The organism is Kitasatospora sp. NPDC036934 (assembly GCF_055608425.1).
Window position 1 is genome coordinate 227,505 of record NZ_JBVJQR010000004.1, and the last position, 111,825, is coordinate 339,329.

Consider the following 111,825-nt stretch of genomic DNA (forward strand, 5'->3'; position numbering starts at 1 on the left):
TGTTCTGGGTGCAGGCCGGGTTGCCCTTGGGCAGCTCGCCGAGGCTGAACGCGGAGTTGAACATCTGGTCGTTGCGCGGCTTGCTCCAGGTGCCGTTCGCCAGCTTGCAGGACGGGATGGTGACCAGGGTGTCGCGGGGTATGGAGACGCCGACGGCGTGCTTGTGGTCGGCGTAGACGTGCACCAGGATCGCGGTGTCCGAGTTGCCGACGCCCTCGTCGCCGCCGCCCAGCGCGTTGTTGCCGTCGTCCCGGGTGTCCGAGCCGAGCAGCAGCACGTTGACCGGGACCTGGGCGCCGGGGCTGGCCGGGACGGGGGCGGGCGGGCGCTCGGTGGCGACACCGCCCGCGTCGAAGGTGGTGATGTTGCTGTCCAGCCGGTGGTAGAACCAGGCTCCGGCTCCCACGACCGACAGCACCAGAACGGCGGCCAGGCCGATGGCGGTCCGCAGGTACCGGCGCCGGCGCGTGCTGCTGCTCATCCTCCGTGCCCCCCGTCTTCAGGTGTCTCGCGTTCGGCGTTCGAACGTTAGACGTTCCGGAAGGCTGTTCGGTTACCCCTGGAGGGCAGCGGAATCGACCGCCGGAGCCGTGACGCTCGTCACGCTCCGGGGCCGGCGGCGCCGGTCAGCATCCGGCTGAGCAGGTCCCGCAGCACCGTCCGCTCCTCCGGGCCGAGCGCGGCGAGCGGCTCGCGGGCGAAGTTGAGCGACTCGCGCAGTTCCTCGGAGGCGGCCGCGCCGGTCTCGGTGGCGGCGACCAGCTTGACCCGGCGGTCCTGCCGGTCGGCCTCGCGGGTCACGAAGCCGCGGGCCTCCAGCCGGTCGACGATGCCGGTGATGTTGGAGGGCTCGCAGCTGAGCGTCTGGGCGATGTGGCGCATGGGCAGCGGGCCGCGCCGCAGCAGCGCCAGCACCTTGGCCTGGGCGCCGGTGAGCGAGCGGGCGGCGGCGGCCTCCTCGTACTCGCGGTGGAACAGTGCGACCAGGTTGGCCATCAGGTCGACGACCTCGCGGGTGATCTCGTCGGACTGCGGCGTGGCGGCCTCGGTCAGCTGAGTGTCCATGCCTCAGAGTCTACCTGAAAAGTTGACAACATGAACCTTTCATGCCCATCGTTACTTCAGTTGCTCAACCTTTCACCTGCCGACACCCCCCTTCGAGGAGCACCTCCATGGCAGAGCAGGCCACCCCCGCCACCGCCCGTGAATGGCACCTCGCCGCCCGCCCCCAGGGCTGGCCGGTGCCCACCGACTTCGCCCTGGTCGAGGCCCCGGTCCGGACCCCGGGCCCGGGCGAGATCCTGGTCCGCAACACCCACCTCTCGGTGGACCCGTACATGCGCGGCAGGATGAACGACGTGAAGTCGTACGTGCCCCCGTTCCAGCTCGGCCGGGCCATGGACGGCGGCGCGGTCGGCTACGTCGTCGCCTCCGCGGCCGAGGGCTTCGCCCCCGGCGACGCCGTGCTGCACGGGCTCGGCTGGCGCGAGTACGCCACCCTGGACGCGAAGCACGCCGTGAAGGTCGACCCGGCCGCCGCCCCGCTCTCCGCCTACCTCGGCGTGCTCGGCATGCCCGGCCTGACCGCCTACGCCGGGCTGCTCGCCGTCGGCGGCCTCAAGGAGGGCGACAAGGTCTTCGTCTCCGGTGCGGCCGGCGCCGTCGGCTCCTTGGTCGGCCAGATCGCCCGGCTCAAGGGCGCCTCGCTGGTGGTCGGCTCGGCCGGCTCGGCGGAGAAGGTCGCCAAGCTGGTCGACGAGTACGGCTTCGACGCGGCCTTCAACTACAAGGACGCACCGGTCGCCGAGCAGCTCGCCAAGGCCGCCCCGGAGGGCATCGACCTCTACTTCGACAACGTCGGCGGCGACCACCTGGAGGCCGCGATCGGCGCCCTCGGCGTGCACGGCCGGGCGGTGCTCTGCGGCGCGATCGCCCAGTACAACGACACCACCGCGCCCGCCGCCCCGCGCAACCTGGCGATGGCGATCGGCAAGCGGCTGCGCCTGGAGGGCATGCTGGTGGGCGACCACGCCGCCCTCCAGCCGCAGTTCGTCACCGAGGTGGGCGGCTGGCTGAAGTCCGGCGAACTGCGCACCGAGGAGACCGTCGTGGACGGCTTCGAGAACGCCGCAGAGGCCTTCATCGACCTGCTGCGCGGCGCCAACACCGGCAAGATGGTCGTCCGCCTGGACGGCTGACGTCCCATCAGGGAGCCGACCGCCCCGCCGCCCCGGACCGGGCGCGCGGGGCGGTTCGCGTGCACGGCGCAGGGGATCCGGCCGCACTACCGCATTCCGGCCGGATCCGAAAGTGCGTCATCCATCCTGCGCCGCCGCGCGGTACGGTGTTCCCGCCTGGCGATGGGGCCGTTCGGGGGAGAGATCCGGCCGAGGGGTAGACCTCGTTGAGGATTCGACTAGCATTGAGCGAAAGCCTGTCCGTTTTGCTCAATTTAGTAGCTTAATGTCGGTTAACGTGGGTAACTGTGGATCAACTGCAGGCACGAGGCAGCTGGGGAAGGCGACCCTCGTCCACAGCCTGGAGGTCCCGGTGACGACACGTGGAGTTCTCTACATCCACTCCGCGCCCCGCGCGCTGTGCCCGCACGTCGAGTGGGCCGTCGCGGGGGTGCTCGGTGTGCGGGTGAGCCTGGACTGGATCCGCCAGCCGGCCGCACCCGGGCATTGGCGCGCCGAACTCTCCTGGCAGGGGGAGCCCGGCACCGCCTCCAAGGTCGCCTCCGCGCTGCGCGGCTGGCAGCTGATGCGGTACGAGGTGACCAGCGAGCCCTGCGCCACGGCGGAGGGGGAGCGGTACAGCAGCACGCCCACGCTCGGCATCTTCCACGCCGTCACGGGCATCCACGGAGACATCCTGATCCCCGAGGACCGGCTTCGGGCCGTCCTGCTGCGGGCCCGCAGCGAGGGCGCCGACCTGGAGGCCGAGATCTCCCGGTTGCTCGGCAAGCCCTGGGACGACGAACTGGAGCCCTTCCGCTACGCGGGCGAGGGCGCGCCGGTGCGCTGGCTGCACCAGGTGGTCTGAGACCGTACGCACGACGAAGGGGCCGGCGCTCGCGGAGAGCGCCGGCCCCTTCGTGCCGGGTGCCGCGGGGTGCGGACCGGGTCAGCGGGTGCGGAAGGCCAGCACCACGTTGTGGCCGCCGAAGCCGAACGAGTTGTTCAGCGCGGCGATCCGGCCCTCGGGCAGCGGGGTCGCCTCGGTCACGATCCTGGCGTCCACCTCGTCGTCCAGCTCCTCGACGTTGATGGTCGGCGGGGCGATCCGGTGGTACAGCGCCAGCACGGTGGCGACGGTCTCGATGCCGCCGGCGCCGCCCAGCAGGTGACCGGTCATCGACTTGGTGGCCGAGACCAGGATGTGGTCGAGGTCCTCGCCCAGCTCCTTGCGCAGCGCCTTCAGCTCGGCGGTGTCACCCTGCGGGGTCGAGGTGGCGTGCGCGTTGACGTGCACGATCTCGGCCTTGTCCAGCTCGTTGCGGTCGAACAGGTCGGCCAATGCGCGGGCCACGCCGGCGCCGGTCGGCTCGGGCTGGGCGATGTGGTGGGCGTCCGAGGACAGACCCTGGCCGACCGCCTCGCAGTAGATCCGGGCGTTGCGGGCCTCGGCGTGCTCCAGCGACTCCAGCACGACCACACCGGCACCCTCGCCCAGCACGAAGCCGTCGCGGGCCTTGTCGTACGGGCGCGAGGCGCGCTCGGGGTCGTCGTTCTGCTTGGACATCGCCATCATGTTGGCGAACGCGGCGATCGGCAGCGGGTGGATCGCCGCCTCGGTGCCGCCGGCCACCACGACGTCGGCGCGGCCGCTGCGGATCATCTCGATCGCGTAGCCGATCGCCTCGGCGCCGGAGGCGCAGGCGGAGACGGGGGTGTGCACACCCGCGCGGGCGCCGACCTCCAGACCGACGTTGGCCGCCGGGGAGTTGGGCATCAGCATCGGGACGGTGTGCGGGGAGACCTTGCGGGCGCCCTTCTCCTTCAGTACGTCGTACTGGTCGAGCAGGGTGGTCACGCCGCCGATGCCGGAGGCGATCACGGCGCCCAGGCGCTCGGGGGCGAGCTTGGAGGAGTCGTCGGTGGCCGGGGTCTCGAAGCCGGCGTCGGCCCAGGCCTCTCGGGCGGCGATCAGCGCGAACTGGGCCGAGCGGTCCAGCTTCCGGGCCAGCGGCCGGGGCAGGATCTCGCCCGGCTCGACCGCGGTGCGCGCGGCGATCCGGACCGGCAGGTCCTCGGCCCACTCCTCGGTCAGGGCCGCCACCCCGGAGCGCCCGGCGACCAGGTTCTCCCAGGTCGTGGCGGCGTCGCCGCCCAGCGGCGTGAAGGCGCCGATACCCGTGACGACCACGGTTCGGTTCTCAGCGGTCACTGGTCTCTCTTCTTTCACGTTCGTGCGGGGTCGGCGGCGAGCCGAGGAAGGGCCCGGCCGGGCGCCCGGGTGGGGCGTCCCGGCCGGCGGATCGGCCTGGCTCGGGGGGAGCCGGGCCGACGGGTCAGCCGTCCGAGGCGTGCGTCACGCCGGACGGACTGGGCGACTCGTACGAGTCGGCTGATCAGGCGTCGGCGTTGGTGAGGATGTAGTTCACCGCGTCGCCGACGGTCTTCAGGTTCTTGACCTCGTCGTCCGGGATCTTGACGTCGAAGCGCTCCTCGGCGGCCACGACGACCTCGACCATGGACAGCGAGTCGACGTCCAGGTCGTCGGTGAAGGACTTGTCCTCCTGGACGTCCTCCGCCGGGATGCCGGCGATCTCGTTGACGATCTCGGCGAGACCTTCCAGGACCTCGTCCTTGGTAGCCATACTGGCTGCTCCTCTTCGGTGTTGAACGTGTCCGACCGTCAGCCGAACACGGGCTTGTGGATGGATGGGGCGAAACGCGCCTAGGGGAGCGTAACGACCGCCGCAGCGTAGACGAGACCCGCCCCGAACCCGATGATCAGCGCGAGGTCGCCGCTGTGGGCCTCGCCGGACTCCAGCATGCGCTCCATCGCCAGCGGGATGGAGGCGGCGGAGGTGTTGCCGGTCTCGGCGATGTCGCGGGCGACCGGCACCGACGCGGGCAGCTTGAGCGCCTTGATCATCGCGTCGGTGATCCGCATGTTGGCCTGGTGCGGGATGAAGGCGCCGAGCTGGTCGGCGGTTACCCCGGCGGCGTCCAGCGCCTGCTGGGCCACCTTGGCCATCTCCCAGACCGCCCAGCGGAACACCGGCTGGCCGTCCATCCGCAGGGCCGGCCAGGTGCGGCCCTGCTCCGGGTCCTCGGCCTGGCCGTTGATCGCGTCGGGCTTGGCGAAGGCGGTGTCCCAGGCCTGGGTCTGGGTGATGACGTCGGCCTGCGAGCCGTCCGAGCCCCAGATCAGCTTGCCGATGCCCGGGGTGTCGGACGGGCCGACGATCGCGGCGCCGGCGCCGTCGCCGAAGATGAAGGCGGTCGAACGGTCCGACTTGTCGGTCAGGTCGCTGAGCCGCTCGACGCCGATCACCAGCACGTACTCGGCGTTGCCGCCGCGGATCATGCCGTCGGCCAGGCCCAGGCCGTAGCCGAAGCCGGCGCAGGCGGCCGAGATGTCGAAGGCGGGGGCGGTGCCGCAGCCGAGCCGCTCGGCGATCTCGGTGGCGATCGCGGGGGTCTGCTTGAGGTGCGAGACGGTCGCGACGATCACGCCGCCGATCTGCTCGGGGGCGATGCCGGCCTGCGCGATCGCCTTGCCGGCGGCCTGCAGCGACATCTCGGCGACGCTCTCCTCCGGGCCCGCCCAGCGGCGCTCGGCGATCCCGCTGCGGGTGCGGATCCACTCGTCGGAGGAGTCGATCCACTCCAGGACCTCGGAGTTGGGGATGACCCGGACCGGACGGTAGCCGCCGACCCCGTGGATGCGGGCGTACTGCGCGCCGGTGGCGGGTCGGATCTGCGGCTTGGTCATGCCTGGTCCTCCTGGTCCTGCTGTTCCTGACCGCCGTGCTCCGCGATGAGCTCGCGGGCCTTGTCCAGATCGGCGGGGGTCTTCAGGGCGAGCGTGGCCACACCCTTCAGGTTGCGCTTGAACAGCGCGGTCAGCGTGCCCGCGGGGGACAGCTCGATGACGGCGGTCGCGCCCAGCTGTCCGAGGGTCTCCATGCAGAGGTCCCAGCGGACCGGGTTGGAGACCTGCGACACCAGGCGGGCCAGCACCTCGGCGCCGGAGCCGACGACCTCGCCGTCCTTGTTGGACACGTAGCGGACCTGCGGGTCGGCCACGGTCAGGCTCGGGGCCAGCGCGGCCAGCCGCTCGACGCCGGGGGCCATGTGCTCGGTGTGGAAGGCGCCGGCCACCTTGAGGGCGATCAGCTTGGCGCCGGCCGGCGGGTCCGCCTTCAGGTCCGCCAGCTGGGCCAGCGTGCCGGCCGCGACGATCTGGCCGCCGCCGTTGTTGTTGGCCGCCGTCAGGCCGTGCTCGGCCAGCTTGGCCGCGACGACCTCCGGGTCGCCGCCGAGCACGGCGGTCATGCCGGTCTCGGTGACGGTGGCGGCCTCGGCCATGGCCTGGCCGCGCTCGCGGACGAAGGCCAGGGCGTCATGGGCGCTGAGCACCCCGGCGCCGGCCGCGGCGGTGATCTCGCCGACGCTGTGACCGGCGACGGCGCCGACCAGCTTGCGGGCGACGTCCTCGTCCGGGAACAGCTCACGGGCGGTCATCAGACCGGCCGCGACCAGCAGCGGCTGGGCGACGGCGGTGTCCTTGATGTCCTCGGCGGACGCCTCGGTCCCGGCGTGCACCAGGTCGAGCCCGGCGACCTCCGACCAGCCGCGCAGGCGGTCGGCGACACCGTCGAGCTCCAGCCAGGGGCTGAGGAAACCGGGGGACTGGGCACCCTGTCCAGGGGCGACGATTACGAGCACGGTTCAACCCTCTCTCGCCAGGCGCCCAGGGGCGGGTAGGCGACGGTAACGAAGAAAACCATCCGGGATTGTATGGTCCCTACACTCCGGCTCAGCCGGGCTCCCCGGCGGCGGTGAGCCGGCCGAGGGCCAGTGCGATCCGCAGAGTGAACGCCGAACGTACGTCGGAGGGGGCGTACCCCGTGACGTCGGTCACACGTCGTAGCCGGTAGCGCACCGTGTTGGGGTGCACGAAGAGCATCCGGGCCGCCCCCTCCAGGGACGACGCCTGCTCCAGGTAGACACTCAGCGTCTCCAGCAGGGCGGAGCCGGCCTCGTCCAACGGTGTGTAGATCTCCTCCACCAACTGGGCGCGGGCGGCCTGGTCCCCGGCCAGTGCCCGCTCCGGCAGCAGGTCGTCCGCGAGCACCGGGCGGGGGGCGTCCGGCCAGGCGGCGCAGGCCCGCAGGCCGGCCGCGGCGGCGTGCGCCGAGCGGGTCGCCGACAGCAGGTCCGGCACGGTCGGGCCGATCACCACCGGGCCCGGCGCGAACTGGCCGATCAGCGCCCGGGCGGCGTGCACCGGCTCCTTCTCACCGCCGACCACCACCACCAGGCGCTTGCCCAGGACCCCGGTCAGCACGTTCAGCTTGGCGTACCGGGCGGCCCTGCGGATCGCCTCGACCACCAGCTCGCTGTCCCCGTCCGGGGCGCTGCCCATCACCACCCGGACCTGGCTGGGCTGGCCCCAGCCCAGCGCGGCGGCGCGGGAGAGCACCCCCTCGTCGGCGTCGCCGGACAGCAGGGAGTTCACCACCAGCGCCTCCAGCCGGGCGTCCCAGGCGCCGCGTGCCTCGGCCGCCTGGGCGTACACCTGGGCGGTGGCGAAGGCGATCTCCCGGGCGTAGACCAGCACGGACTCGCGCATGTCCGCCTCGTCGCCGGGGGCGGCCACCTCCTCGATGGCCTCCTCCATCACCTCGATCGTGGTGCGGATCAGCTCCACGGTCTGGCGCAGGGTGATCGCCCGGGTCAGCTCGCGCGGGGCGGTGCCGAAGACGTCGGTGGAGATCGCCCGGGCGGCCTCCGGGTGGCGGTACCACTCGGTGAAGGCCGCGATGCCGGCCTGGGCGACCAGGCCGATCCAGGACCGGTGCTCCGGTGGCATCCGCCGGTACCAGCCGAGTTGGTCGTCCATCCGCGCGATCGCGGCGGTGGCCAGCTTGCCCGAGGACTTCTCCAGCCGCTTGAGCGTCGCGGCCCGGCGCTCGGCCCGCTCGGCGGCGTTTCTGCGCTCCTGGGCCGTCAGACGGGGCGCGGGGCGGCCGGGGCGGTCGCGGCCGCCCCGGGGAGCCGGACTGTTCCCGGTGGGATCGGCTGCGGGAGTGGGATCGCTCTTGGAGTTCGCGGAAGCGGCTGGCACAAGGACAAGACTGCCTCACGCGGGTGACTGCTCGTGCACACCCCCCGGCGCGGGGGCCCGGTGGTCCCGGTCACACCCGGGGGCCGCGGGGCGCGCCCGTGCCCGGGGACGGGCCGCCCGGCACAGTACGGTGGGGCCCGTGACCGACGCCGCCGCCCGCCCCCGTGCCGACCTGCGCCGCACCGCCGAGCGCTACCGCTCCACCCCCGCCGAGGGCGTCGAGACCCGGCACGCGTTCTCCTTCGCCGGCCACTACGACCCGAAGAACACCCACTTCGGCGCGCTGCTCGCCTGCAACGAGGAACTCCTCGCCCCCGGCGCCGGGTTCGAGGAGCACAAGCACCGGGACACCGAGATCCTCACCTGGGTGCTGGAGGGCGCACTCGCCCACCGGGACTCGCACGGCCACAGCGGGGTGGTGCGCCCGGGCATGGTCCAGCACCTGAGCGCGGGTTCCGGGGTCACCCACACCGAGCGCAACGTCGGCGGTGCCACCGGCCCGGTGCGCTTCGTCCAGATGTGGCTGCAGCCGGACGAGTTCGACGCCGCCCCCGCGTACGGGCTGCGCAAGGTGGAACCGGCGGACGGCGGGTTGACGCTGCTGGCCTCCGGGCTGGAGCGGGATGCCGGGACGGACGCCCTGCGGCTGCGCCGCGGCGACGCCGCGCTCTGGCTGGCCACCGCAGGCCCGTGGCAGCCGCTGCCGCAACTGCCGGCGGCGCCCTGGCGGTACGCGCACCTGACGGCCGGCACGCTGGGCTACCGGACCGTCCCGGGGCCCAAGGGCGCCGGCCGGTCGATGGTGCCCGGCGACAGCGTGCGGATCACCGGCGAGGCCTTCGCCGACCCGGCGGCCGGCGAGACCGGCGCCCAGCTGCTGCTCTGGGAGATGCACTCGCCGGTCTCGTACGGCTGAGGTGGGCCGGTCCGCGAGTCCTTCAGTTCTTCAGTTCGGTGAGGACGGCGTCGGAGAGCGGCGGCCAGGCCTCGACGGCCCAGGGGCCGAAGTCCCGGTCGGTGAGCGCGATGCAGGCCGCGTCGGCCTGCGGGTCGACCCAGAGGAAGGTGCCGGACTGGCCGAAGTGGCCGAAGGTCTCGGGGGAGTTGGCGGTGCCGGTCCAGTGCGGGCTCTTGCCGTCGCGGATCTCGAAGCCCAGGCCCCAGTCGTTCGGGCGGCGGTGTCCGTAGCCGGGCAGCACGCCGCTGGTGCCGGGGAAGGCGACCTCGCGGGTGGCCCGCCGGACGGTGGACGGGTCCAGCAACTGGGGGGACTGCAGCTCGGCGGCGAACCGGGTGAGGTCGGCCACCGTGGACAGGCCGCCGGCGCCGGCCGGGGACTTGATCGCGGTGTTGATCAGGGTGTCGTGCATGCCCAGCGGCTCGAACACCGCCTCGGCGACGTACTGGTGGAACGCGATCCCGGCGGCCTCGGCCAGGGTGCGGGCGAGCACGTCGAAACCGGCGTTGGAGTAGAGCCGGCGGTTGCCGGGCTCGGCGAACAGCCGGTCCTCGTCGAAGCCGAGGCCGGAGGTGTGGGCCAGCAGGTGGCGGACGGTGGAGCCGGGCGGGCCGGCCGGGTCGTCCAGCTCGAACACGCCCTCCTCCAGGGCGACCAGGGCCGCGTAGGAGGTGAGCAGCTTGGTCACCGAGGCCAGCGGGAAGAGGTGCTGCTGCGGACCGTGGGCGGCCAGCACCGCGCCGTCCGACCCCCGGACCACCGCGGCGGCGGCGTGGGGCACGGGCCAGTTGTCGATCATCCGCAAGCTCTCCATGCGGTCGACTCTAGCCGGGCCCGGATCGGGGTGGTGGGGCCACCCGGCTGGGCGGCTTGCTTGGAGTGCACTCCAACTCGGTAGCGTCGTTCCCGTCTACAGGACAGGGGGAATCGATCATGGCCACACCCGCACGGGCCGGGGCCGGGCTGCGCAGCTGCGCCGAGGTGTACCAGGGCCCGGCCGGCGAGCCGGACCACACCCCGCGGCACACCATCAGCGAGGTCGCCGCGGCCAGCGGGCTGACCGCCCACACCCTGCGCTGGTACGAGCGGATCGGCCTGCTCGACCCGGTCGACCGCGCGGTCGGCGGCCAGCGCCGCTACTGCGACGCGGACCTGCACCGGCTGGCCTTCCTGGGCCGGCTGCGGCTGACCGGGATGTCGGTGGCGGACATGCTCAAGTACGTGGACATGGCCCGCCGCGGCGAGGAGACCTACCCCGAGCGGCGGGAGCTGCTGGAGGCGCAGCGCGAGGAGGTCCGGCAGCGGATCACCGACCTCCAGGCGACGCTGGCCGTCCTCGACCACAAGATCGATCTCTATGCCGGGAAGGTCGCCGACAGTGCCGGCGCCCCCGTCCGATGCCAGTACCAACGACCAGAGGAAGAGCAGAGCGCATGACTCACCCCGTCCTTCCCACCGCCCCCCTCGGCACCGACGGCCCGCTGGTGGGCGTCCAGGGCCTCGGCTGCATGGGCATGAGCGAGTTCTACGGCCCGACCGACTCCGCCGAGGCGCTCGCCACGCTGGACGCCGCGCTGGACGCCGGTGTCACGCTGTTCGACACCGCGGACATGTACGGCTCCGGCCGCAACGAGGAGTTCATCGGCCCCTTCGTCCGGGCCAACCGCGACCGGGTGGTGCTCGCCACCAAGTTCGCCATCGAGCGCGACGAGAACGACCCGACCAAGCGCGCCATCCGCAACGACCCCGCGTACATCCGCGGTGCCGTGGAGGGCTCGCTGCGCCGCCTCGGCGTGGACGTGATCGACCTCTACTACATGCACCGCCGCAACCCGGAGGTGCCGCTGGCCGAATCGGTCGGCGCCATGGCCGAGTTGGTGCAGGCCGGTAAGGTCCGTCAGCTGGGCCTGTCCGAGGTGACCGGGGCGGAGCTGCGCGAGGCGCACGCCGTCCACCCGATCGCCGCGGTGCAGTCCGAGTGGTCGGTGTTCGCCCGTGACGTCGAGCGCTCGGCGGTGCCGGCCGCGGCCGAGCTGGGTGTCGCCTTCGTGCCGTACTCGCCGCTCGGGCGCGGCTTCCTGACCGGCGCCTTCCAGGACGCCGCGAACCTCGCGGCGGACGACTTCCGCCGCACCCACCCGCGCTACACAGGGGAGAACGCCGTCGCCAACGGCGAACTGCTCACCCCGCTGCGGAAGATCGCCGAGGCCCACGACGCGACGCTCGCCCAGGTCGCGCTGGCCTGGGTGCACCAGCGGGCCGAGGTGCACGGTCTGACCGTCGTGCCGATCCCCGGCACCCGCAAGCGCAGCCGGCTGGCCGAGAACACCGCCGCGGCCACCCTGCGGCTGAGCGCGGAGGAGCTGGCGCTGCTGGAGCCGCTGGCCGGGCAGGTCGCCGGGGACCGTTACGCGGACATGCGCAACACCTCGGTCGGGCGGGAGTAGCGCCTGCGGGGTCCGGGGAGTCGGCGACTCCCCGGACCCGCAGCCTTCGGGCCCCGGGGAGCTCAGACCTTGCGGCCCATCCAGGCGGCCAGCCGGGTGTGCACGTCGGCGTCCGCCGAGGCCGGCCGCACCGCGCCGAACGGGACGCCCTCGACCCGGCTCGCGGGCGGCAGGACCAGCTCGGCGACGGCCAGCGCGGTGTGCGCCAGGGCGTCGTCCAGGACGAAGCCGTTGTCGAGGGCGGTGGCGATGTCCCAGGAGTGGGTCACGGTCTCCATCACGTAGCCGCCGACCACCATGCCGCCGGGCACCTCGCCCCAGGGGGCGAAGGTCGGGCGGCCCAGCTTGGCGTCGTCCGCCCAGGCGGCGGTGGCGCGGGCGGTGGCGCGGGCGAGCGCGGCCGGCCAGCCCTCGTCGGACGGGTCCTCGATGGCCGGCACGATGTCCTGGGACCGGCCGCCCTCGCCCAGGTAGGCGAACCGGTGGACGCCGCCGACCACGTGGTTCAGCAGCTGACGCAGCGTGAACTCCTCGCACGGGGTGGGCCGGTCGAGGTCGGCGGGGGTGACGGCGGCGAACAGCTGCGCCAGCTGGCCGAGGGCGGTGAGGTACTGCGGGCGGGCGTCCTGGACGGCGCTCATCTGCGTTCGGCTCCTTCGTACGGTGTGGTGTTGCGCGGTGCGGTGTGTGCTGCGCGGTGCGGTCTTTCGGGCTCGGAACGCAATCTCCCAGTAAAACCTGACAAGCGCCGTCAGGATTGTTGGGATTCTGGTGCCATGAAGGCCGAACGCCTGCTCTCGATCCTGCTGCTGCTCCAGACCCGGGGCCGGGTGCCCGCCACCGAACTGGCCGAACGGCTGGAGGTGTCCGTCCGCACCATCTACCGCGACGTGGAGTCGCTCTCCGCCGCCGGCGTGCCGGTGTTCACCGAGCGCGGCCGGCACGGCGGCATCGAGCTGCTGCCCGGCTACCGCACCGACGTCACCGGGCTGACCGCGGACGAGGCCCGGGCGCTGTTCGTGCTCTCCGCCCAGGGGGCCCACAGCGACCTCGGGCTGGACGGCGCGCTCGGCTCGGCGCTGCGCAAGGTGATGGCGGCGCTGCCCGCCCCGCACCGCCCGGCCGCCGAGCGGATCAGCGAGCGCGTCCTGGTCGACCCGGCGCGCTGGATGCAGAACCCCCAGGCGGGCACCGGGAGCGGGCCCGACCTGGGCGAGTTGCAGTACGCGGTGTTCGCCGACCGGCGGCTGCGGCTGCGCTACCGGCACAGCGGCACGCCCGCGCCGGTCGAGTACACCGTCGACCCGTACGGGCTGGTGAGCAAGGCCGCGGTCTGGTACCTGGTGGCCGATCTGGGCGGCGAGCCGCGGCTGTTCCGGGTCGACCGGGTGCTGGACGCCGAGACCACCGGGGAGGCGGTGCGCCGCCGGGCCGGGGTGGCGCTCGGCGAGGTGTGGGCGGCGCTGCGCGAGCAGGTGGAGCGGCTGCCGAAGGACCTGCCGGTGCGGGTGCGGGTCCGGCGCGGACGGCTGGACATGTTCCTGCGCATCCACGGCGGCCGGGTCACCGCGGCGCCGCCGGAGGCGGGCACCGGGCCGGCCGAGGAGTGGGTCGAGCTGGCGATGGCCTTCCCGGCCGCGGCGGCCGTCCGCTCGCTGCTGGCCTTCGGCGCGGAGGCCGAGGTGCTGGGCCCGCCGGCCGCCCGGCGCGAGCTGGCGCGGGCGGCGGCGGAGGCCCTGCGGCTGTACCAGGAGCAGCCGACCTGACGGGGACCGGGACCGACTGAGCCGGACCGACTAGGAGCCGGACTGGGGCCGGACCACGTCGCGGTAGTCCCCGAGCGAGATCGCCGCGAAGTTGTGCAGGCTGTCGGTGCCGTCGGTGAAGTAGCCGTTGTGGCCGGAGGCCCGGGCGGAGGAGATCTGCTCGGCGCCGAAGCCGCTGCCGGTCGGGTCGGCGCCGTGGCCGAGCTTGCCGACCTCCAGGAACGGGACATTGCCGATCCAGTCGCTGGGGTTGCGGGTGGCCCACACGTGCACGCCGCGGCCCAGGTCGCCGGCGGACTGCACGCCCATGCCGGGGCTGCCGAACACCATCATGTCGGTGATGCCGGAGGTGTCGGAGGGCGAGGCGGCCGCGCGCGGGATCCTCGGGGCGGCGGTGCCGCAGACCACCGAGCCGTACGAGTGGCAGAGCAGCGACGGTGGCGCGTCCGGCCGGGTGGTCTCCTTGAGGCCGGCCAGTAGCCGCTCCAGGCGGGGCGCGGCGACGTCGGCGAGCCGGGAGGTGGCGGCGTCCGGGCCGAGGCCGGAGGGGGTGACGTACCCGGTCCAGGCGATCACGGCGGTCCGGGTGCCCGGGGCCTGGCGCTGCTCCTCGGTGTACAGGGCGCGGGCCATGCCGGCCGGGGAGCGCAGCGGTTCGGCGGTCTGGTCGAAGTGGCCGAGGTCGGCGTCCGAGCCGGGGACGAGGACGGAGATCCGCTCGGCGTCGGCGAGGTCGCCCCAGACCTCGGTGACCAGGCCGCGGCCGCGCGGGTCGAAGGCGAGGACCTGCCGGTCGGGGGAGAGCAGGTGCTTGACGTCGTTGGCGCGGGAGACGGCCAGCGCTCGGGTGTCCGAGTCGAGCTTCTTGTCGGCCGCGCGGACCCGGGCGGCGTCGCGCTCGTCGGCCAGGGCGATCCGGTTGGCGCGGTAGCGCAGGTCCAGCGGGGCGCCGTCGTAGTTGCCGACGACCAGCGGGTACGCCTTGACCAGCCGGTCCAGCTCGGTCGGCGCGAGCGAGGCGAAGAACGCGGCGGCGTCGGCGGGGCTGGTGGTGGCCGGGTCGGGCAGCAGGCGGCCGAAGGAGTGGTCCTTGATCCAGGCGGCGCTGCCGGCCGGGGGCGTGGAGATCGCCAGCTGCTCCGAGGAGACCGCGGCCGCGGCCGCCGAGGCACCGGCGTCGGCGAGCACGGCACAACCCGCGAACGCCCCGATCAGTACCCGCTTCCAGCGTCGACGGTTGCGCACCGCACCAACTCCCTTGGGGCCCGTCACCGTTTCTCGGGCGGTGCCCGGAGGGTGCGATTGGACTGCTGAACTTCCCTGGGCAAGCGTAGAGGTCACGGGAGGGTGACGGACCCGCCTAAACTGTGGGATGGATCACATGAACCGGGGGTGTCTTTCCAGCGTCTCCGAGTAGCTGGTAGTGCGGTGTCAGCCGGAGTGCCGGGCGTCGAATCCGGCGACCACCCGCTTGGGCGCCGTGCGCCGCCAGGCCTCGGTGACCAGGTCGTCCAGCTCCTCCCGGTCGACCAGGTCCAGCCTGACGCTCACCCAGCCGTGCCGGCCGACGTACCGGGCGAAGGAGAACACCTCGGGCTCGGCCGCGATCAGTTCGGCCTGGTCCTCGCGGGAGGCCTTGAGGGTGATGCTGTCCCCGTCGGGCGCGCCCATCGCGAAGACCTTGCCGCGCACCCGCAGCGTCTCGATGCCCCAGGTCGGCTCCTGGGCGGCCTCGGGAAGGCCCAGGGCCATCGCGCGGAACTCGTCGAACGTCACCATGGCCGCAGGGTAGAGCAGGGCTCGGACAGCGCGCCCCCGGGGTGCGGGTCGGCACACCGGGGGCACGCGTCCGGAGAGTGGGTCCGGAGGGTGGGACCGGCTCAGCCGAGCGAGGCCCAGTTGTCGCAGGTGCGGTCGCCGTCGACCAGCCGGTCCGGGTGGCCGCTGCCGTCGGCGATCGAGATCCGGCGGTAGCTCTGGCCGCAGAACACCCAGAACTCGCTGTTCCCGCCGACCCGTTGGCGGTCCGGGACGGGCAGGAAGCAGTCCACCCGGCTCAGGCCGTTCAGCGAGGACCACTGGGAGAGCTCGCGGTCGGTGCGCTCGCGGACGTCGGTGTGGGCGGAGCCGTCGGCGATCGAGATCAGCCGGTACTGCTGGCGGCCGCTGGTGGTGTGGAAGCACCAGTACCAGCTCTTGCCGCCGACCCGCTGCTGGTCCGGCACCGGCAGCCAGCAGTCGACCTGGCCGACGCCGCTGAGCGAGCCCCAGTAGGTGAGGTCGCGGTCCGGGCGCTCCAGGGCGGTGGTGTACCGGCCGCCGGCGCAGGTGATCGAGACCAGCCGGTACTGCTGGCGGCCGATGGTGCTGTGGAACACCCAGTACCAGCTCTTGCCACCGGGGTCCTGCTGGTCCGGTACGGGCAGCACGCAGTTGACACGGCCGACGCCCTGGAGGCAGGTCCAGCAGGTCAGCCAGGCGTCGTCCTCGACCTTGCGGTCGGTGTGGGCGGAGCCGTCGGCGACCGAGATCAGCCGGCAGCGGTCGCCGTGGAAGGCCCAGTACTGGCTCTGGCCGTTCCGGCGGTACTGGTCCGGGACGGTGACGAACTCGTCGCAGGGGTAGGCCTTCACCGGCTGCGGCTTGGGCAGGCCGCCGGTCTGGGTGCCGGTCTGGCCACCCGTCTGGGTGCCGGTCTGGCCGCCGTTCTGCCGGCCGACCGGGGTGAGCCGCCCCTCGCAGAGCCCGCGCAGGATGCTCAGGGACGGCATGAAGGCGTACACCGAGCCGGTGGTCCGGACGAACTGCGCGAAGCTCAGCGGGGTGTGCTCGATCAGGCCGCTCGCGTCCCGGCTCTCGAAGTCGACCGGGGTGATCTCGCGGCTGTCCGGGTCCAGGCAGTTCTGGGTGACCGGGTCACGGCCCGGTACCGGACGGGGTTTGGCGTGCCCGGGCGGGGTGTTCCCCTGGCTGTCCCGGTTCGGCGGGAAGTTCGGCTGGTCCATCCAGTCGACCTGGATGAACTCGAACTGCCGCTGGATGTCCGCCTGGTAGCAGATGAACAGCAGGCCGCGCGGGTCGTCGGGGCCGCCCGGCCCCTCGGAGGCCGGGTCGAACGGGGCGCCGTACGGGGTGCCTCGGCGCATGATCCGCCGGCCGTTGAGGTCCTTTGCGTCGAACGGGGTCTTGTCCGGGGCCTCCTGGAGGCCGGCGCGTGGTTCGGTCTTGCGCAGGTGCGACCAGAGCGGGGTGACCAGGCCCTCCGGGTCGTCCCGGAAGGTGAAGTCGTTGTCCTTGGCGGCGTCCGGGTTGTTCGGCACGTCCCGGTCCGGGTGCTTGCAGACCGGTGCGCCGGAGCGCCAGCGGCCGACCATCCGGGCGGCCAGCCACTCCGTGGTGGCGTGCTCCGGGACGGCCTTGGCGCTCCTCAGCTCCTCCAGCTTGACCGCGACCTGCGACCACCAGCCGGGCACGTCCTGGGCGAGCCGGCGGATCACCTGGAAGGAACCGTCGCGGGCCCACTCGGGGTACTGGCTCGGCGGGCCGCTGAACTGGTCGTTGGGCAGCCCGCAGATGAACTCGCCGGCCGGGATCAGCCGGGTACCCGGGTGGCCGTCCACCTCGTCCGGATTGCTCGGGTTCGGCTGGTCGAAGCCCCGGATGCCGGGCTCGCTGATGCCGTCCTTGAAACCGAAGTGCTCCTTGCCGCGCCGACTGCCCAGCAGGGTCTGGGCGTTCTGCTGGTAGACGATCAGCACCCGGCACTCGGCGGCGGCGATCCGCTGGGCCTCGATCGCCGACTGGAGGTCCCGCTCGGTGTCCGCGGAGATCTTCAGCACGGCGTGGATCGGCTGGTTCGTGCCGTTGCCGAACAGCCAGGTCTCCGGGCGGTTGTCGCCGGTGTCGCCGAGGGCGCCCGCCCGCTTGGCCGAGCCGTCCTTGAAGGCCTCCAGGCCGCCGCCGACCGGTGGGGGCGTGGGGAACGGATCGCTGCCGGCCAGCATCCGCATGCCCTCGTAGGTGAAGCTGACGCCCAGCCAGGTGGCGGTCAGCGACTTGGGGTCGTCGCCGCCGGCGGCCTGTTTGGCCTCGCTGAACCGTTCGTTGAACGCGGCGACCTCGCGGGTGGTGGAGATCTGCGGGGTCAGCCGGCGCAGCCAGTCGCGGGCCCGGGCGGCGTCCTCGAACTTCAGGAACAGGACGCTGACGTTGTCCTTCTTGAAGCCGGCCAGGATGTCGCCCTGGATCTCCTCGCTCTCGCGCAGGCTCAGATCCGTGGTCATCGTTCTCGGGGTTCCTTTCGGGGTGCAGGGGGGATCGGGGGGCAGGGGGGATCAGGCGGAGGGGCCGAGCTGGACCCACTGGGCGACGCTGGGTACGCCCTTGTCGCTGAGCAGGAAGAGCAGGTACCAGCCGGGCGGGGCGGCCTTGGCATCCGGCGGGGCCTGGAACTCCAGCCGGTTGCCGGCCCGGCTGGTGAGCCGCAGGTCGACGTAGCGCTGGCTGGTGTTGACCGAGTGGGTGGAAGTGGTCGGCGCCATCAGGACGGCCCTGCCGGCGAGGGCCGGGGTGGTGCTGGTGACGGTGAACTTCCTGTCGTAACCGATCGGCGCGGTGGGCGCGTTGGCGAGTGCGGGCCGGTCGCCCTGGTGCAGGTAGGGCGGTTCGTAGATCTCGATGGTGCCGTTCATGGTGATCGGGCCGGAGGTGCCCGGGACGCCGTCGACGGTGCCGTTGATGTCCGTGTTGTTGGCCATCTGCTGGAGCTCGTCGCCGGTCACCATGACCCGGCCGTCCGGCAGCACCACCGCGTTGGAGTGGTAGCCGCGCGGCAGCCGCTGGACCGGGCCGAGCTGCCAGTCGCCCTGGTCGTCGCGCAGTTCGATCTGGCGGTACTTGAGGTCGGCGTTGGGGTTGTACGGGCCGTTGCCGTAGTCGCGGATGTCGTAGGCGCCGTTGACCGTCATCAGTCGGCCGTTGGGCAGCAGCAGGGTGTCGTCCTGGGTGCGGCCGAAGGCGCGGGACTTGTCGGCGGTCCAACTGCCGTTGGAGAAGCGCAGGGTGCTCGGGTTGTCGCGGTCGCCGCCGAGGATCAGTGCGGAGTCCGGGCCGTTGGCTCCGCCGGGCAGCATCACGGCGGAGCCGTAGTTGCGCTTGCGGCCGTCGGGGCGGGCGGTGAGGTCGGTGCGGGTCTCGGCGACCGGGTCGAACTTCCACTGCTCGTCGGCCGCGCGGCCGAAGCCGTAGACGTTGCCGTCGTTGAGCGAGAACAGGTGCGGGTAGTCGAAGCTGAACGGCGCGTCTACCTTGAACCGTTCGACCGGGGTGTTGGCGGGGGTGTCGGTCTTCTTCACCGGCACCGGGAAGGCCTTGGCGGGGAAGCGCTCGACCACCGGGGTCGGGGTGCCGTAGCCGAGTTCGGACTGGCCGGACATGATCAGCTGCCGGCCGTCGGCGCCGGTCACCACCGAGGGGTACCAGCGGCCCACCGACATGTCGGGGTTGCGGGTCCAGGTCTCCGTCCACGGGTCGAAGACCAGCGAGAGCTTGGCGCCGGTGCCGCCGTTGCCGCCGAGGTTGCCGCCGAAGACGCCGAGCATGCCGTTGGGGAGGAAGGAGTGGCCGGAGCAGAAGAACGGCACCGGGCGGGGCTCGTTCAGGCCGTCCGGCATGTCCGAGACCGGCGGGTTGACCTGCTTGAACGCGTCCTTGCCGGTGCCCTTGGCGGGATCCCAGAGGAAGGCCCGGCCGGCGTTCTCCTTGCCGGTGGTCTGGGTGGGGGCGGGCTCCTTCTCCGGGTTGGTCTCGATCCGTTCGAAGGAGAACAGCAGCACCTTGCCGGTGGGCAGCAGGGCGACGTGGTCGCCGAAGTCGGGGGACGGGAAGTACTCCTTGAACGCGCCCCAGGTCTCCGGTGCGAAGGCCTTGTTGTGGTCGGCCTGGGAAGCCGTCAGGGCGTTGTACCGGTTGGTCCGGGTGGTCTGCGGGTAGTCGCCGATGCCGCGGACGGCCGCGCGCATCCGGGCGTGCTCCTCGGCGTGCTCCTGGCCGAGGGCGGCGACCTCGTCCTGGCGCAGATCCTCGGCGATCCGGCGGGAGTCGACGTGCGGGGCGAGGTCGTCCCCGCCGTGGGCGAGCGCCGGGGAGGCGGCGCCCAGCAGGGCGCCGGCGCTGACGGCGAGGACCACGGCGGTGGTCGGCAGCCGGCGGCCGGCCCGGGACCGGAGCCGGGGCCGCAGGCGCGGTGGGAACGGGGACATGGGTCTCCTAGGGTGGGAGCGTTCCGGGGAGGGGCGGCGAATGCGGACGGACGGGCCGTGGGCGGGCGCGGGTCCAGCGATGGTCGCCGACCGTCACACGACATCACAGTGCGTGGTGGTTCGCATGCGGATGCACCCCTTGGGGCGGTCGCCGCTCCAGGGGCGCCTCGGAACGGCCGCAGGGGCGCGGACCGGTCGGTCCGCGCCCCTGTCGTGCCCTGATCGCCCGGCGTGCGTCACACCACTCCCAGCGCGTACGCGGCGAACAGCGCCGCGGCCGTGCCGGCCAGCGCCTTGCCGGCCCGGGAGAAGGACGTCCAGGGCCCGTCGAAGCGCCGGGTGAACCACCCGATCGCCACCAGGGCGGCACCGAACAGCGGGAGCAGGGCCAGCCGGGCGACCACCCAGCCGAGCGAGTCCGGTGCGGTGGTCAGGCCGGGAACGGCACCCAGGCCGGCCGCGCCGGGCACCGCCACGGCGAGCATCGCGCTCTGGTGCCAGCAGAAGATCGTCATCGCCGACAGGTTGACCACCACCACCGGCAGCCACAGCAGCGGACGGCGGCTCAGCAGCCGGCCCAGCCGCTCCCGCAGCAGCACCGCGGCGCCGCACTGCGCCGCGGCCAGGGCGAGCACCAGCAGGGACGGCGGGTGCGAGTTGGTCCGCTCGACGCCCGGCACCCCGACCATGCTGGCCGGGTAGTGGAACACCACCAGCAGGACGGCGAACAGCGCGCCGCCGCCGAGTAGCAGCACCCGAGCCGCCGACCGGCCGAGCCGGCCCTGCGCCCACAGCACGCCCAGCTGGTAGCCGAACATCCAGCCCGGCAGCAGGTTCAGCAGGCCGAGCCAGGAGGGCATCGCGTCGGCCCACGGCCCGTACCGCAGCAGGTCGACGGTCGCGACCGAGGCCACCAGCAGGGCCGCCGACCAGCCGCCGAGCCGCCGTCCGAAGGCCGTGCAGAGCGGGGTGAGCGCGGTCAGTGCCAGGTACACCCCGATGTACCAGAGCGGCTGCACCACCAGCGTCGCCCCGGTGCGCAGGGTGTCCGCGGGCACGCCGAGCCGGGGCAGCAGCGGGATCAGCAGCGCCCACACCGCTGTCACCCCGAGCACCGGGCGCAGCAGCCGGACCGTCCGGGTCCGCAGCCAACTCCCGTACGACAGGCCCTTCTCCCGGGCCCGCTCCAGCGAGCGGACCGAGGAGTGACCGCCGACCAGGAAGAACACCCCGAGCATCTGCAGCACCCAGCTGGCCGGGGCGAGGAAGCCGAGCGAGGAGAGCGGGCTGGCGTTGTGCAGGGCGCCGTCGGGGGAGAGGGTGAGGCCGCCGAGCATCCAGTGGCCGATCGGGACGGACAGCAGGGCGAGGGCGCGCAGCCCGTCCAGGGCACGGTCGCGGCTCTCGGGGGTCTTCGCGTCGACCTTCTCGGCGGCGCGGCGCAGGGTGGTGAGCGGGTGGGCCATGGCGGTGCTCCTTCCAGTAGGGGGCTTCAGCGGCCGAGCGCGATGGCGGCGTAGGCGGCGAGCGAGGCGGTGCCGGGGGCGAAGTAGCCGGTGTGGCCGTGAGATCCGGTGGAGGGCAACGGGCGGGCGCCGAACCCGGGGTCGGTCGGGTCGGTGCCGTGGCCGAGGCCGAGGAACCGCACGTTGGGCACGTCGCCGATCCAGTCCGAGTCGTTGCGGGTGGTGGCCCAGAGCGGGACGCCCGGGTCGAGGTCCGCGGCCGAGTCGACGCCCATGCCGGGCGAGCCGAGCACCACCAGGCCGGAGGCCCGGGCGGGGGTGGGGCGGGCCAGGCCGCAGACCACCGAGCCGTAGCTGTGGCAGAACACGGTGGCCGGGGCCTCGGGGCGGGTGCTGACGGCGAGTCCGTCGAGCAGCCGGTCGAGGCGGGTGGCACCGGCCCGGGCGAGGTCCTCGGTGGCGGCGTCGACGCCGAGGCCGAGCGGGGTGGTGTAGCCGGCCCAGGCGATCACGGCGGTGCGTCCGTCGGTGGCCTGGTGGAGGGCGCGGGCCATGCCGGCGGGGGTGCCGTACGGCTCGGTGGCGCGGTCGAAGGTGAGCAGGTCGATGTCGGAGCCGGGGACGACCACGGCGGTGCGCGGGGCGGTGGCCAGGTCACCGAACACCTCGGCGACCTGGCCGCGGCCGCGCGGGTCGAAGGCGAGGATCTGCCGGCCGCCGTCCAGCAGGGTGCGGTAGCGCTCGGCGCGGGTGCGGGCGGCCTGGTGGTCCTGGGGGGTGAGGGCCGGGTCGACGGCCCGGGCGAGTTCCCGGTCGCGTTCGGCGGTGAGGGCCAGGGTGTTGGCGCGGTACCGGAGTTGGACCGGGGCGCCGTCCAGGTTGCCGACCACCAGAGGGTGCCGGGCGGCCAATGCGTTCTGCTGTGCTGGCGTCAAGTCGGCGAAGAAGGAGGAGACTTGGGCGGGCGTGTTGGTGGCCGGGTCGGGCGGTCGGAGGCCGAGCGCGGTGTCGGCGGTCCAGCCGGCGCTGTCCGGCGGCGGGCCGGTGAGGGCGGTCTGGGTGTCGGCGGCCCAGCCGCCCGCGCCGAGCACCACCGCCAGCGCCACCGCGGTGGCGGCGAGCGCCCGCTTGGTCCGGAACCTGCGCATGTCCGTGTTCTCCCTCGTCCGTTCGGCTTCCGACGAGGAGGAAGGTAGGAATGCGACGGCCCCGCGGACGTCACTCCGCGGGGCCAACTCCCGGGTGCTACCCAGGTAGTACTCGGAACGTCACTGACCTGGCGTCACCAGACCGGACTCGTAGGCCAGCACCACCGCCTGGGCGCGGTCGCGCAGGTCGAGCTTGCCGAGGATGCGCCCGATGTGGGTCTTGACGGTCTGTTCGGCGAGGACCAGCTGCGCGGCGATCTCCTGGTTGGACAGCCCGCGGGCGATCAGCTCCAGCACCTCGGTCTCGCGCGGGGTCAGGCCGTTGAGTCGCAGCTTGGGGTCGCGGCGCTTGGCGGGCCGGTTGCGGGCGAAGTCGGCGATCAGCCGCCGGGTGACGGAGGGGGCGAGCAGTGCCTCGCCGGCCGCGACCACCCGGACGGCGGCGATCAGGTCGGCCGGCGGGGCGTCCTTGAGCAGGAAGCCGCTGGCCCCGGCGCGCAGCGCCTCGTACACGTAGTCGTCGACGTCGAAGGTGGTGAGCATCAGCACCTTGGGTCGGTGGGCGCCGGGGACCGCGGGGTCGAGCAGTCGCCGGGCGGCCTCCAGGCCGTCCATGACGGGCATCCGGACGTCCATCAGCACCAGGTCCGGGTGGGTGCGGCCGGTGACCTCCAGGGCCTGGGCGCCGTCCGCCGCGTCCCCCACCACGTCGATGTCGCTCTGCGCGTTGAGCAGGGCGGCGAAGCCGGCCCGCACCATGGCCTGGTCGTCGACGATGATCACGCGGATGGTCATGCGGGTGTCTCCTGGGGTGGGTCGATCGGCAGGACGGCGGCCACCTTGAAGCCGCCGTCCGGCAGCGGGCCGGTGTCCAGCCTGCCATCGACCAGCCGGACGCGTTCGCGCATTCCGACCAGGCCGTGACCGGTGCCCTCGACCGAGGCCTCCAGCGACTCGGTGCGCTGCGGCGGGGGCGCGTTGACCACGGTGAGCCGCAGTTCCGGGCCGTCCGCCGAGAGCGACACCCAGGTCCGGGCGCCGGGGGCGTGTCGGACCACGTTGGCCAGCGCCTCCTGCACGATCCGGTAGGCGGAGAGGCCGACGGCCTGCGGCACCCGGTCGGCCAGCCCCTCGTCCACGGTCAGTTCGGCGGGCACCCCGGCCCGCCCCACCGTCTCAACCAGCTGGGCGAGTTGGTCCACTCCCGGCTGCGGGGCGGTCTCCCCGCCGGTGTCCTCGCTGCGCAGCACCCCGAGCAGCCGGCGCATCTCGGCCAGCGACTCGCGCGCGGTGCCGGCGATCGCGGTGAACTCCTCGGCGGCGTCGGCCGGGACGCCCTCGATCCGGTACGGCGCGCTGGCGGCCTGCACCGCGATCACCGACATGTGGTGGGCCACCACGTCGTGCAACTCCCGGGCGATCCGGGTGCGTTCCTCCAGCAGGGTGCGCCGCTCGCGCTCCGCTTCGCTGATCTGCTCCTGCTCGGTGAGCAGCCGGCGGGCGACGGCGCGGTCCCGGACGGCCCAGCCGAGCAGCAGGACGGCGCCGCTGAGCGCGATCAGCAGCACGGTAGTGCCGTCGCCGGCCCGGGGCAGTCCGAGGGTGGTGGTGAGGATGGTGAGCAGGACGGTGGCGACCCAGACCGCGATCACGGTGGCCCGGCTCTCCCGCAGTCCTAGGGCGAGCAGCAGGAAGAGGTACGCCAGGATCATCGGCGCCGTCCACGGCCAACTGCCCGCCAGCTGGTGCTGGTGGGCGGTGATGACGGCGGTGGTGACCAGGGCGACGGCGCTGATCCACCAGGCGGCCAGCGGCCGGGTGACGGCGAGGAACAGCGGCGTTGTCTGGGCGATGGTGAGCGCGGCGGCCACCGGCAGCACCAGGCCGTAGAAGTCGACCAGGTTGGCGATCCCGGTGGGGATCAGCGAGGCCTGGAGGATGATCACGACGGCGTACGGGAGCCGGCGCACCCAGGGGCGGCGGGAGTTCCCGAGCAGCGGGGTGTCGTCCTCGCTGGGGGTGGTGAGGTGGTGCCGCAGGGTGCGCAGCTGGCGGAGGGCGAACCCGCGGGCGTCGGCTTCGGTGAGCGTCTTCATCGCGGGCCAGCCTAGGAGGGCGGGCCCGCGCGGGGCGTCGGACTGGAGCGCGAACTTCCGGGGGCTACTGCGGTACGGGGTGATACCCGGGTATGACGGCGGCGCCGGGCGGGCGGGTGCCGTCGTCGGGAGGCGCGGGGGAGGCGCTACGGCTGCCAGTGGCCGGCCAGCGCGGGGCCGAGCTGGTCGAAGTAGCGCTCGATCACGGCGACCATGCCCTCGGGTCCGGCCGGTTCCTGTTCGGCGGTCCAGGACAGGTGGGCGGAGCGCAGCAGGCTGCCGAAGACGGCGGCGAGCACGACCGGGCGCAGGTCCCGGGCCGGGTCGATCCCTTCGCGTTCGGCGAGCACCTGGCCCACCAGCCGCTCCTGTTCGGTCACCCGGCGCAGGTGGGCGGCGAGCAGCGGCGGGGTCTCCTCGATGATCCGCAGCAGTTCCAGGGCGCTGCTGATCGAGCCGGGGCCGGAGGTCCGGGCGTTGCCGAGGTCGCGCCAGGCCTTGACGATCGAGGCGCGCAGGGCCTGGAGCGGGGTCTCCTCGGCGGGGCGGTGGCGCAGGCACTCGATGAAGTAGTCCTCGGCGTCGGCCATCACGGCGAGGGCGACCTCGTCCTTGTTCGCGAAGTAGCGGAAGAAGGTGCGCTGGGAGACGTCGACGGCGGAGGCGATCTCGTCGACGGTGGTCTTGGCGAAGCCCTGGCTGAGGAAGAGCATGTGGGCGGCCCGGACCAGGGCGTCCCGGGTCTGCTGCTTCTTGCGCTCCCGCAGACCGGGTGCCCGGTCGGCGTCCGGCGCGGTGGGGTGGGGGGTGCGAGCGGCCATGGCGGGGCCTTCCGGGCGCTGGTGTGGCGAGTGGGAGCACAACCTTAGCGGCCTGACAAATGTCAGTTCAGGTCAGAAGTCATTGTTTGCCGATTGTCAGTGACTGACATAATCTGCCGAAGTGGCGCTCGTCGGCCGGGCACTCGTGGGGACGGGTGGGTCGGCGCAGCGCCACCGTCACGTTCCGATCTCTGTCACGCCCCCGGAGGGCCCAGATGAGTCAGTCCGTCGTCAAGAACTCCGAGGCGGACGCACCGCCACCGCCGAATCCGACGTCGGGGGGAGGGTTCAAGGGACACCCCTGGCTGACCCTGCTGACCGTGGCGGTCGGCCTGATGATGGTCGCCCTGGACGGCACGATCGTCGCCATCGCCAACCCGGTGATCCAGGAGAAGCTGAAGGCCGCGCCGTCCGAGATCCAGTGGGTCACCAGCGGCTACCTGCTGGCGCTCGCGGTCTTCCTGATCACCGCCGGCAAGATCGGTGACCGCTTCGGCCACAAGAGCACCTTCCTGGTCGGCGCGGTCGGCTTCGCCGCCACCTCGGCCGCGATCGGCTTCGCCGGCAACATCCAGACCGTGATCGCCTTCCGCGTCCTCCAGGGCTTGTTCGGCGCGCTGCTCCAGCCGGCCGCGCTCGGCCTGCTGCGCGGGGCCTTCCCGGCCGAGAAGCTCAACATGGCGATCGGCATCTGGGGCGGGGTGATCGGTGCCTCCACCGCGGCCGGCCCGATCGTCGGCGGCCTGCTGGTGGAACACGTCAGCTGGGAGTCGGTGTTCTTCATCAACATCCCGGTCGGCCTGATCGCGGTCGCCCTCGGCCTGTGGATCCTCAAGGACGTGCGGGCCGAGAACGCCGCCAAGTCCTTCGACGTGCCGGGCATCGCGCTGCTCTCGGTCGGGATGTTCGCGCTGGTCTTCGGCATCATCAAGGCCCCCGAGTGGGGCTGGGGCGACGCCCGGACGCTGCTGCTCCTGGGCGGCGCGGTGCTGCTGATGGTGCTCTTCGCGCTCTGGCAGGGCCGGGCGAAGGAACCGCTGATCCCGCTCAGCCTGTTCCGCTCGGTGCCGCTGTCGGCGGGCGTGCTGCTGATGGTGCTGATGGCCTTCGCGTTCTTCGGCGCGATCTTCTTCGTGACCTTCTACCTGCAGAACGTGCACGGGATGAAGCCGGTCGACGCCGGCGTCCACCTGCTGCCGATGACCGGCATGATGATCGTCGGCTCGCCGCTGGCGGGCATCGCGATCGGCAAGCTCGGCCCGCGCGTCCCGATCACGGCCGGGATGCTGATCACCACCGCCGCGATGTTCGGCATGTCCACCCTGGACACCGGCTCCGGCACCGGCGTGATGTCGCTCTGGTTCGTCCTGATGGGCCTGGGCATCAGCCCGGTCATCGTCGGCGCCACCGAGGTCATCGTCGGCAACGCCCCGCTGGAGCTGTCCGGCGTGGCCGGCGGCCTCCAGCAGGCCGCGATGCAGGTCGGCGGCAGCCTCGGCACCGCCGTGCTGGGCGCCCTGATGGCCGCCAAGGTCGGCGACGTGCTGCCCGGCAACTGGGCCGAGGCCGGCCTGCCGCCGGTCGAGGGCCCGCAGGCCGAGGGCCTCAAGCAGGCCGCCCAGCTGGGCATCACCCCGCCGGCCCCGCCCGGCACCCCGCAGCAGGCGGTGGACGCGATGGCCGGCGCCGTGCACCAGTCGTTCGTCAGCGGCATGTCGCTCGCCTTCGCGGTGGCCGCCGTGGTCGCCTTCGGCGCCGCCCTGCTCGCCCTGCTGACCCGCCGCGGCGAGACCGACGCGGGCCCGGCCGTGCACATCTGAGTCCGCACGCCACGGCCCCGGAACTCCTCCGCGGAGTTCCGGGGCCGTCGTGCTGCTCGGGCCCGTCGTGCTGCCCGGCTGTTCTTGGTCGGTCATGGGGGAGCCGCAGTCAGTGATACGGGAGCGACTGGTACGACTCACCGAGAGTCAGCGGGCCGAACTGCTGGCAGACTTGGGTGCAAGGCGCCTTACGCCACGGAAGGCGCCTTTCTGGGATCAGTTCGCCGCGATCATGAAGCTCCCGAGCTTCGTCGAACACCGTTTCTCCCCAAGGTGATTCGACTACGCTTGCGAGCCCAAGATCGAACGACAGGGGGCACCCATGCCGTACGAGGCCGGAACGAGGGTCACGCTGACCAGGGATGCGCAGGTCACCGCAGGTGACACCGCGACCAGGGACGGCCTCCCCGGTCCGCTGTTCCTCGCCGAGGGCCTGGCGGGAACGGTCATGGGCTCGACCACGGAAGCCGGCCGCGCGGGCCAGGACTACCTCGCGGGCTTCGATCAGCAAATTCGCGGCCATCGGTTCGACGCGTTCGCGGCGAGCCTGATCGATGACCTCCGCCAGAACGTCGCCCGGGTGGGAGCGCCCAACGCCGGAGCGGGCGCTCGGACGACCTACCGGGTGCGCTTCGACAACGGGTTCGTCCTTGACGGTCTCGCAGAAGGCTGGCTGGCCCGAGCCTGAGCACCTGCCACCCTCACCACCACCGAGGAGATCCATGGCCGACACCGTCACGTCACTGACCGCCCGCGTGCACGATCTTCAGGTGGTGGTCATGACCCATGGCCTCACCCCGCGGGGCGTCGACGTCGTCGCCGGCCTCCACGACATCGTCGTGCGCGCCTCGGCGCTCGGCCCCGACGGCAGGTGGCTCGTCGCGTCGGGGCACTCGGGCCTCGGTGGTCTGGCCATCGCACAGGGGCAGGTGGATCAGGGCCTCCTCCACTTCGACGCCGCCGTGGCGAACGGGTTCAACGACTGCGTGGCGTTCCACATGCCGCTCGTGCGCCCGCTGCACCACGACCCCCGGTTCCGGGCCCTGTACGAGCGGATGCGCGTCACCCCGGCCGACCTCGACGAGTTCCTCTGGCTGCACCGGGAGATGCAGATCATCGCGCGGGAGGCCCAGCAGGCGACCGTCGACAACATCGGCCGCCTCGACACCGGGGCCTCGCTGCTCCCGCAGGCCCCCATGCCGACCCGCGAGCCGAACACCCCCGGGGTGCTGATCACCCGCCTCGACCTCGCCGCCACACAAACCGCACTGCGACGGGCCGCCGTGAAGGCGGACTTCCAGCGCAGCGCCGGCAATGTCAGCCTCAGCCTCATCGACGACTCGTGGGACCACACCCGTGCCAGGCGCGACGCCTGGCACGCCGACGATCTGGACACCCGACGCGAACAGGCCGCCGCAGCCCGGGCCTTCGTCGAACGCCCGGGCATCGGCACCATGCTGATCCCCTGCCCACCGCTGGGCTCGATCGTCTACCCGTCCTGACGAGGGACAAGCGCCCGCGCGGGGAGTCGACCCCTCCGACGTCCTGCGCACCATTCGTCGACGCCTCAAAGAGTGGTCCCAGCAGGGGATTTCGCAAACGCTGCACGCTCTGGCCCTGGACGCCTGCGACCGGATGATCGGCCTCGACCTGGGCGAGATCTCGGTGGACGGCTGCATCACCTAGGCCCCGCCCGGCGGGGCGAAGGGCGGCCGTTCGCCGGTCGACCGGGGCAAACAGGGCCTGAAGCGCTCCGCTGCCCGTGACGCCCGCTGACCCGCCGCGGCGAGACCGACGCGGGCCCGGCCGTGCACATCTGAGCGCGCCCCTGACCGGCGGCCCCGGACTCCGTGGGGGAGTCCGGGGCCGCCTCTCCTTCGCTCAGGCCCGGGTCGCCACCAGCGGTACCGGACCGGGTCGGTGTCGCTGCCGTCGTCGGAGGCGAAGACCACCGAACGCCGAAGGGGCCGGACTCCGCACGGAGTCCGGCCCCTTCAGGCGCTAGCGGGTGATCAGGCGTCGCCGCCGGCGGCGCCCGGGTCGGCCGCGGCCACGTCCAGCAGCTGGTAGCGGTCGATCGCGTCCTTCAGCACCGAACGGTCGACCTTGCCCTGCTTGGCGAGCTCGGTGAGCACGCCCAGGACGACCGACTGGGCGTCGATGTGGAAGAAGCGACGGGCCGCGCCACGGGTGTCGGCGAAGCCGAAGCCGTCGGCGCCCAGCGACTGGTACTGGCCCGGCACCCAGCGGGCGATCTGGTCCGGAACGGCGCGCATCCAGTCGGACACGGCGACGATCGGGCCCTCGGCGCCCTGGAGCTTCTGGGTGACGTACGGCACCCGCTGCTGCTCCTCGGGGTGCAGCAGGTTGAACTCCTCGGCCTCCACCGCGTCGCGGCGCAGCTCGTTCCAGGAGGTCGCGGACCAGACGTCGGCCTTGACGTTCCACTCCTCGGCGAGGATGCGCTGGGCCTCCAGGGCCCACGGCACGGCCACGCCGGAGGCGAGGATCTGGGCCGGGATCTGGCCGGCGGTGCCCGGTGCGTACTTGTGCAGACCCTTGAGGATGCCCTCGACGTCCACGTTCTCGGGCTCGGCCGGCATCTTGATCGGCTCGTTGTAGACGGTCATGTAGTAGAACACGTCCTCGCCGTGCGGGTGCTCGGCGCTGGAGCCGTACATCCGCCGCAGACCGTCCTGGACGATGTACGCGATCTCGAAGCCGTACGCCGGGTCGTACGCGACGACGCCGGGGTTGGTCGAGGCCAGCAGGTGCGAGTGGCCGTCGGCGTGCTGCAGGCCCTCACCGGTCAGCGTGGTGCGACCGGCGGTGGCGCCGATCACGAAGCCGCGGGCCAGCTGGTCGGCCATCTGCCAGAACTGGTCGCCGGTGCGCTGGAACCCGAACATCGAGTAGAAGACGTAGACCGGGATCAGCGGCTCGCCGTGGGTCGCGTAGGACGAACCGGCGGCGATCAGCGAGGCGGTGCAGCCGGCCTCGGAGATGCCGTCGTGCAGCATCTGGCCGGTCGGCGACTCCTTGTAGGCCAGCAGCAGGTCGCGGTCGACCGACTCGTAGGTCTGGCCCAGCGGGTTGTAGATCTTCGCCGACGGGAACAGCGAGTCCATGCCGAAGGTGCGGTACTCGTCCGGCGCGATCGGCACGAAGCGGTTGCCGATGCCCTTGTCCCGCATGAGGTCCTTGAGCACCCGGACGAACGCCATGGTGGTGGCGATGGTCTGGTTGCCGGAACCCTTCTTGACCGCCTTGTACGCGTCGTCGCCGGGCAGCGCCAGCGGGCGCGGGCGCACCTTGCGGGTGGGCACGAAGCCGCCGAGGCCCTGGCGGCGGTCGTGCATGTACTGGATCTCCTCCGAGTCGCGGCCCGGGTGGTAGTAGGGCGGGTAGCCCTCGTCCAGCTGCTTGTCGGTGATCGGCAGGTGCAGCCGGTCGCGGAAGCGCTTCAGGTCCTCGACCGTCAGCTTCTTCATCTGGTGGGTGGCGTTGCGGCCCTCGAAGTTGGGGCCGAGCGTCCAGCCCTTGACCGTCTGGGCCAGGATGACCGTCGGCTGGCCCTTGTGCTCGCGGGCCGCCTTGAACGCCGCGTAGATCTTCTTGTGGTCGTGGCCGCCGCGACCCAGGTGCTGGATCTGCTGGTCGGTCATGTTCTCGACCATGGCGCGCAGGCGCAGGTCGCCGCCGAAGAAGTGCTCGCGGATGTAGTCGCCGGTCTCGGTGGCGTAGGTCTGGAACTGGCCGTCCGGCGTGGTGTTCATCTTGTTCACCAGGACGCCGTCGCGGTCCTGCGCGAGCAGCGGGTCCCAGGAGCGGTCCCAGATGAGCTTGATCACGTTCCAGCCGGCACCCCGGAACTGGGACTCCAGCTCCTGGATGATCTTGCCGTTGCCGCGGACCGGGCCGTCCAGGCGCTGCAGGTTGCAGTTGACCACGAAGGTCAGGTTGTCCAGGCCCTCACGGGCGGCCAGCGACAGCTGGCCGAGCGACTCGGGCTCGTCCATCTCGCCGTCGCCGAGGAAGGCGTAGACCTGCGAGTCCGAGGTGTCCTTGATGCCCCGGTGCTCCAGGTAGCGGTTCATCCGCGCCTGGTAGATCGCGCCGAGCGGGCCGAGGCCCATCGAGACGGTCGGGAACTCCCAGAAGTCCGGCATCAGCCGCGGGTGCGGGTAGCTGGACAGGCCGTACGGGGCCTTCGACTTCTCCTGGCGGAACGCGTCGAGCTGCTGCTCGGTGAGTCGGTCCAGCAGGAAGGCACGGGCGTAGATGCCGGGGGAGGCGTGACCCTGGAAGAAGATCTGGTCGCCCGACTCGCCCTCGGCGTCCTTGCCGCGGAAGAAGTAGTTGAAGCCGACGTCGTACAGCGACGCGGAGGAGGCGAAGGTGGCGATGTGGCCACCGACGCCGATGCCCGGGCGCTGCGCCCGGGAGACCATGACGGCCGCGTTCCAGCGGGTCGCGTTGAGGATCTTGCGCTCGATCTCCTCGTTGCCGGGGAAGAACGGCTCGTCCTTGGTCGCGATGGTGTTGACGTAGTCCGTGCTGCGCATCTCGGGCACGGCGACACGCTTCTCGCGGGCGCGCTCGATCAGCCGCAGCATCAGGTAACGGGCACGCTCACGCCCCCGCTCGTCGATAGCCGCATCGAGCGACTCCAGCCATTCCGCGGTCTCCTCGGGATCGAAGTCCGGGACCTGACTCGGAAGGCCGCCAATGATGATCGGGTTGCGATCGGATCCGGAAGCCACGCTGTTCCTTCACTGTCGGTCGAAACTGAGGTGTGTCGCGCCGCCTCCATCGTGCTACCGCGCTCGGAGATCCGTCATCTCTACCGATCGGTAACCGTTCCGCCTGGTGGGCGGAACGGTCTGGTGGCGCGCGTCGCGGGCTTCTTCGTCCGCTCCGAACACCCCCGGGTGTTACGAAAAGAGGTGGTCCGACCTGGTGTCCCGTCCACCCGATGGCGGGCGGCCGGGGTGAGGGCCAACAGGAGACTCTACGCCCGCGCACGCGCGGACCCCGAATGCCGTTCGCATCTCGGGCACGCGTACGGCCTGTGGGCCGGGACCACCCGAAGCATCCTTGTCCCACGCAGAGAAGGGCAAATCGGTGTGATTCCCGACACGTCGACCGGCGTGTTCCGGTGTGGCACGTCAACCTTTGGAGGGGATCGGCGGTCGGGTACTTGCGCGAACCGCCGCGCCCGTGTGGACTACGGCAACAGCCTCGGCATGGACGCCGGGCCGAATACTGGAGGTTATTCCCGTGAGCGCGACCGCGGACCCCGCGGACAAGTCCAACAACCCGGCGACCCGTCTGAACTTCGAGGAAGGTCAGATCGTCCAGGAGCTGGGGTACGACGAAGACACTGACCAGGACCTCCGCGAGGGCATCGAGGAGATCACCGGGACGGAGCTCGTCGACGAGGACTACGACGACGTCGCTGACGCCGTCCTGCTGTGGCACCGCGACGACGACGGGGATCTCACCGACTCCCTCGTCGACGCCCTGGAGTACCTGGCCGAGGGCGGTCTGATCTGGCTGCTGACGCCCAAGACCGGCCGGGACGGGCACATCGAGGCCTCCGAGATCGCGGACGCGGCCCGCACCGCCGGTCTGTCCCAGACCAGCTCGATCGCGGTCGCCAAGGACTGGGCGGCCACCCGCCTGGCCACCAAGTCCACGGCGAAGCAGCCCAAGCAGCGCTGAACGGGCCCCTGAGCCCCTTGCCGGGCCCCGTCGGAGGGGATTCTCCTCCGGCGGGGCCCGGCGCTTTTCGTGGGCGGGTCCAAGGGCTTCCGCGGGTGGGGCAGGGGGCCTTCCGGGGGCTTTCCGGGGGTGCGGCCGGGGCTTTCAGGTGGGGCTCCGGTGGGGTTCCGGTGCCGGTCCGGTGCGGGTTCGCCGGGCGGTCCGGTGCGGGGTCCGGGAGCGCCGATGCGTTCGCTCAGAGCGGAAGACGTGGGCCGCCCGACGAGCCGGGTCATCCGTTCGGCTCAACGCCGGTCAACGGATGCGAGGATGTCGCCTGCCGGGCCGCGCGCCGCCCGGCCCGCCCGCGTCAGGAAGGTCCCGCACATGGCCATCGAGGTCGGCACCCCGGCTCCGGACTTCGAGCTCCGCACCCAGCACGGGGAGACGGTCCGGCTGGCCGACTTCCGCGGCCGCAAGCACGTCGTCCTGGTCTTCTACCCGTTCGCCTTCACCGGCGTGTGCACCGGCGAGCTGGGCGCGATCCAGCGCGAACTGGCCGGGCTGCAGAACGACGACGTCCAGGTGCTCGGGGTCTCCTGCGACTCGCAGTTCTCCCAGCGGGTCCTCGCCGACCGGGAGGGCCTTGAGTTCCCGCTGCTGGCCGACTTCTGGCCGCACGGCGAGGTCGCCCGCGCGTACGGCGTCCTGGACGAGGAGAAGGGCTGCCCGCTGCGCGGCACGTTCGTGATCGACCGGGCCGGCACGGTGCGCTGGAGCGTCGTCAACGGCCTCCCGGACGCCCGGGACGAGCGGGAGTACCTGAAGGTCCTGGCCGGCCTCTGAGGCCCCCGGGGCGCTCCTGCGGAGCCGTCGCAAGCCCCGCCGGGCCGTCGCCGACCCGCGGGGCGCACCGCGACGCACCGGCACCGCCCGTTCGGGCGTGCGTGCGGGAACCCGGTACTACGCTCGGGCCGTTGGCGGAGTGGGGCGTACGTCCGGTTTCGGCGGGCGGCGCCCCGAACCGCACCACCGGGGGCACCAGGCGTGCCTCCCGATTCTTGGAGGACACGTGGGAGTCAGCCTCAGCAAGGGCGGCAACGTCTCGCTCACCAAGGAGGCGCCCGGGCTCCAGGCCGTCCTGGTCGGCCTGGGCTGGGACGTCCGGACCACCACCGGGACGGACTTCGACCTGGACGCCAGCGCGCTGCTCTGCAACGAGCAGGGCAAGGTCGGTTCGGACGGGAACTTCGTCTTCTTCAACAACCTCAAGAGCCCGGACGGCTCGGTCGAGCACACCGGCGACAACCGGACCGGCGAGGGCGAGGGCGACGACGAGGCGATCAAGGTCAACCTGGTCGGCGTCCCGGCGGACGTGCAGAAGATCGTCTTCCCGGTGTCGATCTACGACGCCGAGAACCGCGGCCAGAACTTCGGCCAGGTGCGCAACGCGTTCATCCGGGTGGTGAACCAGGAGAACAACGTCGAGCTGGCCCGCTACGACCTCTCCGAGGACGCCTCCACCGAGACCGCGATGGTCTTCGGCGAGCTGTACCGCAGCGGCGCCGAGTGGAAGTTCCGCGCCATCGGCCAGGGCTACGCCTCCGGCCTGCGCGGCATCGCCCAGGACTTCGGCGTCAACGTCTGATCCCTCCTGCGGCGCAAGGGACTTGCGCCCGGTTCCCGGGGCGGCCCCGGACCCCTTCGCGGGTCCGGGGCCGCCCCGGCTTCGTCGGGGCCCGCTGCGCTGCGAGGATGTGAGTTCAGGAAGTTCAGCCGGCCGAAGCGGGCCGGCCGGGGCCGCGGGGGACTACACCTGTATGGCGCCCCGGGAGAAGCAAGGGAGGAAGAACACCATGGTGGTCACGCTCGCCAAGGGCGGGAACGTCTCGCTCACCAAGGCCGCGCCGAACCTGACGCAGGTCCAGATCGGCCTCGGCTGGTCCGCCCGTTCGACCACGGGCGCACCGTTCGACCTCGACGCGAGCGCCCTGCTCTGCGGTGGCGGACGGGTGCTCGGCGACGAGTACTTCGTCTTCTACAACAACCTCAAGAGCCCCGAGGGCTCGGTGGAGCACCAGGGCGACAACCTCGTGGGCGGCGACGACACGGGTGACGACGAGCTGATCCTGGTCAACCTGGAACTGGTCCCGGCCCAGGTGGACAAGGTGGTCTTCGCGGTCTCGATCTACGAGGCCGAGGCCCGGCTGCAGAACTTCGGACAGGTGCGCAACGCCTACATCCGGGTCGTCAACTCCGTCGACGGCCAGGAGATCGCGCGTTACGACCTGTCCGAGGACGCGTCCAGCGAGACTGCGATGATCTTCGGCGAGCTGTACCGGTACGCGGGCGAGTGGAAGTTCCGTGCGGTGGGCCAGGGCTACGCCTCCGGCCTGCGCGGAATCGCGCTCGACTTCGGCGTCAACGTACAGTGAGGGCGTAAATCGGACGTATCACACCCATTAGACGATCACGATCAACGATCGAATGATCGAACGATCATGAGAACAGAGGGCAGTGCGGGGGTGACCTGATCGGGCCCGGCCCGGTCAGGCAGCTCGGGACCAGGCCGCCCCGGCACGGCCAGAACCCGAAAGGTAGCCAACTCCCGTGTTCCTCCGCACATTCGGCTGGTCGTTCGCGATCACCGCACTGGGCCTGATCGCGGCCGGACTGCTCTGGGGAGCCCAAGGCTTCGGCATCGTGCTGATCCTCTCCATCCTGGAGATCTCCCTCTCCTTCGACAACGCGGTGGTCAACGCCACGGTGCTGAAGCGGATGAACCCGTACTGGCAGAAGATCTTCCTGACGGTCGGTGTGCTGATCGCCGTCTTCGGGATGCGTCTGGTCTTCCCCCTGCTGGTCGTCGGTCTCACCGCGAAGCTCAACCCGGCGACGGTGATCGACCTCGCGCTCCACACCGACAAGACCCACGACGGCCTCACCTACGGCCAGTACCTGGAGGCCGCCAACCCGGCCATCGCGGCCTTCGGCGGCGTCTTCCTGCTCATGATCTTCCTGGACTTCGTGTTCGAGGAGAAGGAGCACAACTGGCTGAGCTGGCTGGAGCGCCCGCTGGAGAAGGTGGGCAGGCTGGACGCCCTCTCCAGCGTCGCCGCCCTGGTCGCGCTGGTGCTCGCCTCGCGCTTCTTCGCCGCGGAGCACGCTGAAACCGTTCTGCTGGCCGGCGTGCTCGGCCTGATCACCTACCTCGCCGTCAGCGGCCTCTCCTCGATCTTCGAATCGGGCCTGGACGAGGAGGCCGAGCGCGAGGAGGAGGCCGAGAAGTCCGGCAAGTCGATCGTCCAGGTCGCCGGCAAGGCCGCGTTCTTCCTGTTCCTCTACCTGGAGGTGCTCGACGCGTCGTTCTCCTTCGACGGCGTGGTCGGCGCCTTCGCCATCTCCAGCGACATCTTCCAGATCACCCTGGGCCTCGGCATCGGCGCGATGTACATCCGCTCGCTGACCGTCTTCCTGGTCCGCAAGGGCACCCTGGACGACTACGTCTACCTGGAGCACGGCGCGCACTACGCGATCGGCGCGCTGTCGGTGATCCTGCTGGTCGGGATCAAGTACCACATCCCGGAGATCGTCACCGGCCTGATCGGTGTCGCCTTCATCGGGCTGGCCCTCGGCTCCTCGATACTGCGCAACCGGCGCGAGGCGGCGGAGGACGACAAGCAACTGGTGGGCAGCGGGCAGTAGCCCGGTCCCGCCGACTGGCGGGCGAACACGCGACGGCCGCCTCCGGGGATCCGGGGGCGGCCGTCGCGTTGTGTGCTCCTGCGGTGTCGATCCGTTGTCGGCCGAGTGCTGCCGGGGTCAGCCCAGCTGCTGCTCGATCGCGCGCAGCTTGCGTTCCAGCGAGTCCAGCTTCGGCATCGACAGGGTGTCGTCGTCGGCCGTCAGGTCGATGGTGGAGCTGCGGTAGGACGAGGTCGAGCTGCTCGTCGAACCGCTCAGCGAGCTGCTCGTGGAGCCGCTCAGCGAGGAGGACGAGGAGGAGTAGGACGAGGAGGAGTAGGACGAGGAGGAGTACGACGAGCCGACGGCGGCACGCGCCCGGCGGCCGGAGTCCAGGGCGGTCGGCTCCAGCGTGCTGGTCGAGCCGGTCGAGGTGTACGGGTCGTGCGCGGCCGAGGTGGCGTGGTCGCTCTCGGGGGCTAGGGCAGGCTCCGTAGCGCTCGGGCCGTCGCCGGCCGCCGTGAGCGCGGGCACCTGACGCCCGCCGCGGGCCCGGGCGAGCATGCCGCCCTGGCGGGAGATGGCCTTCAGCTCGGCCCGCTCGCGGCGGTCCGCGGAACGGGCGCGCACCTTGGCGTCCAGCTTGGCCTGGCGCTCCTCGCGCACCTCCTCGACCGCCTCGTCCAGGCTGCGGACGTTCTCCAGCAGCATCAGCGACCAGGCCGCGTAGGTCTCGCGCGGGGCGCGCAGCCAGCGGACGATCCGGATCTGCGGCAGCGGACGCGGCACCAGGCCCTGCTCGCGCAGCGCGGCCTTGCGGGTCTGCTTCAGCGCCCGGTCGAACAGGATCGCCGCCGAGATCGACATGCCGGAGAAGAACTGCGGGGCGCCGGCGTGGCCCAGGCCGCGCGGGGCGTGCACCCAGTTGAACCAGGCCGAGGCGATCGCGAACACCCAGACCAGCAGGCGGGACCCGAGCGCGGCGTCACCGTGGCTGGCCTCGCGGACGGCGAGCACCGAGCAGAACATCGCGGCGCCGTCCAGGCCGAACGGGACGAGGTACTCCCAGCCGTTGGACAGGCCCAGGTTCTCGATGCCGAAGCCCACCAGGCCGTGGAACGACAGTGCGGCGGCCACGCCGGCGCAGCAGAACAGCAGGGTGTACGAGGAGATGCCGTAGATCATCTCCTTGCGGCGGCGGCGCTCCTCGCTGCGCTCCCAGGAGTCGCCGGACTCGTCCTTCTTCGAGCTCTTGAATCGCAGCGTCGCCATCAGGATGGCGACGAACAGCAGGGCTGCGCCGCCGATGACGGTCCAGACCAGCTGTATGGAGGTCAGGTTCATTGCGGGTCGGGCCTCGGGTTTCCGCAGGGGACGGGTTTCACGGTGCGACACAGGCGGTCAGGTCCCGCGGGGCGGGCACCGTCTGACGGTTCGTTCGTCGCCGCACGGCGTGCCCACCGCGCCCGCGCAGGGGCGGACGGGACACCTGTGCGGCTAGACGATATCGCGTCCGAAGGGGCGGCATGTTACGGGAGGGCGGCTTCCACGGGCCAATCGACCCGCCGGTTCGCGTCCGGTGTGGGCGTGAACGGCCGGGCGGGGTAGGGAAAGCGGAGTAGGGAAAGGGAAGTCCGGGTATCCGTCGGCCGGGTCGATGCCCGATCATGGACCGGCGGATCGTCAGATGGCCGGACCCGATCGTCGGATCGCCGGGCGGAGGCAGGGGGAGAGGACTCGATGGTCTCGATCTGGGAGTACCTGCGCGGGGACAGGAGCTACACCTTCGACAACCCGGGCGCACAGCACAAGGTCACGCTCACCAAGTCGGCGCCGCAGCACGCGATCACCGGCTCCGCCGCCACCACCGGCTACCTCTACGTCAACCTGCACTGGACCATGCGCTCCGGCGCCTCCCGGCCGAGCACCCGGGACACCGTCAAGCGCCTCTTCAGCCCGCGGATCCTCTCCCCGCTGGAGCCGGACTCGCCCGGGGGCAACGAGCAGGTGAACGTCGACCTCGACCTGGCCTGCATGTACGAACTCTCCGACGGCACCAGGGGCGTGGTGCAACCGCTCGGTGAACTCTTCGGCGACCTGCGGGAACCGCCGTACATCAAACTCAGCGGCGACGACCAGTACGGGGCGCCGTCCGGCGAGACGATGTACGTCAACCTGGAGAAGAAGGACAAGTTCAAGCGGCTGCTGATCTTCGTCTACATCTACGACGGCACCCCGGCCTTCGAGCAGACCCACGCGGTGATAACGATCGTGCCGCAGACCGGGCCGCGGATCGAGATCAAGCTGGACGAACGGGCCCGGGCGGCGCGCTCCTGCGCGGTGGTGCTGATCGAGAACTCCGGGGACAACCAGCTGACGGTGCGCCGCGAGGTGCGCTACGTCAACGGGTTCCAGGCGGACATCGACCGGCTGTACGGGTTCGGGATGCAGTGGCAACGGGGGTACAAGGGGCAGCGGCCGGGGGGCGGCGGGGACTGAGCCCCCGGCGGGGGCGGGGGTCGACCGGTGGGGCGAGGTGCTTCTCCGGCGGGGCCGCGGGGGTCGTTGCGGCGGCCCCCGCCGGGGTGGCTCAGTGGGGCTGGAACTGCGGGCCCTGCGGGGGCAGTGCGAACTCCTCGCCGGCCGGCGCCGGGGGCTGCGGCGGGACGGGGGGCTGCTGGCCGGTGCCGGGCTGCTGTTGCGGGTAGCCGTAGTTGCCGGCGTGCTGCTGCGTCGGGATGGCCTGGGGGTGCTGGGGGTAGCCGTACCCCGTGTCCGGTCGGCCGGGCGGCTGCTGCTGCGGGTACGGCTGGTTGGGCTGGGGGTAGCCGTAGCCGGTCGCGGGCTGCTGCTGGGGGTAGCCGTACCCCGTGCCGGGCTGCGGCTGGGGCTGCGACTGGGGGTAGCCGTAGCCGCCGGGCTGCTGGGCGCCCGGGTGGTGGGGTGGCGCGGGCGGGGCAGGCGGGACGTTCGGGGGCACGGTGGGCGGGGCCGCCGGCGGTGGCGTCATGGTCGGCGGGGTCGCGGGCGGTGCCGGGGGCCGGGACGGCGGCGGCGGGGTCGGCGGTGCGGCGGGCGGCGGGGTCGCCGGGCCGGTCGCGGCCGCTGTGGCCGCTGTGGCCGGTGCCGGGGACCGGGTCGGCGGAACGGCCGGGGTCAGGGTGAAGGTGCCGGGCTCGGGCGTGGCCGCGGAGCGCGGGTCGGGCAGTGGGGTGGCGCGCGGGTCGACCGCACCGGTGGGAGTCGCGGTGGACGCGGGCGCGGCCGGCGGGCTCTGGGCAGCCCGGTCCTGGGCCATCTGCTCCTGGGCCACCTGCTCCTGGGCCTCGTCGTCCACGGTGATGCCGAAGTCGGTGGCCAGACCGATCAGTCCCGAGGTGTAGCCCTGGCCGATCGCCCGGAACTTCCAGGAGCCGTTGCGCCGGTACAGTTCGCCCGCGACGAGGGCGGAGACGTTCTCGGCGTCCTCGATCGCGAACTCGGCGAGCGGCACGGCGCCTTCACCGCTCGCGGCGTCGAACAGCAGCAACCGCAGGCCGGGCACGGCGCGGAACGAGCCGCCCTCGGAGGAGCCGGCCAGCACCACCCGGTCCACCTCGGCGGGCAGCTTGGCGAGCTCGACCTCGATGGTGTCGATGATCTCGGCGCCGCCGGAGGTGTGCTGCTTGGGCAGGTGGCGCACCAGCCCGGAGGGGTGGCGCGGCTGGTTGTAGAAGACGAAGTCGGCGTCCGAACGGACCCTGCCGGTGGCGCCGAGCAGCAGCGCGGACGCGTCCACGTCCGGCGCACCGGGCGTGGCGCTCCAGCGCAGCACGGCGCGGACCGCCGCCGCCGGCAGTGCGATGTTGGCGCCCTTGGCCATCACGTGCGTCATAGCGGACCATCCTGCCTGTTCGCCACCCCTTCGGACAACGTGACCGGGACCGTCGGCGTGGGGGCGGACTTTGCCAAGACTTGCGTCGGATCGGGGTTTGCGGGCGCCGCTCCCCTGATTGTCGGATGATAGGTCCGAGAGGGCAGGACTTCGGCAGGGCTCCGGCGGGGCTCCGGCCGGAGGTCGGCCGGACTTCGGCGGGAGGGTTGCCGGGCTACGGCGGGATGTTCCGCGAGTTCAGTGCCCCGGCGCCGGGAACGGCCGGAATCCGTCCGTACGATGGGCATTCGAACAGGCCCCCGGGGGCCGACGGAGGGGAGTCCGCCGGCGGTGCGTCCGGGTGAAACCGCTGGCTGGAGGCCGTCCACCCCGCCGCCCGTCCTGCCGTCCATCCCCGAGGAGAGCACCGTGCGCCATTTCGGCCACCTCGCCGACGACGTCCGCGCCCGGCTGTTCCTGGAGCAGCCGCGCACGTTCACCGCGCGGAGCGAGTCGGCGGTGCTGGCCACCGCCCTCGGCGGCACCCTCTACAGCCCCGCCACCAGGCCCGCACTCGCCGCCGACATCCGAAAGCAGGCGGCGCGCGGCGTGGTGTCGATGGTGCTCTGTCTGGAGGACGCCATCGCCGACCACGAGGTGGGCGCGGGCGAGCGGAACCTGATCGAACAGTTGACAGGCCTGGTCAATGATTTCACCGACTGCGCACAGGATCATCCACTCCTCTTCATCAGGGTTCGTGCCGCCGGGCAGATCCTCGACCTGGCCGAACGGCTCGGCCCGGCCGTCGGGCTGCTGAGCGGCTTCGTGCTGCCCAAGTTCACCGCGCGCAGCGGCCCCGCCTACCTGGCCGCCCTGGCCGCCGCCGAGGCCGCCACCGGGCGGCGGCTGTTCGCCATGCCCGTCCTGGAATCGCCCGAACTCGCCCATCTGGAGACCAGGCGCGAACAGCTCTTCGGCATCGCCGAACTGCTCGCCGGGCACCGCGAACGGGTGCTCGCCGTCCGGCTCGGCGTCACCGACCTGTGCTCCGCCTACGGGCTGCGCCGCTCGCCCGACCTCACCGCGTACGACGTGGCGCTGGTCGCGGCCGTGATCGGGGACGTGGTCAACGTGCTCGGCCGGGCCGACGGCACCGGGTACACCGTGACCGGGCCGGTCTGGGAGTACTTCCCGGTGCAGGAGCGGATGTTCAAGCCGCAGTTGCGCCGCACCCCGTTCGCGGCGACCGCCGGCACCGCCCTGGCCACCGGCGAGGAGGTCCGCCGCCGGATCATCGAGCACGACCTGGACGGGCTGATCCGCGAGGTCGAACTCGACCGCGCCAACGGACTGTTGGGCAAGACCTGCATCCACCCCAGTCACGTCCCCGCCGTGCACGCCCTCTCCGTGGTCACTCACGAGGAGTACTGCGACGCCCGCGACATCCTCCGGCAGGAGCAGGACGGCGGCGGGGTACTCCGATCGGAGTACACGAACAAGATGAACGAGGCCAGGCCGCACCGCGCCTGGGCGGAGCGGGTGCTACTGCGGGCGGAGGTGTTCGGCGTCGCCCGGGAGGACGTGAGCTTCGCGGAGCTGCTGTCCGCCTGCCTGTGCGGCTGACGCCCGACCGGGCCGTGACCGGAATGTGTGATCCGACGTGTGTGATCCGACCGACCAGCACCACCGAAGGCGGGACCAGCAGTGACGAGAGCGGAACAGCGGCGGAACGGGGCGGAGCGAGGCGGAGCCGAGCGAGGCGGGGCTGGGCAGGGGGCGCGGGGTGGCGTGCCGGAGGGCGTGCCGGCGGACGTGTGGACCGGACGCTGGGTCGCCGAGCGGGCCGGCATCGTGCTGACCGGATCGGAGCGCCTGCCCGAACTCGTCGGCCTGGCCCTGCGGTCCGGCAACCCCAAGCGGGCCCACCTGCTGGTCTCCAGCGTGCTCGGCAAGCACGTTCCGCAGCGGCCCGCCGTCGTGCACGGCGCCGGGCTCGAGCTCGGCAGCCGGGTGGGGGAGTTGATCGGTCCCGAGGCGGCCGCCCGGGCCGTCGTGCTCGGCTACGCGGAGACCGCCACCGGCCTCGGCCACAGCGTCGCCGACGGCCTCGACGCGCCCTACCTGCACTCCACCCGCCGCGCCGTCCCCGGAGTGACCCCACTCGGCGGCTTCGAGGAGGAGCACTCCCACGCCACCGGGCACCTGCTGCTCCCCGCCGACCCCGGACTGCTCGCCGGTGACGGGCCGCTGGTGCTGGTGGACGACGAACTCTCGACCGGCCGTACCGTGCTCAACACCATCCGCGAACTGCACGGCCGGCACCCGCGTGACCACTACGTGGTGGTTGCCCTGGTCGACCTGCGCTCCGCCGAAGACCGGCGTCGGCTCGCCGGGGCCGCCGCCGAACTCGGCGTCCGGCTGGACGTGGTGGCCACTGCGAGCGGCGGCCTCGACCTGCCCGAGGACGTCGTGGCCCGGGCCGAGCGGCTGATCGCCTCGGTGCCCCCGGTCGCGCCGCCCCCGGCCGTCGAGCCCGCGCCACTGGTCCGGGTCGAGCTGGACTGGCCGGCCGGGCTGCCGGACGGCGGGCGGCACGGCTTCACGGCGTCCGACCGGGAGCGGCTCCACGCCGTACTGCCCGCGCTGGCGGGCCAGTTGGCGGCAGCGGTGGGTGGCGCGGAGTCGGAGCCGGCGTCCGGGGTGGCCGAGCGGGTGCTGGTGCTCGGCTGTGAGGAGCTGATGTACGCCCCGCTGCGGCTGGCCGAGGCGCTCGCCCAGCGGCTCGGCGGCGACCGCGTCCGCTACTCCACCACCACCCGCTCGCCCGTCCTCGCCGTGGACGACCCCGGCTACGCCATCCGGACCAGGCTGGCCTTCCCGGCCCACGACGACCCGCAGGACGGCGCCTCGCGCGAGCGCTACGTCTACAACGTCGCCCCCGGTACCGACGGCGCCCGCCGCTTCGACGCGGTGGTGCTGGTGGTGGACGACGTAGCCGACACCCCGGCCCTGCACCAGGGGGAGTACGCGCTGCTGCGCCAGCTGCGGCAGGTCACCGACCGGGTGGTCCTCGCCGTACTGCCCTCGCACCGGCCGGTGCTGCCCACCCCGCTGTACGGGCCGGAGTTCTCCTCGTACCGGCCGGAGGACGTGGCCTGGTTGCTCAAGGACCTCTCCGACGTGCCGCTCGAAGCCCCCACCGAGGAGCGCGAGGAGGCCGTCCAGCAGGGCGGCGCGCACTACGCCGAGTCGCTGCCGGTCGAGTACCGGCCCAGCCCCGAGTACCAGGAGCTGTTCCACCAGGCGCTGCGCGGCTCGGCCCGCCGGATCGCGCTCGCCGTCGGCACCGTCGCCGAGACCCTGCTGCGCGAGCGCGGGCCCGGCCTGGTGCTCGCGTCGCTGGCCCGGGCCGGGACGCCGGTCGGCATCCTGGTCCGCCGCTGGCTGGCCTTCGCCCACGGCCTGGACGTGCCGCACTACGCGGTGTCGATCGTCCGCGGCCGGGGCGTCGACCAGGTCGCCCTGCGCTATCTGGCGGCCCACCACCGGGCGGCGGACGTGGTGTTCGTGGACGGCTGGACCGGCAAGGGCGCGATCACCCGCGAACTCGCCGACGCGCTGGCCGGCACCGCCTTCAGCCCGGACCTCGCGGTGCTCGCCGACCCCGGCCGCTGCGTGCGCACCTACGGCACCCGGGATGACTTCCTGATCCCCTCCGCCTGCCTCAACTCCACGGTTTCCGGGCTGGTTTCGCGCACCGTGCTGCGGGCCGGTCTGATCGGCCCCGGGGACTTCCACGGGGCCAAGCACTACGCCGAACTCGCCGGCGGCGACGTGTCAGAGGCCTTCCTGGCCACCGTCGCCGACTGCTTCGAGGACGTCCGCGCCGGCGCTGTCGCGGAGGCCGAACGGCTGGCCGCCGACCCGGACCGCACCCCCGACTGGGCCGGCTGGGCCGCCGTCGAGCGGATCAGCGCCGAGTACGGGATCGACGACGTCAACCTGGTGAAGCCCGGCGTCGGCGAGACCACCCGGGTGCTGCTTCGCCGGGTGCCCTGGCGGGTGCTGGCCCGGCGCGGCGCCGGAGTCGACCTCGACCACGTGCGGCTGCTCGCCGCGCAGCGCGGCGTTCCGGTCGAGGAGGTGGACGGGCTGCCGTACAGCTGCGTGGGCCTCATCCACCCCCGCTACAGTCGGGGCGCGACGGGGGCGAGCGGGCGGGCCGTGACGGGGAGGGAGTCCTGATGGGGGTTGGGGGAGGGATGGTTGGGGTGCCTGGGATAGCCGGTTCGGCCGGTACGGCCGCTGCGGCCGCTGCGGCCGGTCCGGCCGGTCCGGCCGGTGTGCTGGTGGCGAGCGATCTGGACCGGACGCTCATCTACTCGGAGCGGGCCCTGGCACTGGACGCTCCGGACCACCGCGCGCCGCGGCTGCTCTGCGTCGAGGTGCTGGACGGGCGCCCGCTGTCCTTCCTGACCGAGCGGGCCGCCGCGCTGCTGGCCGACCTCGGCCGGGAAGCCGCCTTCGTGCCCGCCACCACCCGGACCGTCGAGCAGTACCGGCGGGTCAACCTGCCCGGCCCGCAGCCGACTTACGCGATCTGCGCGAACGGCGGACAGCTGCTGGTGGACGGCGAACCGGACCACGACTGGCGCCGGGAGATCTCCACCCGGATCGCGGCCGGCTCGGCACCGCTCGCCGAAGTGGTGCAGCAGCTCGCGCTCCGCGCCGACCCGGAGTGGACCCGCAAGCGGCGGACGGCCGACGAGCAGTTCGCCTACCTGGTCGTCGAACGCGACCGGCTGCCGGACGGCTGGCTCGCCGAACTGACCGGCTGGTGCGCCGAACGCGGCTGGCGGGTCTCGCTGCAGGGCCGCAAGGTGTACGCCGTACCGCAGCCGCTCACCAAGAGCGCCGCGCTCGCCGAGGCCGTCCGGCGCAGCGGCGCGGGCACCGTCCTGGCGGCAGGGGACTCTCTGCTCGACGCCGACCTGCTGGTCGCCGCCGACGCCGGATGGCGCCCCGGGCACGGCGAACTCGCCGACAGCGGATGGTCCGCCCCCGGCGTCACCGCCCTCGCCGAGACGGGGGTGGCGGCGGGGGAGGAGATCGTCCGTCGGTTCCTGGCGACCGCTGCCGGCGGGACGCCGGACCGGTCCTAGCCGCAGCACCCGCCGCCGCAGCAGCCCCCGCCCCCGCCCGGGGCCTGCTGCGGGGCCCCGCCGGCCGCGCCGGTCACGGCGACGGTGGACAGCAGCTTCACCGTGTCCGGGTGGCCCTGCGGGCAGACGGCGGGGTCGTTGGCCTGCGCCATCGGGCGGCGGAGCTCGAAGGTGGCACCGCAGGAGCGGCAGCGGAAGTCGTAGCGTGGCATACCCGCAGGGTACCGATGCTTCGCCCGCACCGTCAGCGGTGCTCGGTCGACAGCGTCAGCGGTGCTCGGTCCGTAGCGTCAGCGGTGCTCTTCCCTCGTCGTCAGCGGTGGCCGAGGTCCCCGCGGATCATGCCGATCACCCGAGCCGCCGCGTCCCGCACCGCCGCCAGCTCGGTCAGGAAGAACCAGTAGTCGGGGTGCCGGCCCGCCGCCTCCAGCGTCGCCACCGCGCGGTCCAGCCGGGCCACCGCCTCGTCGAGCGGGGCGGCGTGCCGCGGATCCGGCGCGCTGCGGCCCGCCATCGCCAGGCGCTGGGCGTCCCGTACCGCGAAGCGGGCGCGCTCGACCTCCCGGTTCGGATCGTGCTGCACCTCGTTCAGCTGCCGCAGCCGCTCGTTCACCGCCACCACCGAGCCGTCCGCGGTGTCCAGCAGCGCGCGGACCGTGCCGATCGCCGCCGTCGCATCCGCCCAGCGCTGCTCGTCCCGGGCCCGGGACGCCTCCGCGAGCTTGGCCTCGGCGGCCCGACCGGCCTCGGCGACCTGCTCGGGCACCCGCTGGAGGTCCTGCCAGCAGGCGGTGCTGAAGCGGCGGCGCAGTTCGCTCAGCGCCGGATCCACCGTCCCGGCCTTGGTCTCCAGCGCCTGGATCCGGGTCCGCAGGCTGGACACCCGCCGGTCCAGCTCACGCGCCCGCTCGGGCAGCTGCGCGGCATCGGCGGTGATCGCCTCCGCGCGCCGCCGCACGTCTTCGGCACGCTGCAGCGTGGCCGCCACCCCGTGCCGCGCCGGGCCCTCGTTCAGCCGGCCCAGCTCGGGCGCCAACTCGGCCAGCCGGGCCGCCAGTTCATCGGCCCGCAGGCCCGCGCCGCGCACCTCGTCCAGCGTGGTCGTCGCCTGCAGCAGCGCGCGCTTGGCCTGCTCCACGGCCGGGGTGACCCGCATCAGCTGCTGCTCGGCGTGCTGCAGGGCCGGCTGGAGGCGGCGCAGGAAGTCGGTCAGCTCGGCGCGGGCCGAACGGAGCTGGCCCTGCACGTCCGTCAGCAGCCGTCGGGCCTGGGCCACCGCACCGGCGTCCAGCGCCTCGTTCTCCAGGTCATGGGCGTCCAGAGCGGCCAGGTAGTTCACCGTGACCTGCTCCACCCGGCCGGAGATCGCCGGCAACTCGGCCAGCACCCGCTGCGCCGCCGCGGCGTCCTCCGCCGCCCGCACGGTCTCCACCGCCAGCTGCAGCTCCCGCTGGGTCTCGTCCAGCTCGTAGAACGCCTCCTGCGCCGCGGCCCGCGCCTCCCGCGCCTCCGCCCGCACCCCGTCCCCGGCACCCCGCCGGCCCCACCAGCCGCCACTGCCCGCCGACGCCAACCCGACCGCCCCCAGCGCACCCGCCAGCACCACCGGCAACACCAGCGCGTCGCCCAGCGCACTCCCCGCCCGACGCCGCCCCCGCCGCCCGCTCCCGCCGGCCACCGTCACTGCGTGCTCCCTGCTCCGACCCGCTGATCCGCGCCCATTCTCCCCGATCCCCCCACCCCGAGGGGACCCCGGGGCCCGCCCCACACCACACCACTCCTCCGAACCAGGTACCCTAGGCACTCGTCGTGCGCCCACCGGCCACGAGCGGGGGCGCGTAGCTCAGTGGTAGAGCGCCGCTCTTACAAAGCGGATGTCGGCGGTTCGAAACCGTCCGCGCCCACCCCGTGAACAGCTGAAACGAAGGCTGCGGCCCAGGTCAGGAGCATGATTCCGACCTGGGCCGCAGCCGTTTCGGCAGTCTCGCCACAGAAGTCGATCTCCGGTATGTCGCCCAAACGATCACGGGGGAGCCCCCTGGAGCGTTCCGGTCTGCGAGGTGGGGCTCCACCTGGGGGTGGACGGGGGCCGGGGTGTCGATCGGCCCAGGGGTGGTGGTGAGGGGTCGGTGGGCGGAGCAGCCTTGGGGGATGGATTCTCTGCACTCGGCAACCGAGTTGCTGACCGAGACGTGTGTCGTGATCTTCTGTGTGGCCTGGATCGCGGGTGTCCTGTACTTCGCGGTGGTGGGGCGGTCCGGTTTCCGGGGGTGGTTGGGCGGGTTGCGCCGTTCGTTGTTCCGGCGGGTGTTGTTGGGCGTCGGGGTCTATGGGGTGCTCGCCGTGCTGGACCGGACGCGGGGGTTCTGGCGGCACTTGGAGTACTGGCAGCCGGAACTCGCGGTGGTGGGTGTGCTGTTGGCGGTGGCCTCGACCGGGCTCCTGCTGTGGGCCCGGTGGGTGCTGGGGACGATGTGGGCGAGCGTGCCGACCGTCCAGGAGCGGCACGAGCTGCGCACCGACGGTCCGTACGCGCTGGTCCGTCACCCCGTCTACACCGGTCTGCTGGGTCTGATCGGCGGGGGCGTGCTGGCGTGCGGCTTCGGTGTGTGGGTCGCCTACTTCGTGATCGTGATCCCGTGGCTGCTGCTGCGGGTCCGGGCGGAGGACGGGCTGATGGCCGGCCTGTTCGGTGCGGACTACGAGGGCTACCGGGACCGTGTTCCGGCGCTGATCCCGCGGGGGTGGTACCGCTCCGGTCCGGCCGGGCGCTGACGGCACCCGGGTGCCGGGGGCGGTGGTCGTGCGTGGTAGGAGAGGTGGGGTGACTACTACCAGGGCGTTCGACGCGGTGCTGTGTGATGTGGACGGGGTGATCCGGTTCTTCGACGGGGCCGGGGTGGCGGCCTTGGAGCGGGCGGCGGGGTTGGGCGAGGGGAGTACGGCGGCGGTCGGGTTCGCGCCGGAGAACGACCTGCCGTTGTTGCTGGGGCGGATCGGCAAGGCGGAGTGGGTGGAGTCGATCGCGCGGGGATTGGCCGGGCGGGTGCCGGAGCCGGCGGCGCGGGGGCTGGCGGAGGCGTTCGCCGACTCGCCGTTCTGGGCGGACGAGGTCGTGGTGGGGTTGCTTCGGCGGGTGCGGGAGCACTGCCGAGTGGTGCTGGTGACCAATGCGACGGTGTGGCTGGACGAGGACCTGGCGCGGTTGGGGCTGACGGATCTGGCGGACGAGGTGGTGAACAGTTCCCGGGTGGGCAGTGCCAAGCCGGACCGGCGGATCTACGAGGTCGCCGCGGAGCGGGCCGGCGTGGCGCCGGAGCGCTGCCTGTTCGTCGACGACCGGCAGGAGAACGTGGACGCGGCGGTGGCGCTGGGGATGACCGGGCTGCTCTACCAGGGTCCGGAGGATCTGCGGCGGGTGCTGGCGCCTGTTGTGGGGTGACGGGCGGTCTGGGCACCGCCGTTGAGGCGGAGGGCCCGGCCGGGGAGGTGGAGGCCTGCCGGCGGCCGGGTGGGAGTCCCTGGTCGGAATGCTGGACAAGCCGCCGGCCGAGTCCGGTGGGCGGTGGCGGGTGGCGGGTGGCGGGTGGCGGGTGGCGGGGCCGGGGTCGGCGGGCGAGGATCGGGGGGACCGTATGGACCCCACGGACCCCTGAGAGCGGTGGGCGCGGATGGCGGAGCAGACCGGGGGCACCCGGGCGGAGCTGTCGGCGCGGCTGAACTGGCTGCGGGCGGCCGTGCTGGGTGCCAACGACGGTGTGGTCTCCACCGCCGGGATCGTGACCGGTGTGGCGGGGGCGGCCGGCTCCCGTACCGCGCTGCTCGCGGCGGGGGTGGCCGGACTGCTGGCCGGGGCGATGTCGATGGCGGCCGGCGAGTACGTCTCGGTCAGCACCCAACGGGACACCGAGCGGGCCGCGTTGGCGAAGGAGCGGCGCGAGCTGGCGGAGGACCCGGAGGGGGAGCTCGACGAACTGGCCGACTACTACCGGGACAGCGGGCTGACCGACGGTCTGGCCCGGGAGGTGGCGACGGCGCTGACCGCGCGGGACGCGCTGGGCGCCCACGCGCAGACCGAACTCGGCATCGACCCCGAGGCGTTGACCAATCCCTGGGAGGCGGCGCTGGCCAGCGCGGCCGCGTTCACCCTGGGCGCGCTGGTGCCGCTGCTGGCGGTCATGCTGCCGCCGGAGTCCTGGCGGCTGGCGGTGACGGTGGTGGCGGTCGTGGTGGCGCTGACCCTGTCGGGCTGGACGAGCGCCCGGCTGGGCGGGGCCGGGCCGGGACGGGCGGTGCTGCGCAACGTGGTGGGCGGGCTGCTGGCGATGGCGGTGACGTACAGCGGCGGTGTCCTGCTGGAGCAGATCACCGGTTGAGCGGGCGGGATCGCGGGTTCCGCGGGACCTGGGGGATCAGGGACCGGGGGAGCGGCATCCGGGGCCGGAGCGCTCCGGACGGTTCGCCCGGGAGGCGGGTCCACGCGCCCTGTGTTTGTGTGGCTGCAAACCGCTTGGGAGAGGTGAACCTCCGTGACCATGCCCCCGTTCGGATCGAACGACCCGTTCTCCGACCTGCTCAGCCGGTTCTTCGGGATGAGCCCGCTGGCCTCTCCGCCCGCCGTGCAGCGGGTGCCGATCGGGCGGTTGCTGAGCGAGTCCTCCCAGGAGTTGCTGGGGCTCGCCGCGCAGCGCGCGGCCGAGGACGGCAGCAGCAACCTCGACACCGCGCACCTGGCCTGGGCGGCCACCCGGGTGGAGCCCTCGCGGCGGATGCTGGAGCGGGCGGGCATCGACCCGGACCGGCTGTCCGGGGACCTGGCGCACGCGCTGCCCACCGGCGACCGGGAGCCGCTGGACGGGCAGCCCGCGCTGACCCCCTCGGCCAAGCGCGCGCTGCTCGCCGCGCACGCCCGTTCGCAGGCGGTCGGCGCCTCGTACATCGGCCCGGAGCACATCCTCGGCGCGCTGCTGGAGCAGGAACGTTCCGGCGCGGGTACGGCGTTGCGCAACGCGGCGCCCTCGCAGGAGGCGCTGAAGTCGGTGCTGGAAGGGCGCGGTACCGGTGGCGAGCGCAGCAGCTCGGGCGCCCACCCGAGCGAGACGCCGACGCTGGACGAGTACGGCCAGGACCTCACCGAGGAGGCGCGCGGCGGCCGGCTGGACCCGGTGGTCGGGCGGGCCGAGGAGATCGAGCAGACCGTGGAGATCCTCTCCCGGCGGACCAAGAACAACCCGGTGCTGATCGGCGAGCCGGGCGTCGGCAAGACCGCGATCGTCGAGGGGCTGGCCCAGCGGATCGTCTCCGGGGACGTGCCGCAGAGCCTCAAGGACAAGCGGGTGGTCACCCTGGACCTGACCGCCCTGGTGGCCGGCTCCAAGTACCGGGGCGAGTTCGAGGAGCGGCTGAAGAAGGTGATCGACGAGGTCACGGCGGCCGAGAAGAGCGTGATCCTGTTCCTGGACGAGCTGCACACCGTGGTCGGCGCGGGCGGTGGCGGCGAGGGCTCGATGGACGCCGGCAACATCCTCAAACCGGCCCTGGCGCGTGGTGAGTTGAGCGTGGTCGGGGCGACCACGCTGGACGAGTACCGCAAGCACGTGGAGAAGGACGCCGCGCTGGAGCGGCGCTTCCAGCCGGTGCTGGTGCCGGAGCCGAGCGTCGAGGAGACGATCGAGATCCTCCAGGGGCTGCGCGACGCCTACGAGGCGCACCACCAGGTGCGGTTCACCGACGAGGCGCTGGACGCGGCGGCGACGCTCTCCGACCGGTACGTCAGCGACCGCTTCCTGCCCGACAAGGCGATCGACCTGCTCGACCAGGCCGGCGCCCGGGTACGTCTGCGCAGCCTCAGCGGCTCCACCGCGGCGACCTCCGTGCAGGACCGGATCACCAAGCTGAAGCGGGAGCTGGACGAGGCCGTCGCGGACGAGGAGTTCGTGCGGGCCGCCAACCTGAAGACCGAACTGCGGCAGACCGAGGACGAGTTGGCGGCGATCGCGGAGTCCCGCGAGGAGGTCGTCGAGGTGACCGCCGACGACATCGCCCAGGTGCTCTCCTCCCGGACCGGCATCCCGGTGGCGGAGCTGAACGCGACCGAGAAGGAGCGGCTGCTCAAGCTGGAGGACCACCTGCACGAGAAGGTGATCGGCCAGGACGAGGCGGTCACCGCCGTCGCCCAGGCGGTGCGCCGCGGCCGGGCCGGGATGGGCGACCCGGACCGGCCGACCGGCTCCTTCCTCTTCCTCGGGCCGACCGGCGTCGGCAAGACCGAGCTGGCCAAGGCGCTGGCGGCGCTGCTGTTCGGCGACCCGGACCGGATGATCCGCTTCGACATGAGCGAGTTCCAGGAGAAGCACACCGTCTCCCGGCTGGTCGGCTCCCCGCCCGGCTACGTCGGCTACGAGGAGGCGGGGCAGCTGACCGAGGCGGTGCGCCGCAAGCCGTACAGCGTGCTGCTCTTCGACGAGGTGGAGAAGGCGCACCCGGACGTCTTCAACCTGCTGCTCCAGGTGCTGGACGACGGGCGGCTCACCGACTCGCAGGGGCGTACGGTCGACTTCCGCAACACCGTGGTGATCATGACCAGCAACATCGGGTCGCAGCGGATCCTGGACCACTCGGGCAACGTGGACGAGATCCGCGACGACCTGATGCAGGACCTGCGCCGGCAGTTCCGGCCGGAGTTCCTCAACCGGATCGACGAGGTGATCGTCTTCCACGCGCTCACCCGGAAGGACCTGCTGTCGGTCGTCGGCCTGCTGCTGGAGCGCACCCGGCGGCGGCTGCGGGCCCAGGACGTGCGGCTTGAGGTCACCGAGGCGGCCAAGGAGTACCTGGTCAACCGCGGCTACCAGCCGGAGTTCGGGGCCCGGCCGCTGCGCCGGACGATCCAGTCGGAGCTGGACAACCGGATCTCCAACCTGCTGCTGGACGGCTCCGTGCGGGAGGGGGACACGCTGCTCGCGGACGTCCGCGACGGGGAACTGGTGGTGACGCTGGCGCGGCCGGAGGCGTCGGCGACCTCCGGACAGGCGGAGCAGGCGGAGTGACCGGTTCGGGCGTACTCCAGCGGGAGTACGCCCGAACGCCACTGGTGGAGGACGTGCGGGAGCCGGGAGCGGGTCTAGCCTTCCGGGCATGATGCCGCCCACGCCCCAGCCCCCGGAGCCGTCGGGCCCGCCGTCCGCCGCGACGCCACCTGCGCCGGAGCCGCCGTCCGGGCGCCGGCGCCCGCCCTGGGCACGTGCGGGTCGGCCGGGCCGATCGGGCTGGCCGGGCTGGTCCGGCGGGTCGGGACCGCCGGTGCGGCTGGCGCTGGCGGCCGCGGTGGTCCAGGTGGTCGGGTCGGGCGTCGCCGCGCGCCACCAGGGCGGCCGGGTCCCGCTGGACGTCTTCGGCTACCTCCTGCTGCTGCTCGGCCCGGCGCTGCTGGTGCTGTTCGGGCGCCGTCCGGTGGCGGCCGTGGCGGGGACGTCGGTGGTCACCGCCGGGTACCTGGCCGCCGGGTACCCGTACGGGCCGGTGTTCGTGAGCTGGGTGATCGCCTGCGGCCTCGCGATCGGCTGCGGGCACCGCCGGGCGGCCTGGGCCGGGGTCGCCGGGGTGTACCTGGTGCACGTCCTGGCCACCTTCGTGCTGCCGGACAGCTGGCAGCGCACCCCGCCGAGCAGGTTCGTCTGGCAGGCCGAACTCGGTTTGCTGGCCTGGCTGTTGCTGGTGCTGGCGGTCGCCGAGCTGATCCGCTTCCGGCGCGAGCGGATCGCCGCCCACCGGGCCTACCGGCAGCAGCTGGAGCAGCGCCGGGCCAACGAGGAACGGCTCAGGATGGCCCGGGAGCTGCACGACATCCTGGCGCACAGCCTGTCGCTGATCAACATCCAGGCCGGGGTCGCGCTGGCGCTGCTCGACCGGCGGCCGGAGGAGGCCCGCACCGCCCTGGTGACCATCAAGTCGACCAGCAAGGAGGCACTCGGCGAGGTCCGCCAGGTGCTCGCCACGCTGCGCGGGCCCGACGCGGCGCCGCGCGGGCCGGCCCCCGGGCTGGGTCGGCTGGACGAACTCACCGAGCAGGCCGACCGGGTGGGCCTGGCGGTCCAGGTGCACGAGGACGGCGAGCGCCGACCGCTGTCCGCCACCGTCGACCTCACCGCCTTCCGGATCGTCCAGGAGGCACTGACCAACGTCATCCGCCACTCGGTGGCCCGGGAGGCGGTGGTGGTGCTCGACTGGCGGGATGCCGCCGTCCTGGTGGTGCTGGTCGAGGACCCGGGGCCCGCGGTGGTCGGCGACGCCGGAGGGTCCGGCAGCGGGCTGGTCGGGATGCGGGAACGGGCGTCCGCGTTCGGTGGCACCATCACGGCGGGGCCGCTGCCGGGCGGCGGCTTCCGGGTCCGGGCGGAGCTGCCGACACCGAAGGCGGAGAGCGATTGATTCGGGTAATGCTGGCGGATGACCAACTGCTGGTCCGGGCGGGCTTCCGGGCCCTGCTGGACCTCCAGGACGACCTCACGGTGGTCGGCGAGGCGGACGACGGCGAGGCGGCGCTCCGGCTCGCCCGCGAACTGGTGCCGGACGTCGTGCTGATGGACGTCCGGATGCCCCGGATGGACGGGCTGGAGGCGACCAGGAGGATCGCCGCGGACCCGGCGCTGTCCTCCGTACGGGTGGTCGTGCTGACCACCTTCGAGCTGGACGAGTACGTCTTCGAGGCGCTGCGCTCGGGGGCGGCGGGCTTCCTGGTCAAGGACACCGAGCCGGCCGACCTGCTGCGGGCGATCCGGGTCGCGGTCGCCGGCGACGCGCTGCTCTCACCGGGCGTGACCAGGCGGCTGATCGGCGAGTTCGCGGCCCGCTCGAAGGGGCCCGAGGCGGCTCCGGCGGGGCTCTCGGACATCTCGATGCTGACCGAGCGGGAGCGCGAGGTGCTGGCGCTGGTCGGGATGGGGCTGTCCAACGACGAGATCGCCCGGCGGCTGGTGGTCAGCCCGCTGACGGCGAAGACCCACGTCAGCCGGGCGATGGTGAAGCTCGGGGCCCGGGACCGGGCGCAACTGGTGGTGCTGGCGTACGAGTCGGGGTTGGTGCGGCCGGGCTGGCTGGGCTGACGGCTACTCCCGGTCCGGCGTGTCGGACGGTGTTCGTACTCTCGCGGGAGTACCCCGACTGCCGCTGCTGGGAGGATGCGCGATGAGACTCCTCGGCGGGACGCTCAGGGCACCTCGGGAAACCCCGGGGGTGTGGAGCCGACCGCGAGGAGATGACCCGCGATGTACACCCAGCTGGCAGATTGGCACGGGCCGGGCGCCTGGATCCTGCTGGTGCCCCTGGTCTGGATCGCCGTGGTGGTCCTGGTGATCGCGCTGCTGCGCCGGACGGTCTGGCGGCGCCGCGGAGCCTGCGGCTTCGCGGGCGGGGCCGGAGCCGCCGGGGCGGCGGAGCACCCGCTCGCCGTCCTGGGCCGCCGCTACGCGGAGGGCGACATCGACGCCGAGGAGTACCGCGCCAAGCGGGCCGTGCTCACGGAGCCGACCAGGGACACCGACCGGGGAAGTGGCGCCAGGTGACCGTGCCCGGCACCGGACTCGACACCGGACGCGGCACCGCTGCCCGGGCTGCCGACGCCGTGAAGGTCCACGGCGCCGGTGGCACCGGCATCCGGGCGCGGAGGCTCGGGGCGCCGCCGCTCACGGCACCTCCGCTCAGCCCACCCTGACCTGCGGGAGCACCTCCCGCAGGAGCGGGTCCGGCAGCCCGCGCTTGCGCCACTCGCGCGGGTAGCCGAGCGAGACCTCTTCGAACGGGACGCCGTCGTAGGTGGTCTTGCGCGGGATGTGCAGGTGGCCGTAGATCATCGCGGCGGTGTTGAAGCGGCGGTGCCAGTCGGCGGTCAGCTCGGTGCCGCACCACTGGGCGAACTCGGGGTACCAGAGGACGTCGGTGGGGTGGCGGACCAGCGGATAGTGGTTGACCAGGACCAGCGGGACGTCCGGGTCGCAAGCCGCGAGCCGCTGCTCGGTCAGCCGGACGCGCTCGCGGCACCAGGAGTCGCGGTCCGGGAACGGGTCCGGGTGGAGCATCCGCTCGTCCGCGCAGACGATGCCGCTCTCGTAGGCGGCCGCCAGGGACTCCTCCTTGGTGGCCGTGCCCGGGGCACGGAAGGAGTAGTCGTACAGGAGGAAGAGCGGGGCGATACGGACGGGGCCGCCCGGGCCCTGCCAGATCGGGTACGGGTCCTCGGGGGTGACGACGCCGAGGCCGCGGCACAGTTCCACCAGGTGGTCGTAGCGGGCCACGCCGCGGAGCTGGACCGGGTCCTCGGGGTGGGTCCACAGCTCGTGGTTGCCGGGCGCCCACACCACGCGGGCGAAGCGGTCGGCGAGCAGGCCGAGCGCCCACTCGATGCTGGTGGTGAGTTCGGCGACGTCCCCGGCGACGAGCAGCCAGTCGTCGGGGTGGGTGGGCCGGAGCTTCTCCACCAGTTCGCGGTTCTCCTGGTAGGAGATGTGCAGATCGCTCACCGCGAGCAGCCGCCCGCCCCCGCCCGGGTCGGTGGACGCCGACTGTGCGTCGCTGCGGATCTCGGTACTCACTCCTGCCCCCTGGGGTCACCCGGCCGATGTGGCCACCCTACGTGGCGGGCGGGGGCCGTGGGCAGAGTTGGGGTGATCAGTGGTTCGGCCAGCGAGCCGGGGATTTGAGCGTAGTTCAGGAGCCGAGGTCGATCAGCACGCCGTGGGAGGTGGCGGTGGTGACGGCGAGGATGACCAGGGAGGTGATGCCCAGGGCCAGGCCGAGGAAGGCGCGGACGCGGCGGTCGGTGCCACGGACCAGGGCCAGCGTGGCGAGGGTGATGGCGATCGGGCCCAGGACGATGTTGAAGAGCAGCAGGCCGGGGAGGCCGAGGAGGAAGGAGGCGATGGCCAGGTTGTCGGCCTCGGTGGTGCCCTGACGGTCGCCGGCGGTGCGGTCGCCGGCGGTGCGCCCGGTGGCGGCGCGGTTGGTGCGGGCGTGCTCGGTGACGGTGCTCATGGCGGTGGCGGTCCTCTCAACGGGAGTGGACGGGGCGGCGGGGCTTGCGGGGGCCGGCGGCGTTCGTTCGGCCCTGGGGCGTTCGGCTGGGCCCGTAACGTTCGGCCGGGCTTGGGGTGTTCGGCCGGATCAGCGGTGGCGCAGGCGGGCGATGCCCTCGCGGGCGCCGAAGGCGAGCAGCCAGGCGGCGATGGCGGCGGAGGCGGCGAGGAACACCGGGAGGGGGAGGTGGGCGGCGGTGCCGATCAGGACTCCCATGGCGACCAGTGCGGAGAACAGGATCACGGCTGGCTCCTTCGGCTGCGGCTGGTGCTGTGCCGGTTTCGGTTGACAAGTGTTCACTGACTTCGGGCACCACTGTACGCCCGGCTGGCCAAGTTCGGCAAACGACTGTTTACTGAATGGCGTGAGTCACACCGTAGGGGCCAGACAGGCCCAGAAGCAGCAGAGTCGGCGGGCCTTGCTGGACGCGGGGCTGCACCTGCTGGCCGATCAGAACCTGGCCAGCCTGGGCGTCCGCGAGGTCACCCGGGAGGCAGGACTGTCCCCGGCCGCCTTCTACCGGCACTTCCCCGACCTCGCCGCCCTCGGCGTCGCGCTGGTCGAGGAGTCGCTCGCCAGCCTGCACGTCATGATCCGCTCGGTGCTCGCCGAGGCCGGCGGCGCCGAGGAGCTGATCGACCGGACGGTGGACGTGATCCGGCAGCACGTCCGCGAACACCGCCCGCACGTACGCTTCCTGGCGCGCGAGCGGCACGGCGGGGTCCGGCAGGTGCGCGAGGCGATCGACGCCGAGCTCGGCCGCTTCGCCGCCGAGGTCGGTTCCGCGCTGGCGCTCCAGCCGGTCTCGAAGGGCTGGAGCGAGCAGGATCTGCGGATGCTCGCCGAGTTGTACGTCGACCACATGGTGTCGACGGCCTCCGCCTTCCTGGAGGCCCAGGAGGCGGACCCGGCCCGCGAGCAGCGGATCGCCGCGACCGCCCGGCTGCAGCTGCGCCTGATCAGCCTCGGCCGGCTTCATTGGCAGGGGAGTTGAGCGCTCCGGGCACCTGGCGGGCCCCCGGCGAGCTCCGGATGGCCCCCGGGTGAGCTCCTGCTTGGTCCCCGGTGAGCCCCGACCGGGTTCGGTGGGGGCGGGGTGGCCCTCGCGGTCAGGGGTGTTCTCTTGGTCTTGTTTTGACTCTTGACAGTAAGTCATGTCCGCGACAGTTTTGGGGGACCCCCACACCGAGAGGTCTCTCATGAAGAAGCCGCTCATAGGCATGCTCTCCACGCTCCTGGTCGCCGGTGCGTCCTCCCTCGTCGGCGCCCTCCCTGCCCAGGCCGCCGCCCCGGCCCAGGCAGCCCCGACCCAGGCCGCCCCGACGGCCGCCGTCAGCTTCGCCGGGACGGTCGCGCTCAGCAACTGCTCCGGTTCGCTGGTGCGGATGCCGAACTCGGCCGCGACCGACCCGGCCCTCGTGCTCTCCAACGGCCACTGTCTGGAATCCGGCATGCCGGGCCCCGGCGAGGTGGTGCTCGACCAGGCCTCCAGCCGGACCTTCACCCTGCTCAACGCCACCGGCGGCCGCCTCGCCACCCTGCGCGCGACCAAGGTGGTCTACGGCGCCATGACCGACACCGATGTGTCGATCTACCAGCTGAACACCAGCTACGCCTCGATCAAGTCGAAGTACGGGATCTCGCCGCTGACCATCGCCGACACCCACCCCGCCCAGGGTGCGGACATCCGGGTCGTCTCCGGTTACTGGAAGAAGATCTACTCCTGTTCGATCGACGGCTTCGCCTACCGGCTGAACGAGGCCGACTGGACCTTCAAGGACTCGGTCCGCTACACCTCCGGCTGCAACGTCATCGGCGGCACCTCCGGCTCGCCGGTGGTCGACGCCTCGACCGGTCAGCTGGTCGCGGTGAACAACACGATCAACGAGAACGGCGAGTCCTGCACCCTTGACAACCCGTGTGAGGTCGACGAGAGCGGCGCGGTGACGGTGCACCAGGGCATCGGCTACGCCCAGGAGACGTACGGCATCCCCGCCTGCTTCGCCCCCGGCAACCGCCTGGACCTCACCCTGTCGGGCTGCACCCTGCCCCGCCCGTAGGCCTCGTCGACACCCCTCCCTGAGCAGCACCTTCTCCCGATGGGCCACCCGCGACCAGGCGGGTGGCCCATTCGGCCGTCCGCCGGGCGGCCGCCGCGCCATCCGCACCGCAGAGTTGTGCCGACGAGGCAGCTGCCATGTCCGTTGACCAGATGGAGAGTTGATGACCACCAAGCTGAAGAGGCTGTTGGTTTCCGTCCTGCTGATACCGATGTTCGCGATCGGCGTCCTGGCCGCCCCGGCCTCGGCTGCCGGCGGACAGGGGGTCGAGGCGGCCGGTGCCGCGCACGGCCGGAGCCCCGCGGACGACCCGACCGCCGACATCAAGGACCGCCTGGCGGCGATCCCCGGCGTGACGATCACCGAGGAGCAGCCGACCACCACCGGCCACCGCTACTTCCTGGCCACCTACACCCAGCCGATCGACCACTTCCGCCCCTGGCTGGGCACCTTCCAGCAGCGCTTCAGCGTGCTGCACCGGGGCTACGACCGCCCGACCGTCTTCTACACCAACGGCTACACGCTGGGCACCACCCCGTCCCGCACCGAGCCGACCCGGCTGGTGGACGGCAACCAGGTCTCCATCGAGTACCGGTTCTTCACCCCCTCCCGCCCCGAGCCGGCCGACTGGTCCAAGGCGGGCATCCGCCAGCAGGCCGCCGACTCGCACAAGCTGGTGACCGCGCTCAAGCGGATCTACCAGCAGGAGTGGCTCTCCACCGGTGCCAGCAAGGGCGGCATGTCCTCCACCTTCTACCGCCGCTTCTACCCGGACGACGTGGCGGGCACGATCGCCTACGTCGCGCCGAACAACACCGATGTCAACGACTACGCGGCCTACACCGACTTCTTCCGCACCGTCGGCACGCCCGAGTGCCGCGCCAAGCTGAACGCCGCCCAGCGCGAGCTGCTGGTGCGTCGCGACCGCCTGGAGCCCCGCTACGTCGCCGACAACAAGGCGGCGGGCTCCACCTTCAATACCCTCGGCACCCCGGACCGCGCCTACGAGGCCGGTGTGCTCGACGTGGTCTGGGCGTTCTGGCAGTACAGCCTGGAGTCGGACTGCGCGAAGGTCCCGGTGGCCGCCACCGCGACCGACGACGAGCTGTACGCGTGGTACGACGCCCAGTCCGGCATCACCGGCAACAGCGACCAGTCGCTGGCGAAGTACACCGCGTACTACTACCAGGCCGCGACCGAGCTGGGTGCGCCGTACTTCGACGTCTCGTACCTGAAGGACCAGCTGCACTACGACTACAAGGAGCTCTACTCGGCCCGCTCCTACGTGCCGAAGGAGATCCCGACCGTCTTCAACCCGCGTGCGATGCCCGACATCGACCGCTGGGTGAAGCGCGAGGGCGAGCGGATCATGTTCGTCTACGGCGGCAACGACCCGTGGGGCGCCAAGCCGTTCCACCTCGGCCGGGGCAGTGACGACAGCTACGTCTACGTCGTTCCGGGCGGCAACCACGGCTCCAACATCGGCAAGCTGCCGGCCGCGCAGTCGGCGGAGGCCACCGCCAAGGTGCTGGAGTGGGCCGGTCTGGGTGACCAGGACGGTGCCCGCTCGCTGGCCAAGTCCCCGCAGACGGGGGCGCCCTTCGGCCCGCTCGACATCGAGGGCCAGCGGCTGGAGCAGGAGCGCCGCCCGCTGTAACACCCCGTAGCCGGCCGTCAAGGCCAGCCGGACCAGCCGGACCAGCCGGACCGGTACGACCAGCATGACCAGCGCGCTCGGCATAACCAGCGCGACCAGTCGGACCAGCCGGACCAGCAGGGCCAGGAGGCCGCCCCACCCGGGGCGGCCTCCCGTCGTTGGAGCCGAACGAGGGCGCCGCCCCCTCCCCGAAGTAGTGAATCGGTGCTTCAATGCTTCCATGGCCTATCGACGCACCCCCGCCGTCCAAGCCCGCCTGGACGCCCAGCGCGAGGCGGTGTTGCAGTCGGCGGTCGGCCTGCTCGCCGAGCGCGGCTACGGCGGCTGCACCATGGCCGCCGTGGCGGACCGCGCCGGGATCGCCACCGGCAGCGTCTACCAGCACTTCGCCAACAAGGCCGAGCTGTCGGTGGAGTTGTTCCGCCGGGTGGTCACCCGCGAGATGGCCGCGGTGAACACCGCCGTCGCCCTCCGGGACACCCCGCAGCGGCGGATCGCCGCCGTGGTCGAGACCTTCGCCGCCCGCGCCCTGCGCGCGCCCCGGCTGGCGTACGCGCTGCTGGTGGAGCCCGCCGACGCTGTGGTGGACGGCGAGCGCCTGGTCTTCCGGCGGGCGTTCCGGGACGTGATCGCCACCGAGATCGCCGCCGCCGTGGCGGTCGGCGAACTCCCCGAGCAGGATCCGGTGCTGACCGCCGCCGCCTTGGTCGGCGCGGTCGGTGAGGCCCTGGCCGGGCCGCTCGCGGCCGCCCCGGTCGAGACGACTGCCCCTGCCGAGACGGCCGAGACAGCCGGGAAGGCCGGGACAGCCGGGACAGCCGGGAAAGCCGAGCCCTCCGAACCCCAGCGGGCCACCGCCGAGGTGGTCCCCGCCCTGGTCTCCTTCACCCTGCGTGCCCTGGGAGGACGCGATGACAGCGACGCATGAGGTCACCAACCAGGTGCCCCTGCCGTACGGACACGACACCGCCGCCGACCCGACCCTGCTCGCCGCCCTGCACCGGGCCGGCGCGGGCTGGGCCGAGCCCGAACTGCGCGAGCTCGGCCGCCTGGCGGGTTCCGAGCAGGCCGCCGACTGGGGCCGGCTGGCCAACGAGAACCCGCCCGTGCTGCGCACCCACGACCGCTTCGGCCACCGGATCGACGAGGTCGAGTTCCACCCGTACTGGCACGAGCTGATGCGCACCGCCGTCTCGTACGGGCTGCACGCCGCGCCCTGGCGGGAGGAGCGGCCCGGCGCCCACTCCGCCCGCGCCGCCAAGTTCTTCGTCTGGAGCCAGGTCGAGGCCGGCCACACCTGCCCGATCTCGATGACCTACGCCGCCGTCCCCGCACTGCGCCAGAGTCCTGGGCTGGCCGCCGAGTTGGAGCCGCGGCTGGCCGCCACCGAGTACGACTACGGGCTGCGCGAGCCGCACACCAAGCGCGGGCTGATCGCCGGCATGTCGATGACCGAGAAGCAGGGCGGCTCGGACGTCCGCACCAACACCACCACGGCGCTCCCGCAGCCGGACGGCAGCTACCGGCTCACCGGCCACAAGTGGTTCACCTCGGCGCCGATGTCCGACCTCTTCCTGACCTTGGCCCAGGCCCCCGGCGGGCTCAGCTGCTTCGTGCTGCCGCGGGTCCTCCCGGACGGCAGCCGCAACCGGCTGCACCTGATGCGGCTCAAGGACAAGCTCGGCAACAAGTCCAACGCCTCCGCCGAGCTGGAGTACGACGGCGCGGTCGGACTGCTGGTCGGGGCCGAGGGCCGGGGCGTGCAGACCATCATCGAGATGGTCAACATGACCCGCCTGGACTGCACCATCGGCGCCGCCTCCGGGATGCGCTACGGCGCCACCCGCGCGGTCCACCACGGCCTGCACCGGCGGGCGTTCGGCAAGGCACTGGTCGACCAGCCGCTGATGCGCAACGTGCTGGCCGACCTGGTGGTGGAGTCCGAGGCGGCCACCATTGTCGCGATGCGGCTGGCCCGGTCCACCGACCTCGCTCTCGCCGGGGACGAAACCGAGGCGCTGGTCAGGCGGTTGGGCCTTGCGGTGGCCAAGTACTGGGTGTGCAAGCGCGGTCCGGCGCACTCCGCCGAGGCGCTGGAGTGCCTGGGCGGCAACGGCTACGTCGAGGAGTCCGGGATGCCCCGGCTCTACCGCGAGGCCCCGCTGGTGTCGATCTGGGAGGGCTCCGGCAACGTCGCCGCGCTGGACGCCCTGCGTGCCATGGCCAAGCGCCCGGAGACGGTCGAGGCCTTCCTCGGCGAACTCGACGCGGCCGCCGGGGCGGACCGCCGGCTGGACGCCGCCGTCGCCGAACTCCGCAAGCAGCTCAGCGACTTGAGTGATCTGGAGTACCGCACCCGGCGGCTGGTCGAGTCGATGGCGCTGGCCTTCCAGGGCTCGCTGCTGGTCCGCTACGGCAGCCCGGCGGTGGCCGACGCCTTCTGCGCGAGCCGGCTCGGCGGCGACCACGGCGCAGCCTTCGGCACCCTGCCCTCCGGTGTCGACACCGCGGAGATCATCGACCGCGCCCGCCCGGTGCCCGCGTGAACGACGAGGAGGGCCGGGAGGTCCAGGAAGCCCAGGAAGCCCAGGAAGCCCAGGAGGCGCAGGAGGCGCAGGGAGTACGGGAGTTCTGGCGGGCACTCGGCCTGCCCGGGCTGATCGACGTGCACACCCACTTCATGCCGAAGAACGTCCTCGACAAGGTGTGGGCGTATTTCGACGTGGCCGGCCCGCTGGTGAACCGCCCCTGGCCGATCACCTACCGCGAGGCCGAGGAGCAACGCGTCCAGCGGCTGCGGGACTTCGGCGTCCGGGCGTTCACCTCGATGCTCTACCCGCACAAGCCGGGCATGGCCGGCTGGCTGAACGCCTGGGCGGCCGAGTTCGCCGCCCGCACCCCGGACTGCCTCCACACCGCGACCTTCTTCCCCGAACCGGGGGTGGCCGGCTACGTGACGCGGGCGATCGAGGACGGCGCCCGGGTGTTCAAGGCGCACCTCCAGGTCGGCGGCTACGACCCGACGGACGCCCGGCTGGACGAGGTCTGGGCGCTGCTGGCCGACACCGGCACCCCGGTGGTCGCCCACTGCGGATCCGGTCCGGTCCCGGGCAAGTTCACCGGCCCCGGCCCGATCGGCGCGGTCCTGGACCGGCATCCGGGCCTGGTCCTGGTGGTCGCCCACCTGGGCATGCCCGAGTACCGCGACTTCCTGGACCTGGCCGAGCGCCACCCGTCCGTCTGGCTGGACACCACCATCGCGTTCACCGACTTCGCCGAGGCCGACGTCCCGTTCCCGCGCGACGAACTGCCGCGTCTGCGCGGGCTGGGCGAACGCGTCCTGCTGGGCAGTGACTTCCCCAACATCCCGTACCGGTACGTCCACCAGCTGGAGGCGCTGGCCGGGCTGGGGCTGGGGGAGGAGTGGCTCCGGGCGGTCTGCCACGACAACGCGGCCGCGCTGTTCGGCCTCAGCTGACGGCGCCCAGCACCCCCACCGCCGCCGGGTGCAGTCCGGGCGCGGCGGCGAGGAAGCTGTCCGAGTCGGCCGTCCAGGCCGCCCCGGCGGCGTCCGTCACCGTCGCGCCCGCCTCGCTCGCCACCAGGGCGCCGGGCAGCAGGTTGCCCGCGTCCTGGCCGTACTCCCAGAACAGCGCCAGGTGCCCGGAGCCGACCTGCGCCACCTGGAGCGCGGTCGGGCCGAGGTTGCGCACCGCCAGCACCGCGCCGGCCATCGCGGACAGCGACTCGCCGGCCCGGCGCAGCGCCACCGGGTCGGCGGCCACCAGCGGCGGCTGGCTGGTGGCGGCGACGGTGGCCGCCAACTCCCGCTCCAGCGGCGCGATCGGCCGCCCGTCCAGCTGTGCTCCGCCGCCCAGCACCGCGCGGTAGGTGCGGCCCGCGCCGAACAGCTCCGGGGCGTGCACCACGGCCAGCACCGCCGCGCCGTCGCGCACCAGGGCCGCGGTGACCGCCCAGTGCGGCTGCCCGAGCAGGTACTGCACCGCGCCGTCGGTCGCGTCGCACACCCACCATTCGCCCGCGGCGGGCACCGAGCCGTCCAACTCCTCCGGCAGCCAGCCGGCCTGGGGGCGCAGCGCGGCCAGCCGCTCGCGCAGCTCGGCGGCGGCCGGGCCGTCCAGTGCCGCGAACCGCGCCATCGCCTCCTCGACGGTCCGCCCCGGGGTGGGCTCGGCCGGCCGGCCCGCGGCCAGCTTCGCGCCGACCTCCCGCACCGCCGCCTCCACGGCCGCCGCCAGCGTCCACAGCTCCGTCGTCCCCATCGCGGTCCTCTTCCTCTCCCGGTGGCCGGTCCACTCCGGCTGAACAGGACAAGGAGTACCGTCGGAGCTGCCGAACAAGACGCTCAATCGGACTCGAATGACGGAGATCGGACACAATGGACCTCGCCACGACCGATCCGGACACCGTGCTGGACACCCTCGACCGCCGCCTGATCGGCGCCCTCCAGGTGGACGGACGGGTCGAGCCCGGCCGGATCGCCGAGGTGCTGGGCGTCTCCGCCCGGACGGTCACCCGCCGGCTGGGCCGGATGCGGCAGGCCGGGGTGCTGCGGGTGGTCCGGATGCCCGACGTCGAGGACGCCGCCGTGGGGGCGCTGCTGCTGCGGGTCCGGGTGCTGCGCGGCCGGGTGGACGCCATCGCCCGGGCGCTCGCCGACCGTCCCGACGTCCCCTTCGTCGACGTCATGCTCGGCGGCCACGAGGTCGGGGCCGTGATGCTGAGCGACGCGGGCGCCCGAGACCGCCTGCTGTACGGGCAACTGCCCGCGACCGGCGCCGTCACCGAGACCACCACCCACGCCGTGCTGCACGTCTTCGCGGACGCCGGGCAGTGGCGGGCCGGCTCGCTGACCGACCAGGAGGCCGCCGCGCTCGCCCGACCGCTCGCCCCGCGCCCGGCCACGCCCCCGCCGCTGGACGGCCTCGACCGCGCGCTGCTGGACCGGTTGGAGCAGGACGCCCGGCAGTCCCACGCCGTACTGGCGGCGGCGGTCGGCGCCCCCGAGTCGACCGTCCGGCGCCGCCTGCACCGGCTGGACGGGCTCGGACTGCTGCGCACCCACGCCACCGTGGACCCCCGACTGCTCGGCATGGCCGTGGACGCCAACCTCTGGCTCGACGTGCCGCCCGGCCGGCTCGCCGAGGTCGGTACCGCACTGGCCGGCCACCCCCGGGTGCACGGCGTCTTCGCCACCAGCGGCCCGACCAACCTGCTGGCCACGCTGTTCTGCCCCGACCACGGCGGCCTCTACCGCTTCCTCACCGACACCCTCGGCCCGCTCGGTGTCACCCGCGCCGAGACCACCATCACCGCCCGCGCGGTGAAGCGGGCGGGCGTGCTGCTCCGGCAGCCGGGCAGACCGTGAGGGGCCGGGCCTTCCCGCGGCCGGGGCAGCGGCGGCCGGGAGGAGGGGGCAGCGGCGAGCCGGGCAGCGGCGGCCGGCTAGCGCTCCGGGCCGACCACGGACTGGAGGTACCGGACGGTCTCCGGGTCGGCGGGCAGGAAGGTCTCCATGGCGAGTTCGGAGACGGTCACGTCCAGCGGTGTGCTGAAGGTGGCGATGGTGGACAGGAAGGAGAGCACCCGCCCGTCGCGCCGGACCCGCAACGGCAGCGCGAAGGGGTGCCCGTGCCCGGCGCCGTCCCCGGCCGGCCCGTCCTCCGCCGGTTCCGGGTAGCCGCGGACCTCCTCGTACAGCCGCCGCAGCGGCTCCGCGCGGACCAGCTCCAGCCGGTGTTCCAGCCGCGCCAGCAGGTGCCCGCGCCACTGCCGGAAGTTGACGATGTGCGGCGCCAGCCCGTCCGGGTGCAGGGCGACCCGTACGGCGTTGAACGGCGGCCGGAGCAGCTGCGGGTCGACGCCGTCCAGCAGCAGGGCGAGCGAGCGGTTGGCCGCCAGCACCTGGAAGGTCCCGTCGAGCACCACCGCCGGGTACGGGTCGTGCGCGGCGAGCAGCCGCTCGACGCCGCCGCGCAGCGCGTCCATGGACGGGTCGTCCAGTGGTGTCTCGGGGTAGTGCGGGGCGTAACCGGCCGCCAGCATCAGGGAGTTGCGCTCGCGCACCGGGACGTCCAGCTGTTCGGCCAGCCGTAGCAGCAGGTCCCGGCCCGGCCGGGCGCGGCCGTTCTCGACGAAGCTGAGGTGCCGGGCCGAGGAGTCCGCCCGCACGGCCAGTTGCAGTTGGCTGAGCTGCCGGCGTTCCCGCCAGTCGCGGATCAGCGGGCCGACGCCCGTCCCGGTGGGGCTGCCCATGCCCGCCACGATCGTCATGGGCAAGGACGGTACTCGAACGAGCCGGTCCCGCGGGAGGGGGCCGGGCGGACCAGGCGGGGTCGGCCGGGGATCAGGCGCCGGTGGTCGAGCCCGGGCGGATCACCATCAGCACCACGACCACGGCCCACAGCAGGTTGAACACCCCGGCGGTCATCGGCAGCAGCCGCAGGCCGCTGACGGCCTTGGTGTGCTTCTCGTCCGCCGGGTCGAGGCCGAGCGCGTCCACGGCGGCCTGCTGGCCGGGCAGGACGAAGAGCAGCAGGGAGAGCGCGGCGATCGCGGTGAGCACCATCGAGGCGATCAGCCAGGACTGGCTCAGCACGTCCATCACCTGGGCGACGCCGATGCCCAGCACCGGCACGGCGACGCCGAGCAGCGCGTAGACCTGGGTGATCCGGTGCAGGACGCGCAGCACGCCCGCGTCCGAGGCCTGGTCCGGCCCGCCGGCCAGGGCGGCCTTCGCCCGGCGCGGGAACATGCTGACGGCCACCGCGACCGGGCCTATGAACAGGACCGACGCGAGGACGTGCAGGCTCAGCAGGAACTTGGCCATGGCGGGGCACCCTTTGATCCGGTGGGCAGCTGGGGGGTCGGCGGGCGTGCGCCGTCGGCGTGCCCACGACCAGGCACGCTAACACCGCTTATTCAGCGGCCCCGCGCTCGGGTGCCCCCGGCCGGTGCCCTGCTCAGCCCGCCGGGACCAGCTCCACGATCCGCGGCGGGGCGGTGCTGACGGCGGCGACGGCCGCGCCCTGCCCGGGGGCGGTCCAGTCGAGCAGGTGGAGGTCCTGGAAGCGGCTGCGCGCCGGCGGGCCGGGCGGCACCTCCAGCGGCAGGGCGGAGAGGTCGACCTGTCCGAGGGTGTCCAGGGTGGCGCGTCCGATCTTGATCAGCGACTCCTTGCGCACCCACAGCCGCAGGAACGCCCGGCCCGGCTCCGGGGCCGCCTCGACCAGGGCCAGCTCGGCCGGGGTGAGCACCCGGCGGGCGACCGCGCCCAATGAGCCGCCCCGGGTGGCGAGTTCCACGTCCACGCCGACCGGCCGGCGGCCCGCCCCGGCGGCGACCACGCCCCGGGTGTGGGACAGGCTCACCTCCACCCCGGGGTGGTCGGGCAGGTAGGGCTTGCCGTGGTCGGCGAGGCCGCAGTCCGGGCACTGCTGGGCGAGGACCAGCCCGGCCGCGGGGACGCCGAGCAGCCGGGCGGCGCAGAGCCGGACCAGGACGTGCCCGGCGACGAAGTCGGTCCGCCCGGACTCGTGCCGGAAGCGTCCGGCACGGGCCCGCTCGACGTCGGTGAGCAGGTGCTCGCCCGCCTCGGGGTGGCGCAGTACGGCGTCTGCGGACGCGACCGCGACGAGCGGTGCGTCCTGCTCCTGGGCCTCGGTGGTCATGGGCTCCAACCTAGTCCGCCGGGTCGTCGAGCGGGGACCCGGACCTCGAGGAGCCCGGGGTGAGCCGGAGGCAAGCCCCCAGGGAGCCGGCGGGGACGGTGCGGGAAGCCCGCGGGGACGGTGCGGGAGGCGGCGAGGTCTTGGACCGATCGGATGATCGTCGGATCGGATCTGAGGGTCTATAGGGTAGGAAAAGTTCCTTTTAGGGTTGGATGTCCTGGATCTGTGGGATCGCCAGCAGATACCACGGGACATGGCAGGTCCTCCGGGCCTGTCTTTTTTCTATGTGCGGAGGAAATGTCGATGGGTCAGGCCGCCGGTTCGCCGGATCACCGAACGACCGCCGTGAGAACAACGCCCGCCGGCGGACGGCGCCGGGCCGTCCGGGTCGCCGTGGCCACCGCCGTGGCCGCGGTGCCGCTGGCCGCCGTGCTGACGGTCGGGTGGGCCGCCCCGCTGGCCCCGCCGCTGGGTGCCTGTTCCGGTCCCGACTGCCCCGCCACCTGGCCGCCGCCGCACAACGGCGACTTCCCCGGGCGGGACGCCACGATCAACGTGTTCACCGGTGGCGACTACACCGTCAACGGCCGCGCGGCCGAGGCCGAGGGCAAGATCGTCACGCTGGGGAACCTGACCGTCGACAAGAACGGCGGCGGCATCTACAACATGGGTGTCGTGGGCGTCGGGTCCCGCGTCGTGCCGCCGAACGGCAGCGACTTCGTCACCACCGGCGGCAACGTCGACGCGAAGGGCGGCAGCTCGATCCTGATCGGCGGCAGTGACTCCCACGGTCAGGCCTTCGGCAACCTGCGCCACGCGGGCAGCGTCACCGGCGCCGTCACCATCGAACCCACCGGCCAGTCGATCCAGGACCCGAACGCGGCCGCGCCGTACCAGGACGTGCTGACCCAGATCGAGGAGGTCTCCGACTGCGTCGGGCGGGCCACTGCGACCGGCACCGTCGACGTCTCCGCCAGCCAGGCCACCCTCACCGGTGACGGAGTCAGCATGAAGCAGGTCTTCAACGTCTCCCGCGACCTGGCCTCGCCGAGCGGCGGCCAGATCGGCCTGGTCTTCGCCAACATCCCGGCCGGGGCCACCGTCGTGGTGAACATGCTCGGGGACAGCCCGATCATCAACACCTACACGGGCACCGGTCAGCCGGGCGACCAGACCACCGACATGCGCTCCAAGCTGATGTACAACTTCCCGACCGCGACCAACGCCCGGATCCTGGGCAGCGCCCAGTTCCAGGGCTCGGTCCTGGCGGGCAACCCGGGCGGCACCACGACCATCGCCCAGCCGGGCGTGAACGGCCGGGTGTACCTCGCGGGCAACCTGATCCACACCGGGACGGGCGGCTACGAGATCCACAGCTATCCGTTCGACGGGGACCTGCCGGACTGCGCGGTGACGCCGAGCCCGACGCCGACCTCGCCCTCGCCGAGCCCCACCTCGCCGTCGCCGACCTCCCCCTCTCCGACGTCGCCGTCGCCGACCTCCCCCTCTCCGACGTCGCCGTCCCCGACCTCCCCCTCTCCGACGTCGCCGTCCCCGACGTCGCCGTCCCCGACCTCCCCGAGCGCGAGCGCCACTTCGCCGTCGGCGAGCACGTCCACGTCGAGCGGGCACCCCGCTCCGACCAGCCACCACCCGACCGGCCACCACCCCGGTGGCGGTGGTGAGTTGCCCTCGACCGGTGCGGGCGACGCTCCGGTGGTCTTCGGGCTGGCCGGTGTCGGCCTGCTCGGGCTGGGCGGTCTCGCCGTCCGGGCCGCCCGCCGCCGCGGCCGCCACAGCTGACGGGTCGCGCCGACGCGAAGGCCGCCCGGTCGATCCGACCGGGCGGCCTTCGCCGTACCGCGGCCGGTGCACCGAGTTGACCCGGATCCGCGTGTTGACGATCGAGCCGCCGCCGGCCGCCCGCACCGCCGGGACGAGGGTCTTCATCCCGAACCCCGGTGAAGACGCCGGTCAGGCTGATGTCCAGGACCTTCCGGTTACGTCACCGCGCCCCGACGGGAGAACCGTTCCTCCCGCCACTCGCCGCTCGCCAGCACTTCGGCCAGCTGCCGGGCCGCGTCCCACACCTCGGTGTACGAGAGGTAGAGCGGCGTGAAGCCGAAGCGCATCAGGTCCGGCGCGCGGAAGTCCCCGATCACCCCGCGGGCGATCAGGGCCTGCACCACCGGGTAGCCGTCCGGGTGCCGCAGCGCGACCTGGCTGCCCCGCCGGGTGTGCTCGCGCGGGGTCACCACCTCGACCCCGTCCAGGCCCTCGACCAGCGAGACGAACAGGTCGGTCAGCGCCAGGCTCTTGGCCCGTACGGCGGCCAGGTCGGCCCGCTCCCAGATGTCCAGCGAGACCTCCAGCGAGGCCTGGCCGAGCAGCGAGGGCGAGCTGGTCAGGAAGCGCCCGATGCCGGGCTTGGGGTCGTAGCCGGGCTCGAAGGCGAACGGGCGGGCGTGCCCGAACCAGCCGCTCAGCGGTTGCCGCGGACCGGCCGCCAGGTGCCGCTCGGCGACGTACAGGAAGGCCGGCGAGCCGGGGCCGGAGTTCAGGTACTTGTAGGTGCAGCCGACCGCGAAGTCCGCGTTCGCGGCGCCCAGTTCGACCGGCAGCGCGCCCACCGAGTGGCACACGTCCCAGATCATCAGGGCGCCCGCGGCCTGCACCCGGGCGGTGATCCCGGGCATGTCCAGCAGCTCGCCGGTGCGGTAGTCCACGTGCGACAGGACCACCGCGGCGACGTCGCCGTCCAGGTGCCGGTCCAGCTCCTCGGGGCGGATCAGCACGCTGCGCCCGCCCTCGGTCAGGCCGGTCACGCCCTCGGCGATGTACAGGTCGGTCGGGAAGGCCTGGTCGTCGCCGAGCACCGTGCGCCGCTCCGGGCGCAGCCGCAGCGCGGCGGCGAGCACCTTGAACAGGTTCACCGAGGTGGTGTCGCAGACGACCACCTCCGCCGGATCGGCGCCGATCAACGGCGCGATCCGCCGTCCCAGCCGGTACGGCTGCTCGAACCAGCCGGCGTCGTTCCAGCTGCGGATCAGCTCCCGGCCCCACTCCTGCTCGACCACCCGGGCCACCCGCTCCGGGGTGCGCACCGGCAGGGCGCCCAGCGAGTTGCCGTCCAGGTAGATCACCCCTTCCGGCAGGGTGAACTCCTCGCGGAACTCCGCCAGCGGGTCGACGGCGTCCAGCGCCGCGCACTCCTCGCGCGTGATCATGCCCATCCCTCGTCCGTCGCTTCTGCTCACAGCTCGTCCCGGATCGCCCACAGCTCCGGGAACACGTCCTGCTCGGCGGCCTTGCGCAGCCAGGTCAGCCCGCTGGAACCGCCCGAGCCGGGCTTGCCGCCCATGGTCCGCTTGACCGAGCTCAGGTGCCGCTGGCGCCAGCGGGTGACCCGCTCGGCCACGTCCAGCAGCGTCTCGCCGAGCGGCTGCAGCTCCGCGAACTCCGGTTCGGTGTAGACCCGGCGCCAGGCCGCGGCGGCCTCCTCGGAGGGGCGGTAGCGCTGCTCCGAGGCCTCCGGGAGCACCGCCAGGCCGCGCCGGGCCAGCAGCCCGAGCGCCTCGTCGTACAGGCCAGGGGAGCGCAGTGCCTCGGTCAACTCGGCCTGGACCTCGGGCATTTCGCCGTACATGTTGAGCAGTGCGGCGTTCTTGTTGCCGAGCAGGAACTCCAGGTGCAGGAAGGCCGAGGACTGGAAGCCGGAGGCCTCGCCGAACAGGGCGCGGAAGGAGTTGAACTCCTGCGGCGTCATGGTGGCCAGCAGGTCCCAGGACTCCACCAGCACGTCCTGCACATGGGTGCCGCGGCGCAGTGCGGCCAGCGCGCCGGTCAGGTCGTCCTCGCGCAGCGCCTGCCGGGCGATCGTCCACTCGTGCCGCAGCAGGTCGAAGAGCAGCTCCATCACCTGGGTGGTGACGATGAACGACAGCTCGGCCGGCTCCTTGCTGCGCGGGTGCTGGAGGCTGTGCAGCTCCTCCAGGCGCACGTACTGCGCGTACGGGGTGCCCCGACCCGGTCGGTCGCCCCGACCGAACGACAGGTTGGGTGTCTCCACCGTGTCGTGCCCCATCCCGATCCCTCCTGATCCGTCCGGGCCTGGTCGCCCGGGACCGGCGGAGCGGACGGAAGTCCTGGTTCCACCGGGGAGCCCATTGTGCGGCGCCGTGGGCCCCCGCTTGAATGGCCGATGAGCACCGCAACCGTGCTTCGGGTTGTCGTTCGCGAGGCGTTCGGTCGATCTGCTTAATGAATGTAAAACCGCTGATCGCAACGCATCCCAGGAGCCGTCATGGACACCGTCGACCGCCGCCTGCTGGCCGAACTGCAGGCCGACGCCAGGCTCTCGTACAACGAACTCTCCCGCCGGGTGAGCCTGTCCGCACCCGCGGTGGCCGAACGGGTCCGCCGCCTGGAGGCGGACGGGGTGATCAGCGGCTACCACGCCCACGTCGACCCCACCCGGGCCGGGCTGCCGATCACCGCACTGGTCCAGGTCCAGTGCTACGGCCCGCGCTGCGTGCTGCGCGACCCCGAGGTGGCGACCTGGCCGGAGGTGCTGCAGCTGCACCGGGTCACCGGCGGGGCGTGCTGCGTGCTGCTGGTCGCGGTGGCGACGATGGCCGGGTTCGAGGCGCTCTGCGACCGGCTCGGCGGGTACGGGCCGCCCGCCAGCTCGATGATCCTCTCCAGCCCGGTGCCCTGGCGCCCGCTGCTGCCGAACTGACGGCCGCGCGGCACCGCTGGCGGTGCGGCACCGCCGGCCGCGCGTTGACGTCGACGTCAGGGAGTAGGTTCCTCGGCATGCCGAACGAGCGCCACATCCTGCTGCTGTCCGGGAGCCTGCGGGCCGGCTCCGCCAACGAGGCCGTGCTGCGCACCGCCGCCGCGGTGGCCGACGCCCTGCCGGGCCTCCGGACCACGTACTACCCGGGCCTGGCCGGACTGCCGCACTTCAACCCGGACCACGACACCGACCCGCTGCCGGAGCCGGTGGCCGCGCTGCGGGCGGCGATCGGGGCGGCCGACGCGCTGCTGGTCTGCACCCCCGAGTACGCCGGGACGTTGCCGGGGGCCTTCAAGAACCTGCTGGACTGGACGGTCGGCGGGACCGAGATCTCGGACAAGCCCGCGGCCTGGATCAACTGCGCCGGCCCGGGCCGCGGCGGGGGCGCCGCGGCCACCCTGGGCACGGTGCTCGGCTACACCGGCGCGGCGGTGCTGGCGGAGGCCTGCGTCCGGATCCCGCTGGAGCGCGGCGCGGTCGGCCGGGACGGGCTGGTCGCCGACCCGGCGGTGCGCGGGCGGATCGGCGAGGTGCTGGCCCGCCTGGCGGCCGGCTGAGCCGCCGCGGTCAGTGTGCCGCCGGCAGGTGCACCCCGAGCCCGGCCAGGCCCTCCAGGAACAGCTCGACGCCGACCGCCGCCAGCAGCAGGCCGAGCAGCCGGGACAGCACCTCCAGCGAGGTGCTGTGGGTGCGCCGCATCAGCGGTGCGAGGACGGCCACGCAGACGTAGTTGAGCGCCACCACGGCCACGTACGCCCCGGCGACGGCCGCCTTCCAGCCCAAGTCGTCCCGGTTCAGCGAGGCGACCAGGACGGCGCTGACCGCGAGCGGGCTGGCGATGTACGGCAGCAGCAGTTCGCGGATGCCCTCGACCAGCGGGTTCGCCAGATGCTCCTCGTCGTCGCCGTCCCGGCCGAGGTGGATGCCGAGGACCAGTGCGACCGCGTAGACGAAGAAGATCGCCCCGCCCGCGAGCCGCAGCGACACGTCGCTGATGTGGAAAAGCGTGGTGACCGCGTCCGCCCCGAAGCCGAGCACCAGGCCGATCAGCGCCGAGATCACCGTGCTCCAGGCCGCCAGCCGGCGCAGTTCCGGGTCGCTCCGGTCGGCGGCCAGGTGGGCGAAGGCCAGCAGGGTCTTGGGCGGGCCGACCACGGCGAAGAAGGTGATGAACGCGCTGCTCAGGTTGAAGACGAACATGGGCCCAGCATGACCGCGGTGCCTGGTGCGACCGGTCCGCCACGCCATGCCCCGCAGTCGGGCGTGGCGCGAATCTCCCCGTTCGCGGTTCATTCCGTGCAGTGGGTGGATTCGCCCGGATGGCGGTCCCGGCTCGAACGGGCGAGCGCTCTCGGGTGCCATGGAGGTAGGTGCCACGGAGGTGGGTGCGACCGCTCCCCGGCGGTACGACCACTCCTCGGCGGAAACGAGGATGCGACATGTGCCTGAACCGTAAGGACCTGGGCCTGCTGGCCCTGCGCAGTGCGGTCGGCGGGGTGCTGATCGCGCACGGCACCCAGAAGCTGTTCGGCTGGTTCGGTGGCGCCGGCCTGGAGGGGACCACCCAGGCGATGGACCACATGGGCTTCCACCCGGCCCGGGAGAGCGCCATCGCGGCGGGCCTCGGCGAGGCGGGCGGCGGCGCGCTGCTGGTGGCCGGGCTGGCCACCCCGGCGGCCGGCGCGGTGGTGGCCGGGACGATGGCCGGAGCCGTGGCGGTGCACGCCCCGGCGGGCTTCTTCATGACCGGCGGCGGCTACGAGTACCCGGCGTTCCTCGGCGCGACCGGGCTGGCGATCGGCCTGGCCGGCCCGGGGCGGTACTCGCTGGACCACGTCACCGGGCACGTCTTCGACCGGCCGTGGGTCGGTGCGCTGGCCTTCGTGGCGAGCGCGGTCGGCGCGTACGGGGTGGTGGCGCGGCGCCGTCACCTGGTGCGGCTGCGCGAGGAGCGGGCGGCCGTGGAGGCGGACGAGCAGGAGGGCTCCGGGCTGTCGTAGGGCCGCTCCGCCGGTTCCCGTTCGGTGCTTCGCGTTCGGCGCCTCGCGTCCGGCGGATCCCGTCCGGCGATCGGCGGTTGGCGTTCGGCGCCGCGCGCCCGGTGGGAAGTGTCGGACCCGCTCCGGGGCGCGGCCCGGGCGTCACCCGGAGGCAGCACCCCTGCTGGCGGGGGTGACGGGCGCCTCGGAGGGTGGGTGGGGAGTGTGCCGGGCAGCCCGGCGCCGGGAAGGAACGAGGATTCCATGGACCGCACGGACCGTCGGCCGCCCGTCCGAGCCGTCTCCGGGCCGCGCCCGGCCCTACCGGTGAAACGTCAACACAGGCTCGCCGCGGGGATGTTGGCCGCCACGGTGCTGGGTTCGGCGGTGCTGGCCGGCTGCTCCTCCGGCAAGAGTGCGAGCAGCTCGGCCTCCTCGGCGGCCGGGGAGGCGCAGAAGCTGGCGAGCGCCGCGGCCTCCGCCGCCTCGGCACTGGCCTCGGCGGCCGGCGGGGTGGGCGGGGCGATCTCCTCGGCGGAGGCGGAGGCCTCGTCGGCGATCTCCGCGGCCTCCTCGGCGGTCGCCGGGATCAAGGGCGGCCTGGACGCCAAGGGGGACGTCTCGGTCGGGTCGGTGTCGACCGGTTCGGACGGCAAGCCGCAGGTGCAGCTGACCGTCACCAACCACGGGCAGCAGTCATACCGGTACGTGATCCAGGTGAACTTCACCGACGGGAGCGGCAAGCTGCTGGACGCGACCGCGGTGACGGTCGACGACGTGGCCGCGGGCGGGAGCGCCCAGGCGACCGCGCACGCCAACCGGGACCTCTCCGGCACGGTCAAGGCCGAGGTGGCCAACGCCGTCCGCTACTGAACCGCCGCAGCTCAGGCCCGGTGTGCGGCCGCGGTCGGCGCGGGGCGGAACCTTAAGCGGGTCTCAAGGGCCAACAGCACCCCTTGACGGGCGAGTTGGTCTAGTCCATTTTTATTGCCCAGGTGCAGGGAGCCCCTGAACCGGCGTCACCGGCCTCGTGCCGGGGGCGCCGGTTCGGCACATCCCGGTGTCCGTCAAAGGCCTGCCCGCTCGATTCCCACCCCTCGTCTGTCATGTCCCGGTCGTCCGGCCCCACCCCGGATGTGCCACCCCACCGGGCGACGGAACCCCCACACCCAGGAGTCACGCACCCATGCTGCGCTCACGCATTGAAAGGGCCGGGACCCCGGCTCCGGACGGGCCCCGCCGGCGCCGCCCGAAGAGCCTGGCCGCCATCGCGGCCGGCACCACCGCCTCCCTGCTGCTCGGCGCGGGCCTCGCGCTGACCGGCGGCGGCGCGGCCAACGCCGCGACCACCAACTCCACCGGCGCGCCCGCCACCAGCGGCGGCATCAAGGTCGCCTACTACGACCAGTGGTCGGTCTACGCCAACGCGTACTACCCGAAGACGATCCAGGACACCGGCGTGGCCGGGAAGCTGGACTACCTGATCTACGACTTCGCCAACATCTCCCCGACCGACCTGGGCTGTTTCGAGGCGACCAAGGCCGCCGACACCAACGACAACAACCCCAATGCCGGTGACGGCGCGGCCGACGCCTTCGCGGACTACCAGAAGAGCTTCGGCGCGGACATCTCGGTGGACGGCGTCGGCGACGTCTGGAACCAGCCGATCGCGGGCAACTTCAACCAGCTGAAGAAGCTGAAGGCGAAGAACCCCAACCTCAAGATCCTGCTCTCGATCGGCGGTTGGACCTACTCCAAGTACTTCTCGTCGGCGGCCGCCACGGACGCCTCGCGCAAGCACCTGGTCTCGTCCTGCATCGACATGTTCATCAAGGGCAACCTCCCGTCCGACGCCGGCTACGGCGGTCCGGGTACGGGCAAGGGCATCTTCGACGGCATCGACATCGACTGGGAGTACCCGGGCGGCGGCGGCCACACCGGCAACATCTCCAGCCCGGCCGACAAGCAGAACTTCACCCTGCTGCTGCAGGAGTTCCGCAACCAGCTGGACGCCCAGGGCAAGGCCGACAGCAAGACCTACGCCCTGTCGGCGGCGGTGGGCGCCGGCCAGGACAAGATCATGAACGTCGAGACCGACAAGATCGGTCAGTACCTGACCTTCCTCGACGTCATGACCTACGACATGCACGGCGGTTGGGACCCCCAGGGGCCGACCAACCACCAGGCCCCGCTGTACTCCGGCCCGAACGACCCGTCGACCCCGGCCAAGCCGGGCAACGGCAAGTACTCGATCGACAACGCCATCAAGGCCTGGACGGCCGGCGACGCCCAGTACGGCATCCCCGGCGGCTTCCCGGCCAACAAGATCAACATGGGTGTGCCGTTCTACTACCGCGGCTGGACCGGCGTCCAGAACAACGGCAAGAACGGCCTCTTCCAGCCCGCCACCGCCCCGGCGGCCGGCGCCGCGATGTCCGGCAACGTCCCGGGCATCCAGATGTACAAGGAGCTGGCCGGCTTCGTCGACAACCCGTCCAAGACCTACTGGGACGACGACGCCAAGGCCGCCTACTTCTACGACGGCAACACCTTCTGGAGCGGTGAGAACGCCAAGTCCGTCCAGGCCAAGCTCGACTACGCGCACTGCAACGGCCTCGGCGGCTCCTTCGCCTTCTCGCTGTACGACCTGGGTACCAACACCACCCTGTTCGACACGATGGTGAACGCCACCAACGGCTCCGCGGCCGGCTGCCCGGCCCCGCCGACCGGCACCCCGACCCCGACCCCGACTCCGACCGGTACCCCCACGGGCACGCCGACCGGGACCCCGACCGGCACGCCCACCGGTACCCCGACCGGCACCCCGTCCTCGCCGGCGACCTGCCCGGCCGCCCCGAGCTGGGACCCGAACGCCACCTACGCGGCCGGCGGCACCAAGGTCTCCTGGAAGGGCCACTACTACACCAACAAGTGGTGGACCAAGGGCGACGACCCGAGCCAGAGCGGCCAGTGGGGCGTCTGGACCGACAACGGTCCCTGCTGAGCGGCTGAGCGGTACTGACCTGGAACGAGTCCGGCCCGCCGGGGGAGCACCCCCGGCGGGCCGGACTCACGTGTCTGCGCCGGACCGGCGTCACGGGGCCAGGTCGGCCGTGCGCCCGAGCGCGTCCGGCTGGCTCTCCTCGATCCGCCGCAGCATCCGGGCCAGCAGGGCGGAGAGCGCGGTGCGCTCCTCGCCCGCGATGTCCTGGAGCAGCTCCTCCTCGAACACCGCCGCCATCCGCATCGACTCCAGCCACTTGTCGCGGCCGTTCTCGGTCAGCTCGATGATCACCCGCACCCGGTTGGACTCGTCCCGCTCCCGGGTGACCAGGTCCTCGGCCACCATCCGGTCGATCCGGTGGGTCATCGCGGCCGGGGTGAGCCCCAGCCGCTTGGCCAGCTCGCCCGGCCCCAGCTGGTACGGGCTGCCGCTCACCACCAGCGCCTTGAGCACCTCCCACTCGGCGGAGGTGATTCCGAGCACAGTCAGCTGCCGGTCGTACGCGACGCCCATCCGCCGGGAGACCCGGTTGAGGGTCTGCACGATCGTCTCGACCTGAGGGTCGACGGTGGGGAACTCCCGCTGGTAGAGGGCCACTTGCTCGGCGATGCCGAGCTCCAGGGGAGTGCTCCGCGGCGGTTTGTCGGCAGCCGGCGACGGCTTGTCCGTAGTCATGCGGACCAGTGTCGCACGGGCGTGCACTCCTTAAGCCTTTGACTCCGCAGTCTTCCGGTGCTAAGACTTTATCTCGTCACAGTTTAGGTCTGAAATCTTCCGGGCTTAAGAGTTCCAGTCGAAACAGAGAAGGGATGTGCACGGTGACCGGCACGGTGAAGCAGCAGAGGCAGCAGCGCGGGGCGGGCGGCCCGCTGCGCCGCGTCCAGATCGGCAACGCGCTCAGTGCGTTCGGCAGCGGGTTCACGATGCCGTACATGTTCGTGTACGTGGACCAGGTGCGCGGGCTGGGTTCGCTGGCCGCCGGGATGGTTTTCACCGTCTTCGCGCTGGCGGCGCTGGCCGTGCTCCCGTTCACCGGGCGCGGCATCGACCGCTACGGTCCCCGTCCGGTGCTGCTGGTGGGTGCGGCACTGGCCTCCACCGGCGCGTTCGCCTTCGGCCACGCCACCGGCACCCCGGCCCTGCTGGTCTCCTCCTTCCTGTTCGGCGCGGGTGTCACCACCTGCCAGCCGGCGCTCGCCACGATGATCGTCCGCTGCTCCACGGCGGCGACCCGCTCGCACGCCTTCGCGCTGCAGTTCACCCTGGTCAACCTGGGCATGGGCATCGGCGCGCTGGTCGGCGGGCAGATCGTGAACGTCGCCGACCCGGCCAGCCTCACCCGGCTGTTCACCATCGAGGCGATCACCTTCCTCGGCCTGGCCCTGGTCACCGGCACCGCACGGATGCCCAAGGCCCAGCTGAGCGTCGTCCAGCAGCAGGGCGACGGCCCGACGGGCCTGCGCGCCCTGCTCGCCGACAAGGCGATGGTGCGGCTCAGCATCCTCGCCGGGCTGATCTTCTTCACCTGCTACGGCCAGTTCGAGTCCGGCGTCGCGGCCTTCGCCACCGACACCGTCGGCACCGCGCCGTCCACCCTGGGCCTCGCGATCGGCGCCAACGCGGTGACCATCGTGGTGCTGCAGATGTTCATGGTGCGGATCACCGCGCGCCGCCGCCGCACCACCGCGATGGCCGCGGCCGGCGTGGTCTGGCTCGGTGCCTGGGCGATGGCCCTGGTGGCCGGCCTGATCCGGACCGAGACCATGGCCGCCACGGTCGCCATCGTCTCGATCTACGCCCTGTTCGGCGTCGGGGAGTCGCTGCTCGCGCCCACCATGGGCCCGATGGTCGCGGACCTCGCCCCGGCCCGGCTGCTCGGCACCTACAACTCCGGGTACGCCCTGGTGAAGCAGATCGCGATCGCGGTCGGCCCGGCCGTCGGCGTGCTGCTGGTCGGCTCCGGCACCTGGCCGCTCTACCTCGCGGCCATGGCGGGCTCGACGCTGCTGATCGTCCTGCTGGCGCTGCGGCTGCGCCCGTACCTCACGGCCGAGCAGGACAACGCGGCCCCGGCCGTGGTCCGCACCCCGGCCCCGGTCCGGGAGCTGCAGACGGCCGCCTGACGGGCCACGGGCCCGCGTGCCGCAGCCGCGCAAGGGCGTGCGCCCCAGTCGCGCAAGGGTGTTCGAGGCGGGCGCCGGCCAGGTCACCTGGTCGGCGCCGGTCGCGCTTGGCTTCCCGGGCACCGCCACATAGTGTCAGTGGCTGTTGACCGCCCGGCCCCGGCCAGGGCAGCAGACCCGGGCCCGGCGCAGCAGTCGCGGCTCCCGCAGACAGGCGAATCGGCGAGGCTATGACGCAAGCGGCGCTCACGCACCCCCCGGCGGCCCGGGCCACCGCCGGCCCGGATCCGGCACCGGCCCCGCGCGGAGGTCTGCTCCGCTGGGCGGCCGACCACTCCGGCTGGCTCGGCCCGATCGGCGTCGCGGTCTTCGCGGGCCTGCTGCGGTTCTGGAACCTCGGCTACCCCAACGCCTTCGTCTTCGACGAGACGTACTACCCCAAGGACGCCTGGTCCCTGCTCCAGCAGGGCTACGAGGGCACCTGGCCCGACCACGCCAACGCCGACATCCTGGCCGTCCCGCAGTCCGTCCCGCTCACCTCCGCGCCAGAGTTCATCGCCCACCCGCCGCTCGGCAAATGGGTGATGGCGATCGGCGAACAGCTGTTCGGACTGCATCCCTTCGGCTGGCGGTTCATGACCGCCCTGCTCGGTACCCTGGCGGTGCTGATGCTGGCCCGGATCGGCCGCCGGCTCTTCGGCTCCACCCTGATCGGCTGCACCGCCGCCCTGCTGATGTCCGTCGACGGCCTCCAGCTGGTGATGAGCCGGGTCGGCCTGCTCGACGGCATCCAGATGTTCTTCGTTCTCGCCTCCTTCGGCGCCCTACTGGTCGACCGCGACCACGCCCGCGCCCGGCTGGCGGCGGCCACCGACGGCGACACCGTCCGGCTCGGTCTGCGCCCCTGGCGGATCGCCGCCGGAGTGCTCATCGGCGCGGCCTGCGCGGTCAAGTGGAACGGCGCCCCGATCCTGGCCGCCTTCGGCCTGCTGACCGTGCTCTGGGACCAGTCCGGCCGCCGCGGCGCCGGGGCCCGCCACCCCTGGCGCTCCATGCTGCGCCGGGACGCCGTGCCCGCCTTCCTCGCCATGGTCGGCTCCGCCGTGGTGGTGTACGTCGGCGCCTGGAGCGGCTGGCTGGCCAGTGGCGCGAACGGCGAGGGCGGCTACGACCGGCACTGGGCCGACGGCCGCGCCGGGCTCTCCCCGGACCACGCCTTCGGCATCCCGCTGCCGCAGGTCTCGATGAGCTGGGTGCCCGGGCCGCTGCGCAGTCTGTGGCATTACCACTCGCAGATGTACGACTTCAACACCGGCCTGAGCACCCCGCACACCTACCAGTCCAACCCCTTCTCCTGGCTGGTCGACGGCCGCCCGGTCTCCATGTACTGGGAGCCGGCCCAGGGCGGGACCCGCGGCTGCACCTCCTCCGGCGGCTGCGCGGCCCAGATCCTCGGTCTGGGCACCCCGTTCCTCTGGTGGGCGGCCTGCTTCGCGCTGGTCTACCTGCTGTGGCGCTGGTTCTTCCGCCGGGACTGGCGCTCGGGCGCCGTGCTGTGCGCGGTCGCCGGGATCTACCTGCCCTGGTTCCAGTACCAGGAGCGGACGATCTTCTCCTTCTACATGGTCGTGCTGGTGCCGTTCCTGTGCCTGGCCGTCGCCCAGATGCTCGGCGCGATCCTCGGCCCGGTGGGCTGCAGCCCCCGGCGCCGCCGGTACGGCGCGGCGGCGGCCGGGCTGATCGTGCTCGCGATCGTCGGCTGCTTCGCCTTCTTCTACCCGCTGTACACGGGCGAGGTGATCCCGATGTCGTCCTGGCAGGACCGGATGTGGTTCACCAGCTGGATCTGACGCTCGCGGTGCTCGGCGGTCGCGGTGGGGTGTTCGACGGCGTCGGGTAGGCTGGGGCGCGTTGAAGGGGAGTAGCCCTCTACCGGACCGTCGACATACTGGCCCTCACGGGCCCGGCGCCCGGGGCACCGCGCGGTTGGCGGCTGCCGGCGAGACCTTCGGCCGCAGTGCTGTGACCGTTTCCAGTGCTGTCGGGCCGAAGCGTCCCCTGACGGACCCGCCGAGGCCGGGCAGCCCGACCGAGGGATTCCTCCGATGAGTTTGACCGTTGCCGCGTTGACGTTCGGCATCATCTTCCTGGCCGAACTGCCGGACAAGACCGCGCTGGCCAGTCTGGTGCTCGGCACCAAGTACCGGGCGAGCTACGTCTTCGCGGGTGTCGCCGCCGCGATGCTGGTCCAGGTGGTGCTGGCACTGGTCGCCGGGCACCTGCTCTCGCTGCTGCCGCACCGGTGGGTGGAGGGCATCACCGGCGTGCTGTTCCTGGTCGGCGCGGCGATGCTGCTGTTCCACGGCGGGGAGGACGAGGACGAGCACGCCGCCAAGGAGCCGTCCTCGAACCGCTTCTGGAAGGTGGCCGGGACCAGCTTCCTGGTCGTCGCGGTCGCCGAGTTCGGCGACCTGACCCAGATCATGACCGCCAACCTGGCCGCCAAGTACGCCGATCCGCTGGCGGTCGGCCTCGGCTCCTGGCTGGCGCTGTGCGCGGTCGGCGGGATCGCCATCGTGGGCGGGCAGAAGCTGCTCAAGCACGTGCCGATGAAGCTGATCATCCGGGTGGCGGCGGCGATCATGGTGGTGCTGGCCGGGGTCAGCATCTTCGGGGCGATCACCGGCTGACGGTGACCGCCCGCGCCGGTCGGCGCGGGCCGACGGCGGGGGGCGATGTCCCGGCGGGGGCAGCGGCCCGGCGGTGGTGCTGGCCGGGGTCAGCAGCCCGGGTCGGCGGTGAGGACGGCCTGGGTCTTGGGACCGTAGACGCCGTTCTCGCCCTTGATGCGGTTCTGGCCCTGGTAGTCCTTCAGCGCCGACTGGGTCCACCAGTCGAAGGTGCCGGTGATGATCGACTTGTCGACGTAGCCGCACTCGGCGTGGTAGAGCAGCTGCTGCATCGCCTTGACGTCCGGTCCGCTCATGCCCATCTGGAGCACCCGCGGGGTCTGCGTGGCCGTCGGTGTGGGGGTGGGCGTCGGGGTCGGTGTCGGTGTCGGGGTGGGGGTCGGTGTCGGCGCGGGGGTGGGGGTGGGCGTCGGGGTCGGCGTCCTGGTCGGGCTCGGCTTGCGGGTGGGCGTGGGGGTCGGGCTCGGCGCCTCGGTGGTCGGTGTCGCGGAGTCGGTGGGCGGGGCGGCCAGGGTCGGCGGGTCCACCGGGGCGGGGGCGAGCGAGGTGCTGGGCGCCGGTGCGGCCCGGCGGGTCGGCTCGGAGGAGGGCGTCACGGCGTACGCGAGGCCCACGGTGAGCGCCAGCAGTCCGGCGCCGATGCCCGCGATCAGTCCCTTGCGCCCGGCGAACGGGCTGCGCTCGGCCTGCTCGGCTGCCCGGCGCGCGGCCCGTCCGCCGGGGGCGGCGCCGGGTTCGGGTGCGCCGTTGTCGAAGGGGAAGTAGCCGAGGTCGTCCCCGCCGCCGGGCGGGGCGGGCGGCCCCGGCTGGATCGGCGGCAGGACGCTGGTCGCGTACGCGTCCGGCGCGGGGCCCGGGACGGGCGGCAGCACGGTCGTCGCGTAGGCGTCCGCGTCCGGCCCGAGCGGTGGCGTGCCCGCTCTGCCCTGGAGACCCGGCTGACCCGGCTGGACCGGTCGGCCCGGCTGGACCGGCGGCAGGATGGTGGTCGCGAACGGGTCGGTGGTCAGCGGCGGCTCGTCCGCGACCTGGTCCGGCGCCTGCGGCACGTACGGGCGGACCAGCGGCGGGCCCTCCAGGTGCGGGAGGACGGCGGTCTCGTCGAGGCTCCGGTCCGGGAGGCAGCCGCACCCGGTGGAGCGGGCGGTGCCGCACGTCGGGCAGTGCTGGTCCGGCATCGGCCGGTCCTCCTCGGTTCTCGGGTCTCGCGATCGCGCCTGATTATGCAGGACGTCCCGGAGGGTGGACAGGGGCGTCCGGCCCCCGGCGGGGGTGTTGTGCCGGTTGGTGGTGGTTGGCCCCGGGGGAAACCGCCGGGGCGCGTGGGATGGCCCGGGTGCTTACGTTCGGCTCAACCGGGGGGCGCAAAACGGGACGAATCTGCCAGCATGGAGAACCGGGAGTGATCATCCACCGGGCGTCCGGTGGTCGGCCCCGCCACCCCGCGACCCTACGGAGACGCCATGACGGACCCTCCCCCGACCTCCGGCCGCGGGTACCCCCGTGCCGCGTCCGACCGGAGCCCGGCGGCCGAGCCCGGCCCGCCGGAGGTCACCGTCCCCAACCTGTGGGTGCCCATCGGCGCCCTGCTGCTGGCGATGCTGCTCGCCGCCCTCGACCAGACCATCGTCTCCACCGCGCTGCCCACCATCGTCAGCGACCTCGGCGGCCTGGACCACCTGTCCTGGGTGGTCACCGCCTACCTGCTGGCCTCCACCGCCGCCACCCCGCTCTGGGGCAAGCTCGGCGACATGTACGGTCGGAAGCGGTTCTTCCAGGCCTCCATCGTTATCTTCCTGGTCGGCTCGGTGCTCTGCGGACTCGCCCAGAACATGGGCGAGTTGATCGCCTTTCGGGCGCTCCAGGGGCTCGGCGGCGGCGGGTTGATGGTGCTCTCCCAGGCGATCGTCGGGGACCTCGTCGCCCCTCGGGACCGCGGCAAGTACCAGGGCGTCTTCGGTGCCGTCTTCGGCGTCACCAGCGTCCTCGGACCGCTGCTCGGCGGCCTGTTCGTCGACCACCTCAGCTGGCGCTGGGTCTTCTACGTCAACCTGCCGATCGGCGTCGTCGCCCTGGTGGTGATCGCCGCGGTGCTGCACGGCCTGGAGGTCCGGCGCGAGCACCGGATCGACTACCTGGGCACCGCGCTGATCGCCGCCGTCGCCACCTGCCTGGTGCTGATGACCTCGCTCGGCGGCACCACCTGGGCCTGGAGCTCCTGGCAGGTCGTCGGCCTGGGGGTGCTCGGTCTGGCGCTGCTGCTGGTCTTCGTCCAGGTGGAGCGGGCGGCCGCCGAGCCCGTCCTGCCGCTGCGGTTGTTCCGCTCGCGGACCTTCAGTCTGGTCGCGGTGATCTCCTTCGTGGTCGGGTTCGCGATGTTCGGCGCCCTCACCTACCTGCCGACCTTCCTCCAGGTGGTCCAGCAGGTCTCGCCCACCATGTCCGGCATCCACATGCTGCCGATGGTGCTCGGCATGCTGCTCACCTCGATCGGCTCCGGCCAGGTCGTCGCCCGCACCGGCCACTACCGGATCTTCCCGATCGCCGGGACGGCCGTCACCACGGTCGGCCTGCTGCTGCTCTCCCGGCTGGACGAGCACAGCAGCACGGCCGAGATGAGCCTCTACTTCCTGGTCTTCGGCCTCGGGCTGGGCCTGGTGATGCAGGTGCTGGTGCTGATCGTGCAGAACTCGGTCGGCTACCAGGACCTCGGGGTGGCCACCGCCGGCGCCACCTTCTTCCGCTCCATCGGCGCCTCCTTCGGCGTCTCCATCTTCGGGACGATCTTCGCCAGCGGTCTGCGCTCCCGACTCGCCGACGCCCTGGCCGGGCAGCCGCTGCCACCGGGCTTCCGGGTGGAGGCGATCACCGCCGACCCCCGCCTGATCACCCGGCTGCCCGCCGCCGCGCAGGCCGGCGTCCACCACGCGTACGCCGAGTCGATCACCCGGGTGTTCCTCTACGCGGTGCCCGTCGCGGTGGTCGCCTTCGTGCTGTCGCTGTTCCTGCGCGAGCAGAAGCTGCGCTCCACGGTGACCGCGCCCGACCTGAGCGAGTCCATCGGGATCAACCCGGTCGAACGCTCCTCCCTGGACGAGATCGCCCGCGCGCTGTCCGTACTGAGCACCCGGGAGGCCCGGCGCGACCTCTTCCGCCGGATCACCGCCACCGCCGGACTCGACCTGCTGCCCGCCTCCAGCTGGCTGCTGCTGCAGATGCACCACCACGGCTCGGTGGAGCCCGCCGAGCTGGCCGAGCGGCGGATCGTCCCGGTCTCGGTCGTCGAGGAGGCCGTCCGGGAGGTGGAGGGCCGCGGCCTCGCCGCCCGCTCCGGCGGGCTGCCGCTGCGGCTCACCGAACCGGGGGAGGAGGCGGCGCTGCGCCTGGTCGAGGCCCGGCGCACCCAGCTCGCCGAACTGCTGGGGGACTGGGACGAGAAGGAGTACGACGACCTCGCCGCCCTGCTCACCCGACTCAGCTCCGCGCTCTGCGCCGACCGGCGCGACCGGCCCGACCCGCCGCTCGACCCCCAGCCGCCGTACCGGGGGGAGGGTCGGTCGTTCTGAGGCCTCCTCGCGGGTTCACGGGCCGCCGAACCAGCGCGGGGTGTCGAGCCGGAACGGGTCCCCGGGGGCGAGCTGCCGCAGCCCGTCCTCGATCCGGCGCAGCTGCTCCTCGCCGAGGGTGGCGGACCACTCGGCGCGCAGCTCGTCGAAGATCCGGGCGGAGCGGACCAGGCAGTCCACGCCCCGGTCGGTGAGCCGGACCACCTTGCGCCGGGCGTCGGCCGGGTCGCTGCCGCGCTCGACGTAGCCGAGCTGCTCCAGGTTCTCGACGGTCTTTCCCGCGGCCTGCTTGGAGACGCCGAGCCGGCGGCCGAGTTCGACGGCGGTGGTGCCGTGGGGGCCGATCGCCTGGAAGACGAAGCCGTACATCGGGCGCAGGCCGGGGTGGCCCTCGCGGGCGATGCGTTCGTGCAGTTCGTCGATGATCGTCCGGAACGCGAGCAGCAGGCGCAGCGGGAGCTCGAAGCCGGGCGGGGCGGGGTCACTTGACACGATAGACAACCTCATTGACCATATAGACAACGATATTGTCCATCTTAAGGGGTTCCTTCGCCATGCCCGTGATCCGCTCCGCCGACGCCCGCCGCACCGAGACCCCGAACGCCGTCATGACCACCCTCGCCTCGCCCACCCAGGGCGCGACCGCCCTCGCCCAGTGGCGGGTCGAGATGCCCGCCGACCGGCAGGGCCCGCTGCACGCCATGGACACCGAGCAGATCTGGACCCTGCTCGCCGGCTCGGCCACCGTGGCCCTGTCCGGCGAAACCCTGACCATCGGCGCCGGCGACACCCTCGTCCTCCCCGCCGACGCGCCCCGCCGCATCACCACCGCCGAAGGCTTCACCGCCCTGGTCGCCTCCCCTTCCCCGTCCCACGCCTACAACCCGGACGCCCGCACCCCCGACGGCGCCTGCGCTCTCGCCCCGCGCGACGCGGAACGCCTCCTCCCGGCATGGATCGCCTGAACCGGCGGCGTGTGAGGTGTAGCAGACTGCTGCTCGTAGGGAGCAACCGAGCCGGCGGCCGTACGGGCCCCGGCGGACCAGTTCACTGAGGAGCGGCATGTCCGTTGTCAAGATCAACGTACTGACGGTGCCCGCCGAGCAGCGCGAGGTGCTGGAGCAGCGCTTCGCCTCGCGGGCCGGCGCGGTGGAGAACTCCGACGGCTTCGAGTGGTTCGAGCTGCTGCGCCCGGTCGAGGGGACCGACCAGTACCTGGTCTACACCCGCTGGCGTGACGAGGAGTCCTTCAAGGCCTGGATGGAGGGCCCGATGAAGTCCGCCCACCAGGGCGGCGGCGAGGGTGGCGAGGCCCCGAAGCGGCCGGCCGCCTCGGGCTCCACGCTCTGGTCCTTCGAGGTCGTCCAGTCGGCCGGCCCGAAGGCCTGAACCGGCGAAGAGCGAACCGTCCGCCCGGAGTTCGTATGCTCCGGGCGGACGCCGCGGCGGGTGACGGTCAGCACGATGCGACGGGATACATACTGAGCAGAGTCGCCGTCGGTATGGACGACACTCCGGTGACGAGTGCGGTCGGGCGGATCAGAACCTGGTGCTGATCCGCTGATACCAGTTCACCGCACGACCCGCCGGAGGGAGTCGTGACCCTGACGGGGTTCGAGGCCTTGGCCTGGGTGGTCGTCCAGGCGACGGCAACGGCGCCCACGATCAGCACCAGGCCGAGCACGGAACAGGCTGACGCCCGGGTCGGCGCCCTGGTCGCCCGGGACGCCTCCCGCTCGTTCCACCGGCGTAGTGCCAAGTCCGCCGAGCAGTATCTCCGGCTCAGGGGCCCCGTGGGCCGCTCGCATCGCCAGGAGCGAGCCGGTGACGAGCAGGGCGAACGCCCCCACCAGAAGGCCGGTGGCGACGAAGCGAGCCCATTCCGGCAGGTCGGCCAGATTGTCCCGGCCTTTCAGCAGGGCCAGTACGGTGCTGCGTTGTTGTGTTCGCGATGGTGCTGCCGGTGTTGCGCGACAGCGTACGGCTGCGTTCGGGTGTTCCGAACGGTTCGCGAGGAATCACCGGTGGGACGGATTTCGGGGGAGGCGCAGCGTGGGCGGCCTTCCCCCACCCCTCATCGGGCCCCTGGAGGCCTCAGGTGATCGCCGGGATTGTTCAACTGGGCAGTTTCCAGAGCTGGTTGGCGCTTGCTTGGCAGTCCTGGATCTGGAGCCTGGTCCAGTCGGCGCTGCTGCCGTCGCGGGCGTCCAGACAGCGGTTGGAGACGGGGTTGAGGAGGGTGCCGTCGGGGCGGGGCAGCCAGTGTTGGGCGCCGGTGCCGTTGCAGTCGTAGAGCTGGGCGGGTGTGCCGGCGTCGGTCCAGCCGTTGGTGACGTCCAGGCACTTGCCGAAGGCCCGTAGCGAGCCGTCCTGTTGGACGGACCAGTCCTGGGCGCCGGTGGAGTTGCAGCGGTAGAGCTGGACGGCGGCGCCGTTGACGGTCGAGGCCCGGGCGACGTCCACGCACTGTCCGGCGATGCCGGTCAGTGGGCCGCTCGGGCGGGGGGTGGCCCAGTGCTGTTCCGCGGCGCCCGTGCAGTTCCGCAGCAGCAGGTGGCCTTCGGCGGCAGCGAGGCAGCGGCCGGAGGCGGGGTGCAGGATGGAGGCGTCCGAAGGCTGCTGCCAGACCTGCTCGGTGGCGCCCGTGCAGTCCTGCAGCCGGACGGCGGCGCCGTCCGCCGGGCCGTCGGGGGTGAGGCAGCGGCCGAGGAGGCCGATGCTGCCGCCCGAGCCCACCGTGGCGTCCTGGGCCGCGGTGGCGGCGCAACTCGTGAGCTGTACCGGCGAGTCGGCGTCCGTCGCGTCCAGGCAGGAGCCGTCGGCGCCGGTGATCCGCCCGGACCAGGTGGAGACGGCGGGGGAGCCCGCCGCGTTCACCGTGCCCCGCAGCCGGGGTGCACGGGAGGAGGAGCCGACCATCAGGTCGTACTGCCCGCCGGGCACGGCCCAGCCGTGGACGCCCGCGTCCCAGACGGCGAAGGCGGAGCGGTCCAGCCGCAGTTCCATGTGGGTCGAACCACCTGGCGCCAGCGTGACCTTGTCGAAGGCCTTGAGCTGTTGCGGCGGCTCGCCGGCCGCCGACGGGAAGGCCAGGTACAGCTGGGGCACCTCGGTGCCGGTCCGGGTGCCCCGGTTGGCGAGGTCGAAGCCGACGCGCACCCGGCCGGCCTGGTCAGGGCCGGCCACGGTGAGGCCGCTGTAGTCGAAGGTGGTGTAGGAGAGGCCGTGGCCGAAGGGGAACAGCGGGACGGTGCCGCTGGCGTCGTACCAGCGGTAGCCGGTGCCGAGGCGTTCGGTGTAGTGGTAGGCGCCGTCGGTGCCCGGGTACTGGCCGGCGTCCTGGACGGGGGTCGCGTTCGCGGAGGTCGGGAAGGTGACGGGCAGCCGCCCGGCCGGGTCGGTGTCGCCGAACAGCACGTCGGCGAGCGCGGTGCCGCTCTGCTCGCCCGGGTACCAGGCCTCGACCACGGCAGGTACCGCGTCCAGCCACGGCATGGTGACCGGCCCGCCGGTGTCGAGCACCACCACGGTGCGCGGGTTCGCCCTGGCGACGGCCCGGATCAGTGCGTCGTCGGCCGCGGCCAGGTCGAGGGAGCCGCGGTCGGCGCCCTCGGTCTCCTGGTCACCGACCACCACCACCGCGGCGTCCGCCCCTGCGGCCACCGCGGCCGCTGCGGTCGGGTCGTCGCCCGGGTGGTAGCGCACCTCGGTGCTCCCACCGACCCGGGCCGCGATGCCTTGTCGGGGCGTGACCGTGTGCTCGGGGTACGGGGTGACGTGCGAGGAGCCGCCACCGCCGGTGTACGCGTGGTCCGCCCAGGGGCCGATCACCGCGACGGACTTCATCCCGGTGGCGTCGAGCGGCAGGGCGGCGTTCTCGTTGCGCAGCAGCACGGTTCCGGCGGCAGCGGCCGTCCGGGCGTCGCGCGCTCCGGCGGCCGGATCGGAGGCGGGCGCGGCGGCGCCGTCGAGCGCCCCCGTGCGCGCCATCAGCCGCAGCACCCGTCGGACCTGGTCGTCCAGCACGGCCGGGGCGAGCCGGCCGTCGGCCGCCGCCGCGGGCAGTTCGGCGAAGTACGTCGAACCGCCGAACTCCTGGTCCAGGCCGCCCGCCGCGGCGTTGACGGAGGAATGGGTCGCCGGGTAGTCGGAGCCGACCACCCCGTCGAACCCCCAGCGGCCCTTCAGCACGTCGCGCAGCAGCGGGAAGTTCTCGCACGCCCAGATGCCGTTGACCGGGTTGTAGCCGCACATCGCCGACCAGGCCCGGCCGTCCCGGACGGCCGCCCGGAAGGCGGGCAGCTCGATCTCGGCCAGCGTGCGCTCGTCCACGTCCGAGCTGTACGACTGGCGGTTGTCCTCCTGGTTGTTGGCCGCGTAGTGCTTGACCTGCGCGGCGACGTGCTGGGCCTGGATGCCGCGCACCTCGGCGGCGGCGAGCTGCCCGGCGAGGTACGGGTCCTCGCCCAGCGTCTCGAAGTCCCTGCCGCCCTGCGGGATCCGGACGATGTTCACCATCGGCCCGTACAGCACCTGGTAGCCGCGCGCCCGCGCCTCCCGGCCCAGCACGTCGCCGTACGCCGTCGCGAGCGCGGGGTCGAAGGAGGCGGCCAGCGCGACCGGCGCGGGCAGGGCCGTCGCCGGTCGGCCGTCCCGTACACCGGCCGGGCCGTCGGAGAGCAGCAGAGGCGGGATGCCGAGCCGGGGCACGCCCGCGACGTAGCCGACGGAGTGCACGCCGGGCGGGGCGTCCAGGCCGCGCAGGAGGGTGACCTTCTCGTCGGTGGTGAGCTGGGAGAGCAGGTGCTCGATGCGCTGCTCCTGCCCGCCGTCCGTCGGCGCCTGAGGGGCGGCGACGGCGTTGCCGGTGGTGACGGCGGTGAGGAGGCAGGCGCCGAGGCCGAGACGGAGGATCCGCGTGCGCAGGGGTCGCAGGGGGGGACGTCGCATGGCAACCACCACCGATCGACGGAGTCGTAGCTGGTCAGGTAGGTCCGATGAACTGACGATCTGTCAAATCTACGACGGTTCGACCCAGGACGGCAGGTGGCGTGCCGGGGCGTATCGGGTGCGTTCGGGGCACACCGGTCGGTTGAAGCCGTTCCTGCGGCGGCGGCGCAGGGTCGGCTCAGCGCCGCCACGGCCCGTTGCGCGGCCCACCTCTTCGGGCGGCCCTCGCCGAAGCGTTCGTGCCGGGCGGCGGCGTTGGCCGTGCGGACCTCGACGGCCTCGGGAGGGCGGTCTCGCGGACGGCGGCCCGCTCCGCCGACTCGCCGGGTTCGACCCGCCCGGCCGGGAACTGCCAGGAGAGCCCGCCCTCGGCGGCCCGTCGGCGGACCATCGACACCCGGCCGTCCTGGACGACGATCGCCACGGCGATGCCGGGGAGGTGCCGGTCGGCGCTCGGCTGGGTCACGCCGCCGTCCTCCACTGGTGTTCGTCCGGTGTCGGGCGTCATCCGCGCCCGCGTGCCCGGCCGTCGGGGCACCAGTCGCCGCGTGCCGCAGGGGCAGTGGGTAGATTTTGGATCATGAGAACACCAACGGGGGACGGTGGACCGCTGCGCGAGGCGCTCGACCGCTTGGGAACGGAACACCCGGCGGCGGAGCGCACCCGCCGACTCCTCGCCGCAGGGCTGCTCGTCGTCGCGGTCCTGCTCTTCGGCTGGCTGCTGGTCCTCGGATCGATCACCCGGGGGCAGGCCGAAGTCCGGAACTGGTCCACGGCCTGGGTCGGCATGGACGTCCTCCAGGTCGCCGGGCTGCTCGCCACCGGCCGACTGCTCGTCCGGCGCTCCCGCCTGACCGCCCTGGCCGCCGCCGCGTCCGCCACCCTGCTCCTGCTCGACGCCTGGTTCGACGTGATGACCGCCGACGGCGGCGGCGCCTGGTACACCGCCCTGGCGATGGCCCTCCTCGTCGAACTCCCGGCCGCCCTCGGCCTCGGGGCCCTCGCCAGGTCGGCCCTGGACTGGTGAGTCGCTACCGCCCGTCGGGCCCGTAGGGCGCGGTGGGCGCGCCGGTGGCCAGCACCCAGTAGCGGTCGCCGTACGACCGGTGCCACCACTCCGTCGGGTAGTGGACCAGCCCGGCGGCGGTCAGGGCGCCGCTGAGCAGCCGCCGGTTGGTACGGGCCTGGGTGGAGATGCCCTCGGTGTCGGTGAGGCAGGCCCCGGCGCTCTCCTCCGGGCTGGCGTCGGCCCTGGTGCCGAGGTCCAGCTCACGGCCGTCGGCGTCGACGAGGGTGAGGTCGACGGCGGCCCCGGCTCAATGAGGGCTCCTTGATGGGTCGATAACATGCCCGTCTCACCGTCATTGGAGATCCACATGCCCGTCGTCATCGCCACGCTCAGGACCAAGCCCGGCCGACGCGACGAAGTCCTCGCCGCCTTCGAGCAGCACGCCCCGGCCATCCACGCCGAACCCGGCTGCGAGCTCTACGCCGTGAACGCCGGCCCCGACCGCATCACCGTCGTCGAGAAGTGGGCCGACCAGGCCGCCCTGGACGCCCACAGCGCCGGCGCCCCGCTCGCCGCCCTCGGCCCCGTCCTCGCCGCCGCCCTCGCCGAGCCCGCCGACGTCGCCGTCCTCGACGCCTTCCCGGCCGGCGACCCGGCCAAGGGCCTCATCTGACCTGTGTGCGTTGCCGCTGCACGGGAAGCCGGCCCGGCCGACTTCCCGTGCAAGGACGGTTACCAGTTGAAGAAGTCGGGCAGCTCGTCGGCGGGCGGCAACGGGGCGTCCGCCGGGAGGGGGCGGATCTGGATGAAGGCGTGCTCGAACTGGGAGTACGAGAAGGGGTCCATTCCAGGGGCCACCACCAGGGCGTTGTCCCCCCGGCGCCAGATGCGGTACCGCCACACGTAGCTCGAGTGCGGTCGCCGCTCGTGGGTGATGTCGTGGTCGGGCGGGCCCAGTAGTGTGGTGAACTGAGCTGCTACTGCGTCGAGTTGGTCCTCGAAGGTGCCGGCCGGCGGATCGGCGGTGCTCTGCCAGCCGGGGAGGGTGCCCCAGAAGTCCTCGGCCATCGCGCCATCGGGGTGCAGGTAGTACTCGTACGCGAACGGCACGAAGAGGCATTCGTCGCCGTAGGCGAAGTGACCTGCGGGCGTGTAGGCCTTCTCATTGAGGTCGCCCAGGTAGTCGCCGGTCGAGCGCCAGCCGGCGTCGGTCATCGCCTGTCGGCCGGTGTCGCCGTCCGTCCAGTCGAGTTCCGTCATCCCGGCGATCTGCGCGGCCAGTTCGGGGGAGACGGGGCAGCTCGCGACGATCCAGGGATCGTCCTCGTCCTCCTCGTCGATGTCGATGTCGCTGTCGAGGGGTTCGTCGGACACTTCGGTGGGCTCCCGTTCTGGTGCGCGGATCGAACATTCACCTTAGAGGGCGTTCGATCTCGCGGGCTCCCGGGCAGGGCTTCGTAGTCGCGGACCAGGCGGGGGGTGGCGCGGCGGGTTCACCCGGCCGGCGGCGGTCGGAAGTCGACGGGCACGTCGAAGGCCGCCCGGCGGGTGGTGCGGCGCAGGGCGCGCAGCACCGGGGTGCCGAGGGTGAGGCACAGCACGACGGTGAGGGCGGCCCGGGGGAGGTCCCAGCCCAGGGACGTGGTCAGGCAGTAGGCGGTGAACCGGACCAGGTTGGCGGGCAGCGGGTCGCCGGGGACGAAGGAGATGGAGCCGGCCAGCCCGCCGATGTACGGCCAGCCCTGGAGGTTCATGATCGTGCCGTACAGGACGGAGGAAACGGCGCCGTACCCCGCCAGCAGCAGCAGTTCACGGCGCCCGCGCAAGGTGGCCGACCCCGGCAGCAGCCCCGCGCCGAGGCAGACCCAGCCCATGGCGAGCATCTGGAACGGCAGCCACGGCCCGACCCCGCCGGTGAGCAGCGCGGACGCGAACATCGACAGCGAGCCGAGGACGAAACCGAAGCCGGGGCCCAGCACCCGCCCGGACAGCACCATCAGGAAGAACATCGGCTCCAAGCCCGCCGTGCCCGCGCCCAGCGGACGGAGCGCCGCACCGGCGGCCGCCAGCACCCCCAGCAGGGCCACGGACTTGGCGTCCAGTCCGGGTGCGCCGCCGCCCGCCGTACGGCCCTCGGAGATCTGGGCGATGACCACTGCCAGCAGCAGTGGCAGCAGCAGCGCGAACAGCCAGGGCGCGTCGGCGGAGTGGCCGACCAGGGCCGACTCGGTGGAGGCGAGCAGCGGCCAGCCGAAGGCCGTCACGCCGACGAACGACACCAGCAGCAGGGCCGTGACGGATCGACGGCCGAGCGGAACGGGACGGCTGCTCATGCGCCCATCGCCTCCGCGACCTGCCGGACGGTGAGCCACGGCCCCGGCGCCAGCACCTTGGCGACCTGCGGCGCGAAGGCCGGGGAGGAGACCACCACCTCCGCCGTCGGGCCGTCCGCGACGATCTCCCCCTCGGCCAGGATCAGGGTGCGGTGGGCGAGTTCGGCGGCCAGCTCGACGTCATGGGTGGCCAGCAGGACGGCGTGCCCCTCCGTCGCCAGCGTGCGCAGGATCTCGACCAGCCGGGCCTTGGCGGCGTAGTCCAGGCCGCGGGTCGGCTCGTCCAGGAGCAGCAGCGGGGGCCGGGCGGTGAGGACGACGGCGAGGGCGAGGGTGAGCCGCTGGCCCTCGGAGAGGTCGCGGGGGTGGGCGGTGTCGGCGATGCCGGGCAGCAGGCGTTCGACCAGGGCGCGGCAGGTGCCGGCGGCGGCGCCCGCGTCCGAGTCGGCCGCGGCGCACTCGGCGGTGACGCTCTCGCCGTACAGCAGGTCGCGCGGGTCCTGGGGGACGAGGCCGACGTGGCGGATCAGTTCGGCCGGGCGGGTGCGGTGCGGGGTGCGGCCGCCGACGGTGACGGTGCCGGAGGCGGGGGCGTGCAGGCCGACCAGGCTGCCGAGCAGGGTGGACTTGCCGGCGCCGTTGCGGCCCATCAGGGCGGCGATCTCGCCGGGGCGCAGCGCGAGGTCGACCCCGCGCAGGGCGTGGACGGGGCCGCGCCGGACGGCGAGGCGGTCGCCGGTGGCGATCGGTGCGCCGTCGGGGGCGGCGACGGCGGCCGGCGCCCGCCCGTCCAACTCGGTGCGCAGCGGTGCGGCCTTGCGCCGGGCGTCGCGGACGGACAGCGGCAACGGCCGCCAGCCCGCGAGCCGGCCGAGTCCGACCACCGGCGGGTGCACCGGGGAGTGGGCCATCACCTCGGCCGGTTCGCCGAGCACCGGGTCCCCGCCCGGGGTGAGCAGCAGCACCTGGTCGGCGTACTGGACGACCCGCTCCAGCCGGTGCTCGGCCATCAGCACGGTGGTGCCCAGGTCGTGCACCAGCCGCTGCAGTACGGCCAGTACCTCCTCGGCCGCGCCCGGGTCGAGGGCCGAGGTGGGCTCGTCCAGGACCAGTACGCGCGGGTGCACGGTGAGCACCGAGCCGATGGCGACGCGCTGCTGCTGGCCGCCGGAGAGCGAGCCGAGGGCGCGGTCACGCAGGTCGGCGAGGCCGAGCAGGTCGAGGGTCTCCTCGACCCGGCGCCGCATGACGTCGCCCGGCAGGCCCAGGGACTCCATGCCGTAGGCGAGTTCGTCCTCGACGGTGTCGGTGACGAAGTGCGCCAGCGGGTCCTGGCCCACCGTGCCGACCAGGTCGGCGAGTTCGCGCGGCCGGTGCTCGCGGGTGTCCCGGCCGCCGACGGTGACCCGGCCGTGCAGCACCCCGCCGGTGAAGTGCGGCACCAGCCCGCTGACCGTGCCCAGCAGGGTGGACTTGCCGGAGCCCGACGGGCCCACCAGCAGGCAGAGCTCACCCTCGGGGACGGTGAGGTCGACCCCGTTCAGTACGGGTTCGGCGGAGTCCGCGTACCGGACGGAGACCTGCTCGAAGGTGATCACGAGGCCCTCCGGGGCGGGGTCGGGGCGGCGAACGCCGGTACCAGGCCGAGGAGTACGGCCAGGACGGCGGCCAGCGGCAGCGCGGGGACGGTCGGCGGGACGACGGTGGGGGCGAAGGCGGCGGGATCCCGCGCGGCGAGGTAGGTGACGAGGGCGGCCACGGCGGCTCCGGAACCGGCGGTCAGCCACTCGGGAACTGCCCAAGGATCAGGCCGGTAGCGGGATCTGACGGCCCGTCGGTTACCGAGCAGCAGTCCGGCGAAGGCGGCGGCCAGGCCGAGCAGCAGCACCGGCAGCGCCCAGCCGGCGCCCCCGGCGGTCAGCAGTCCGTACGCGGCCAGGCAGACTCCGAGCAGTCCGGCCAGGGTGAGCGCGGCGGTGGCCCGGGCCAGCCGGCGCGGGACGTCGGCGGTGCGGCCGAATCCGCGGGTGTCCATCGCCGCCGCCAGTGCGATCGACCGCTCCAACGCGCCCTCCAGGACGGGGAGTCCGACGCTCAGCACGGCCGCGACGCCCTTGTCGGTACGGCCCCGCAGCCGCCGGGCGGCGCGCAGCCGGCGGACGTCGGCGACCAGGTTCGGCGCGAAGGTCATCGCCACCACCACGGCCACGCCCGCCTCGTAGAGCGCGCCCGGCAGGGCCCGCAGCAGCCGGGCCGGGCTGGCCAGCGAGTTGGCGGCACCGACGCAGACCAGCAGGGTGGCCAGCCGCAGGCCGTCGTACAGCGCCGCGAGCAGCCCTTCGAGCGTCACCCGCCCACCGATCCGCACCCCCTGCGCCCAGACGGGCAGCGGGACTTCGGGCAGGGTGAACAGCACATGGGTGCCGGGGATCGGCGAACCCAGCAGCACCGCGAAGACCAGCCGGACGCCGAGCACCAGCAGGCCGAGGCGCAGGAACGCCCCGTACGAACGCGACCAGGGCGCATCGCCGCGGCGCGCCGCGACCACGTACCCGGCGGTCGCGGCGAGCAGCAGCAGGATCACCGGATTGGTGGTGCGGGTCGCCGCCGCGCCCAGCCCGAGCGCCCACAGCCACCAGGCGCCGGGGTGCAGTTGGCGCGGGCCGACGGGTGGGCGGGTGCTACGGGCGGGGCTGTTCACGGATCTGTCCTGGAACGGGTTAGGAGTGACGGCGGCGGCGCGCCTGCCAGACGGCGCCACCGGCGAGGACGACGACCAGCGCGCCGCCGGCGACCAGGCCGATGTCCGGGCCACCGTCGGACGAGCCCTTCGGGCCCTTCGCGCCGTCCGGCCGGGCGGCGGCGGGTGCGCCGATCTGGTCGCCGCAGCCCGCCTCGGGGTAGCCGGCGATGGCGCACAGCAGGCCGTTGGAGTCGTAGCGCAGCGGCGGGGCGACGGCGGCCAGCGCCTCGGCCGAGGTGGCGCGCGGGGCGAGCGTGGCGCAGGCGGTCCGCTGCCCGGGCGGCTGCGCGGCGGATGCCCCGGCGTCCTCGGCCGTCCCGAAGTCCAGCACCACGGCGACCCGCTTGCGGCCGTCCTGGGCGGGCGTGGCGGCGCAGATCTCGTCGAACCGGGCCGCCGCACGCGGCTTGGCGGCGTCCTGCCCGCCGTCCGGGCTGACGGCGAACCGCCACCCGTCCACCGAGCCGTCCGGCGGCACGGCGACCGCCGGCCCCTGCTGCTGGTACGCCCACGCCCCGCCGCCGCCCCCGCGCCAGAACGACCAGTACCGGTACCCGGCCGCCTCGGCGGGCGCCGCGGAGGCCAGCGGCACCAGCACCCCGAGCAGCGGCAGCAGCACGGCGGCCACCGCGCGCCGCGCGGGGCGGCGGGTCACGCCACCGGGGTCCAGGCCCGGTCCGGGACGTAGGGCGGGGGGGAGGCGCCCCATCAGAGGTTGGGGTTGCGCTTGCGCTGGAGGCTGAGGAGCAGGCCGCCGCCGATGCCGATGAGGGCGCCGACGATGATCAGCCAGACCTTGCCGAAGCCCCCGTCCTTCTTCTTCGCCGGGACGGCGTCCGTGGTGGCGGCGCTGGCCTTGGGGGCGGGGCCGAGCGCGGTGAGCTGCTCGGTGAGGGCGGTGTCGCTGCGGTGGGCGGCCTGGGAGACCAGGAGGAGGGTGGCGGTGGCGGCCGCGTCGGTGCCGTTCTTGGTCCAGGTGGAGCCCTGGGCGTCCAGCCAGTCGACGGCGCCGGTGGCCTGGTCGGGGTGGCCGCTCTGGGTGAGGGCGAGGGCGGCCCAGGCGGTGGCGGTGTAGTCGGGCTTGGGGTCGGCGCCCGGCATGGTGAGGGTGAGGTGGCCGTCGCCGGTTTCGAGCTGGGTGGCGAGGTAGGCGCCGACGGCCTCGCCGGCCTCGGCGTGCGGGATGGTGGCGGGCGCGGAGCCGTCGGCGCAGGTGAGCGGCGCGGCGGTGGCGTCGGCGCGCACCGAGCCGACGACCGGCAGGTGTCCGCCGGCGGCGGCGAGGGCGGCCTGGGCGCTGGCCAGGGTGTTGGGGGTGAGGGTGCCGGCGGCCGGGTCGGGCTGGTAGGCGAAGGCGCCGCGCTGGTCGGCGGGGGCGGTGCAGCCGAGCTGGAAGCGGGCGAGGCCGTCGAAGGCGTTCTTGCCGGCCGCGCCGCCGTTGCCGGGCCTGGCGACGCCGGCCGGGTCGGTGCGGGCGGCGAACAGGGCGTTGACGACCAGCCCGGTGGAGTTGGCGTCGCCGGGGTTGCCGGGGTTGTAGGGCCAGCTGCCGTCGGCGTTCTGGTTGGCCTTGAGCCACTGGACGCCCTTGTCGACGGCGGGCTGGTGCCCGCCGAGGGCGACCAGGGCCTGGACGGCGACGGCGGTGGCGTTGCTGTCCTCGGACTTGGGGTCGCAGGCGGCGCCGGCGGCCCGGTAGGAGGGCCAGCCGCCGTCCTCGCACTGCTGCCCGGTGAGCCAGCCGACGGCGGAGTCGGCGGGGGTGATCTTGGCCGCCGTCAGCGCGGTGAGCGCGAGGGACTGCCGCCAGACGCCGTCGTACGTCGGGTCGCTCTTGCCGTACAGGCCGTCCGGGGTGGCGGGCGGGGCGGTGTCGGCGAGGGCCGGTCCGGCGGCGAGGCCGGCCAGCAGCGCGGCGGACAGGGTGGCGGCACCCAGGCGGGCGGCGGTCGGCATGGTGCGGGTGTGCCTTTCGGTGAGCGGTGGGGGCCCGGGCGGGCCGTCCGTAGTCCTCGACGGGTGCCGGGCGCGCGGGGCGTCCGGCTCGCCGCTCGTCCCTCCCCGGGTGCTCCGGCTCGCCCGGCGCGCGGGGGCGCGGCCGGGTTCACGGTTGCGGGTCAGCGCCGGATTCGCACCGGCTTTCCCCGGGGGAGGAGCGGGATGGAGTTGTGCGACCCGTCGACTCTAACCGCCGGGTCGCGGCGGGCGGGTCGGCGGGAGCGGGCCGGAGCAGGAACAGGTTCCAGTAATCGGCCCGTCGGCCGGGCCCCGCCGGGCCGGATCGGGGGGCGGGATGGGGGCGGGGCCGGGGCGGGACCGGCCTCGGGTCCTGAGGGCTCAGGGCAGGGTGAGCAGCCGGGCGGCGGTGTGCAGGTCGGCCCGGACCTCGGCGATCGAGGCGCGCCCGGAGAGCCAGGCGACCAGCGCCGAGTGCCAGGTGTGCTCGATCACCCGGACGGCCGCGCGCTGGCTGTCGCTGGGCGGGCCGGACTGCCCGATCGCGTCCAGGATGAGCTGTCCGGTGGCGGCGCTGACCTGGTCCACCTCGGTGCCGACCGAGCGGTCCGCGAAGCTGAGCGCCCGGACCATCGCCTCGGCCAGCAGCGGCTCGCGCTGCAGCGCGTGGAAGGCCCGGGTGAGGGCGTCGGCGACCCGCAGGGCCGGCTCCGGGTCGGTCGGCGGGTGCCGCCGGATGTGCTCCTGGAGCCCCTGGAGCTGCTCCAGCATGACCGCGACCAGCAGGTGGACCTTGGACGGGAAGTACCGGTACAGCGTCCCGAGGGCGACCTGCGCGCTCTCCGCGACCTCCCGCATCTGCACCGCCTCGTACCCGCCCCGGGCGGCCAGCGCGGTGGCGGCGCGCAGGATGCGCCGGCGTCGCTCGGCCTGGCGCGCGGACAGCGTCGGCTCGCCCGGGGCGGGGGAGGCGGGGCTCACGGACGTGGTCGGCGACGGCAAGGGTGCTCCCGGGGGCGCGTGGGTGGCGGCGTGCTCCAGAAAGGTCGACCCGAAGCTTCCGGCGGTCGGTCGCGGTCGGTCGGGCCCGGCGTGGCGGGAATCACCAGCCCTGGCTCCTGAGCGAAAGCTACGGGCCGGTATCTTCGAGGTCTCTCATTGTTCACACGGTCGATGACGAGTTCCACAGCCACTGAAACCTGATCTACTTTAGCGACCGGCACCACCGTTGGCGCCGCTCGCACCGATAGCAGCCAGAGATGAGGGCCGAGGATGACCGCGCAGCCGCTGCGGATTGCCCTGCTGTCATACCGCGGGGACCCGTTCTGCGGCGGTCAGGGCGTGTACGTCCGGCACCTCTCCCGCGAGCTGGCCCGGCTCGGCCACCACGTGGACGTGATCGGGGCCCAGCCCTACCCCGTGCTGGACGAGGTCGACGGCCCCGGCTCGGTCCGCCTGGTGGAGCTGCCCAGCCTGGACCTCTACCGCGCCGACGACCCGTTCCGCACGCCCGCCCGCGGCGAGTTCCGCGGGCCGGTGGACGTGCTGGAGTTCGCCACCATGCGCACCGGTGGCTTCCCCGAGCCGCTCACCTTCTCGCTGCGCGCCCGCCGGTACCTGGCCCGGCACAAGGGCCGCTACGACGTGGTGCACGACAACCAGACCCTCGGCTACGGACTGCTCGGTCTGGCCCGGCACGGCTTCCCGCTGGTCACCACGATCCACCACCCGATCACCGTGGACCGGCAGTTGGAGCTGGACGCGGCCACCACCCGGGGCAAGCGGCTCTCGCTGCGCCGCTGGTACGCCTTCACCCGGATGCAGCGCCGGGTCGCGGCCCGGCTGGACCACGTGATCACCGTCTCCGGCACCTCGCAGCGCGAGATCGCGGAGCACCTGGGCGCCGCCCCGGCCGCGATCTCGGTGGTGCCGATCGGCGCCGACACCCGGCTCTGGTCGCCCTCCGAGGAGATCGGGCGGGTCCCCGGCCGGATCGTCACCACCTCCAGCGCGGACGTGCCGCTCAAGGGCCTGGTGTTCCTGGTCGAGGCGCTGGCCAAGGTCCGTACCGAGCGGGACGCCCACCTGGTGGTGGTCGGCAAGCCGCAGAAGGAGGACGGGCCGGTGGCCGAGGCGGTGCGCCGCTTCGGACTGGCGGAGCACATCGAGTTCCGCACCGGCCTGAGCGACCGGGAGCTGGTCGACCTCTACCGCTCGGCCGAGGTGGCCTGCGTCCCGTCGCTGTACGAGGGCTTCTCGCTGCCCGCCGCCGAGGCGATGGCCACCGGCACCCCGCTGGTCGCGACCACCGGCGGGGCGATCCCCGAGGTGGCCGGGCCGGACGGCGAGACCTGCCTGGCGGTGCCGCCGGGGGAGGCGGACGCGCTGGCCGCCGCGCTCGGCCGGCTGCTGGACGACCCGGAGTTGCGCGCGGCCCTCGGCGCGGCCGGCCGGGAGCGGGTGCTGGCCCGGTTCACCTGGGCGCGGGCCGCCGAGCTGACCGCCGAGGCGTACCGCGCGGCGATCGCCACCGGCGCCGGCGCCCGGGCCCGCTCCGGGCCGGGCTGGCGGTACGTGCCCTGAGCCCGGCGGTGCGTCCGCCGAGCCGGCGGTACGTGCTCCGAGCCCGGCGGTGCGTATCCCGAGCGCGGCGGTTCGTCCGCCGAACTCGGCGGTACGCGCCCCGAGCCCGGCGCCGAGGCGCCGGACCGGCGGAGCGTTGACCTGACGAAATGGTCTGACGAAGCGTCAGGACCGCTTGGTAGCAATAGGAATGGGAGCCCTGCAGTGCTGACCGTCGATTTCTCGCGCTTCCCGCTCGCCCCCGGCGACCGGGTGCTCGACCTGGGCTGCGGCGGGGGCCGGCACGCGTTCGAGTGCTACCGCCGCGGCGCCAATGTGATCGCCCTCGACCAGAACGCCGAGGAGATCGCCGAGGTCAAGAAGTGGTTCGCCGCGATGGAGCTGGCCGGCGAGGCCCCCGAGGGCGCGTCGGCGGTCGCGATGGAGGGCAACGCGCTGGCGCTGCCGTTCGAGGACGACTACTTCGACAAGATCATCATCTCCGAGGTGATGGAGCACATACCCGATGACAAGGGCGTGCTCAACGAGATGTTCCGGGTCCTCAAGCCGGGCGGCCTGCTCGCCGTGACCGTGCCGCGCTGGCTGCCGGAGAAGATCTGCTGGGCGCTGTCCGACGAGTACCACGAGGTCGAGGGCGGCCACATCCGGATCTACCGGGGCGACGAGCTGGTCGGCAAGCTCAAGGACGCCGGCCTGGAGCCGTACGGCACCCACCACGCGCACGCGCTGCACTCGCCGTACTGGTGGATCAAGTGCGCCGTCGGCGTCGACAACGACAAGGCGCTGCCGGTCAAGGCGTACCACCAGCTGCTGGTCTGGGACATCGTCGGCACCCCGGTGATCAGCTCGATCACCAAGGCCGCCGAGAAGGCGCTCAACCCGCTCATCGGCAAGAGCTTCGTGGCGTACGCCGCCAAGCCGCACCGCGCCGAGTCCGGTCGGGCGGGCGCATGACCGCCGCCGTCCCCGAGGTGCTGCTGCTCGACGGGGTGCTGGACGCCGAGCAGGCGGCCGACACCGTCCGCAGCATCCTGGCCGAGCAGCGCCCCGACGGCGCCATCCCCTGGTTCGCCGGACACCACCTCGACCCGTGGGACCACACCGAGGCCGCGATGGCCCTCGACACCGCCGGCGAGCACGCCGCCGCCGAGGCCGCCTACCGCTGGCTGGCCGCCCGGCAGAACCCGGACGGCTCCTGGTACGCCGGGTACACCGACGGCGAGGTCACCGACCGCGCCAAGGAGAGCAACTTCTGCGCCTACATCGCGGTCGGGGTCTGGCACCACCACCTCAGCACCGGCGACGACGCCTTCCTGGAGTGGATCTGGCCGGTGGTCCGGCGGGCGCTGGACTTCATCGTCGGCCTGCGGCTGCCCGGCGGCCCGATCGCCTGGCGGGTCGACGAGGAGGGTGCCGCCACCGACGAGGCGCTGCTCACCGGCTCGTCCAGCATCCTGCACGCGCTGCGCTGCGGGCTGGCCGTCGCCGACTACCTGGAGGAGCCGCAGCCCGACTGGGAGCTCGCGGCCGGTCGGCTGCGGCACGCCGTCGCCCACCACCCCGAGCGGTTCCTCGACAAGGGCCGCTACTCGATGGACTGGTACTACCCGGTGCTCGGGACCGGCCTGCGCGGCGACGCGGCGGTGCAGCGGATCGAGCGGGACTGGGAGCGCTTCGTCGTCCCCGGCCTCGGCGTGCGCTGCGTCAGCGACCGCCCGTGGGTGACCGGCGGCGAGAGCGCCGAACTGGCCCTCGCGCTCTGGGCGATCGGCCAGTCCGACCGCGCGGTGGAGATCCTGCGCTGGATCCAGCGGCACCTGCGGCACGAGGACGGCTCGTACTGGACCGGGTACGTCTTCGAGGACGACGCGATCTGGCCCGAGGAGCGCACCACCTGGACGGCCGGGGCGCTGCTCCTCGCGGTGGCCGCGCTCGGCGGGGACCCTGCGACCGTCGCGGTGTTCGGCGGGGAGCAGCTGCCCGCCGGACTGGTGGTCCAGGACTGCTGCTGAGCGGGTCCGCGGAGGGGCCTGCGGAGGCATGACGAAGGGGCGGAACCGGATCACCGGTCCCGCCCCTTCGTCGTGTGCGGCAGACGTCAGCCGCGCTGGATGCCCGCGGTGTCGGCCAGCACGCCCTGGGTGCCGTCCGGCAGCTGGGCGACCAGGGCCGCGCCGCGCTGCTCGACGGCCAGGTACCAGGTGCCCGGCACGACCTCGCCGACCGGGGCGCCGACCGGGTTGTCCTTCGGCGCCAGCTGGCGCGGGGACGGGACGGCGAACCAGAACGGCTGGAAGTCCGCCGCCGGCGCCGCCGGCTGCTGGACGGCCGGGGTCGGCTGCGGGGCCGGGACACCGGCGTCCTGCGGCTGCACCGGCTGGCCGGGCTGCGGCTGGCCGGCGGCCGGGTAGCCGTAGCCACCGGCCGGCTGGGCGCCGAAGGCCGGGTCGTGGGCCTGGCCCGGGTAGCCGTACTGGCCGGGGCCGGGCTGACCGGGCTGACCCGGCATCGGGTAGCCGCCCTGGTAGGGGACGGCCGCCGGGCGGTCGCTGACCAGCGGGGCCTTCAGTGCCGGCACCAGCGGGGCGGCCGCGGCCGCGCCCGCCAGCACGATCAGCGAGATCAGGCCGAGCCAGGCGCCGAAGCCGTGGCTGATGCTGCCGGCGGACGGGCCGCCGCCCAGCGACCAGAGCGAGGTCCACAGCGCCGCCACGGCGAACGCGATGCCCCACTGGTCCAGCCGCAGGCCGAGCACCTGGCGGTTGGCGGCGGCCGGGCCCTGGAAGCGCTGCACCAGGATCAGTGCGGCGGCGGCGATGCCCAGCAGGTAGATCGAGGGCAGGATGGGGAACAGCTCGGTGCTCCACGCGTTCTGCGAGGTGTTCCCGCAGTACCGGCCGCTGCAGTCGACGGTCCAGTAGGGCAGGAAGGAGGCGATGAAAAGCAGGACGGCCCCGCCTGCGACGGCGGCGTCTCCCCTGGTGAGAGCGCGCAGATTCACTTACGTTCCCCTCGTTGACGTGTCGTGGACGGTGCTTCGTGCGGTCGGGCCGACCGGCCGAAACTCCCGAACGGACCAGAAGCCTAGGCCCAACCGTCCCGCCGGTGCACGGCGGGCTCGGCAATGGGTCGAAGTCGTTGCAAACCGTGCGACCGCGGTGGGGTGTCGTCCACCGGGCTCGTACGCCCCAACTCCCTTGCCCAGCCGACTCAGTGAGTGGTCAGGAAGGCCGCCAGCGCATCGGCGATCCCCTGGGCGGCCTGCTGGCGCCACTGAGGGTCCGTCATCCGTCGGGCGTCCGCGGAGTTGCGCATGTTACCGCACTCGATGAACACCTTGGGAACCGCGGAGAGGTTGAGGCCGCCCAGGTCGGAGCGGGTGTCCAGGCCGTCGTTCGCGATGTAGTCGGCGTACGGTTCGCCGGTCGCGGTGTGGAAGCGGTCGCGCAGCAGCAGGCCCAGCCGGTGCGAGGGTTCGACGATCGCCGAGTTGTCCGCCTTACCGGCCACCACCTTGGCGGGCATGATCACGTGGAAACCGCTGCCGCTCGCCGGGCCGCCGTCGCCGTGCACCGAGACCGCCACGTCGGCGTGCGCGTCCGCGCCCGCCCGGGCGCGCTCGTCGACGCACGGGCCCCAGGGGCGGTCGCCGTCCTGGACCAGCACCACCTTGGCGCCCCGGGCGGTCAGCAGGGCCCGGGCCCTGCGGCTGACGTCCAGGGTGTAGTCGGCCTCGGTGTAGCCCGCGTCGGTCTCGGTGCCGGTGGTGTCGCACTCCTTGTGGCCGTTGCCGACGTCCACCTGGCGGTTGATCTCGGTGGGGTGGGCGAAGTTGCCGGGGTTGTGGCCGGGGTCGATCACGACGGTGCGGCCGGTGAGGTCGGCGGCCGGGCTCTGCGGGGTGCCGCCGGTGGGGGTACTGCCGGTGGGGGCGCCGCTGGTCGGCGGGGCCTCCGGGACGGCCGGGGCCCGGGTGGTGGGCCGGGTCGGCTGGGCGGGCTCCGCGGTGGTGGACCGGGCCGCGGTGGACTGGGCGGCGGGCGAGGCGGAGGTCGCGGCGCCCACCGGGCCGGAGTCGTCCAGGGCGTGCCACCCCAACCAGCCCGCCGTGCAGAGCGGAACGGCCACGGCCACCGCGGTGGCGGCGCGCAGCAGGGCGGAACGGCGGGGGGTGCGGGAGGTCGGGCCGGTCACGGGTGGTTCAGATCCTGTCCGAGGTGGGCGAGGTGAGACCGTACGTCGTGGCGATCGGCTTCCACTTGGTGAGGAAGTCGTTCTTCGCCTGGGTGGCCTGCGGGTTGAGCTCGTCCGCGTGCTTCTTGTCCGCGGTGGAGGGCGCGGTGCCGGAGCAGCCCTGGGTGGCGACCGCGCGGCCCCAGCTCGCGTACGCCCGGTCGATGTCGGCGGACAGCTGCCAGGCGGACTTGAGGGAGTTCACCGCGTCCGCGCCGCCCGGCAGGTCGGTGACGCTCAGCTTGGCGAGCTTGGCCAGCAGGCCGTCGCGCTGCTTGGCGCCGCTGTCGAAGACCTGCACCGCGCTGTCGATGTCGGCCTTCGCGGGGCAACTGGACACCTTGGCGACCGCGTTGCCTATCTGCGTCCTGGCGTTCCCGCCCTCGGTCAGCAGCGCGTCCAGGGCCTGCGCCTGGGCCTTGGCGTCGGGGCCGGCGGTGGTCGCGCTCGGGGAGGGCGAGTCGGTGGGCGTGGCGGCGCCGCTCGGCGCGGCGTCCGTACCGCTGGGTGCCGGGGCGGGCTGCGGATTGCCGGAGCCGGTCGCGGTGGCGGCCGAAGGGGCGGGCGCGGCCTGGTCGTTCTTGCCGCCGCCCTGGGTCGCGTACAGCAGGCCGCCGCCGACCGCGAGCACCAGCAGCACCGCGAAGCCGATCAGCAGCGGGGCCTTGCGGTTGGCCGGGCGGTCCTCGTCGTCCGCGCGCCCGCCGGGGTGGGCGGTCGGGTAGTCCGGCTGGGCCGGCTGGGCCGGGTACGGGGGCGGGGGCGGGGGGTAGCCGTAGCCGCCCTGCGGGTGCGGGGCCTGCGGGTCGCCCTGCGGGTACGGGCCGGCCTGGGGCGGCGGCGGGTAGACGTACCCCGGGCCGGGGAGCGGTCCGCCCTGGGGGCCCCGCTCCTGCGGGGTCGCGTGGGAGGGGAACGGCGCGGCCGTCGGCGGCGCGTCCGGCGGCGGGGTGATCCGGGGGAGGGCCGTGGTCGGCGCCCCGGGGCCAGCGGCCGGTCCGGGCTCCGGCGCCGACATGTCCGGCGGCGGGCCGAAGCCCGGGGCGGTGGACAGGTACGGGCGGCCGCCCAGCGGCGGGCCCTGGTCGCCGACCGCGCCCGCGGTGGGGGGTGCGGGGGGTGTGGCGGGGGCGGACTCGGCGTCCGGGCGCTGCGGATTGCGCACCCAGCCGCCGGCGCCGCCGCGCGCGGTCGGGTCCCAGACCGCCGGAGCGGTGTTGTGCTGGTCCGTCATGTGCCGCTAGCCCCCACCGTCCGCCGATGCCCTGTGCTCCGCCTGGTGCCGTGCGTGGTTCCGCGCACTGCCTGGAGCCGCGCGGACACCGTACCGTTCGGGCTCCGCCCGACGGTCCCGGCACGACGTTAGAGCATCCGGGCCGGGCCGTGGGGGCGATCCCGCGGCTGCCCGGTCCGTCGGGTGGCGGTCCTTCCCTACGCGGCGGTCCGGCGCAGGACCCGCAGCGAGCCGGTCACCGAGACCTCCTCGAAGCCCTCGGCCAGCGCCCGCAGGTACACCCGGTACGGGGCCTGGCCGCCGTCCGCCGGATCCGGGAACACGTCGTGCACCACCAGCAGGCCCTCCGGCGCCAGGTGCGGCGCCCAACCCTCGTAGTCACCGGTGGCGTGCTCGTCGGTGTGCCCGCCGTCGATGAAGACCAGGGCCAGCGGCCGGCCCCACAGCGCGGCGATCTGCGGCGAGCGGCCGACCAGTGCCACCACGTGCTCCTCCAGCCCGGCCGCGTGCAGGGTGCGGCGGAACCGGGGCAGGGTGTCCATCCGCCCGACCTCGGGGTCCACCAGGGTCGGGTCGTGGTACTCCCAGCCCGGCTGCTGCTCCTCCGAGCCGCGGTGGTGGTCCACCGTCAGCGCCACCGTCCCGGCCTCCCGGGCCGCGGCGGCCAGCAGCACGGCCGAGCGCCCGCAGTAGGTGCCGATCTCCAGCACCGGCAGCCCGGTGCGCCGGGCCGCCGCCACCGCCGCCGCGTACAGCGCGAGGCCCTCGTCCACCGGCATGAACCCGGTGGCCGCTTCGAACGCCGCCAGTACCTCCGGCGCCGGTCGGGCGCCCTCCAGCAGGTCGGACATGCGGTGCTCCTCGGGCTCGGACGACGGACGGGACGTGCTCGGGACCCTACTCGACGGTAGCGCCGCACCAGCCGCCCCCTCCCGCTCCGCCCGCACGGCACCGCCCGCACGACCGTTCTGGAACGCGTTCTAGTCGGCCGCCGAGGGCCGTGCCAGAATCGCCCCGACCCATGACCCGAGGCACACCGGGAGCAGCCCCATGCGCGCAGCCGTCCTGCACAAGACCGGCCAGGACACCCTCGACGTCCGCGCGGACGTCACGGCGGTCGGCTTCGGACCGGGCACCGTACGGGTCCGGATGCGCGCTGCCAGCCTGTGCCACTCGGACCTCTCCGCGATGAGCGGCGTGCTGCCGCAGCCCGCACCGTTCGTCCCCGGGCACGAGGGCGCCGGCGACGTCGTCGAGGTCGGCGAGGGCGTGACCGGCGTCCAGCCCGGGGACCGCGTGGTGCTCTGCTGGATGGCCCCCTGCGGCCGCTGCGCCCACTGCGAGCAGGGCCGCGGCCACCTGTGCGTCGCCAGCCTGCGACGGCTCGGCGCGCCCGGCTTCCGGCTGGCCGACGACGGCACCGAGGCCTCCGGGTTCTACGGCACCGGCGCGTTCGCCGAGGAGGTGGTGGTCACCGCCGACGCCGTGATCAAGGTGCCGGCCGACCTGCCGTACGAGGCCGCCGCACTCATCGGCTGCGGCGTCACCACCGGCATCGGCGCCGCCGTCAACACCGCCCGGGTCGAGCCCGGTTCCTCGGTCGCGGTGATCGGCGCGGGCGGGGTCGGTGTGGCCGCCGTCCAGGGCGCCCGGGTCTGCGGCGCCGCCCGGATCACCGTCGTCGACCCGGTCGCCTCGCGCCGCGAACGGGCGCTCGCCTTCGGCGCCACCGAGGCGCTCGCCCCCGAGGAACTCAAGCCCTTCGCCAAGGGGCTGCCCGGCGGCGGCTTCGACTACGTCTTCGAAGCGGTCGGCCGGGCGGCCACCGTCAGGGCCGGCTACGACGCGGCCCGGCGCGGCGGCGCGGTCGTCGTCATCGGCGCCGGCGCCCAGGACGACCTCGCCCGGTTCACCATGGGGGAACTGTTCTTCAACGAGAAGCGGCTGCTGCCCTCGCTGTACGGCGGGGCGCCGGTGGCGCGCACCATCGGCCTCGTCGTCGACCTGTGGCGGGCCGGGCGGATCGACCTCGACGGCATGATCACCCACCGGGTCGGGCTCGCCGACGTGAACCGGGCCATCGAGCAGATGCTCAGCGGCGAGGCGCTGCGGACGGTGGTCTCGCTGGACCGGTCGGACCGGTGACGTGCGAGGGCCCGCCGGGTGTGTGCCCCGGCGGGCCCTCGCGATGTGCAGTTGACGCAGTGTGCGGTTGATCCTTTCGGACCGGCTCCGGGGCCGGCCCTGGACTCAGCCCTGGGCGCCGGCCGCGCGGTGGCGGCCGTGCGGGTCCGACCCAGGGGTGTCGTTCGCGGCGGAGCCACCCCGGTGGCGACCGTGCGACGCGGCGTCCCCGGCCGTCTTCTCGTCGGCGTCGGTCCCGTTGAGCGCGGGTCCGGTGGTGTCGGTGAGGGTGTCGGACATGAGAATCGTCTTCCGTGCGAGGGTGCAGGTCATCGGCGCCCGTCCGGCGCCTGCGGCACACGGTCGGGTCCCCGATCGGGCGCCCGGTACGCGCCCACAGCCGGTGATCGCGGCCCGTGCCCCGGCCACCATAACGGCCGGGACGGACGAGATCCTATCGACCTCATGAGGCGAGTCCCGCCCTGCCCGGTGGCGCCGAAGCCAACCAGTGGCCGACCAGTTCGCGGTAGAACGGCGACAGCACCTGCAGATCGCCGTGCCGGGCCGACAGTCCACGTCCGCCGTCCAACAGCAGCACCCGGTCCGCCCGCAACGCCGAACCGATCCGGTGCGCGACCACCACCAGCGTCCCCGGCCGACCCGCGAACGCCCGCTCCACCCGCTCCTCCGCCGCGGCATCCAGGTGGCAGGTCGCCTCGTCCAGCACCACGACCGGCGCACCCGCCACATACGCCCGCACCAGCGCCAACAACTGGCGCTCACCGGCCGACAGTTCCCCCGGATCGCGCAGCGCACCCGCCAACCCGCCCAGCCGCGCCACCACTGCGCCGGCCCCCAAGCGCTCGACGGCCGCCGCCAACTCCCGCTCCGACACGTCCGGAGCGAGCCAGGCCAGGTTGTCCCACACCGACCCCGGGAACACGTACGCCTCCTGCGGCAGCAGTACCACCCCGCCCGCCCCGCCACCCACGGACACCAGCCCCGCCGTCGGCACCACCACCCCCGCCACCAGCCCCGCCAACGTCGACTTCCCCACCCCACTCGCCCCCACCACCGCCACGTGCTCCCCGGCCCCGACCACCGCATCGAGCCCCTCCAGCACGGGCGCCGCCCCGCCCCGATGGGCGAACCCGACCCCGACCAGCCGCACCTCCCCGACCGGAACCCCCACCCCGGGGCGCGGGCCCTGCTGGGCGGGCGGGCAACCGACCCCTGTCGCTGCGGGCTGCCACGCGCCGCCCTCCCCCGGGCGTTGCCCGCCCACGGCCGTACCTCGATCTGGTGTGCCTGTGCCTGTGCCTGTGGCCTCGGCGGGGCTGACCGTGACCGCCGCCAGGCGGTCCAGTACCACGGCGAGGTTGAGCAGCCAGCCGCCGACCGTACCGGCCAACGTCCGTACCGCCGGGTCGAGTTGCTGGAGCAGATAGGTGGCGACGCCGAGCAGCTCACCGGCCGTCAGCGCGCCGTGCGCGAGCAGCCAGGGGGCCGTCACGAGGACGGCCAGGACCGGCAGCCGCCCGCCGAGCGCCACCACCAGCGCACGCAGGGCCGATGCCCGGCCCAGCGCACGGGAGGCATCGGCGCTCTCCCGCGCCGCCCCGGCCAGCGCGTCGGCGACCACGTCCCCGGTGCCCGACGCCTGTACGTCGCGCAGCCCGTGCAGGGCGCGTCCGGCCTCGGCCGCCAGCCGTTCCTCGGCCAGGACGACCGCCTGCCGCCGAGCCGCCATCGGACGCAGCAGCCGTACGAAGAGCAGCCCGGCCGCCAGCAGCGGCAGCAGCACCAGTGGCAGGACGGCCGGTGCCAGCAGCGTCAGGCCGATCAGCGCGGCAGCCAGGGTGACCCCGACCCCGCGCAGGGTGCGGAGCAGCGTCGCGGTCAACTGCCGTGCGGACTCGACCTGCTCGGTGAGCCGCGCGACCTCGGCAGGGTCCGCCGTGGGCCGCGCGAGCGCACTGTGGACCACCCGCTCGACCAGTGCGTCCCGCAGCGGCTCCACCACCCCCGCGAGGTGCGGGAATCCGGCCCGCGCAGCGTACGCCCGGAGCCCCATGGCCGCCCCGAACCCACCCAGCCAGGCCACCCCGACTCCGGGCCGCCCGGCCAGGAACCCCTGATCGACCGCGGCCGAGACGAACAACCCGGACACCAGCGGCGGCAACGCCTCCACCCCGGACCACCCGAGCAGCCGCAGCAACGCCCCGCGGGTCACCCGCAACTGCCGGAACAGCAACCCCCACCCCGCCGCCCCCACCACCGAGCCCCGCCGCCGACGCCGCCGGCCCGCCCGGTGATTCGTCCGGCTCTGCGGGTGTGGCGGTCGGGGTCGGGATCGCATGGGAAGTCGGCCCCGCCGACTTTCTGTGCCGGCGCTTGCGTGGCTTGAGGTCAGTTGCATGGGAAACCGATCCGGCTGACTTTCTGCGTGAGGGACATGAGGAGGGACGGCAGAGGAGAAGTCGGTGGGGCCGACCTCTGGTGCAGGCGGTCATGGTGTCCGCAGGGCGGTGTCG

101 protein-coding genes, 1 tRNA gene and 3 pseudogenes (2 of these 105 running past the window's edge) are annotated in these 111,825 nt (G+C 73.3%); 52 read left to right on the forward strand and 53 right to left on the reverse strand.

What is annotated here, in order from left to right:
* Positions 1–481, reverse strand: the 5' portion of a protein-coding gene (locus ACZ7BZ_RS08435) for an LCP family protein (protein ID WP_470357698.1). Its footprint begins 1,031 nt before the window's first position; the window shows 481 of its 1,512 coding nt (coding positions 1–481); the start codon lies at positions 479–481; the stop codon falls past the left edge of the window.
* Positions 482–600: 119 nt separating this feature from the next.
* On the reverse strand, positions 601–1,065 hold the full coding sequence (locus ACZ7BZ_RS08440; RefSeq protein ID WP_380460603.1) for a MarR family winged helix-turn-helix transcriptional regulator: 465 nt from the start codon (positions 1,063–1,065) through the stop codon (positions 601–603).
* Positions 1,066–1,172: 107 nt separating this feature from the next.
* Here ACZ7BZ_RS08440 and ACZ7BZ_RS08445 point away from each other — a divergent pair, with 107 nt between their 5' ends.
* Both ACZ7BZ_RS08445 and ACZ7BZ_RS08450 read left to right on the forward strand, forming a co-directional pair.
* Entirely contained in the window at positions 1,173–2,198 is a 1,026-nt protein-coding gene (locus ACZ7BZ_RS08445; RefSeq protein ID WP_470357699.1) for an NADP-dependent oxidoreductase, read from the forward strand.
* A 352-nt stretch (positions 2,199–2,550) separates the two neighbouring features.
* Positions 2,551–3,045, forward strand: a complete 495-nt coding sequence (locus tag ACZ7BZ_RS08450) for a DUF3145 domain-containing protein (protein ID WP_188304317.1) — start codon at positions 2,551–2,553, stop codon at positions 3,043–3,045.
* 81 nt (positions 3,046–3,126) lie between these two features.
* On the opposite strand, the gene fabF is transcribed toward ACZ7BZ_RS08450, so the two are convergent.
* The 5 genes from fabF to ACZ7BZ_RS08475 form a co-directional block, all read right to left on the reverse strand.
* Complete coding sequence (fabF, locus tag ACZ7BZ_RS08455) at positions 3,127–4,389, reverse strand: beta-ketoacyl-ACP synthase II (RefSeq protein ID WP_380460599.1); 1,263 nt, start codon at positions 4,387–4,389, stop codon at positions 3,127–3,129.
* 184 nt (positions 4,390–4,573) lie between these two features.
* Positions 4,574–4,822: an acyl carrier protein gene (locus tag ACZ7BZ_RS08460; RefSeq protein ID WP_380460597.1), complete on the reverse strand. Its 249-nt coding sequence runs from the start codon at positions 4,820–4,822 to the stop codon at positions 4,574–4,576.
* A gap of 80 nt (positions 4,823–4,902) precedes the next feature.
* Positions 4,903–5,946 carry a beta-ketoacyl-ACP synthase III gene (locus tag ACZ7BZ_RS08465; protein ID WP_465741789.1) on the reverse strand — a complete coding sequence of 348 codons (1,044 nt, stop codon included), beginning with the start codon at positions 5,944–5,946 and terminating at the stop codon, positions 4,903–4,905.
* Positions 5,943–6,902 (reverse strand): ACP S-malonyltransferase, encoded by a 960-nt coding sequence (locus ACZ7BZ_RS08470; protein ID WP_470357700.1) that lies wholly within the window; start codon positions 6,900–6,902, stop codon positions 5,943–5,945. Before ACZ7BZ_RS08470 ends, ACZ7BZ_RS08465 begins: the two co-directional genes overlap by 4 nt.
* 91 nt (positions 6,903–6,993) lie before the next feature.
* Complete coding sequence (locus ACZ7BZ_RS08475) at positions 6,994–8,190, reverse strand: PucR family transcriptional regulator (RefSeq protein WP_465742084.1); 1,197 nt, start codon at positions 8,188–8,190, stop codon at positions 6,994–6,996.
* Positions 8,191–8,443: 253 nt separating this feature from the next.
* On the opposite strand from ACZ7BZ_RS08475, the gene ACZ7BZ_RS08480 reads away from it, so the two are divergent.
* Positions 8,444–9,220 carry a pirin family protein gene (locus ACZ7BZ_RS08480; RefSeq protein WP_380460592.1) on the forward strand — a complete coding sequence of 259 codons (777 nt, stop codon included), beginning with the start codon at positions 8,444–8,446 and terminating at the stop codon, positions 9,218–9,220.
* 22 nt (positions 9,221–9,242) lie between these two features.
* On the opposite strand, the gene ACZ7BZ_RS08485 is transcribed toward ACZ7BZ_RS08480, so the two are convergent.
* Positions 9,243–10,076, reverse strand: coding sequence for a serine hydrolase domain-containing protein (locus ACZ7BZ_RS08485; protein ID WP_465741783.1), 834 nt, complete (start codon positions 10,074–10,076; stop codon positions 9,243–9,245).
* Between the two features lie 119 nt (positions 10,077–10,195).
* On the opposite strand from ACZ7BZ_RS08485, the gene ACZ7BZ_RS08490 reads away from it, so the two are divergent.
* Positions 10,196–10,699: a MerR family transcriptional regulator gene (locus tag ACZ7BZ_RS08490; protein WP_470357701.1), complete on the forward strand. Its 504-nt coding sequence runs from the start codon at positions 10,196–10,198 to the stop codon at positions 10,697–10,699.
* Positions 10,696–11,709, forward strand: coding sequence for an aldo/keto reductase (locus ACZ7BZ_RS08495; protein ID WP_380460586.1), 1,014 nt, complete (start codon positions 10,696–10,698; stop codon positions 11,707–11,709). Before ACZ7BZ_RS08490 ends, ACZ7BZ_RS08495 begins: the two co-directional genes overlap by 4 nt.
* A 62-nt stretch (positions 11,710–11,771) precedes the next feature.
* Here the strand turns inward: ACZ7BZ_RS08495 and ACZ7BZ_RS08500 are convergent, their stop codons facing one another.
* Complete coding sequence (locus ACZ7BZ_RS08500; protein ID WP_470357702.1) at positions 11,772–12,350, reverse strand: TIGR03086 family metal-binding protein; 579 nt, start codon at positions 12,348–12,350, stop codon at positions 11,772–11,774.
* A 135-nt stretch (positions 12,351–12,485) separates the two neighbouring features.
* Here ACZ7BZ_RS08500 and ACZ7BZ_RS08505 point away from each other — a divergent pair, with 135 nt between their 5' ends.
* Complete coding sequence (locus ACZ7BZ_RS08505; RefSeq protein ID WP_470357703.1) at positions 12,486–13,475, forward strand: helix-turn-helix transcriptional regulator; 990 nt, start codon at positions 12,486–12,488, stop codon at positions 13,473–13,475.
* A gap of 30 nt (positions 13,476–13,505) precedes the next feature.
* Here ACZ7BZ_RS08505 and ACZ7BZ_RS08510 read toward each other — a convergent pair whose 3' ends face one another.
* From ACZ7BZ_RS08510 to ACZ7BZ_RS08550, 9 genes are all read right to left on the reverse strand, one after another.
* Complete coding sequence (locus ACZ7BZ_RS08510; protein WP_470357704.1) at positions 13,506–14,720, reverse strand: alpha/beta hydrolase; 1,215 nt, start codon at positions 14,718–14,720, stop codon at positions 13,506–13,508.
* Between the two features lie 186 nt (positions 14,721–14,906).
* The gene (locus ACZ7BZ_RS08515) at positions 14,907–15,254 is read right to left on the reverse strand and encodes an MmcQ/YjbR family DNA-binding protein (RefSeq protein WP_470357705.1); all 348 of its coding nucleotides are present in this window, start codon (positions 15,252–15,254) and stop codon (positions 14,907–14,909) included.
* A gap of 101 nt (positions 15,255–15,355) precedes the next feature.
* Positions 15,356–17,758, reverse strand: coding sequence for a Dyp-type peroxidase (locus tag ACZ7BZ_RS08520; RefSeq protein WP_470357706.1), 2,403 nt, complete (start codon positions 17,756–17,758; stop codon positions 15,356–15,358).
* 51 nt (positions 17,759–17,809) lie between these two features.
* Positions 17,810–19,735, reverse strand: a complete 1,926-nt coding sequence (locus ACZ7BZ_RS08525) for a galactose oxidase-like domain-containing protein (protein WP_470357707.1) — start codon at positions 19,733–19,735, stop codon at positions 17,810–17,812.
* A gap of 236 nt (positions 19,736–19,971) precedes the next feature.
* Positions 19,972–21,201, reverse strand: coding sequence for an acyltransferase family protein (locus ACZ7BZ_RS08530; RefSeq protein WP_470357708.1), 1,230 nt, complete (start codon positions 21,199–21,201; stop codon positions 19,972–19,974).
* Between the two features lie 26 nt (positions 21,202–21,227).
* Positions 21,228–22,349, reverse strand: coding sequence for an alpha/beta hydrolase (locus ACZ7BZ_RS08535; RefSeq protein WP_470357709.1), 1,122 nt, complete (start codon positions 22,347–22,349; stop codon positions 21,228–21,230).
* A 120-nt stretch (positions 22,350–22,469) separates the two neighbouring features.
* Entirely contained in the window at positions 22,470–23,144 is a 675-nt protein-coding gene (locus tag ACZ7BZ_RS08540; protein ID WP_380460568.1) for a response regulator, read from the reverse strand.
* Positions 23,141–24,445, reverse strand: a complete 1,305-nt coding sequence (locus ACZ7BZ_RS08545) for a sensor histidine kinase (protein ID WP_470357710.1) — start codon at positions 24,443–24,445, stop codon at positions 23,141–23,143. Before ACZ7BZ_RS08545 ends, ACZ7BZ_RS08540 begins: the two co-directional genes overlap by 4 nt.
* Before the next feature lie 146 nt (positions 24,446–24,591).
* Positions 24,592–25,266 (reverse strand): TetR/AcrR family transcriptional regulator, encoded by a 675-nt coding sequence (locus ACZ7BZ_RS08550; RefSeq protein WP_470357711.1) that lies wholly within the window; start codon positions 25,264–25,266, stop codon positions 24,592–24,594.
* Positions 25,267–25,481: 215 nt separating this feature from the next.
* Here ACZ7BZ_RS08550 and ACZ7BZ_RS08555 point away from each other — a divergent pair, with 215 nt between their 5' ends.
* From ACZ7BZ_RS08555 to ACZ7BZ_RS08570, 4 genes and pseudogenes are all read left to right on the forward strand, one after another.
* Entirely contained in the window at positions 25,482–27,086 is a 1,605-nt protein-coding gene (locus ACZ7BZ_RS08555) for an MFS transporter (RefSeq protein WP_470357712.1), read from the forward strand.
* A 322-nt stretch (positions 27,087–27,408) separates the two neighbouring features.
* Entirely contained in the window at positions 27,409–27,774 is a 366-nt protein-coding gene (locus tag ACZ7BZ_RS08560; protein WP_470357713.1) for a hypothetical protein, read from the forward strand.
* Between the two features lie 34 nt (positions 27,775–27,808).
* A complete protein-coding gene (locus ACZ7BZ_RS08565; protein ID WP_470357714.1) occupies positions 27,809–28,588 on the forward strand; it encodes a hypothetical protein in 780 nt (259 codons plus the stop codon).
* A 46-nt stretch (positions 28,589–28,634) separates the two neighbouring features.
* A pseudogene (locus tag ACZ7BZ_RS08570) lies at positions 28,635–28,856 on the forward strand (IS5/IS1182 family transposase); the annotation flags it as partial.
* 242 nt (positions 28,857–29,098) lie between these two features.
* On the opposite strand, the gene aceE reads toward ACZ7BZ_RS08570, so the two are convergent.
* A complete protein-coding gene (gene aceE, locus ACZ7BZ_RS08575; RefSeq protein WP_470357715.1) occupies positions 29,099–31,849 on the reverse strand; it encodes a pyruvate dehydrogenase (acetyl-transferring), homodimeric type in 2,751 nt (916 codons plus the stop codon).
* Between the two features lie 517 nt (positions 31,850–32,366).
* On the opposite strand from aceE, the gene ACZ7BZ_RS08580 reads away from it, so the two are divergent.
* The 5 genes from ACZ7BZ_RS08580 (at position 32,367) to ACZ7BZ_RS08600 (ending at position 36,494) form a co-directional block, all read left to right on the forward strand.
* Positions 32,367–32,810: a DUF3052 domain-containing protein gene (locus ACZ7BZ_RS08580; protein WP_380463919.1), complete on the forward strand. Its 444-nt coding sequence runs from the start codon at positions 32,367–32,369 to the stop codon at positions 32,808–32,810.
* 366 nt (positions 32,811–33,176) lie between these two features.
* Positions 33,177–33,635 carry a peroxiredoxin gene (locus ACZ7BZ_RS08585; protein ID WP_470357716.1) on the forward strand — a complete coding sequence of 153 codons (459 nt, stop codon included), beginning with the start codon at positions 33,177–33,179 and terminating at the stop codon, positions 33,633–33,635.
* A 226-nt stretch (positions 33,636–33,861) separates the two neighbouring features.
* On the forward strand, positions 33,862–34,437 hold the full coding sequence (locus ACZ7BZ_RS08590; RefSeq protein WP_380463923.1) for a TerD family protein: 576 nt from the start codon (positions 33,862–33,864) through the stop codon (positions 34,435–34,437).
* Positions 34,438–34,645: 208 nt separating this feature from the next.
* On the forward strand, positions 34,646–35,224 hold the full coding sequence (locus ACZ7BZ_RS08595; RefSeq protein ID WP_380455385.1) for a TerD family protein: 579 nt from the start codon (positions 34,646–34,648) through the stop codon (positions 35,222–35,224).
* Between the two features lie 175 nt (positions 35,225–35,399).
* Positions 35,400–36,494, forward strand: coding sequence for a DUF475 domain-containing protein (locus ACZ7BZ_RS08600; RefSeq protein ID WP_470357717.1), 1,095 nt, complete (start codon positions 35,400–35,402; stop codon positions 36,492–36,494).
* A 117-nt stretch (positions 36,495–36,611) separates the two neighbouring features.
* On the opposite strand, the gene ACZ7BZ_RS08605 is transcribed toward ACZ7BZ_RS08600, so the two are convergent.
* On the reverse strand, positions 36,612–37,817 hold the full coding sequence (locus ACZ7BZ_RS08605) for a DUF2637 domain-containing protein (RefSeq protein ID WP_470357718.1): 1,206 nt from the start codon (positions 37,815–37,817) through the stop codon (positions 36,612–36,614).
* Between the two features lie 396 nt (positions 37,818–38,213).
* Here ACZ7BZ_RS08605 and ACZ7BZ_RS08610 point away from each other — a divergent pair, with 396 nt between their 5' ends.
* A complete protein-coding gene (locus ACZ7BZ_RS08610) occupies positions 38,214–38,972 on the forward strand; it encodes a Tellurium resistance (protein ID WP_380455379.1) in 759 nt (252 codons plus the stop codon).
* 91 nt (positions 38,973–39,063) lie between these two features.
* Here the strand turns inward: ACZ7BZ_RS08610 and ACZ7BZ_RS08615 are convergent, their stop codons facing one another.
* The gene (locus tag ACZ7BZ_RS08615; RefSeq protein WP_470357719.1) at positions 39,064–40,347 is read right to left on the reverse strand and encodes a TerD family protein; all 1,284 of its coding nucleotides are present in this window, start codon (positions 40,345–40,347) and stop codon (positions 39,064–39,066) included.
* 408 nt (positions 40,348–40,755) lie between these two features.
* Here ACZ7BZ_RS08615 and ACZ7BZ_RS08620 point away from each other — a divergent pair, with 408 nt between their 5' ends.
* The 3 genes from ACZ7BZ_RS08620 (at position 40,756) to ACZ7BZ_RS08630 (ending at position 45,488) form a co-directional block, all read left to right on the forward strand.
* Complete coding sequence (locus ACZ7BZ_RS08620; protein WP_470357720.1) at positions 40,756–41,949, forward strand: HpcH/HpaI aldolase/citrate lyase family protein; 1,194 nt, start codon at positions 40,756–40,758, stop codon at positions 41,947–41,949.
* A gap of 165 nt (positions 41,950–42,114) precedes the next feature.
* Positions 42,115–44,571 (forward strand): phosphoribosyltransferase, encoded by a 2,457-nt coding sequence (locus ACZ7BZ_RS08625; RefSeq protein ID WP_470357721.1) that lies wholly within the window; start codon positions 42,115–42,117, stop codon positions 44,569–44,571.
* A 17-nt stretch (positions 44,572–44,588) separates the two neighbouring features.
* Positions 44,589–45,488 (forward strand): HAD family hydrolase, encoded by a 900-nt coding sequence (locus tag ACZ7BZ_RS08630; protein ID WP_470357722.1) that lies wholly within the window; start codon positions 44,589–44,591, stop codon positions 45,486–45,488.
* On the opposite strand, the gene ACZ7BZ_RS08635 is transcribed toward ACZ7BZ_RS08630, so the two are convergent.
* Positions 45,485–45,700 (reverse strand): FmdB family zinc ribbon protein, encoded by a 216-nt coding sequence (locus ACZ7BZ_RS08635; RefSeq protein WP_380455371.1) that lies wholly within the window; start codon positions 45,698–45,700, stop codon positions 45,485–45,487. The two genes, ACZ7BZ_RS08630 and ACZ7BZ_RS08635, sit on opposite strands and share 4 nt — an antisense overlap.
* Before the next feature lie 101 nt (positions 45,701–45,801).
* Positions 45,802–47,172: a coiled-coil domain-containing protein gene (locus ACZ7BZ_RS08640; RefSeq protein WP_470357723.1), complete on the reverse strand. Its 1,371-nt coding sequence runs from the start codon at positions 47,170–47,172 to the stop codon at positions 45,802–45,804.
* Between the two features lie 148 nt (positions 47,173–47,320).
* On the opposite strand from ACZ7BZ_RS08640, the gene ACZ7BZ_RS08645 reads away from it, so the two are divergent.
* The 8 genes from ACZ7BZ_RS08645 (at position 47,321) to ACZ7BZ_RS08680 (ending at position 55,051) form a co-directional block, all read left to right on the forward strand.
* Positions 47,321–47,392: transfer RNA gene (locus ACZ7BZ_RS08645), tRNA-Val, on the forward strand.
* A 247-nt stretch (positions 47,393–47,639) separates the two neighbouring features.
* Positions 47,640–48,263 (forward strand): methyltransferase family protein, encoded by a 624-nt coding sequence (locus ACZ7BZ_RS08650; protein ID WP_470357724.1) that lies wholly within the window; start codon positions 47,640–47,642, stop codon positions 48,261–48,263.
* Positions 48,264–48,312: 49 nt separating this feature from the next.
* Positions 48,313–48,930 carry an HAD family hydrolase gene (locus ACZ7BZ_RS08655; protein WP_470357725.1) on the forward strand — a complete coding sequence of 206 codons (618 nt, stop codon included), beginning with the start codon at positions 48,313–48,315 and terminating at the stop codon, positions 48,928–48,930.
* A gap of 229 nt (positions 48,931–49,159) precedes the next feature.
* A complete protein-coding gene (locus tag ACZ7BZ_RS08660; protein ID WP_470357726.1) occupies positions 49,160–49,864 on the forward strand; it encodes a VIT1/CCC1 transporter family protein in 705 nt (234 codons plus the stop codon).
* A 159-nt stretch (positions 49,865–50,023) separates the two neighbouring features.
* Positions 50,024–52,537 carry an ATP-dependent Clp protease ATP-binding subunit gene (locus ACZ7BZ_RS08665; RefSeq protein ID WP_470357800.1) on the forward strand — a complete coding sequence of 838 codons (2,514 nt, stop codon included), beginning with the start codon at positions 50,024–50,026 and terminating at the stop codon, positions 52,535–52,537.
* Between the two features lie 253 nt (positions 52,538–52,790).
* Positions 52,791–53,918, forward strand: coding sequence for a sensor histidine kinase (locus ACZ7BZ_RS08670; protein ID WP_470357727.1), 1,128 nt, complete (start codon positions 52,791–52,793; stop codon positions 53,916–53,918).
* Positions 53,915–54,592: a response regulator gene (locus ACZ7BZ_RS08675; protein WP_470357728.1), complete on the forward strand. Its 678-nt coding sequence runs from the start codon at positions 53,915–53,917 to the stop codon at positions 54,590–54,592. The genes ACZ7BZ_RS08670 and ACZ7BZ_RS08675 overlap by 4 nt, the downstream gene beginning before the upstream one ends.
* 213 nt (positions 54,593–54,805) lie before the next feature.
* Complete coding sequence (locus ACZ7BZ_RS08680; RefSeq protein ID WP_470357729.1) at positions 54,806–55,051, forward strand: SHOCT domain-containing protein; 246 nt, start codon at positions 54,806–54,808, stop codon at positions 55,049–55,051.
* A 135-nt stretch (positions 55,052–55,186) separates the two neighbouring features.
* Here ACZ7BZ_RS08680 and ACZ7BZ_RS08685 read toward each other — a convergent pair whose 3' ends face one another.
* From ACZ7BZ_RS08685 to ACZ7BZ_RS08695, 3 genes are all read right to left on the reverse strand, one after another.
* Complete coding sequence (locus ACZ7BZ_RS08685) at positions 55,187–56,077, reverse strand: metallophosphoesterase family protein (RefSeq protein ID WP_470357730.1); 891 nt, start codon at positions 56,075–56,077, stop codon at positions 55,187–55,189.
* Positions 56,078–56,192: 115 nt separating this feature from the next.
* Entirely contained in the window at positions 56,193–56,516 is a 324-nt protein-coding gene (locus ACZ7BZ_RS08690; RefSeq protein WP_470357731.1) for a DUF4190 domain-containing protein, read from the reverse strand.
* A 129-nt stretch (positions 56,517–56,645) separates the two neighbouring features.
* Positions 56,646–56,801 carry a hypothetical protein gene (locus ACZ7BZ_RS08695; protein WP_380455354.1) on the reverse strand — a complete coding sequence of 52 codons (156 nt, stop codon included), beginning with the start codon at positions 56,799–56,801 and terminating at the stop codon, positions 56,646–56,648.
* A gap of 121 nt (positions 56,802–56,922) precedes the next feature.
* Between ACZ7BZ_RS08695 and ACZ7BZ_RS08700 the strand changes: the two genes are divergently transcribed.
* The 6 genes from ACZ7BZ_RS08700 (at position 56,923) to ACZ7BZ_RS08725 (ending at position 63,753) form a co-directional block, all read left to right on the forward strand.
* A complete protein-coding gene (locus tag ACZ7BZ_RS08700; protein ID WP_470357732.1) occupies positions 56,923–57,552 on the forward strand; it encodes a TetR family transcriptional regulator in 630 nt (209 codons plus the stop codon).
* Between the two features lie 205 nt (positions 57,553–57,757).
* Positions 57,758–58,618 (forward strand): S1 family peptidase, encoded by an 861-nt coding sequence (locus tag ACZ7BZ_RS08705; RefSeq protein ID WP_470357733.1) that lies wholly within the window; start codon positions 57,758–57,760, stop codon positions 58,616–58,618.
* A gap of 163 nt (positions 58,619–58,781) precedes the next feature.
* Positions 58,782–60,275: a S28 family serine protease gene (locus ACZ7BZ_RS08710; protein WP_470357734.1), complete on the forward strand. Its 1,494-nt coding sequence runs from the start codon at positions 58,782–58,784 to the stop codon at positions 60,273–60,275.
* A gap of 220 nt (positions 60,276–60,495) precedes the next feature.
* Positions 60,496–61,203, forward strand: coding sequence for a TetR/AcrR family transcriptional regulator (locus ACZ7BZ_RS08715; protein ID WP_470357735.1), 708 nt, complete (start codon positions 60,496–60,498; stop codon positions 61,201–61,203).
* A complete protein-coding gene (locus ACZ7BZ_RS08720; protein WP_470357736.1) occupies positions 61,187–62,821 on the forward strand; it encodes an acyl-CoA dehydrogenase family protein in 1,635 nt (544 codons plus the stop codon). Before ACZ7BZ_RS08715 ends, ACZ7BZ_RS08720 begins: the two co-directional genes overlap by 17 nt.
* The gene (locus tag ACZ7BZ_RS08725) at positions 62,818–63,753 is read left to right on the forward strand and encodes an amidohydrolase family protein (protein WP_470357737.1); all 936 of its coding nucleotides are present in this window, start codon (positions 62,818–62,820) and stop codon (positions 63,751–63,753) included. The genes ACZ7BZ_RS08720 and ACZ7BZ_RS08725 overlap by 4 nt, the downstream gene beginning before the upstream one ends.
* Here the strand turns inward: ACZ7BZ_RS08725 and ACZ7BZ_RS08730 are convergent.
* Complete coding sequence (locus tag ACZ7BZ_RS08730; RefSeq protein WP_380455343.1) at positions 63,746–64,558, reverse strand: inositol monophosphatase family protein; 813 nt, start codon at positions 64,556–64,558, stop codon at positions 63,746–63,748. The two genes, ACZ7BZ_RS08725 and ACZ7BZ_RS08730, sit on opposite strands and share 8 nt — an antisense overlap.
* A 116-nt stretch (positions 64,559–64,674) precedes the next feature.
* On the opposite strand from ACZ7BZ_RS08730, the gene ACZ7BZ_RS08735 reads away from it, so the two are divergent.
* Positions 64,675–65,664, forward strand: a complete 990-nt coding sequence (locus ACZ7BZ_RS08735; protein ID WP_470357738.1) for an Lrp/AsnC family transcriptional regulator — start codon at positions 64,675–64,677, stop codon at positions 65,662–65,664.
* Between the two features lie 77 nt (positions 65,665–65,741).
* Here the strand turns inward: ACZ7BZ_RS08735 and ACZ7BZ_RS08740 are convergent, their stop codons facing one another.
* The 3 genes from ACZ7BZ_RS08740 to ACZ7BZ_RS08750 form a co-directional block, all read right to left on the reverse strand.
* The gene (locus ACZ7BZ_RS08740) at positions 65,742–66,569 is read right to left on the reverse strand and encodes a helix-turn-helix domain-containing protein (RefSeq protein WP_470357739.1); all 828 of its coding nucleotides are present in this window, start codon (positions 66,567–66,569) and stop codon (positions 65,742–65,744) included.
* A 73-nt stretch (positions 66,570–66,642) separates the two neighbouring features.
* Entirely contained in the window at positions 66,643–67,125 is a 483-nt protein-coding gene (locus ACZ7BZ_RS08745) for a DUF2269 family protein (RefSeq protein WP_465741696.1), read from the reverse strand.
* Positions 67,126–67,258: 133 nt separating this feature from the next.
* On the reverse strand, positions 67,259–67,966 hold the full coding sequence (locus ACZ7BZ_RS08750; RefSeq protein ID WP_470357740.1) for a 4'-phosphopantetheinyl transferase family protein: 708 nt from the start codon (positions 67,964–67,966) through the stop codon (positions 67,259–67,261).
* A 345-nt stretch (positions 67,967–68,311) separates the two neighbouring features.
* Here ACZ7BZ_RS08750 and ACZ7BZ_RS08755 point away from each other — a divergent pair, with 345 nt between their 5' ends.
* Positions 68,312–69,769 carry a choice-of-anchor A family protein gene (locus tag ACZ7BZ_RS08755; RefSeq protein ID WP_470357741.1) on the forward strand — a complete coding sequence of 486 codons (1,458 nt, stop codon included), beginning with the start codon at positions 68,312–68,314 and terminating at the stop codon, positions 69,767–69,769.
* A 197-nt stretch (positions 69,770–69,966) separates the two neighbouring features.
* On the opposite strand, the gene kynU is transcribed toward ACZ7BZ_RS08755, so the two are convergent.
* On the reverse strand, positions 69,967–71,199 hold the full coding sequence (kynU, locus tag ACZ7BZ_RS08760) for a kynureninase (protein WP_470357742.1): 1,233 nt from the start codon (positions 71,197–71,199) through the stop codon (positions 69,967–69,969).
* 20 nt (positions 71,200–71,219) lie between these two features.
* Positions 71,220–72,050, reverse strand: coding sequence for a tryptophan 2,3-dioxygenase (locus tag ACZ7BZ_RS08765; protein ID WP_470357743.1), 831 nt, complete (start codon positions 72,048–72,050; stop codon positions 71,220–71,222).
* 219 nt (positions 72,051–72,269) lie between these two features.
* Here ACZ7BZ_RS08765 and ACZ7BZ_RS08770 point away from each other — a divergent pair, with 219 nt between their 5' ends.
* Positions 72,270–72,704: an Lrp/AsnC family transcriptional regulator gene (locus tag ACZ7BZ_RS08770; protein WP_470357744.1), complete on the forward strand. Its 435-nt coding sequence runs from the start codon at positions 72,270–72,272 to the stop codon at positions 72,702–72,704.
* 77 nt (positions 72,705–72,781) lie between these two features.
* Entirely contained in the window at positions 72,782–73,321 is a 540-nt protein-coding gene (locus ACZ7BZ_RS08775) for an NADPH-dependent FMN reductase (protein WP_470357745.1), read from the forward strand.
* A gap of 10 nt (positions 73,322–73,331) precedes the next feature.
* Here the strand turns inward: ACZ7BZ_RS08775 and ACZ7BZ_RS08780 are convergent, their stop codons facing one another.
* Positions 73,332–73,964, reverse strand: coding sequence for a MarC family protein (locus ACZ7BZ_RS08780; RefSeq protein WP_470357746.1), 633 nt, complete (start codon positions 73,962–73,964; stop codon positions 73,332–73,334).
* 239 nt (positions 73,965–74,203) lie between these two features.
* On the opposite strand from ACZ7BZ_RS08780, the gene ACZ7BZ_RS08785 reads away from it, so the two are divergent.
* The 3 genes from ACZ7BZ_RS08785 (at position 74,204) to ACZ7BZ_RS08795 (ending at position 77,747) form a co-directional block, all read left to right on the forward strand.
* Positions 74,204–74,764 carry a DoxX family protein gene (locus ACZ7BZ_RS08785; RefSeq protein WP_470357747.1) on the forward strand — a complete coding sequence of 187 codons (561 nt, stop codon included), beginning with the start codon at positions 74,204–74,206 and terminating at the stop codon, positions 74,762–74,764.
* A gap of 336 nt (positions 74,765–75,100) precedes the next feature.
* Positions 75,101–75,616: an FxLYD domain-containing protein gene (locus ACZ7BZ_RS08790; protein ID WP_470357748.1), complete on the forward strand. Its 516-nt coding sequence runs from the start codon at positions 75,101–75,103 to the stop codon at positions 75,614–75,616.
* Between the two features lie 313 nt (positions 75,617–75,929).
* Positions 75,930–77,747 carry a glycosyl hydrolase family 18 protein gene (locus ACZ7BZ_RS08795; RefSeq protein ID WP_470357749.1) on the forward strand — a complete coding sequence of 606 codons (1,818 nt, stop codon included), beginning with the start codon at positions 75,930–75,932 and terminating at the stop codon, positions 77,745–77,747.
* Positions 77,748–77,837: 90 nt separating this feature from the next.
* Here ACZ7BZ_RS08795 and ACZ7BZ_RS08800 read toward each other — a convergent pair whose 3' ends face one another.
* The gene (locus tag ACZ7BZ_RS08800; RefSeq protein ID WP_380455321.1) at positions 77,838–78,422 is read right to left on the reverse strand and encodes a MarR family winged helix-turn-helix transcriptional regulator; all 585 of its coding nucleotides are present in this window, start codon (positions 78,420–78,422) and stop codon (positions 77,838–77,840) included.
* A gap of 143 nt (positions 78,423–78,565) precedes the next feature.
* Between ACZ7BZ_RS08800 and ACZ7BZ_RS08805 the strand changes: the two genes are divergently transcribed.
* From ACZ7BZ_RS08805 to ACZ7BZ_RS08815, 3 genes are all read left to right on the forward strand, one after another.
* Positions 78,566–79,870, forward strand: a complete 1,305-nt coding sequence (locus ACZ7BZ_RS08805; protein ID WP_470357750.1) for an MFS transporter — start codon at positions 78,566–78,568, stop codon at positions 79,868–79,870.
* A gap of 230 nt (positions 79,871–80,100) precedes the next feature.
* Positions 80,101–81,720 carry a dolichyl-phosphate-mannose--protein mannosyltransferase gene (locus ACZ7BZ_RS08810; RefSeq protein WP_470357751.1) on the forward strand — a complete coding sequence of 540 codons (1,620 nt, stop codon included), beginning with the start codon at positions 80,101–80,103 and terminating at the stop codon, positions 81,718–81,720.
* 255 nt (positions 81,721–81,975) lie between these two features.
* Entirely contained in the window at positions 81,976–82,560 is a 585-nt protein-coding gene (locus ACZ7BZ_RS08815; RefSeq protein ID WP_465741672.1) for a TMEM165/GDT1 family protein, read from the forward strand.
* Positions 82,561–82,649: 89 nt separating this feature from the next.
* Here the strand turns inward: ACZ7BZ_RS08815 and ACZ7BZ_RS08820 are convergent, their stop codons facing one another.
* On the reverse strand, positions 82,650–83,738 hold the full coding sequence (locus ACZ7BZ_RS08820; protein ID WP_470357752.1) for a peptidoglycan-binding domain-containing protein: 1,089 nt from the start codon (positions 83,736–83,738) through the stop codon (positions 82,650–82,652).
* 285 nt (positions 83,739–84,023) lie between these two features.
* Here ACZ7BZ_RS08820 and ACZ7BZ_RS08825 point away from each other — a divergent pair, with 285 nt between their 5' ends.
* On the forward strand, positions 84,024–86,126 hold the full coding sequence (locus tag ACZ7BZ_RS08825; RefSeq protein WP_470357753.1) for an MDR family MFS transporter: 2,103 nt from the start codon (positions 84,024–84,026) through the stop codon (positions 86,124–86,126).
* A 15-nt stretch (positions 86,127–86,141) separates the two neighbouring features.
* Here ACZ7BZ_RS08825 and ACZ7BZ_RS08830 read toward each other — a convergent pair whose 3' ends face one another.
* Positions 86,142–86,618, reverse strand: a complete 477-nt coding sequence (locus ACZ7BZ_RS08830; protein ID WP_470357754.1) for a MarR family winged helix-turn-helix transcriptional regulator — start codon at positions 86,616–86,618, stop codon at positions 86,142–86,144.
* A 62-nt stretch (positions 86,619–86,680) separates the two neighbouring features.
* Between ACZ7BZ_RS08830 and ACZ7BZ_RS08835 the strand changes: the two genes are divergently transcribed.
* Positions 86,681–87,091 (forward strand): cupin domain-containing protein, encoded by a 411-nt coding sequence (locus ACZ7BZ_RS08835; RefSeq protein WP_380455308.1) that lies wholly within the window; start codon positions 86,681–86,683, stop codon positions 87,089–87,091.
* Positions 87,092–87,188: 97 nt separating this feature from the next.
* Positions 87,189–87,515: an antibiotic biosynthesis monooxygenase family protein gene (locus ACZ7BZ_RS08840; protein ID WP_465741665.1), complete on the forward strand. Its 327-nt coding sequence runs from the start codon at positions 87,189–87,191 to the stop codon at positions 87,513–87,515.
* Positions 87,516–88,241: 726 nt separating this feature from the next.
* On the opposite strand, the gene ACZ7BZ_RS08845 is transcribed toward ACZ7BZ_RS08840, so the two are convergent.
* A complete protein-coding gene (locus ACZ7BZ_RS08845; RefSeq protein WP_470357755.1) occupies positions 88,242–91,076 on the reverse strand; it encodes a glycoside hydrolase family 3 C-terminal domain-containing protein in 2,835 nt (944 codons plus the stop codon).
* A 289-nt stretch (positions 91,077–91,365) separates the two neighbouring features.
* A pseudogene (locus ACZ7BZ_RS08850) lies at positions 91,366–91,542 on the reverse strand (NUDIX hydrolase); the annotation flags it as partial.
* Positions 91,543–91,656: 114 nt separating this feature from the next.
* Here ACZ7BZ_RS08850 and ACZ7BZ_RS08855 point away from each other — a divergent pair.
* The gene (locus ACZ7BZ_RS08855; protein ID WP_470357756.1) at positions 91,657–92,103 is read left to right on the forward strand and encodes a hypothetical protein; all 447 of its coding nucleotides are present in this window, start codon (positions 91,657–91,659) and stop codon (positions 92,101–92,103) included.
* A gap of 4 nt (positions 92,104–92,107) precedes the next feature.
* Here ACZ7BZ_RS08855 and ACZ7BZ_RS08860 read toward each other — a convergent pair.
* Positions 92,108–92,392 (reverse strand): annotated as a pseudogene (locus ACZ7BZ_RS08860) (M15 family metallopeptidase); the annotation flags it as partial.
* Between the two features lie 60 nt (positions 92,393–92,452).
* Between ACZ7BZ_RS08860 and ACZ7BZ_RS08865 the strand changes: the two are divergent.
* Positions 92,453–92,758 (forward strand): putative quinol monooxygenase, encoded by a 306-nt coding sequence (locus tag ACZ7BZ_RS08865; RefSeq protein ID WP_380455299.1) that lies wholly within the window; start codon positions 92,453–92,455, stop codon positions 92,756–92,758.
* Between the two features lie 59 nt (positions 92,759–92,817).
* Here ACZ7BZ_RS08865 and ACZ7BZ_RS08870 read toward each other — a convergent pair whose 3' ends face one another.
* The 7 genes from ACZ7BZ_RS08870 to ACZ7BZ_RS08900 all read right to left on the reverse strand — a co-directional run bounded on the left by ACZ7BZ_RS08870 (position 92,818) and on the right by ACZ7BZ_RS08900 (position 100,119).
* Positions 92,818–93,459 carry a hypothetical protein gene (locus ACZ7BZ_RS08870; RefSeq protein ID WP_470357757.1) on the reverse strand — a complete coding sequence of 214 codons (642 nt, stop codon included), beginning with the start codon at positions 93,457–93,459 and terminating at the stop codon, positions 92,818–92,820.
* Positions 93,460–93,578: 119 nt separating this feature from the next.
* Positions 93,579–94,418, reverse strand: coding sequence for an ECF transporter S component (locus ACZ7BZ_RS08875; protein WP_470357758.1), 840 nt, complete (start codon positions 94,416–94,418; stop codon positions 93,579–93,581).
* Positions 94,415–96,016 carry an ABC transporter ATP-binding protein gene (locus ACZ7BZ_RS08880; protein WP_470357759.1) on the reverse strand — a complete coding sequence of 534 codons (1,602 nt, stop codon included), beginning with the start codon at positions 96,014–96,016 and terminating at the stop codon, positions 94,415–94,417. The genes ACZ7BZ_RS08875 and ACZ7BZ_RS08880 overlap by 4 nt, the downstream gene beginning before the upstream one ends.
* Positions 96,013–97,119, reverse strand: coding sequence for a CbiQ family ECF transporter T component (locus ACZ7BZ_RS08885; RefSeq protein ID WP_470357760.1), 1,107 nt, complete (start codon positions 97,117–97,119; stop codon positions 96,013–96,015). The genes ACZ7BZ_RS08880 and ACZ7BZ_RS08885 overlap by 4 nt, the downstream gene beginning before the upstream one ends.
* A gap of 19 nt (positions 97,120–97,138) precedes the next feature.
* A complete protein-coding gene (locus ACZ7BZ_RS08890; protein WP_470357761.1) occupies positions 97,139–97,816 on the reverse strand; it encodes an SCO2322 family protein in 678 nt (225 codons plus the stop codon).
* A gap of 53 nt (positions 97,817–97,869) precedes the next feature.
* The gene (locus ACZ7BZ_RS08895) at positions 97,870–99,117 is read right to left on the reverse strand and encodes a prenyltransferase/squalene oxidase repeat-containing protein (RefSeq protein ID WP_470357762.1); all 1,248 of its coding nucleotides are present in this window, start codon (positions 99,115–99,117) and stop codon (positions 97,870–97,872) included.
* A 381-nt stretch (positions 99,118–99,498) separates the two neighbouring features.
* A complete protein-coding gene (locus tag ACZ7BZ_RS08900) occupies positions 99,499–100,119 on the reverse strand; it encodes a TetR family transcriptional regulator (protein ID WP_470357763.1) in 621 nt (206 codons plus the stop codon).
* A gap of 270 nt (positions 100,120–100,389) precedes the next feature.
* Between ACZ7BZ_RS08900 and ACZ7BZ_RS08905 the strand changes: the two genes are divergently transcribed.
* The 3 genes from ACZ7BZ_RS08905 to ACZ7BZ_RS08915 all read left to right on the forward strand — a co-directional run bounded on the left by ACZ7BZ_RS08905 (position 100,390) and on the right by ACZ7BZ_RS08915 (position 103,712).
* Positions 100,390–101,700 (forward strand): glycosyltransferase family 4 protein, encoded by a 1,311-nt coding sequence (locus ACZ7BZ_RS08905; RefSeq protein WP_470357764.1) that lies wholly within the window; start codon positions 100,390–100,392, stop codon positions 101,698–101,700.
* A gap of 204 nt (positions 101,701–101,904) precedes the next feature.
* Positions 101,905–102,654: a class I SAM-dependent methyltransferase gene (locus tag ACZ7BZ_RS08910; RefSeq protein ID WP_380455283.1), complete on the forward strand. Its 750-nt coding sequence runs from the start codon at positions 101,905–101,907 to the stop codon at positions 102,652–102,654.
* On the forward strand, positions 102,651–103,712 hold the full coding sequence (locus tag ACZ7BZ_RS08915; RefSeq protein WP_470357765.1) for a prenyltransferase/squalene oxidase repeat-containing protein: 1,062 nt from the start codon (positions 102,651–102,653) through the stop codon (positions 103,710–103,712). The genes ACZ7BZ_RS08910 and ACZ7BZ_RS08915 overlap by 4 nt, the downstream gene beginning before the upstream one ends.
* Before the next feature lie 86 nt (positions 103,713–103,798).
* Here the strand turns inward: ACZ7BZ_RS08915 and ACZ7BZ_RS08920 are convergent, their stop codons facing one another.
* The 4 genes from ACZ7BZ_RS08920 to ACZ7BZ_RS08935 form a co-directional block, all read right to left on the reverse strand.
* A complete protein-coding gene (locus ACZ7BZ_RS08920; RefSeq protein WP_380455279.1) occupies positions 103,799–104,701 on the reverse strand; it encodes a hypothetical protein in 903 nt (300 codons plus the stop codon).
* A 209-nt stretch (positions 104,702–104,910) separates the two neighbouring features.
* Positions 104,911–105,894, reverse strand: coding sequence for an N-acetylmuramoyl-L-alanine amidase (locus ACZ7BZ_RS08925; RefSeq protein WP_470357766.1), 984 nt, complete (start codon positions 105,892–105,894; stop codon positions 104,911–104,913).
* Between the two features lie 7 nt (positions 105,895–105,901).
* Positions 105,902–107,167 carry a hypothetical protein gene (locus ACZ7BZ_RS08930; RefSeq protein ID WP_470357767.1) on the reverse strand — a complete coding sequence of 422 codons (1,266 nt, stop codon included), beginning with the start codon at positions 107,165–107,167 and terminating at the stop codon, positions 105,902–105,904.
* A gap of 197 nt (positions 107,168–107,364) precedes the next feature.
* Positions 107,365–108,018 (reverse strand): class I SAM-dependent methyltransferase, encoded by a 654-nt coding sequence (locus tag ACZ7BZ_RS08935; protein WP_270147209.1) that lies wholly within the window; start codon positions 108,016–108,018, stop codon positions 107,365–107,367.
* 199 nt (positions 108,019–108,217) lie between these two features.
* Here ACZ7BZ_RS08935 and ACZ7BZ_RS08940 point away from each other — a divergent pair, with 199 nt between their 5' ends.
* The gene (locus tag ACZ7BZ_RS08940; RefSeq protein WP_470357768.1) at positions 108,218–109,312 is read left to right on the forward strand and encodes an alcohol dehydrogenase catalytic domain-containing protein; all 1,095 of its coding nucleotides are present in this window, start codon (positions 108,218–108,220) and stop codon (positions 109,310–109,312) included.
* A 105-nt stretch (positions 109,313–109,417) separates the two neighbouring features.
* Here ACZ7BZ_RS08940 and ACZ7BZ_RS08945 read toward each other — a convergent pair whose 3' ends face one another.
* The 3 genes from ACZ7BZ_RS08945 to ACZ7BZ_RS08955 form a co-directional block, all read right to left on the reverse strand.
* Entirely contained in the window at positions 109,418–109,591 is a 174-nt protein-coding gene (locus tag ACZ7BZ_RS08945) for a hypothetical protein (RefSeq protein ID WP_470357769.1), read from the reverse strand.
* 163 nt (positions 109,592–109,754) lie between these two features.
* Complete coding sequence (locus ACZ7BZ_RS08950) at positions 109,755–111,545, reverse strand: ATP-binding cassette domain-containing protein (RefSeq protein ID WP_470357770.1); 1,791 nt, start codon at positions 111,543–111,545, stop codon at positions 109,755–109,757.
* Between the two features lie 255 nt (positions 111,546–111,800).
* A protein-coding gene (locus ACZ7BZ_RS08955; protein WP_470357771.1) for an ATP-binding cassette domain-containing protein crosses the window boundary here: on the reverse strand, positions 111,801–111,825 show its end. 1,670 nt of this gene lie beyond the right edge of the window; the window shows 25 of its 1,695 coding nt (coding positions 1,671–1,695); the start codon falls outside the window, past its right edge; it ends in the stop codon at positions 111,801–111,803.

Coding starts and splice junctions, on each gene's coding strand:
- ACZ7BZ_RS08835 (WP_380455308.1), top strand. CDS start 86,681: ATGCCCGTGATCCGCTCCGCCGACGCCCGCCGCACCGAGACCCCGAAC.
- ACZ7BZ_RS08895 (WP_470357762.1), bottom strand. CDS start 99,117: ATGCCGACCGCCGCCCGCCTGGGTGCCGCCACCCTGTCCGCCGCGCTG.
- ACZ7BZ_RS08520 (WP_470357706.1), bottom strand. CDS start 17,758: ATGACCACGGATCTGAGCCTGCGCGAGAGCGAGGAGATCCAGGGCGAC.
- ACZ7BZ_RS08730 (WP_380455343.1), bottom strand. CDS start 64,558: ATGGGGACGACGGAGCTGTGGACGCTGGCGGCGGCCGTGGAGGCGGCG.
- ACZ7BZ_RS08660 (WP_470357726.1), top strand. CDS start 49,160: ATGGCGGAGCAGACCGGGGGCACCCGGGCGGAGCTGTCGGCGCGGCTG.
- ACZ7BZ_RS08565 (WP_470357714.1), top strand. CDS start 27,809: ATGGCCGACACCGTCACGTCACTGACCGCCCGCGTGCACGATCTTCAG.
- ACZ7BZ_RS08605 (WP_470357718.1), bottom strand. CDS start 37,817: ATGAACCTGACCTCCATACAGCTGGTCTGGACCGTCATCGGCGGCGCA.
- ACZ7BZ_RS08710 (WP_470357734.1), top strand. CDS start 58,782: ATGACCACCAAGCTGAAGAGGCTGTTGGTTTCCGTCCTGCTGATACCG.
- ACZ7BZ_RS08515 (WP_470357705.1), bottom strand. CDS start 15,254: ATGGTGACGTTCGACGAGTTCCGCGCGATGGCCCTGGGCCTTCCCGAG.
- ACZ7BZ_RS08540 (WP_380460568.1), bottom strand. CDS start 23,144: ATGACCATCCGCGTGATCATCGTCGACGACCAGGCCATGGTGCGGGCC.
- ACZ7BZ_RS08465 (WP_465741789.1), bottom strand. CDS start 5,946: ATGACCAAGCCGCAGATCCGACCCGCCACCGGCGCGCAGTACGCCCGC.
- ACZ7BZ_RS08855 (WP_470357756.1), top strand. CDS start 91,657: ATGAGAACACCAACGGGGGACGGTGGACCGCTGCGCGAGGCGCTCGAC.
- ACZ7BZ_RS08775 (WP_470357745.1), top strand. CDS start 72,782: ATGCCGAACGAGCGCCACATCCTGCTGCTGTCCGGGAGCCTGCGGGCC.
- ACZ7BZ_RS08720 (WP_470357736.1), top strand. CDS start 61,187: ATGACAGCGACGCATGAGGTCACCAACCAGGTGCCCCTGCCGTACGGA.
- ACZ7BZ_RS08595 (WP_380455385.1), top strand. CDS start 34,646: ATGGTGGTCACGCTCGCCAAGGGCGGGAACGTCTCGCTCACCAAGGCC.
- ACZ7BZ_RS08440 (WP_380460603.1), bottom strand. CDS start 1,065: ATGGACACTCAGCTGACCGAGGCCGCCACGCCGCAGTCCGACGAGATC.
- ACZ7BZ_RS08705 (WP_470357733.1), top strand. CDS start 57,758: ATGAAGAAGCCGCTCATAGGCATGCTCTCCACGCTCCTGGTCGCCGGT.
- ACZ7BZ_RS08690 (WP_470357731.1), bottom strand. CDS start 56,516: ATGAGCACCGTCACCGAGCACGCCCGCACCAACCGCGCCGCCACCGGG.
- ACZ7BZ_RS08945 (WP_470357769.1), bottom strand. CDS start 109,591: ATGTCCGACACCCTCACCGACACCACCGGACCCGCGCTCAACGGGACC.
- ACZ7BZ_RS08610 (WP_380455379.1), top strand. CDS start 38,214: ATGGTCTCGATCTGGGAGTACCTGCGCGGGGACAGGAGCTACACCTTC.
- ACZ7BZ_RS08735 (WP_470357738.1), top strand. CDS start 64,675: ATGGACCTCGCCACGACCGATCCGGACACCGTGCTGGACACCCTCGAC.
- ACZ7BZ_RS08905 (WP_470357764.1), top strand. CDS start 100,390: ATGACCGCGCAGCCGCTGCGGATTGCCCTGCTGTCATACCGCGGGGAC.
- ACZ7BZ_RS08500 (WP_470357702.1), bottom strand. CDS start 12,350: ATGAGCGCCGTCCAGGACGCCCGCCCGCAGTACCTCACCGCCCTCGGC.
- ACZ7BZ_RS08665 (WP_470357800.1), top strand. CDS start 50,024: ATGCCCCCGTTCGGATCGAACGACCCGTTCTCCGACCTGCTCAGCCGG.
- ACZ7BZ_RS08935 (WP_270147209.1), bottom strand. CDS start 108,018: ATGTCCGACCTGCTGGAGGGCGCCCGACCGGCGCCGGAGGTACTGGCG.
- ACZ7BZ_RS08745 (WP_465741696.1), bottom strand. CDS start 67,125: ATGGCCAAGTTCCTGCTGAGCCTGCACGTCCTCGCGTCGGTCCTGTTC.
- ACZ7BZ_RS08740 (WP_470357739.1), bottom strand. CDS start 66,569: ATGACGATCGTGGCGGGCATGGGCAGCCCCACCGGGACGGGCGTCGGC.
- ACZ7BZ_RS08750 (WP_470357740.1), bottom strand. CDS start 67,966: ATGACCACCGAGGCCCAGGAGCAGGACGCACCGCTCGTCGCGGTCGCG.
- ACZ7BZ_RS08770 (WP_470357744.1), top strand. CDS start 72,270: ATGGACACCGTCGACCGCCGCCTGCTGGCCGAACTGCAGGCCGACGCC.
- ACZ7BZ_RS08505 (WP_470357703.1), top strand. CDS start 12,486: ATGAAGGCCGAACGCCTGCTCTCGATCCTGCTGCTGCTCCAGACCCGG.
- ACZ7BZ_RS08630 (WP_470357722.1), top strand. CDS start 44,589: ATGGTTGGGGTGCCTGGGATAGCCGGTTCGGCCGGTACGGCCGCTGCG.
- ACZ7BZ_RS08525 (WP_470357707.1), bottom strand. CDS start 19,735: ATGTCCCCGTTCCCACCGCGCCTGCGGCCCCGGCTCCGGTCCCGGGCC.
- ACZ7BZ_RS08535 (WP_470357709.1), bottom strand. CDS start 22,349: ATGCGCAGGTTCCGGACCAAGCGGGCGCTCGCCGCCACCGCGGTGGCG.
- ACZ7BZ_RS08940 (WP_470357768.1), top strand. CDS start 108,218: ATGCGCGCAGCCGTCCTGCACAAGACCGGCCAGGACACCCTCGACGTC.
- ACZ7BZ_RS08875 (WP_470357758.1), bottom strand. CDS start 94,418: ATGAGCAGCCGTCCCGTTCCGCTCGGCCGTCGATCCGTCACGGCCCTG.
- ACZ7BZ_RS08840 (WP_465741665.1), top strand. CDS start 87,189: ATGTCCGTTGTCAAGATCAACGTACTGACGGTGCCCGCCGAGCAGCGC.
- ACZ7BZ_RS08785 (WP_470357747.1), top strand. CDS start 74,204: ATGTGCCTGAACCGTAAGGACCTGGGCCTGCTGGCCCTGCGCAGTGCG.
- ACZ7BZ_RS08555 (WP_470357712.1), top strand. CDS start 25,482: ATGAGTCAGTCCGTCGTCAAGAACTCCGAGGCGGACGCACCGCCACCG.
- ACZ7BZ_RS08650 (WP_470357724.1), top strand. CDS start 47,640: ATGGATTCTCTGCACTCGGCAACCGAGTTGCTGACCGAGACGTGTGTC.
- ACZ7BZ_RS08790 (WP_470357748.1), top strand. CDS start 75,101: ATGTTGGCCGCCACGGTGCTGGGTTCGGCGGTGCTGGCCGGCTGCTCC.
- ACZ7BZ_RS08485 (WP_465741783.1), bottom strand. CDS start 10,076: ATGGAGAGCTTGCGGATGATCGACAACTGGCCCGTGCCCCACGCCGCC.
- ACZ7BZ_RS08800 (WP_380455321.1), bottom strand. CDS start 78,422: ATGACTACGGACAAGCCGTCGCCGGCTGCCGACAAACCGCCGCGGAGC.
- kynU (WP_470357742.1), bottom strand. CDS start 71,199: ATGGGCATGATCACGCGCGAGGAGTGCGCGGCGCTGGACGCCGTCGAC.
- ACZ7BZ_RS08445 (WP_470357699.1), top strand. CDS start 1,173: ATGGCAGAGCAGGCCACCCCCGCCACCGCCCGTGAATGGCACCTCGCC.
- ACZ7BZ_RS08460 (WP_380460597.1), bottom strand. CDS start 4,822: ATGGCTACCAAGGACGAGGTCCTGGAAGGTCTCGCCGAGATCGTCAAC.
- ACZ7BZ_RS08550 (WP_470357711.1), bottom strand. CDS start 25,266: ATGGCCGCTCGCACCCCCCACCCCACCGCGCCGGACGCCGACCGGGCA.
- ACZ7BZ_RS08810 (WP_470357751.1), top strand. CDS start 80,101: ATGACGCAAGCGGCGCTCACGCACCCCCCGGCGGCCCGGGCCACCGCC.
- ACZ7BZ_RS08560 (WP_470357713.1), top strand. CDS start 27,409: ATGCCGTACGAGGCCGGAACGAGGGTCACGCTGACCAGGGATGCGCAG.
- ACZ7BZ_RS08865 (WP_380455299.1), top strand. CDS start 92,453: ATGCCCGTCGTCATCGCCACGCTCAGGACCAAGCCCGGCCGACGCGAC.
- ACZ7BZ_RS08825 (WP_470357753.1), top strand. CDS start 84,024: ATGACGGACCCTCCCCCGACCTCCGGCCGCGGGTACCCCCGTGCCGCG.
- ACZ7BZ_RS08545 (WP_470357710.1), bottom strand. CDS start 24,445: ATGAAGACGCTCACCGAAGCCGACGCCCGCGGGTTCGCCCTCCGCCAG.
- ACZ7BZ_RS08635 (WP_380455371.1), bottom strand. CDS start 45,700: ATGCCACGCTACGACTTCCGCTGCCGCTCCTGCGGTGCCACCTTCGAG.
- ACZ7BZ_RS08795 (WP_470357749.1), top strand. CDS start 75,930: ATGCTGCGCTCACGCATTGAAAGGGCCGGGACCCCGGCTCCGGACGGG.
- ACZ7BZ_RS08845 (WP_470357755.1), bottom strand. CDS start 91,076: ATGCGACGTCCCCCCCTGCGACCCCTGCGCACGCGGATCCTCCGTCTC.
- ACZ7BZ_RS08765 (WP_470357743.1), bottom strand. CDS start 72,050: ATGGGGCACGACACGGTGGAGACACCCAACCTGTCGTTCGGTCGGGGC.
- ACZ7BZ_RS08490 (WP_470357701.1), top strand. CDS start 10,196: ATGGCCACACCCGCACGGGCCGGGGCCGGGCTGCGCAGCTGCGCCGAG.
- ACZ7BZ_RS08495 (WP_380460586.1), top strand. CDS start 10,696: ATGACTCACCCCGTCCTTCCCACCGCCCCCCTCGGCACCGACGGCCCG.
- ACZ7BZ_RS08915 (WP_470357765.1), top strand. CDS start 102,651: ATGACCGCCGCCGTCCCCGAGGTGCTGCTGCTCGACGGGGTGCTGGAC.
- ACZ7BZ_RS08715 (WP_470357735.1), top strand. CDS start 60,496: ATGGCCTATCGACGCACCCCCGCCGTCCAAGCCCGCCTGGACGCCCAG.
- ACZ7BZ_RS08930 (WP_470357767.1), bottom strand. CDS start 107,167: ATGACGGACCAGCACAACACCGCTCCGGCGGTCTGGGACCCGACCGCG.
- ACZ7BZ_RS08815 (WP_465741672.1), top strand. CDS start 81,976: ATGAGTTTGACCGTTGCCGCGTTGACGTTCGGCATCATCTTCCTGGCC.
- ACZ7BZ_RS08615 (WP_470357719.1), bottom strand. CDS start 40,347: ATGACGCACGTGATGGCCAAGGGCGCCAACATCGCACTGCCGGCGGCG.
- ACZ7BZ_RS08780 (WP_470357746.1), bottom strand. CDS start 73,964: ATGTTCGTCTTCAACCTGAGCAGCGCGTTCATCACCTTCTTCGCCGTG.
- ACZ7BZ_RS08530 (WP_470357708.1), bottom strand. CDS start 21,201: ATGGCCCACCCGCTCACCACCCTGCGCCGCGCCGCCGAGAAGGTCGAC.
- ACZ7BZ_RS08585 (WP_470357716.1), top strand. CDS start 33,177: ATGGCCATCGAGGTCGGCACCCCGGCTCCGGACTTCGAGCTCCGCACC.
- ACZ7BZ_RS08820 (WP_470357752.1), bottom strand. CDS start 83,738: ATGCCGGACCAGCACTGCCCGACGTGCGGCACCGCCCGCTCCACCGGG.